The 96978-nt window shown below is 59.8% G+C and carries 91 protein-coding genes and 1 pseudogene (1 of these 92 only partly in view); 42 read left to right on the top strand and 50 right to left on the bottom strand.

Annotated features, from left to right (window positions below; all coding sequences use genetic code 11):
* Positions 1 to 448: 448 nt before the first annotated feature.
* The 3 genes from DSM110093_RS20725 to DSM110093_RS20715 are packed head-to-tail and all read left to right on the top strand — an operon-like array spanning position 449 to position 2672.
* Positions 449 to 1153 carry an ABC transporter permease gene (locus DSM110093_RS20725; protein WP_243268313.1) on the top strand — a complete coding sequence of 235 codons (705 nt, stop codon included), beginning with the start codon at positions 449 to 451 and terminating at the stop codon, positions 1151 to 1153.
* Positions 1153 to 1863, top strand: a complete 711-nt coding sequence (locus tag DSM110093_RS20720; RefSeq protein ID WP_243268311.1) for an ATP-binding cassette domain-containing protein — start codon at positions 1153 to 1155, stop codon at positions 1861 to 1863. Before DSM110093_RS20725 ends, DSM110093_RS20720 begins: the two co-directional genes overlap by 1 nt.
* Positions 1860 to 2672, top strand: coding sequence for a substrate-binding domain-containing protein (locus DSM110093_RS20715; protein WP_243268309.1), 813 nt, complete (start codon positions 1860 to 1862; stop codon positions 2670 to 2672). The genes DSM110093_RS20720 and DSM110093_RS20715 overlap by 4 nt, the downstream gene beginning before the upstream one ends.
* A gap of 43 nt (positions 2673 to 2715) precedes the next feature.
* Here DSM110093_RS20715 and DSM110093_RS20710 read toward each other — a convergent pair whose 3' ends face one another.
* The 5 genes from DSM110093_RS20710 to DSM110093_RS20690 are packed head-to-tail and all read right to left on the bottom strand — an operon-like array spanning position 2716 to position 7184.
* On the bottom strand, positions 2716 to 3201 hold the full coding sequence (locus DSM110093_RS20710; protein ID WP_243268308.1) for a DUF6505 family protein: 486 nt from the start codon (positions 3199 to 3201) through the stop codon (positions 2716 to 2718).
* The gene (locus tag DSM110093_RS20705) at positions 3198 to 3914 is read right to left on the bottom strand and encodes a biotin/lipoate--protein ligase family protein (RefSeq protein ID WP_243268307.1); all 717 of its coding nucleotides are present in this window, start codon (positions 3912 to 3914) and stop codon (positions 3198 to 3200) included. The genes DSM110093_RS20710 and DSM110093_RS20705 overlap by 4 nt, the downstream gene beginning before the upstream one ends.
* Positions 3911 to 4981 carry an Mrp/NBP35 family ATP-binding protein gene (locus tag DSM110093_RS20700; RefSeq protein WP_243268305.1) on the bottom strand — a complete coding sequence of 357 codons (1071 nt, stop codon included), beginning with the start codon at positions 4979 to 4981 and terminating at the stop codon, positions 3911 to 3913. The genes DSM110093_RS20705 and DSM110093_RS20700 overlap by 4 nt, the downstream gene beginning before the upstream one ends.
* A 5-nt stretch (positions 4982 to 4986) precedes the next feature.
* Positions 4987 to 5190 (bottom strand): DUF6494 family protein, encoded by a 204-nt coding sequence (locus DSM110093_RS20695; RefSeq protein ID WP_243268303.1) that lies wholly within the window; start codon positions 5188 to 5190, stop codon positions 4987 to 4989.
* A 29-nt stretch (positions 5191 to 5219) separates the two neighbouring features.
* On the bottom strand, positions 5220 to 7184 hold the full coding sequence (locus DSM110093_RS20690; protein ID WP_243268301.1) for a 4Fe-4S binding protein: 1965 nt from the start codon (positions 7182 to 7184) through the stop codon (positions 5220 to 5222).
* A 381-nt stretch (positions 7185 to 7565) separates the two neighbouring features.
* On the opposite strand from DSM110093_RS20690, the gene DSM110093_RS20685 reads away from it, so the two are divergent.
* From DSM110093_RS20685 to DSM110093_RS20635, 12 genes are all read left to right on the top strand, one after another.
* Positions 7566 to 8105: a DUF3305 domain-containing protein gene (locus DSM110093_RS20685; RefSeq protein ID WP_243268521.1), complete on the top strand. Its 540-nt coding sequence runs from the start codon at positions 7566 to 7568 to the stop codon at positions 8103 to 8105.
* Positions 8102 to 8749, top strand: a complete 648-nt coding sequence (locus tag DSM110093_RS20680; RefSeq protein ID WP_243268299.1) for a DUF3306 domain-containing protein — start codon at positions 8102 to 8104, stop codon at positions 8747 to 8749. The genes DSM110093_RS20685 and DSM110093_RS20680 overlap by 4 nt, the downstream gene beginning before the upstream one ends.
* Complete coding sequence (locus DSM110093_RS20675) at positions 8746 to 9354, top strand: molecular chaperone TorD family protein (RefSeq protein WP_243268297.1); 609 nt, start codon at positions 8746 to 8748, stop codon at positions 9352 to 9354. Before DSM110093_RS20680 ends, DSM110093_RS20675 begins: the two co-directional genes overlap by 4 nt.
* A 61-nt stretch (positions 9355 to 9415) precedes the next feature.
* Positions 9416 to 9628, top strand: coding sequence for a twin-arginine translocation pathway signal protein (locus DSM110093_RS20670; protein WP_243268296.1), 213 nt, complete (start codon positions 9416 to 9418; stop codon positions 9626 to 9628).
* A gap of 105 nt (positions 9629 to 9733) precedes the next feature.
* Positions 9734 to 12721 carry a formate dehydrogenase subunit alpha gene (locus DSM110093_RS20665; RefSeq protein ID WP_243268294.1) on the top strand — a complete coding sequence of 996 codons (2988 nt, stop codon included), beginning with the start codon at positions 9734 to 9736 and terminating at the stop codon, positions 12719 to 12721.
* A 12-nt stretch (positions 12722 to 12733) separates the two neighbouring features.
* Complete coding sequence (fdh3B, locus tag DSM110093_RS20660; protein ID WP_067266580.1) at positions 12734 to 13327, top strand: formate dehydrogenase FDH3 subunit beta; 594 nt, start codon at positions 12734 to 12736, stop codon at positions 13325 to 13327.
* Between the two features lie 66 nt (positions 13328 to 13393).
* Positions 13394 to 14593, top strand: a complete 1200-nt coding sequence (locus DSM110093_RS20655) for a formate dehydrogenase subunit gamma (protein ID WP_243268292.1) — start codon at positions 13394 to 13396, stop codon at positions 14591 to 14593.
* A gap of 31 nt (positions 14594 to 14624) precedes the next feature.
* Positions 14625 to 14750: a hypothetical protein gene (locus DSM110093_RS20915; protein WP_269343110.1), complete on the top strand. Its 126-nt coding sequence runs from the start codon at positions 14625 to 14627 to the stop codon at positions 14748 to 14750.
* Between the two features lie 17 nt (positions 14751 to 14767).
* Positions 14768 to 16123 carry a sigma-54 dependent transcriptional regulator gene (locus tag DSM110093_RS20650; protein WP_243268290.1) on the top strand — a complete coding sequence of 452 codons (1356 nt, stop codon included), beginning with the start codon at positions 14768 to 14770 and terminating at the stop codon, positions 16121 to 16123.
* A gap of 242 nt (positions 16124 to 16365) precedes the next feature.
* Positions 16366 to 17124 (top strand): amino acid ABC transporter substrate-binding protein, encoded by a 759-nt coding sequence (locus DSM110093_RS20645; protein ID WP_243268289.1) that lies wholly within the window; start codon positions 16366 to 16368, stop codon positions 17122 to 17124.
* 3 nt (positions 17125 to 17127) lie between these two features.
* Positions 17128 to 17802 (top strand): amino acid ABC transporter permease, encoded by a 675-nt coding sequence (locus tag DSM110093_RS20640; RefSeq protein WP_243268288.1) that lies wholly within the window; start codon positions 17128 to 17130, stop codon positions 17800 to 17802.
* Complete coding sequence (locus DSM110093_RS20635) at positions 17799 to 18533, top strand: amino acid ABC transporter ATP-binding protein (protein ID WP_243268287.1); 735 nt, start codon at positions 17799 to 17801, stop codon at positions 18531 to 18533. The genes DSM110093_RS20640 and DSM110093_RS20635 overlap by 4 nt, the downstream gene beginning before the upstream one ends.
* A 93-nt stretch (positions 18534 to 18626) precedes the next feature.
* Here DSM110093_RS20635 and dctP read toward each other — a convergent pair whose 3' ends face one another.
* From dctP to DSM110093_RS20620, 3 genes are read right to left on the bottom strand one after another with little or no spacing between them, the layout of a single operon-like run.
* Complete coding sequence (gene dctP, locus DSM110093_RS20630; RefSeq protein ID WP_243268285.1) at positions 18627 to 19715, bottom strand: TRAP transporter substrate-binding protein DctP; 1089 nt, start codon at positions 19713 to 19715, stop codon at positions 18627 to 18629.
* Positions 19716 to 19736: 21 nt separating this feature from the next.
* Positions 19737 to 21059 (bottom strand): TRAP transporter large permease subunit, encoded by a 1323-nt coding sequence (locus DSM110093_RS20625; protein WP_243268284.1) that lies wholly within the window; start codon positions 21057 to 21059, stop codon positions 19737 to 19739.
* Complete coding sequence (locus DSM110093_RS20620; protein WP_243268519.1) at positions 21049 to 21549, bottom strand: TRAP transporter small permease subunit; 501 nt, start codon at positions 21547 to 21549, stop codon at positions 21049 to 21051. Before DSM110093_RS20620 ends, DSM110093_RS20625 begins: the two co-directional genes overlap by 11 nt.
* A 242-nt stretch (positions 21550 to 21791) precedes the next feature.
* Between DSM110093_RS20620 and DSM110093_RS20615 the strand changes: the two genes are divergently transcribed.
* Positions 21792 to 22886: a TRAP transporter substrate-binding protein gene (locus tag DSM110093_RS20615; RefSeq protein WP_243268282.1), complete on the top strand. Its 1095-nt coding sequence runs from the start codon at positions 21792 to 21794 to the stop codon at positions 22884 to 22886.
* 249 nt (positions 22887 to 23135) lie between these two features.
* Here DSM110093_RS20615 and DSM110093_RS20610 read toward each other — a convergent pair whose 3' ends face one another.
* From DSM110093_RS20610 to DSM110093_RS20590, 5 genes and pseudogenes are all read right to left on the bottom strand, one after another.
* Complete coding sequence (locus DSM110093_RS20610) at positions 23136 to 24527, bottom strand: TRAP transporter large permease subunit (RefSeq protein WP_243268281.1); 1392 nt, start codon at positions 24525 to 24527, stop codon at positions 23136 to 23138.
* Positions 24527 to 25105, bottom strand: a complete 579-nt coding sequence (locus DSM110093_RS20605; protein WP_243268279.1) for a TRAP transporter small permease subunit — start codon at positions 25103 to 25105, stop codon at positions 24527 to 24529. The genes DSM110093_RS20610 and DSM110093_RS20605 overlap by 1 nt, the downstream gene beginning before the upstream one ends.
* Before the next feature lie 130 nt (positions 25106 to 25235).
* Positions 25236 to 26156 (bottom strand): annotated as a pseudogene (locus DSM110093_RS20600) (isoaspartyl peptidase/L-asparaginase).
* 10 nt (positions 26157 to 26166) lie between these two features.
* Positions 26167 to 28551 (bottom strand): 1-deoxy-D-xylulose-5-phosphate synthase N-terminal domain-containing protein, encoded by a 2385-nt coding sequence (locus DSM110093_RS20595; RefSeq protein WP_243268278.1) that lies wholly within the window; start codon positions 28549 to 28551, stop codon positions 26167 to 26169.
* Positions 28552 to 28617: 66 nt separating this feature from the next.
* On the bottom strand, positions 28618 to 29820 hold the full coding sequence (locus DSM110093_RS20590; RefSeq protein WP_243268276.1) for a methionine gamma-lyase: 1203 nt from the start codon (positions 29818 to 29820) through the stop codon (positions 28618 to 28620).
* Positions 29821 to 29915: 95 nt separating this feature from the next.
* On the opposite strand from DSM110093_RS20590, the gene DSM110093_RS20585 reads away from it, so the two are divergent.
* From DSM110093_RS20585 to DSM110093_RS20575, 3 genes are all read left to right on the top strand, one after another.
* Complete coding sequence (locus DSM110093_RS20585; RefSeq protein WP_243268275.1) at positions 29916 to 30395, top strand: Lrp/AsnC family transcriptional regulator; 480 nt, start codon at positions 29916 to 29918, stop codon at positions 30393 to 30395.
* Between the two features lie 79 nt (positions 30396 to 30474).
* Positions 30475 to 31557 carry a serine hydrolase gene (locus tag DSM110093_RS20580; protein ID WP_243268273.1) on the top strand — a complete coding sequence of 361 codons (1083 nt, stop codon included), beginning with the start codon at positions 30475 to 30477 and terminating at the stop codon, positions 31555 to 31557.
* A gap of 19 nt (positions 31558 to 31576) precedes the next feature.
* Positions 31577 to 32728: an aminotransferase gene (locus DSM110093_RS20575; protein WP_243268272.1), complete on the top strand. Its 1152-nt coding sequence runs from the start codon at positions 31577 to 31579 to the stop codon at positions 32726 to 32728.
* On the opposite strand, the gene argE is transcribed toward DSM110093_RS20575, so the two are convergent.
* Together argE and DSM110093_RS20565 are read right to left on the bottom strand one after the other, a co-directional pair.
* Complete coding sequence (gene argE, locus DSM110093_RS20570) at positions 32702 to 33853, bottom strand: acetylornithine deacetylase (protein ID WP_243268271.1); 1152 nt, start codon at positions 33851 to 33853, stop codon at positions 32702 to 32704. The two genes, DSM110093_RS20575 and argE, sit on opposite strands and share 27 nt — an antisense overlap.
* Positions 33850 to 34470: a PAS domain-containing protein gene (locus DSM110093_RS20565; RefSeq protein WP_243268270.1), complete on the bottom strand. Its 621-nt coding sequence runs from the start codon at positions 34468 to 34470 to the stop codon at positions 33850 to 33852. The genes argE and DSM110093_RS20565 overlap by 4 nt, the downstream gene beginning before the upstream one ends.
* A gap of 99 nt (positions 34471 to 34569) precedes the next feature.
* Here DSM110093_RS20565 and DSM110093_RS20560 point away from each other — a divergent pair, with 99 nt between their 5' ends.
* Positions 34570 to 35529: an ornithine cyclodeaminase family protein gene (locus DSM110093_RS20560; RefSeq protein WP_243268269.1), complete on the top strand. Its 960-nt coding sequence runs from the start codon at positions 34570 to 34572 to the stop codon at positions 35527 to 35529.
* A 16-nt stretch (positions 35530 to 35545) separates the two neighbouring features.
* On the top strand, positions 35546 to 36508 hold the full coding sequence (locus DSM110093_RS20555; RefSeq protein ID WP_243268266.1) for a pyridoxal-phosphate dependent enzyme: 963 nt from the start codon (positions 35546 to 35548) through the stop codon (positions 36506 to 36508).
* 45 nt (positions 36509 to 36553) lie between these two features.
* Here DSM110093_RS20555 and DSM110093_RS20550 read toward each other — a convergent pair whose 3' ends face one another.
* Entirely contained in the window at positions 36554 to 37894 is a 1341-nt protein-coding gene (locus DSM110093_RS20550; protein WP_243268264.1) for a DUF2793 domain-containing protein, read from the bottom strand.
* 245 nt (positions 37895 to 38139) lie between these two features.
* Here DSM110093_RS20550 and DSM110093_RS20545 point away from each other — a divergent pair, with 245 nt between their 5' ends.
* On the top strand, positions 38140 to 39315 hold the full coding sequence (locus DSM110093_RS20545) for a nucleotide sugar dehydrogenase (RefSeq protein WP_243268518.1): 1176 nt from the start codon (positions 38140 to 38142) through the stop codon (positions 39313 to 39315).
* A 92-nt stretch (positions 39316 to 39407) separates the two neighbouring features.
* Here DSM110093_RS20545 and ureG read toward each other — a convergent pair whose 3' ends face one another.
* The 10 genes from ureG to DSM110093_RS20495 form a co-directional block, all read right to left on the bottom strand.
* Positions 39408 to 40052, bottom strand: a complete 645-nt coding sequence (gene ureG / locus DSM110093_RS20540; protein ID WP_243268261.1) for an urease accessory protein UreG — start codon at positions 40050 to 40052, stop codon at positions 39408 to 39410.
* A complete protein-coding gene (locus DSM110093_RS20535) occupies positions 40049 to 40696 on the bottom strand; it encodes an urease accessory protein UreF (protein ID WP_243268517.1) in 648 nt (215 codons plus the stop codon). Before DSM110093_RS20535 ends, ureG begins: the two co-directional genes overlap by 4 nt.
* Positions 40689 to 41183 (bottom strand): urease accessory protein UreE, encoded by a 495-nt coding sequence (gene ureE, locus DSM110093_RS20530; protein ID WP_243268258.1) that lies wholly within the window; start codon positions 41181 to 41183, stop codon positions 40689 to 40691. The genes DSM110093_RS20535 and ureE overlap by 8 nt, the downstream gene beginning before the upstream one ends.
* A gap of 9 nt (positions 41184 to 41192) precedes the next feature.
* A complete protein-coding gene (gene ureC, locus DSM110093_RS20525) occupies positions 41193 to 42929 on the bottom strand; it encodes an urease subunit alpha (protein WP_243268256.1) in 1737 nt (578 codons plus the stop codon).
* Positions 42929 to 43234, bottom strand: coding sequence for an urease subunit beta (locus DSM110093_RS20520; protein ID WP_243268254.1), 306 nt, complete (start codon positions 43232 to 43234; stop codon positions 42929 to 42931). The genes ureC and DSM110093_RS20520 overlap by 1 nt, the downstream gene beginning before the upstream one ends.
* The gene (locus DSM110093_RS20515) at positions 43231 to 43428 is read right to left on the bottom strand and encodes a hypothetical protein (RefSeq protein WP_243268253.1); all 198 of its coding nucleotides are present in this window, start codon (positions 43426 to 43428) and stop codon (positions 43231 to 43233) included. The genes DSM110093_RS20520 and DSM110093_RS20515 overlap by 4 nt, the downstream gene beginning before the upstream one ends.
* A gap of 9 nt (positions 43429 to 43437) precedes the next feature.
* Positions 43438 to 43740: an urease subunit gamma gene (locus DSM110093_RS20510; protein WP_243268252.1), complete on the bottom strand. Its 303-nt coding sequence runs from the start codon at positions 43738 to 43740 to the stop codon at positions 43438 to 43440.
* A gap of 1 nt (position 43741) precedes the next feature.
* Entirely contained in the window at positions 43742 to 44614 is an 873-nt protein-coding gene (locus DSM110093_RS20505) for an urease accessory protein UreD (RefSeq protein WP_243268251.1), read from the bottom strand.
* 189 nt (positions 44615 to 44803) lie between these two features.
* Positions 44804 to 45784 (bottom strand): zinc-binding dehydrogenase, encoded by a 981-nt coding sequence (locus DSM110093_RS20500; protein ID WP_243268250.1) that lies wholly within the window; start codon positions 45782 to 45784, stop codon positions 44804 to 44806.
* A gap of 11 nt (positions 45785 to 45795) precedes the next feature.
* On the bottom strand, positions 45796 to 46407 hold the full coding sequence (locus DSM110093_RS20495) for a TetR/AcrR family transcriptional regulator (protein WP_243268249.1): 612 nt from the start codon (positions 46405 to 46407) through the stop codon (positions 45796 to 45798).
* A 169-nt stretch (positions 46408 to 46576) separates the two neighbouring features.
* Between DSM110093_RS20495 and DSM110093_RS20490 the strand changes: the two genes are divergently transcribed.
* Positions 46577 to 47323: an SDR family oxidoreductase gene (locus DSM110093_RS20490; RefSeq protein WP_243268248.1), complete on the top strand. Its 747-nt coding sequence runs from the start codon at positions 46577 to 46579 to the stop codon at positions 47321 to 47323.
* 4 nt (positions 47324 to 47327) lie between these two features.
* Here the strand turns inward: DSM110093_RS20490 and DSM110093_RS20485 are convergent, their stop codons facing one another.
* The 4 genes from DSM110093_RS20485 to DSM110093_RS20470 form a co-directional block, all read right to left on the bottom strand.
* A complete protein-coding gene (locus DSM110093_RS20485) occupies positions 47328 to 48776 on the bottom strand; it encodes an FAD-binding oxidoreductase (RefSeq protein WP_243268247.1) in 1449 nt (482 codons plus the stop codon).
* Positions 48777 to 48788: 12 nt separating this feature from the next.
* Positions 48789 to 50495: a thiamine pyrophosphate-binding protein gene (locus DSM110093_RS20480; RefSeq protein ID WP_243268246.1), complete on the bottom strand. Its 1707-nt coding sequence runs from the start codon at positions 50493 to 50495 to the stop codon at positions 48789 to 48791.
* Positions 50496 to 50526: 31 nt separating this feature from the next.
* A complete protein-coding gene (locus DSM110093_RS20475) occupies positions 50527 to 52401 on the bottom strand; it encodes a TRAP transporter permease (RefSeq protein WP_243268245.1) in 1875 nt (624 codons plus the stop codon).
* A 132-nt stretch (positions 52402 to 52533) separates the two neighbouring features.
* A complete protein-coding gene (locus tag DSM110093_RS20470; protein ID WP_243268244.1) occupies positions 52534 to 53493 on the bottom strand; it encodes a TAXI family TRAP transporter solute-binding subunit in 960 nt (319 codons plus the stop codon).
* 256 nt (positions 53494 to 53749) lie between these two features.
* On the opposite strand from DSM110093_RS20470, the gene DSM110093_RS20465 reads away from it, so the two are divergent.
* Genes DSM110093_RS20465 through DSM110093_RS20445 form a run of 5 tightly spaced genes read left to right on the top strand, consistent with a single transcriptional unit; the run spans position 53750 to position 57035 of the window.
* Positions 53750 to 54505 (top strand): FadR/GntR family transcriptional regulator, encoded by a 756-nt coding sequence (locus tag DSM110093_RS20465; protein WP_243268241.1) that lies wholly within the window; start codon positions 53750 to 53752, stop codon positions 54503 to 54505.
* Positions 54502 to 55287, top strand: a complete 786-nt coding sequence (locus DSM110093_RS20460) for an adenine nucleotide alpha hydrolase (protein ID WP_243268238.1) — start codon at positions 54502 to 54504, stop codon at positions 55285 to 55287. The genes DSM110093_RS20465 and DSM110093_RS20460 overlap by 4 nt, the downstream gene beginning before the upstream one ends.
* Positions 55280 to 55975, top strand: a complete 696-nt coding sequence (larB, locus tag DSM110093_RS20455; RefSeq protein ID WP_243268516.1) for a nickel pincer cofactor biosynthesis protein LarB — start codon at positions 55280 to 55282, stop codon at positions 55973 to 55975. Before DSM110093_RS20460 ends, larB begins: the two co-directional genes overlap by 8 nt.
* 3 nt (positions 55976 to 55978) lie before the next feature.
* Positions 55979 to 56695 carry a FadR/GntR family transcriptional regulator gene (locus DSM110093_RS20450; RefSeq protein ID WP_243268237.1) on the top strand — a complete coding sequence of 239 codons (717 nt, stop codon included), beginning with the start codon at positions 55979 to 55981 and terminating at the stop codon, positions 56693 to 56695.
* Between the two features lie 25 nt (positions 56696 to 56720).
* A complete protein-coding gene (locus tag DSM110093_RS20445) occupies positions 56721 to 57035 on the top strand; it encodes an NIPSNAP family protein (RefSeq protein ID WP_243268235.1) in 315 nt (104 codons plus the stop codon).
* Between the two features lie 42 nt (positions 57036 to 57077).
* Here the strand turns inward: DSM110093_RS20445 and DSM110093_RS20440 are convergent, their stop codons facing one another.
* From DSM110093_RS20440 to DSM110093_RS20430, 3 genes are read right to left on the bottom strand one after another with little or no spacing between them, the layout of a single operon-like run.
* Positions 57078 to 58040: a 2-hydroxyacid dehydrogenase gene (locus DSM110093_RS20440; protein ID WP_243268233.1), complete on the bottom strand. Its 963-nt coding sequence runs from the start codon at positions 58038 to 58040 to the stop codon at positions 57078 to 57080.
* Positions 58037 to 59578, bottom strand: a complete 1542-nt coding sequence (locus DSM110093_RS20435) for an aldehyde dehydrogenase (NADP(+)) (RefSeq protein ID WP_243268231.1) — start codon at positions 59576 to 59578, stop codon at positions 58037 to 58039. The genes DSM110093_RS20440 and DSM110093_RS20435 overlap by 4 nt, the downstream gene beginning before the upstream one ends.
* 2 nt (positions 59579 to 59580) lie before the next feature.
* Positions 59581 to 60381: an HpcH/HpaI aldolase/citrate lyase family protein gene (locus DSM110093_RS20430; RefSeq protein WP_243268230.1), complete on the bottom strand. Its 801-nt coding sequence runs from the start codon at positions 60379 to 60381 to the stop codon at positions 59581 to 59583.
* 116 nt (positions 60382 to 60497) lie between these two features.
* Between DSM110093_RS20430 and araD the strand changes: the two genes are divergently transcribed.
* The 3 genes from araD to DSM110093_RS20415 are packed head-to-tail and all read left to right on the top strand — an operon-like array spanning position 60498 to position 63870.
* Positions 60498 to 62240, top strand: coding sequence for an L-arabinonate dehydratase (araD, locus tag DSM110093_RS20425; RefSeq protein WP_243268228.1), 1743 nt, complete (start codon positions 60498 to 60500; stop codon positions 62238 to 62240).
* Positions 62241 to 62251: 11 nt separating this feature from the next.
* Positions 62252 to 63163 carry a dihydrodipicolinate synthase family protein gene (locus DSM110093_RS20420; protein WP_243268226.1) on the top strand — a complete coding sequence of 304 codons (912 nt, stop codon included), beginning with the start codon at positions 62252 to 62254 and terminating at the stop codon, positions 63161 to 63163.
* Positions 63160 to 63870: a ribonuclease activity regulator RraA gene (locus DSM110093_RS20415; RefSeq protein ID WP_243268224.1), complete on the top strand. Its 711-nt coding sequence runs from the start codon at positions 63160 to 63162 to the stop codon at positions 63868 to 63870. The genes DSM110093_RS20420 and DSM110093_RS20415 overlap by 4 nt, the downstream gene beginning before the upstream one ends.
* Before the next feature lies 1 nt (position 63871).
* On the opposite strand, the gene DSM110093_RS20410 is transcribed toward DSM110093_RS20415, so the two are convergent.
* On the bottom strand, positions 63872 to 64648 hold the full coding sequence (locus DSM110093_RS20410; RefSeq protein ID WP_243268223.1) for a GntR family transcriptional regulator: 777 nt from the start codon (positions 64646 to 64648) through the stop codon (positions 63872 to 63874).
* Positions 64649 to 64737: 89 nt separating this feature from the next.
* Between DSM110093_RS20410 and DSM110093_RS20405 the strand changes: the two genes are divergently transcribed.
* The 4 genes from DSM110093_RS20405 to DSM110093_RS20390 all read left to right on the top strand — a co-directional run bounded on the left by DSM110093_RS20405 (position 64738) and on the right by DSM110093_RS20390 (position 69806).
* Positions 64738 to 66285 (top strand): altronate dehydratase family protein, encoded by a 1548-nt coding sequence (locus tag DSM110093_RS20405; RefSeq protein ID WP_243268221.1) that lies wholly within the window; start codon positions 64738 to 64740, stop codon positions 66283 to 66285.
* Positions 66286 to 66309: 24 nt separating this feature from the next.
* Complete coding sequence (locus tag DSM110093_RS20400; RefSeq protein WP_243268219.1) at positions 66310 to 67623, top strand: lactate racemase domain-containing protein; 1314 nt, start codon at positions 66310 to 66312, stop codon at positions 67621 to 67623.
* Positions 67623 to 68822: a LarC family nickel insertion protein gene (locus DSM110093_RS20395; RefSeq protein ID WP_243268217.1), complete on the top strand. Its 1200-nt coding sequence runs from the start codon at positions 67623 to 67625 to the stop codon at positions 68820 to 68822. The genes DSM110093_RS20400 and DSM110093_RS20395 overlap by 1 nt, the downstream gene beginning before the upstream one ends.
* A 75-nt stretch (positions 68823 to 68897) precedes the next feature.
* A complete protein-coding gene (locus tag DSM110093_RS20390) occupies positions 68898 to 69806 on the top strand; it encodes a LysR substrate-binding domain-containing protein (protein WP_243268215.1) in 909 nt (302 codons plus the stop codon).
* Here DSM110093_RS20390 and DSM110093_RS20385 read toward each other — a convergent pair whose 3' ends face one another.
* The gene (locus DSM110093_RS20385) at positions 69807 to 70532 is read right to left on the bottom strand and encodes an SDR family NAD(P)-dependent oxidoreductase (RefSeq protein WP_243268213.1); all 726 of its coding nucleotides are present in this window, start codon (positions 70530 to 70532) and stop codon (positions 69807 to 69809) included. It abuts the gene before it with no gap.
* An 85-nt stretch (positions 70533 to 70617) separates the two neighbouring features.
* Here DSM110093_RS20385 and DSM110093_RS20380 point away from each other — a divergent pair, with 85 nt between their 5' ends.
* From DSM110093_RS20380 to DSM110093_RS20365, 4 genes are all read left to right on the top strand, one after another.
* The gene (locus DSM110093_RS20380) at positions 70618 to 71481 is read left to right on the top strand and encodes a 3-hydroxyacyl-CoA dehydrogenase NAD-binding domain-containing protein (RefSeq protein WP_243268211.1); all 864 of its coding nucleotides are present in this window, start codon (positions 70618 to 70620) and stop codon (positions 71479 to 71481) included.
* Between the two features lie 27 nt (positions 71482 to 71508).
* Positions 71509 to 72336: a 3-keto-5-aminohexanoate cleavage protein gene (locus tag DSM110093_RS20375; protein ID WP_243268210.1), complete on the top strand. Its 828-nt coding sequence runs from the start codon at positions 71509 to 71511 to the stop codon at positions 72334 to 72336.
* Between the two features lie 38 nt (positions 72337 to 72374).
* Positions 72375 to 72533: a peptidase M23 gene (locus DSM110093_RS20370; RefSeq protein WP_243263576.1), complete on the top strand. Its 159-nt coding sequence runs from the start codon at positions 72375 to 72377 to the stop codon at positions 72531 to 72533.
* A 97-nt stretch (positions 72534 to 72630) separates the two neighbouring features.
* The gene (locus DSM110093_RS20365; protein WP_243268208.1) at positions 72631 to 73539 is read left to right on the top strand and encodes a bestrophin family ion channel; all 909 of its coding nucleotides are present in this window, start codon (positions 72631 to 72633) and stop codon (positions 73537 to 73539) included.
* A gap of 4 nt (positions 73540 to 73543) precedes the next feature.
* Here DSM110093_RS20365 and DSM110093_RS20360 read toward each other — a convergent pair whose 3' ends face one another.
* The 10 genes from DSM110093_RS20360 to DSM110093_RS20315 all read right to left on the bottom strand — a co-directional run bounded on the left by DSM110093_RS20360 (position 73544) and on the right by DSM110093_RS20315 (position 86093).
* The gene (locus DSM110093_RS20360; RefSeq protein WP_243268207.1) at positions 73544 to 74122 is read right to left on the bottom strand and encodes a DUF1190 domain-containing protein; all 579 of its coding nucleotides are present in this window, start codon (positions 74120 to 74122) and stop codon (positions 73544 to 73546) included.
* A gap of 39 nt (positions 74123 to 74161) precedes the next feature.
* Positions 74162 to 75388: a glutathionylspermidine synthase family protein gene (locus DSM110093_RS20355; protein ID WP_243268205.1), complete on the bottom strand. Its 1227-nt coding sequence runs from the start codon at positions 75386 to 75388 to the stop codon at positions 74162 to 74164.
* Between the two features lie 193 nt (positions 75389 to 75581).
* Positions 75582 to 78686, bottom strand: coding sequence for an ABC transporter transmembrane domain-containing protein (locus DSM110093_RS20350; protein WP_243268203.1), 3105 nt, complete (start codon positions 78684 to 78686; stop codon positions 75582 to 75584).
* Between the two features lie 105 nt (positions 78687 to 78791).
* Complete coding sequence (locus DSM110093_RS20345) at positions 78792 to 79550, bottom strand: polysaccharide deacetylase family protein (protein ID WP_243268202.1); 759 nt, start codon at positions 79548 to 79550, stop codon at positions 78792 to 78794.
* Positions 79547 to 80683, bottom strand: coding sequence for a glycosyltransferase (locus DSM110093_RS20340; protein WP_243268200.1), 1137 nt, complete (start codon positions 80681 to 80683; stop codon positions 79547 to 79549). Before DSM110093_RS20340 ends, DSM110093_RS20345 begins: the two co-directional genes overlap by 4 nt.
* A complete protein-coding gene (locus DSM110093_RS20335) occupies positions 80680 to 81264 on the bottom strand; it encodes a histidine phosphatase family protein (protein ID WP_243268198.1) in 585 nt (194 codons plus the stop codon). Before DSM110093_RS20335 ends, DSM110093_RS20340 begins: the two co-directional genes overlap by 4 nt.
* A complete protein-coding gene (locus DSM110093_RS20330) occupies positions 81264 to 82340 on the bottom strand; it encodes a glycosyltransferase family 4 protein (protein ID WP_243268196.1) in 1077 nt (358 codons plus the stop codon). Before DSM110093_RS20330 ends, DSM110093_RS20335 begins: the two co-directional genes overlap by 1 nt.
* The gene (locus DSM110093_RS20325) at positions 82337 to 83581 is read right to left on the bottom strand and encodes a glycosyltransferase family 4 protein (RefSeq protein ID WP_243268194.1); all 1245 of its coding nucleotides are present in this window, start codon (positions 83579 to 83581) and stop codon (positions 82337 to 82339) included. Before DSM110093_RS20325 ends, DSM110093_RS20330 begins: the two co-directional genes overlap by 4 nt.
* Complete coding sequence (locus tag DSM110093_RS20320; protein ID WP_243268192.1) at positions 83581 to 84801, bottom strand: glycosyltransferase; 1221 nt, start codon at positions 84799 to 84801, stop codon at positions 83581 to 83583. The genes DSM110093_RS20325 and DSM110093_RS20320 overlap by 1 nt, the downstream gene beginning before the upstream one ends.
* Positions 84802 to 84812: 11 nt before the next feature.
* A complete protein-coding gene (locus tag DSM110093_RS20315) occupies positions 84813 to 86093 on the bottom strand; it encodes a nucleotide sugar dehydrogenase (protein ID WP_243268191.1) in 1281 nt (426 codons plus the stop codon).
* Between the two features lie 251 nt (positions 86094 to 86344).
* On the opposite strand from DSM110093_RS20315, the gene DSM110093_RS20310 reads away from it, so the two are divergent.
* Complete coding sequence (locus tag DSM110093_RS20310; protein ID WP_347568657.1) at positions 86345 to 88657, top strand: mechanosensitive ion channel family protein; 2313 nt, start codon at positions 86345 to 86347, stop codon at positions 88655 to 88657.
* A 127-nt stretch (positions 88658 to 88784) separates the two neighbouring features.
* Here DSM110093_RS20310 and DSM110093_RS20305 read toward each other — a convergent pair whose 3' ends face one another.
* The 4 genes from DSM110093_RS20305 to DSM110093_RS20290 are packed head-to-tail and all read right to left on the bottom strand — an operon-like array spanning position 88785 to position 94633.
* The gene (locus DSM110093_RS20305; RefSeq protein WP_243268187.1) at positions 88785 to 89939 is read right to left on the bottom strand and encodes an ABC transporter permease; all 1155 of its coding nucleotides are present in this window, start codon (positions 89937 to 89939) and stop codon (positions 88785 to 88787) included.
* Positions 89936 to 90964, bottom strand: a complete 1029-nt coding sequence (locus DSM110093_RS20300) for an ABC transporter permease (protein ID WP_243268185.1) — start codon at positions 90962 to 90964, stop codon at positions 89936 to 89938. The genes DSM110093_RS20305 and DSM110093_RS20300 overlap by 4 nt, the downstream gene beginning before the upstream one ends.
* Complete coding sequence (locus DSM110093_RS20295) at positions 90961 to 92871, bottom strand: ABC transporter substrate-binding protein (RefSeq protein ID WP_243268184.1); 1911 nt, start codon at positions 92869 to 92871, stop codon at positions 90961 to 90963. The genes DSM110093_RS20300 and DSM110093_RS20295 overlap by 4 nt, the downstream gene beginning before the upstream one ends.
* Positions 92864 to 94633, bottom strand: coding sequence for an ABC transporter ATP-binding protein (locus tag DSM110093_RS20290; protein ID WP_243268182.1), 1770 nt, complete (start codon positions 94631 to 94633; stop codon positions 92864 to 92866). The genes DSM110093_RS20295 and DSM110093_RS20290 overlap by 8 nt, the downstream gene beginning before the upstream one ends.
* Before the next feature lie 206 nt (positions 94634 to 94839).
* On the opposite strand from DSM110093_RS20290, the gene DSM110093_RS20285 reads away from it, so the two are divergent.
* Together DSM110093_RS20285 and DSM110093_RS20280 are read left to right on the top strand one after the other, a co-directional pair.
* Positions 94840 to 95598, top strand: coding sequence for a polysaccharide deacetylase family protein (locus DSM110093_RS20285; RefSeq protein ID WP_243268180.1), 759 nt, complete (start codon positions 94840 to 94842; stop codon positions 95596 to 95598).
* 7 nt (positions 95599 to 95605) lie between these two features.
* Positions 95606 to 96460 (top strand): GNAT family N-acetyltransferase, encoded by an 855-nt coding sequence (locus DSM110093_RS20280; RefSeq protein ID WP_243268179.1) that lies wholly within the window; start codon positions 95606 to 95608, stop codon positions 96458 to 96460.
* A gap of 28 nt (positions 96461 to 96488) precedes the next feature.
* On the opposite strand, the gene DSM110093_RS20275 is transcribed toward DSM110093_RS20280, so the two are convergent.
* On the bottom strand, positions 96489 to 96978 hold the 3' portion of the coding sequence (locus DSM110093_RS20275; RefSeq protein ID WP_243268177.1) for an SDR family NAD(P)-dependent oxidoreductase. Its footprint extends 512 nt past the window's final position; only the last 490 of its 1002 coding nucleotides appear in the window; its start codon lies beyond the right edge, outside the window; its stop codon occupies positions 96489 to 96491.

The following is a 96978-nucleotide window of genomic DNA, read 5'->3' as shown; positions in this document are numbered from 1 at the left end:
ATCTGCCCTCGCTCTCAGTAACGCTATTATTCGGTAGCGCTTTTGTTTCCGTTACTTAATGCCATTGAAGGATTGCTTGCAACAGATTCTTGCGTGATTAGCACGGCTACAGGCAACATTAGCCGCGTTGAGCAAGTGAAGTTGGGTAAGATTCTCGAGGCAAATCTTTGAATTTATGAGATCTTTCAATGCATGACCTGAACTATCCTTGCTGAAGGTACGGAACAAGTCGACGGAGCCCCTCTTCCCCATATTAGAGCCGCATCTCGTAGATCGGCAGAATCGCAACTGGGTCATCCTGACCCGCAGGCATATTAGACACGGTAAATCTTTGGCCAGCCTGTCTCCCGAACAAATTTCAGAGCTCCCAGGTCTAGCTTCCCCAGAATACTCCTGACAGGGTGCGCGAAGAGGGGCTATGCCCCATTGCGGGGGAGGCCAGCGCGGGATGGTCGATATTTGGAGCGGCATTGCACAAGCTTTCTGGCTTGTCTTCACACTCGATGCTGAACTGCTGGAAATTGCAGGCCGATCGTTGCGTGTGACCCTGTCCGCCTTGATGGTCGCCTGCCTGGTTGCTCTCCCATTGGCGGCCTTGGTCGCAGTTAAGCGGTTTCGGGCACGGCGTTTGGTCATTGCGGTGCTGAACGCGCTGATGGGCCTGCCTCCGGTAGTGGTTGGGCTTGTCGTCTATGTGGTACTCTCTCGCTCAGGACCGCTTGGCGTCATGGGTCTGTTGTTCACACCGACGGCCATGATTATCGCGCAGGTTATCATCATTGTGCCGCTTATTGCCTCGATCGCGCATCAGTCGATCCGAGATCTTTGGGAGGAGTATCACGACCTGCTGATCTCAATGAACGTCACGCAGAAGCAGAAAATACAGACCCTACTGTGGGACTCGCGCCGTGCTTTGTTGACTGCCGCCCTCGCGGGCTTTGGCCGGGCGATCGGTGAAGTGGGGGCGATCATGATTGTTGGGGGCAATATCGATCACGCAACGCGGGTTCTGACGACTGCCATCGCGCTGGAGACGGGTAAGGGCGAATTCGCTTTGGCCTTGGCACTTGGTTTCGTGCTGATTGGGCTCGCGGTCGCGGTAAACTTGGCGATCCATTGGTTGGGCCGGACTGAACGAGAGGGGCGGTGGTGATGCAGCTCTTCCCGATGCAAGCTATCGCAATCGAGAGCCGCAGGCGCGGGCAGCGCTTGGTTGGGCCAATAGATTTGACGTTAGGGGGGCAGGGCGCCACTGTTGTGATCGGGCCAAATGGGGCGGGAAAGACCACTCTGTTGCAGCTGTTGCACGGCACAGCGCGGCTTTCAGCCGGGCAGATTGATTGGGCTTGCCCGACGGAAGAGGCACGACATAATCAAGCATTCGTATTCCAGCGCCCGGTGATGTTGCGGCGTACCGTTTTGGAAAACCTTACTTACCCGCTACGCCTGCGCGGTGTCGGCAAAGCAAGGGCATACCAGTTGGCAGAGGAATGGGCCACGCGCGTCGGATTAGAGCCACTCTTGGGCCGCGCAGCGCCGGTGCTGTCGGGCGGCGAACAGCAAAAACTGGCGCTCGCGCGGGCATTGATTTGTGAGCCGACACTGTTGTTTCTTGATGAACCTTGTGCCGCGTTGGACGGGCGCGCCACACGTGAGATCGAAGCGATTTTACAGGCTGCGAAATCACAAGGTACCCGGCTTATCCTTTCGACCCACGATCTTGGTCAAGCACGGCGCTTGGCCGATGACGTCTTATTCCTGCTTGGCGGGCGTCTGCATGAAGCGGGGCCAGCAGATACGTTTTTCAACCAACCTGAGACCGAGGAGGCTCGGGCATTTCTAAGAGGAGATATCGTAGAATGAAACATTGGATTATGGGCGCCATTTCGGCATTGGCCATCGGTAGCGCGGCGCAGGCGGCGGACGTGATGAAGATGGCTGTCACCACGTCGTTCAACAATTCCGGTCTAGCTGACGTGCTACTGCCAGAGATCGCGGCAGATCTCGACCTTGAAGTCCAATTGCTGGTCGTGGGTACTGGCCAAGCGCTCAAGCTTGGCGAAGCGGGGGATGTTGATGCGATCCTCGTACATTCGCGCAAGGCGGAAGAGGCGTTCGTTGCTGGCGGGTTTGGCAGCCACCGGACTGAGATCATGTATAATGATTTTGTCTTCATCGGGCCCAAGGCTGATCCGGCGGCAATTGCCGGGTCCGATGCGGCCACCGCAGCGCTTGCGGCGATTTCTGACGCCGGCTCAAATTTTGTCAGCCGCGGCGACGATAGCGGCACGCATAAGAAGGAGCTCTCGCTTTGGGCCGAAGCTGGGCTGGATCCCGTAGAGTTCGGCGACTGGTACAACGCTGTCGGCGCAGGTATGGGCGCGGCGCTCAACACCGCGTCGGGAATGCCTGCCTATGTCATGTCAGACCGGGCAAGCTGGCTGAACTTTGGCAACAAGGGCGATCTGGCGCTGCTCTACGCAGGGGATCCGGTGCTATTCAACCAATACGCCTATTTGCCAGTAAACCCTGAGATGCACGGTCACGTAAAGAATGATCTGGCCCTGAAACTGGAAGAATGGCTGATCTCTGACCGTGCGAAGACTCTGATCAACGAATACAAGATCAATGGTGAAACGCTGTTTGTCTTCAACGCAAACACGGCGGAATGACCTGAGTGAGAGACCATCCGCGCCGTTTTGCGTTGCGGGTGGTCTATTCGGGCAGATCGCCGTGGATCGCAAACTGCTCTAACCCCGCATCTTGCGGTTGGATCATCCGAAAGCTTTCGCGCACGCCTGCATCTGTCAACTCGCGCGCCACTGTCAGCAAGCAGTTCGGCGCGTGATCGGCGCACAGTTCAACCATCTGCGCGAGTTCCTCCGCCGCTACAGGCCGCGCGGCTTCGACTGAGGGTGCGCCGTAGTAGGTTACGAAGTGCTGTGCGAGCATATCCGTGAGAGTGGTGATCTCGGCCTCTTCGATCTGGGTTATCGCGACGAAAGTGACCCGACCAAAGGTCTCCAGCCCTAGCCATCCGTTTGCAAACGCCTGACGTGCCTTGCCCGTCAAATCTCCTTCGGTCCAGTCTGAAAACTCGAAGCCGCCGGAGATGCACCATTCGCCAGTCCGAGCGGGGGAAGCAAAGACGTTGCGGTCGCTTTCGTCGAAGTGGATCGCACGGGCGAGTTTCAGGGTCATGGGGCAGGCTCCAATAAGGTTGTCAGCGGGATCAGATGCGTGGTGTCCCCACTGAGCAGTAGCATACCGAAATGTTCGTCGACACCGATGAAACTACCAGTCTGGCCCTGTATCGATACTTCGTGATCGATATCAAAGACCAACCCGCGCCATTCACTGTGGAGGCTCGCAGGACCAAGGTCTTCCCAGCGGTTGATCCAATGCAGCGTATGCCGGGCCCAAGATTCGATCAGGGCAGGCGGCTGAACCTCTGCGCAGCCTTCGGCAAAAAGCGCGGTTTGATCTGGATTGAGGCCTGTTTCGGCCATGTCAGGATCTTCGGCCGGGTAGAGCGGTAGAGTGAAGCCCACGACAAGCCAGTCGGGGATAGCGTCAGGATCGGTAGTTGATGCGACCATGCGGAAAGCTCCGCAGGCGGCGCCACTAAGGCGAATGCCGCCGCCCCATTCCAACTGCACAGCCACCTCGGGCGGGGCCAGTGCGCCGAGGGCGTTCTGAAATCCGACCCCGCAGAGTGGGAGCATGGCCACCGCCTGCGCCAATGGTACTTCGGGCGCAAAGACCAATGCGCACTGCATCTCGGCCCCGTCCAACCGGTACGTTATGAGACCTGCATCGCAGCCGCGTGCGGCGCGCGTGCAGGCGGCACGGAGGGCGTCATCGGTCACAGCCTCGCCCGACATCAAAGGAGGGAATGAAAGCCCTTCGCTCATGCTGCGCCGGCGTCGATCAACTGTTTCGCGATCGCGTGGAAAGCCGCAGCCTGTTTGCTGTCCGGCTGGCTAACCGTAATCGGTGCGCCGCCATCCGACGCAAGCCGGATTTGCAAATCAAGCGGCACTTCGGCCAGCAGCGGCACGCCCCATTTTTCGGCCTCAGACGCGACACCGCCGTGACCAAAGACATGCTCTTCGTGACCGCAGCTGGTGCAGATATGCGTCGACATATTCTCAATCATCCCAAGGATTGGCACCTTAAGTTGATTAAACATGTCGATCCCCTTGCGGGCGTCAATCAGAGCCACATCCTGCGGTGTAGAGACGATTACCGCCCCGTCCACATGGGCCTTTTGCGCCAGTGTCATCTGCACGTCACCGGTGCCCGGCGGCAGGTCGACAATCAGTACGTCAAGCGCACCCCATTGCACCTGCGTCATCATCTGTTGCAACGCGCCCATCAACATCGGCCCGCGCCAGACGACGGCCTGATCTTCGTTGGTCATCAGGCCAATCGACATCATGGTGACGCCGTGGTTGCGCATCGGCAGGATGGTCTTGCCATCGGGCGAGGCGGGGCGGCCCGATACGCCGAGCATACGAGGCTGGCTGGGGCCGTAAACATCGGCATCCAGCAGGCCCACGCGGCGGCCTTGCGCAGCCAAAGCGCAGGCGAGGTTCGCCGAGACGGTGGATTTACCAACGCCGCCTTTGCCCGATGCAACGGCGATGATCCGGTCAACACCGGGGATCTTCTGCGGGCCTGAGGGTTCGGCGGCACGTTGTGGTTTAAGGTCGGGCGGCGGGGCTTTCTCACTATGCCCGGTCAGCACGATGGAAACTTTTGAGACTCCGTCGACCTGCGCCAGTGCTGCTTCGGCCAGCGCTTTGGCTTCCTCATAGGCTTTGGCTTGGGCGGGCGGGATTTCCATCACGAAACGCACCGCGCCCGCGTCGTCCACATTCAGTGCGCGCATCACGCCACTGGCCACGATGTCAGTCCCCGTGGCCGGATCGGTCACGGTCTTCAAGGCGGTTAGAACCGCTTCTCTGCTGGCTGTCACGTCGCTTATGCCTCGCCCTTATCCGCGCCGGCGATGGTGCCGTCGATTTCGTGCTCCAGTCCAAGCTCGGGGATGGAGATCACGGCCTTAACCGGAAACGTTTTACCGGCAGTGTCACCTTCGCGCATGGCCTTTTCGATGGCCTGCTGCGAGGTCACGCCGACCTGTTTGAGAAACTTGCGCATCGACATGTTGAAGTCTTCGCTCATGGGAGGCTCCTGTGCTGTGGGGCGGCGACCTAGTGGTCGCGCCGTTTGGAGAGGTAATCGTCGGTGGTGCGGGGGCGCGGGCGCTCATTGCCCGTCATTGGGTTATTGGTGCTGTGATATTGCGCATTGATCCGGCAGTCATCGCACATCTGGATCATGCGCAGTTTTGATTCATCGGCAAACATCGAATGGTTGCGCAGCTTGTCGGTGATTTTCTCAACAGTGGATTTCACCCCAAAGAGCGTGCCGCATTCGACACAAGGAAATGGCTCTTCTTCGTTCAGCACCCGTTGGCTCAGTGCGGCATCGGTCAGATCAAGCTGCGGCGCGAGGGTGATCGCGTCTTCGGGGCAGATGTGCTCGCAGAGACCGCATTGCAGGCAGGCGTCCTCCTGAAAGCGCAGCTGCGGCAAATCAGGATTATCGCCAAGTGCACCCGACGGGCAGAGCGAGACACAAGACAGACACAGCGTGCAGGCGTCCTTGTCCACCAGCACCGCGCCATAAGGCGCACCTTGGGGCAGGGGCAGTACCTCGGCTTCGGGTTGAAGCGCGCGGGCAGCTTGCCGGGCAATCTGGCGGCGGCTGCCCATCGGGCGCACGGGCTGCGCGACCGGCTTGGGGGCTGTACCGTCATAGAGCAGATCGGTCAGCGCGTCTGGATCAGGGGTATCGATCAGCATCATCCGTGCGTCGCCAGCAATGGCACGGGCGAGGGCGGTCTGGGTCTCAATTGCATCGCGGTCGGCCTTGGGGCCAAGCAGTAGGGAGACATGGGCGAAACCAGCGGCCAGTGCGGCCAGCGCTTCGGCGTGACCAAAGGCCGCGAGCGCGGGCAGGTGCATGGGTATCACATCGGCAGGCAAGCCGCGCCCGTGACGCGCGGCAAGGCGGATCATCTCTGCACCGTGGTCGTCATGCACCAAAAGACGTGGCGCTTCGCCATCCGCCTCAAGATAGGCGCGGGCAAGGGTCTGAACCCGCCGCATCGTGAAGTCCACAGGTGGCGCGTCATAGCTGATCGCCCCCGAAGGACAGGCAGAGGAACACGCCCCGCAGCCCGCGCAAATCATCGGGTCCACGGTCACATGATCGCCGTCCGGTGTGATCGCCCCGGTGGGGCATAGATCGAGACAGGCCGTACATCCTGTCTGCCCGGCGCGGCTGTGCGCACAAAGCAATGGCTCGGTGCGCACATAAAGCGGCTGCTCGAACGTGCCGACCAAATGCGATGCGGCCAGTACTGCGGCGGCGACAGCGGGCGGATGCGCAGGATCGGCGCGGAGATAGCCTTCGCGTTTCTCATGGGCCGGGAACAGTGGTGTGTCACCGCGCAGGTCAAGGATCAGGTCACATTGGCTGCGTGCGCCATCACGCGGATCGGTCCACGTCAGGGGGCCACGACCCCGTGGGTCAACCTGCCGCAATGCGTCGATCACCACTTCGAACTGGCCAAGCGCGCCTTTGGCCCGGCGCAACTTGCCAGAGATCAGATCATAGCCGCGCAGTTCGGGGAGGCTGTCGTCGGCCTCGGTCACACTGTCTTCGATCAGCAAGGTTACGCTCAGGTGGTCTTTAAGCTGCGCTGCGGCTTCCAACGCTGCCGGTCCACGTCCAAGGATCAGGCAAAGCCCCTCGGATCCAACATCGATGGTTTTCTCGGCGGGCGCCTCTAACAACGCCTCTGTAGCGAGCGCGGACATTTTGGGCAGTTTATCGAGGGGGTCATCTGACCATCCGGCCCGGTCGCGTAGGTCCAAGAGAGGGGCAGGGGGCAGGCCCAATTCCTCAGCCAATTCGGTAAAGACGCGTTCTTCTTGGGTGCAGCATAAAATCGCATCCCCTGTGTTCAGTGCCTTGGCCGCGCGGTCGATCTGGGTGGTGCAGAGGGCCGAACAGGGCTGCATGACAGTCAAACCGGTGCTTTCGGCCAGCGCATCGGAATCGATACGCTGCGACCCTGCACAATCGCATGTTATCAGTGTCTTGGCCATGAATTTTCCCTTGTTTCGCGCGCCAATCGGCCACCCCTAAGGGCCCGGTTGAGGCCCCAAGCTAGACGGGATTTGGCACCGCCCACAACCGGAATCGGGCAACTCAGAGCCATGGCGCGCCGAGGCGACGCAGCTAATAAAGTGTAAGGCGCGGCGCGGTGATTCGAAATCGGCCAATCTCGCAAAATCCTAGTGAAATACTCAAGTTAGACAAAACGTCCAAAGCATCATTGACGGCACAAGGTCGCGGGTCATCTTGTCTGAATAGCCAAGTTTTTCAGGGCATCACGCGGTTTTACGCTTCCCCATAGTGGGAGTTTAGGGCGAAGGTCAGAGCAACGGAGGAGCCAGTTGATTCATAACCCGAAAATGTACCGGACGATGCCCTTGGGCATTGTACTGCGGCGCGCGCCGGGGGTGACCCGTTGGGCCAAGTGGAGCTGGAAAGCGACCGCTGTGCTGCCCGGTGCCGGGGAAGCGGATTGGCGTGAGCTGCGCCGCGATGGCGAGATCGTCGAATACCATGCCGCAACACTTCAGATTGAATTACACGGTGCTGAGACCGAAGCCTACGTTCACGGGTTGGGTGCCGACGTGCCCTGCGTCTATGTGGTGATGCGCCCCATCCCCGGTGCGACCGACCGCCCCTTCAAACTCGCCCTCGTTACCGCCTCTCCTTATGAGGCGCAGGATTATTGCGACAGCGCCGAAGAAGTGGTCGAAAAAGTCGCGATGACGCCCGGTTTGCTGGCGTGGGTGCAAGAGTTTGTCGAAGAGTTTCACCAAGAGGAAGAGTTCGTAAAGCGGCGGCGTGATCGCCTGCGGACGGATCGCCAGCAAGACGGCATCGGTGATCCGCGTATCGAGAAACCAGCAGACATCTACGCCTCGCCCGCATTAAAACGAAAGCGTCTGGCATGAGCAGCTTTTGGCAAAAACGCCGTGCCGCCGTGGCAGCAGAGGCAAAGGCCGAAGTGCGCGTGCAAGAAGCCCGCGTGGCAGAGGCCGAAGAAGCGGCCTTGGCCGAGCGCAGCGATGACGATTTGCTGGCCGAGTTCGATCTGCCCGCGCCGGAGGATCTGGTCAGCGGCGAACAACTCCGGGCTTTCCTCAAGGCGCAGCTGCCGCAACGGCTAAAGACCCGTGCGCTGCGCAGCTTCTGGCGGACCAATCCAGTGCTTGCCTGTCTTGACGGGTTGAATGACTACGACGACGATTACACAGCAGCCGCGACTGCTGGCAAACCTGTGAACACGATCTATCAAGTGGGCCGCGGCATGGTGGCCAAGGTCGAAGAGGTATTGACGGCTGAGACCGATGCGCCTGAGGGGGCCGCTGAAGCGGTTGCGGAAGATGCGCCCGTTCTTGCATCGACCCATGATGTGGTCGTGCCTGCCCCACGCCGAACAGAGACAGCGCTGGCGCAAACAGCACCTCAGCAGACCTATAGCGTACCTGTAGATCATGCCGAGGAAGAGACCGCGCAACCCGCGCCGACCCTCCGCCGGATGCGGTTCCACTTTGCCAGCGATCTGGCCGATGACATGGAAGGTAGCAGCGCATGACCCAATTGGCCGCGAAACCCCTACTCGAAGAGGACCGCCTGCGCGCGGACCTCTATAACTTCATGGGGCTTATCCTTTCCGGACCCCCGGATCAGATGCTACTGGATCAGTGTGCGGGGCTTTCGGGCGACGACAGTGAGTTGGGGCAGGGGTTCAAAGCCTTGTCGCGGCTGGCGTCCAACACCAAACCAGCAGGGGCAGAGAGCGAGTTCAATCGGCTTTTCATCGGTCTGGGTCGGGGCGAATTGCTGCCCTATGCAAGCTTTTACCTTACTGGCTTCCTGAACGAAAAGCCGCTGGCTGCTTTGCGTCAAGACATGATCGCGCGCGGGCTTGAGCGGGCGCCGAATGTGTTCGAGCCCGAGGATAACATCGCCTCACTAATGGAAATGATGGGCGCAATGATCGCCGGCCGTTTCTCGGCACCGGCCACGCTGGCGCAGCAAAAGACATTCTTTAATCGGCACATTGCCCCATGGGCCGGGCATTTCTTTGCTGACCTCGAAGGCGCGAAAAATTCGGTTTTCTACGCCCCCGTGGGTAAGATTGGCCGCGCCCTTATGCAGATCGAAGCCGAGGCATTTCGCCTTAGCAAAGACAATTAACACGTGACGAGACCGCTGGGGCGTCCCGCCCTTGAACAAGAGACGTAACAGGAGAGACAAAATGACACGCAAGCCAGAGGGTTCCACCAAAGCACCCGTTCGCAAAGATCGGCGCGATTTCCTGAAGTTCGCGGGCACCGCCGCCCCATTGGCCGCCGTCGCCGTGGCCACCACCGGGACTGAAGCCGAAGCGGCCAAAGCGCCTGACCTGACGTCGGACCGCATTCAAGATACCGAACACACGCGCGCATATTACGCCTCTGCTCGGTTCTAATCAGATACCAAGGGGCGCTGCCCTTTAAACTTGGCCGGGCGGAAAACGCCCGCCGTTCAATAGCCACCTCAGGCGGGGACCAGCCCGCGCACAGGGAGTGAAGATATGTTGAGGAAAAAGACCAATGGGGTCGCGCGGTCTGCGCAGCGGACAGGCATCATGTCCGACGTGGCGCGAAGCGGTATTGACCGGCGCGCATTTCTGCGCGGTTCGGGCCTTGCCATCGGGGGGCTAAGCGCCATCGCCGCAACCGCAGGCAGCGTGCAACAGGCATCTGCCGCCACTGCCGCCGTCAGCGGAAAGATGGAGATCAAGAAATCCGTCTGCACCCATTGTTCGGTCGGGTGTACCGTCATCGCCGAAGTCTCTGATGGCGTTTGGTTGGGGCAGGAGCCCGGTTGGGACAGCCCGTTCAACCTTGGCGCTCACTGTGCCAAAGGCGCGTCGGTCCGCGAACACGCCCACGGCGAACGCCGCCTTAAGTACCCGATGAAGAAAGTCGGCGGCGAATGGCAGCGGATTTCTTGGGAACAGGCGATCAATGAGATCGGCGACAAGATGACCGCCATCCGCGACACCTCCGGCCCGGATTCGGTCTACTGGCTCGGCTCGGCCAAGCATTCCAACGAACAGGCCTATCTGTTCCGCAAGTTTGCCGCCTACTGGGGCACCAACAACGTCGACCACCAAGCGCGGATTTGTCACTCTACCACCGTTGCAGGGGTGGCGAACACATGGGGCTACGGCGCCATGACCAACAGCTACAATGACATCCATAAATCCAAGGCGATCTTCATCATCGGTGGCAACCCCGCCGAGGCGCACCCGGTGTCGCTTCAGCACTTGTTGAAGTCGAAGGAAGAGAACAACGCGCCGCTGATCGTCTGTGACCCGCGTTTCACCCGCACGGCGGCCCATGCCGACGAATATGTGCGGATGCGTCCCGGTTCTGACGTGGCGCTGGTTTGGGGCATCCTCTACCACATCTTCGAAAACGGTTGGGAAGACGAAGAGTTTATCCGCACCCGCGTTTGGGGCATGGACGAGATCCGCAAGGAAGTCGCCAACTGGACACCAGATGAGGTTGAGCGCGTCACCGGCGTACCGGGCGAGCAGCTTCAGCGCGTGGCGCGGACCTTGGCCAACAACCGTCCGGGCACCGTGATCTGGTGCATGGGTGGTACACAGCACACCAACGGCAACAACAACACCCGCGCCTACTGCATCTTGCAACTGGCTTTGGGCAACATGGGCACCGCCGGCGGCGGCACCAATATTTTCCGCGGCCATGATAACGTGCAGGGCGCAACTGACCTTGGCGTTCTAGCCGATACGTTGCCGGGCTACTACGGCCTGTCCGATGGCTCTTGGGCGCATTGGGCGCGGGTCTGGGATGAGGAACTGGAATGGCTCCAAGGCCGTTTCGCTTCTTGGACCGATGGCGCGGGCGAAGAGCAGAAGATGATCAACCTTACCGGCATTCCGGTATCGCGTTGGATCGACGGTGTGCTTGAGGATCGCGAGAACCTTGAGCAGCCCGATAACACCAAGGCGATGGTGCTTTGGGGTCACGCGCCGAACTCGCAGACCCGCCAGAAGGAACTGAAAACGGCGATGGAAAAGCTCGACCTGCTGGTCGTGGTCGATCCTTACCCAACCGTTTCCGCAGTTCTGCATGACCGGACCGAAGATACCTATCTGCTTCCGGCCTGTACGCAGTTCGAAACTTCCGGCTCTGTCACTGCATCGAACCGGTCGCTGCAGTGGCGCGAAAAGGTTGTCGAGCCGCTGTTCGAAAGCCTGCCGGATCACACGATCCTTTATAAGTTTGCCAAGAAGTTCGGCTTCGAAGATCGCATGTTCCGCAATATCGAAGTGAATGGTGAAGAGCCACTTATCGAAGACCTGACGCGCGAGTTCAACAAGGGCATGTGGACCATCGGCTATACCGGGCAGTCGCCTGAGCGGATGAAGATGCACATGCAGAACCAGCATACCTTCGACAAGACCACTCTGCGGGCCGTCGGTGGCCCGGCGGATGGGGATTACTACGGTATGCCGTGGCCTTGCTGGGGCACGCCTGAAATGAACCACCCCGGCACCGCGAACCTTTACGATATGTCGCTGCCGGTCGCCGAAGGCGGCCTGACCTTCCGCGCCCGTTTCGGGGTTGAGCGTGATGGTGAGAACCTGCTGGCCGAAGGCGTCTATTCCAAAGGGTCTGAAATCAAGGACGGCTACCCTGAGTTCACCATGCAAATGCTAATGGACCTCGGCTGGGACGGCGATCTGACGGCAGAGGAACGGCAGAGCATCGAAGCCGTCGCGGGTTATGAAGCGCCTGAGAATGCGGACGATGGTCAAGAGGAAGTCGGTGAAACCTCGCAACAGGGCGAGATGGATTCGGATTACGTGGCTCAAGTTGGCGGTATCAACTGGAAGACCGACCTCTCGGGCGGCATCCAGCGAGTTGCGATTGAACACGGCTGCGCCCCCTTCGGCAACGCCAAGGCCCGCTGCGTGGTCTGGACCTTCCCTGATCCGGTGCCGAAACACCGCGAGCCGCTCTATTCCAACCGGCGTGATCTGGTGGCGGATTATCCGACCTATGACGATAAGACCTTCTGGCGGGTGCCGACGCTTTATGCGTCCATCCAAAAAAACGACTTCTCTGAGGAATTCCCGATCATCCTCACTTCGGGTCGATTGGTCGAATATGAAGGCGGCGGCGATGAAACCCGGTCGAACCCATGGTTGGCCGAATTGCAGCAAAACATGTTCATCGAGATCAACACTCGTGACGCCAACAACCTTGGTGTGCGCGACGGGAATGACGTTTGGGTTGAAGGGCCAGAAGGCGGCAAGATCAAAGTGATGGCCATGGTCACCGAACGGGTGGGCGAGGGCGTAGCCTTTATGCCCTTCCACTTTGGCGGGCACATGGAAGGCGAAAGCCTGCGGGGGAAGTACCCTGATGGCGCCGACCCGATCGTATTGGGCGAAAGCACTAACACGGTTCAGACCTACGGCTACGATTCAGTCACACAAATGCAGGAGACCAAAGCGACTCTCTGCAAGATTATGCCAGCGTAAGGAGACAAGAGAATGGCAAGAGCAAAGTTTCTCTGCGATGCCGAGCGCTGCATTGAATGCAACGCATGTGTAACGGCTTGTAAGAACGAACACGAAGTCCCTTGGGGCATTAACCGCCGCCGCGTGGTGACCATTCAGGACGGCCAACCGGGCGAACGCTCGATCTCGGTCGCCTGTATGCACTGCTCGGACGCGCCCTGTATGGCGGTCTGCCCGGTGGATTGTTTCTACCAGACCGACGACGGCATCGTCCTGCACTCCAAAGACCTCTGCATTGGTTGCGGTTACTGCTTCTACGCCTGCCCATTTGGCGCGCCGCAGTATCCGCAGGCTGGCAACTTCGGCAGCCGCGGCAAGATGGACAAATGTACCTTCTGCGCCGGCGGCCCCGAAGAAAACCACAGCCAAGCGGAGTTCCAGAAGTACGGCCGCAACCGGATCGCGGAAGGCAAACTGCCAATCTGCGCCGAGATGTGCTCGACCAAGGCGCTTCTCGCCGGTGACGGTGACATGGTCTCTGACATCTACCGCGAGCGCGTCGTCGCGCGCGGCTTTGGCTCCGGCGCTTGGGGCTGGGGTACGGCTTACGAGCAAAAGGGCCAGTAACGGCTTTTGGGGCGGCCTGACCGGGCCGTCCCTTTTCTCCATATCTGTCTAGCCGGGGGATTTCCCATGCTGCGCCACCTGATGGCTCTTTTCATTCTCGCCTTGGCCGCGCTGCCGGTCAGTGCGACGGCGCAGGACGTGCGCCTGCCCGAGAACGCGACCCCCTCGGCCATCGACCGCGCCAACACCGGTGGCGCGCAGAACCTGGCCGACATCGATCGCCGCCAAAACGGGGCCGAGATTGACGACGGGTTCCGGCGCAACAATCTGGGGGGCGACGCCGCGACGGTGCCGGGGCTTGGTCCGCTTGGTGGGCGCTCCGACCCGGACCTGTGGCGTGGCATCCGCTATAACGAATTGCCCGTGCGCGTGAGCACGATGAACAAGACGGGCCGCGTCCTCGTGCAGGACAACGGAATGTGGTGGCAGCAATTCCGCCAAGGCCCGCTGGCAACCTACGGCGCATGGCTTCTTGCCGGGACGCTGGCAGTGCTCTTGTTATTCTATCTCTTGCGGGGGCGGATCCGTATCGAAGGCGGCAAGGTCGGGCGCACCGTCACCCGTTTCAAAGCGATTGAACGCTTTGCCCATTGGATGCTGGCCGGATCTTTTATCCTGCTTGCCCTCACGGGGTTGGCCACGCTCTTTGGCCGCAAGGTGGTCATTCCGCTTTTGGGTCATGAGTTCAACTCGGTCCTGCTGACCGGGTCCAAGTTCATCCACAACAACGTGTCATGGGCCTTTATGATCGCGCTGGTCATGGTTTTCTTTATGTGGATTTGGCACAATATCCCGAACAAGACTGACTGGGTCTGGATCAAACAGGGTGGCGGTTTTATTGGTGACAAACACCCGCCCGCCAAGAAGTTTAACTTCGGCCAAAAAATTGTCTTCTGGGCCGTGATCCTCTTGGGCTTCTCTGTATCGCTCTCGGGTCTATCGCTGCTGTTCCCCTTTGAGATCCAGCTTTTTGGCCATACCTTCGGCCTAATCAATGACATCGGCGTGGCAGACGCGGCGGGCCTTGGTCCATTGCAGGACGATCTGACGCCTCATGCGGAAATGCAATATGCCCAGCTTTGGCACGCGATCATCGGCTTTCTGATGATGGCGGTGATCTTGGGCCACATCTATATCGGGACACTCGGTATGGAGGGCGCCTTTGACGCCATGGGCAACGGCGAGGTTGATGAACGTTGGGCAGAGCAGCACCATTCGCTCTGGCTGGATGAAGTCAAAGATAACAAGCGGACCCCCGCAGAATGATGGGCGGCGTTCAGGTAAAAGGATACGCGCAATGAAGGCCATGCTGGCAGGGTTTCTGGGCGTCGCGGTGATCGGCGTGGTGGCCTATTTCGGTCTGCATGAGATGGGCTTTTCCTCGGCCGAGGTCTATTCAGGTGAAAACGTCCGATTGGACTGACACCGAAGAGGCATATCATGGCGGCAGGCGATGAATACGGCGGCACGCTCGAAGGCGCGTCGGTCCTTGTGATCGACGACGAACCGGGCATGCGGCATTTCCTGACCAAGATTTTGGAGCCCCGCGTGAAGAGGGTCGCGCAAGCGGCCTCGCCTGCGGAGGCCACCAAACTCTTGGATGAGGCGCATTTCGATGTGGTGGTGCTTGATAATATCATGCCCGGTAAGACCGGTTTGGAGTGGGTGGTCGAACAGCGCCGCAAAGGGTTCTACGCCGATACGATCCTGATCACCGCCTATGCCGATCTGGAAACCGCCATTGCCGCGTTGCGGGCAGGGGTCAGTGATTTCGTGCTGAAACCCTTCCGGGCGAACCAAATCCTCGGCGCCGTTTCCCGCACGCTCGACCGCAAGAACCTGCGCCGCGACAATACGCTGCTTCGGCGCGAGCTGCACGGCGGGATAGCGGTGCAGATGCTTGGAAAATCTGAGGCGTTGTCGAAGGTTCGCGGTATGTTGAACCGTCTGGCCCCCGTGCCAACGCCAGTACTTTTCACCGGGGCCAGCGGCACGGGCAAAGAACTGGCAGCGCGGCAATTACACCAGATGTCTGATCGGGCCGACAAACCATTTGTTGCGGTTAACTGTGCTGCGATCACACAAGAGCGCATCGTGCCCGAACTTTTTGGCGCGGTAGAGGGGAACGAGACCTTGCAGCCGGGTCTGTTTCTTCTGGCTGATGGCGGCACCCTGTTCCTTGATGAAGTGGCGCAGATGCCTGAGCAGTTGCAGGCAGCACTCCTGCGTGTGCTGGAGGATCAACGCATTCGGCCCGAGGGTGCCGAGCGTGAGATACCGCTGAACCTGCGTTTTCTCTTTGCCACTAACGCCGATCTGCCAAAAGCGGTGGCAGAGGGGCGTTTCCGCGCTGACCTTTACCACCGCATGAATGTGGTCGAAGTGGCCATGCCCCCGCTCAAAGATCGTTCGGACGATATCGTCGAACTGGCTGCGATGTTCATGCAGCAATTCTCAACCGCGCTCGGCATGCCGGCGCTACGTTTGGATGCAGAAACACTGCTTAAGCTGCGCCGCTATGACTGGCCGGGTAACGTGCGCGAGCTGAGAAACCTGATCGAACGGTCCGTGATCCTCGGCAGTCTGCCCGAAGCTTTTGCGGGGCACGGCAGTGTGGATGGGCCGAGGGCCATTGAGGATCTCGAACTCGTGACGCAGCGCCATATGCTGCACATCCTTGATCTGTGCAAAGGTAACAGGGCAGAGGCCGCGCGGCGTTTGGGCGTTTCGCGCAAGACCGTGGACCGCAAACTGGCCGCTTGGGCCGCCGAAGGTTTGGATATCGATGCCCTTTAAGAGGTTAAGGCAATCCTAATCGCGCATATCTGTTCTAGGTTCGTTGAATATCCGGACTCACAGCAGAACAGTGTCCGTCCTCGGTGGTATAGAATAGAACGAAATCCATTTTTCCCGACACGGTAGGACCATTATTCCATCTGAACCAATACATCCCGCCAAACGTTCCTGTTTGAGCGACGGTGTTGAAGCGGGCGGCGCCCGGTGACATCTGATGCTCAAGCGTTACAGGAGTAAATTCAATGCTGAAACAGATCGTTACCGCCACCGCGCTCGCCGCAGTATCCGGCACCGCAGTCTTTGCCCAAGACAATGAGACGCTGCGCGTCGGCATGTCGGGCGGCTATTTCCCATTTACCTTTGTGAAGCTCGACGAGCTTCAGGGGTTTGAAGTCGACGTGATGAACGCCGTTGGCGAAGAGGCTGGCCTTGAAGTTGAGTTCGAAACTATGGCCTTTTCCGGCCTGATCGGTGCCCTAGATGCAGGGCGCATCGACACGATCGCCAATCAAATCACAATCACATCAGAGCGCGAAGAAAAATTTGCCTTCACCGCGCCTTACGTTTTTGATGGCGCGCAGGTCGTGATCAAAGAGGGCAACGAAGAGATCGGCAGCGTCGAAGACCTGCGCGGCAAGACCGTTGCGGTTAACCTCGGCTCGAATTTTGAACAACTGCTGAACGAACTCGATTTCGCTGATGAGATTGAAATCAAGACCTATGAATCCAACATCGCCCAAGATACCGCGCTTGGTCGTGTGGATGCATTTGTGATGGATCGCGTTTCGTCTGCCCAACTCATTCAGGAAAGCCCTCTGCCGCTGGAACTTGCTGGCAAGCCTTTCTCTGAGATCCGTAATGCGCTGCCGTTCCAAGACAACGACGAAGGCCGCGCCCTTCGTGACCGCGTAGACACCGCACTGGAATCGCTGCGCGAAGACGGTACACTGGCCGAGATCTCGGACAAGTGGTTCGGCACAGACATCACCAAAGCGGAGTAACCCATGCGGGCGCTAGACCTTGACTACATGCTGGGGCTGGTGCCCGTCATATTGGGCTATGTACCACTGACACTGTTAATGGCGGCTGCGGGGATGGTGTGCGCACTCATCCTCGCCTCGCTTTTGGCGGTAGAGCGGGTGGCAAAAGTGCCGGTGCTCGATTGGTTCGTAGTGCTTTTCATCAGCTTCTTTCGCGGCACGCCGCTGCTGGTGCAGCTGTTCCTTTTTTACTATGGCCTACCCCAAGCGCTTTCGTTCTTAACCAAGGTCGACGGTGTGACCGCGACGATCATGGGGCTGACGCTGCATTTCGCGGCTTATATGGCCGAAAGTATACGCGCTGCAATCGCGGGCGTGGACCGCAGTCAATGGGAAGCAGCGCAGTCTATCGGCATGACCCAAGGCCAGATGATGTTGCGTATCATCTTGCCGCAGGCTGCCCGGATCGCTGCGCCAACTTTGGTGAATTACTTCATTGATATGGTCAAAGGCACTTCGCTGGCTTTTACGCTTGGCGTGACCGAGATGATGGGTGCCGCTCAGAAAGAGGCGGCAGGCAGCTTTCTCTATTTCGAAGCCTATCTTGTTGTCGCGATGGTCTATTGGGTCATCGTCGAAGCGCTAAGCCAAGGCCAGAAACGGCTTGAAACCTATCTGAACAAGGCGTTTGCACGATGATTGATATTTCTGGCCTGACCAAACATTTCGGCGCCGCGCCTGTGTTGGACGGCATCGACCTGCAGATCGCGGATGGGGAGCGCGTTGTGGTGATCGGTCCTTCGGGAACGGGCAAGTCGACGCTGCTTCGCTGTCTTAACTTTCTCGACGTGCCGCAGGCGGGGCAGATTACCATCGGAGATGTGACAGTTGATGCTGCGAAGGCGCGCAAGTCGGATATATTGGCGCTGCGCCGCCGCACCGCGATGGTTTTTCAGAACTACGCGCTTTTTGCCAATAAGACTGCCAAGCAGAACATCATGGAAGCACTGGTGACGGTACACAAGCGCCCGGTCGAAGAGGCCGAGCAGCGTGCGCTGTCGGTGCTGGCCGAAACCGGTTTGGCGGATAAAGCGGATAGTTTTCCTTCGGCGCTGTCAGGGGGGCAACAACAGCGGGTTGGCATTGGCCGCGCCATGGCGCTTGAGGCGGAACTGATGCTGTTTGACGAGCCGACTTCGGCGCTTGATCCTGAATGGGTAGGCGAGGTGCTTGATCTGATGCGCGCGGTGGCGGAGCGCAAGCAAACGATGCTGATCGTGACCCATGAGATGCAATTCGCGCGTGAAATCGCGGATCGGATCATCTTTATGGACGGTGGCAAAATCGTGGAAAGTGGTTCGCCATCCGAGATTTTCGGTGGGCCAAAGGATGCAAGGTTGCAAAGGTTTCTTAAGCGGGTTGGGGAATAGCCGGGGGCGGAATGCAGCCGGAAGTGCCGGGCCAGCAAAAGCAAAAAGGCCCGCCAATCGGCGGGCCTTTTCCTTAGAGCCGATAGGCTGAAATCATTCCGCGCAGGCGCGGATCTTTTCGATGTCCGGGCCATTCGGTGTGCGGCCCAAGTTGAACGGTGCCGAGGCATCACGCCATTTGGCGTAGTCGTTCAGATACTCCAACTGGCTCAGGTAAACCTTTGCGGAATCGGGGTTCTCACAGGCGGTTTCCTCGATGGTTTCGTTGGCCATTTCCTGAACGGTCGCCAGCGTTTCATCGTCGTAGCGGTTAATTTCGATGCCCGCGTCGAGGAACTGCTGGTAGGCTTCAGTTGCACGCTTTTCGGTGAAGGAGAGCGACCAGACTAGGTTGGCCTGCGCCGCGATTTCAAGTGCTTCGCGGGTTTCGTCCGACAGCGCGTCCCATGCGCCTTTATTGATCATCACACCGAAGATCGACGCCGACTGGTGCCAGCCCGGTGTCGCCCAGTACTTGGTGACCTGCTGGAAACCGCCCGAGAAGTCGACGTTGGGTGTCGAGAATTCCGCGCCATCAATAACGCCGCGCTCAAGCGACTGGTAGATTTCGCCACCGGCCATGGAAACCTGAGACCCGCCCAGTTTCTCCAACAGACGGCCCTGCTCCAGACCCGACAGACGCAAACGCTTGCCCTTGAGGTCTTCCAGCGTAACGATCTGCTCATTGGTGCGGAAACCGGATTCGTTGTTGGTCACACCGTAGGGCAGATAGACCATGCCGAACTTGCCATAGATCTCGTTATAGAGGTCTTTGCCGCCCCATTGTTCGATCCAGTTGACGTAATCAACCGCGTTGAACAGGCTCGCCGTGGTCGCCAGCGGCGAGAAGGCAGAGTTGCGGCCAGCCCAGTAGCCGGGCCAGTCGGCGCCGGCCTGAACGGTGTTGGATTCAACCGCGCCAAATACTTCGCCCGCGGGGACGAGCGAGCCGCCTTCGAAGAATTCGATGGTCAGGTCTTCGCCCGTCAGCTTGTTGGCCAGATCAACGAAGTGTTTGTCGATCTCGATCAGTTCCAGCGAAGTGGGCCATGTGGTGGTCATGGTCCAGTTGTCTTGGGCCGCGGCTTGCGTGCCAAAGCCTGCGCAGAGTGCCAGACTGGCAAGTGTTGATTTCAATTTCATAATATTCTCTCCTCCGTTGATTTATTTTGTATAGAGCGTTTCCGGCAACCAAGTGACAAGCTGCGGGAACAGGGCAATGGCCACGCACATCATCAGGATCAGTCCGATGAAGGGCAGCACACCGACGATGATATGCGACGTCTTGACCTCACGCGGGGCAATGGCGCGCAGATAGAACAGCGCATATCCAAAGGGTGGCGTGAGGAAGGACGTCTGCAGAACCACCGACATCAGGACGACGAACCACAACAGGCTCACGTCCATCTCCTGAACGATGGGCAGGAAGATTGGGAAGGACAGCAGCACGATGCCGGTCCAATCGAGGAAGGCGCCAAGGATGAAAACGATGAACATCATCATCGCGATCAGCAGCCATGGCGCCATGTCGAGGTTGCGGATGATCTCTTGGGTGGCGCGCAGACCCCCGGTGATGTTGAACACCCCGGTAAAGGCAGTGGCACCAACAACAATGAACAGGATCATCGCCGACGTGCGGCCCGTTTCCAACATTGCGCCATAAAAGCTGGCCCAGGTGAATTTGCGCCGCATAATGACAATCACCAGCGCGAGTGCGGCACCAATGGCCGAGGCTTCGGTCGCCGTGGCGATGCCCGCCAGCAGCGAGCCAAGGATGCCAAGGATCAGCACCAGCGGCGGCACCGCTTCGATCAGCAGCATACGCACAAGCGCGGGTTTGGAGATCTTCTCATCAGGCTCAACCGCGGGGGCCATATCAGGGCGGACGACTGCGACGATAAAGACCCAGACCGCATAAAGTAGGCCCAACACCACGCCCGGCACCATCGCACCGGCGAACAGTTCACCCACCGACAGCGGCGAATAGGAGGCCATAAGGATCAACATGATCGACGGCGGGATCAGAATGCCAAGGCAGCCTGAAGCCGCGATGACACCGGTAGTAAGGGTCGGACTATAACCATACTGCAGCATCGGACGCAGGGCCATCACGCCCATGACGGTGATCGAAGCCCCGATGATGCCCGTGGTCGCCGCCAGCAAGATCGAAATGAAAACTACCGCCAGCGCCAGACCGCCACGGATGTTCGACATCAAAAGCCGTAGCGATTCGAACATCTTATCCGTCACGCCCGAATCTGACAGGAACCTTGCCATCAAGATAAACAGCGGAATTGCGATCAGCGTAAAGTTGTCAAGCACGTCGCCGAAAATCCGGTTGATAACGATGCCCAGCACCATGGGCTTGCCAGCAATAACAGCGCCAAGAACAGCGGTGCCGCCCAGAACAAAGGCCAGCGGGTGACCCATGAAAAGGCCCAGCAACAGCAGGCCGAACATGGTGAGTGCAATAAGTTCAGGCGTCACGTGGCAGTTCCTGACGGTTAAGTACGAGTTTCAGAAATTCCGACACGCCTTGCAAAAGCAACAGCGCCGCGGCGAGGCACATAGCCATTTTCAGCGGATAGACCGGCAGCTGCACAGAGCCATATGTCGTTTCACCTTGGGCATAAGAGCGCATGGCGAATTCATAAGAGCGGGTGGTGAAGATCCACGCGAAGGGGAAGAAAAAGATCACATAGCCCGCCGCTTCGACCCAGCGTCGCAGGGTGGGGGCAAGGGTTTCGGTGATCAGATCGACCCGCACATGGGCCTGATGACGCAGCGCATAGCCGCCCAGCATGACGAAATAAAAGCCATATAGCTGTTTAGTCACATCAAAGGCCCAGCGTGTCGGATCGTTCAGCGCATAGCGCATGAAAACGTCATAGATGATGATCGCAGCAAAGATGACGGCAACGACCGACACAATACGCCCGACGAATTCGTTCATCTGGTCGATGAATTTTAACAAGATCTGAGCCCTCCCTGGCAGCTCGCACATTATTCACCTTTCTGCCGAAAACAAGGCGAAAGACCAATAATACTACAGCTTTACGTAGCACTACGTATGCGGCTTCGGGGGAGATTGTCTAGCAAGAGGCAGGTTCAATTCGTGTAGACCATGGACATTTGCGAAAACCGACGATTATCTGCTGCACATAGCCCTCTGCGCCGACGTCGGAGGATGCTTAACAATTATCCTTTGGGAGGAAAAACATGGATCGTCGTTCATTTATTCGCAAAGCCGGTGTGATGGGGGCAGGTGCTGCCGCTACGACGCTTGCAGCGCCCGCAATTGCGCAGGGCAACATCACGTGGCGTATGGTTACCACATGGCCCAAGAACTTCCCCGGTCTGGGTGTCGGCGCACAGCGTCTGGCCGACCGGATCACCGCCGCGTCGGGCGGCGAGCTGACCATTCAGGTCTTCTCGGCTGGTGAGATGGTTCCGCCGCTGCAGTCGCTGGATGCGGTGATCGACGGTACAGCCGAAATGAGCCACGGTGCCGCCTACTACTGGCAGAACAAATCGCCCGCGCTGTCGTTCTTTACCGGCGTACCTTACGGCATGACAACGCCCGAGCTGACAGCTTGGATGCGTTACATGGGCGGTCAGGAAATCTGGGACGAAATCTATGACCAGTTCGGCGTTCAGGGCTTCCTGTCCGGCAACACCGGCACCCAAACGGGTGGTTGGTTCCGCGATGAGCTGAAGAGCCTCGATGACGTCAAAGGCGTTCGCTTCCGGACGCCGGGCCTTGGTGGCCGCGTATGGGAAAAATTGGGCGCGACCGTGACAAACATGGCGGCGGGCGAGATCTTCCAAGCGTTGCAATCTGGCACGCTGGATGCCGCTGAATTCGTTGGCCCTTACAACGATCTGGCGCTTGGCTTCCATCAGGTTGCTAAGAACTACTACATGCCATCCTTCGTGGAATCGGGTCTGGCGACCGAGCTTGTTGTCGACAAGAAGAAGTATCAAGAACTGCCCGAAAACCTGCAGGCCATCATCCGCGATGTAAGCCAAGCGGAATACGATCAGGTTGCGGCTGACTTCTATGCCAACGACCCACGCGCACTGAAGACGCTGGTGGATGAGCATGGCGTGATCGTACGCAACTTCCCCGACGACATCATGGAAGCCGGTGCCAAGGCCTCGGTCGAAGTTGTTGAGGAACTGCGCAACAGCGACGATCCGTTAGTCAAGAAGACTGCCGACAGCTTTGTCGAAGCGCTGAACCTTGTCCGTACCCGGACCGAGAACATTGATAGCCCCTATGTTCAGGCGCGTCAGAAGTTCCTGAAGTACTAAGCTTTGCAGTAAGAGATGAGGAAAGGCCCGGTGGTGACACCGGGCCTTTTGCTATTGGGGTAGGGGCCTAGTCTCTGTCCCGCCCGGTCGCACACCGGGCATCGCCCTCCCTCCCCCGGAGGGCGATTTTGCAACGCTTCGCCAACCGGATCGGTCAGCGGTCGATGCACCGGGGCAGCTACTTTCAAACGTGCGGATCGCCCCCCAGAGAGGGCGATACCCTTAGCGCTTCAAAAGACACGAAGGCTCTTAGCCCGAGATCACCTTCGGCAACCATGTCACGATCTGCGGGAAGGCAAACAAGATCGCAATCGCCACCACCTGCAAGGCCACGAAGGGCAAAATGCCTTTGTAGATCGCACTGGTCGGCAGATCCTCTGGGGCGACCCCGCGCAGATAGAACAGCGCAAAGCCAAAGGGCGGCGTGAGGAAGGACGTTTGCAGGTTTACCCCGACCAATACACCAAGCCAGATCGGATCAATATCCAGCATCAAAAGCACAGGCGCGGTGATCGGGATCACGATGAAGATGATCTCGAATGTATCAAGGATGAATCCAAGGAAGAACATGATGACCATAACCACCGCCACTGCTGCCAAGGGGCCGCCGGGTAGGTTGCTTAGGAATTCATGAACCAAATTGTCGCCGCCCATCATTCGGAACACGATGGAAAAGACCGACGCGCCCAGCAGAATGATAAAGACCATGCTGGTGATCGTCGCCGTCGCGATCATCGTCTCGCGCAGGATGCGGAAGGACAGACGCCAGCGCAGCGTAGCCAAGATCATCGCGCCGACTGCACCGACTGAAGCGGCCTCTGTCGGGGTGGCGATGCCACCAAGGATCGAGCCCAGCACAGCGAGGATCAGCAACAGCGGGGGTACCAATGCCACAAAGAAATCACGCAGCAATTCGCCCTTTTCATCGGCAGGTACAGGTGTTGCGGGGCAAGATTCAGGCGCGGTCACAGCTTTGAACAGCACATAGCCAAGGTAGAGCGACACCAACAAGATGCCCGGCAGAAGCGCCCCAGCAAAGAGGTCACCGACCGAAACGGGCGAAGGCGCAAAGTTACCCTTGGCCATCTGCACCTGAGAGTTGATGCCCGCCAGCATATCGCCCATGAAAATCAAAACGGTCGATGGCGGAATGATCTGCCCCAATGTCCCGCTTGCACAGATTACCCCTGTCGCAAGCTTTGGGTCATAGCCCGCCCGCAACATCGCAGGCAGAGAGATCAGCCCCATGGTCACAACCGTCGCGCCAACCACACCGGTCGACGCAGCAAGCATCGCGCCCACGATCACGACAGAAAAGCCAAGGCCTCCGCGCAGGTTGCCGAAAAGTTTGCCCATGGTCATCAGCAGTTGCTCGGCAATCTGGCTGCGTTCCAGCATCACCCCCATAAAGATAAACAGCGGCACGGCGACCAGCACTTCGTTGGTCATAAAGCCGATATAGCGGTTGGGCAGTGAGCCAAAGTTCGACGGATCGAACACACCAAAGCCGATGCCGACTAAACCAAAAAGCAGCGACACACCCGCAAGGGTAAAAGCCACCGGAAAGCCGAGAAGCAAAAAGCCGATCACGCCAAAGAACATAAGCGCGGCGAGCATCTCGCCAATCAAAATCGGGTCCATCAAACGGCTCCCTGCGGGTGGTCTGCGGGGATTTGGTCCCGGCTATATTGGATGGATTTGGGCACCAGCTCGGCATTACCGCTTAGCACCAGAACGGAGCGGATGATCCACGCGATGCCCTGAAGGGCGATCAGCGCGGCGAAACCGATGATGAAGGCTTTAAGAATGTAGAGCCCCGGCATGCCGCCCACATTGGCCGAGGCCTCGCTGTAGCCCCACGCCCGTTGCACGAATGGCATGGAGTAGGCGTAGACGACCCAGCAAAAGGGCAGCAGAAACACCACCACACCGATCAGATCAATCAGCGCGCGGCGCGCCATCTTGGCGGGGCGGTAAAAGATATCGACACGCACATGGTCATCACGCAGCAGTGCAAAGCCCGCGACCGCAGTGAACATCGCACCATTCAGCCAGATATAGAGATCCTGCATCCAGACAAAGCTGATCGCAAAGACATATCGCTGCACGACGACAGTGAAACAGACAAGCACGATGCCGAGCGACAGCCACGCAAAGACATTGCCGATGATGATATTCACCGCACAGATAAGTTTGGCAATTCCTGCTAGAAAACGCACCCTTGTCCCCTCTCCCGTCAAGTTCGCTTGCACGTCAATCAAAGGGAGGGGGGAAAATGTCAAGATTTAGATGCTCTACGCGGCCCAAGCCTGCCCGTTGTGTTTGTGCGGCGACATGGGGGGCGACACATCAATAGATACTGGTTTCAGGTGCTGACCCCTTGCGAACCATCCCGCGGTACATGCCCTGAGAGTTGAAAGGCATCGCGATATTGCCTGCCGCATCCACCGCGATGACCCCGCCCGAACCGTCGTGATTGGCCAGATCTTGCATCACAACATGATTGGCGGCAGTGGCAAGGTCTTCGCCCGCGTGGCGCATCCGTGCGGCAATCTCTCCGGCTGCGTTCCAGCGGATGAAGATCTCGCCATGCCCCGTGCCAGAGACCGCGCAGGTCGCATTATCCGCAAAGGTGCCCGCCCCGATCATCGGCGTGTCACCCACGCGGCCCGGTGGCTTGGCGGTCATCCCCCCGGTCGAGGTTGCCGCCGCGATATTGCCCGCTTCATCACGCGCCACCGCCCCCACGGTGCCATGCCGCCGCGCCGGGTCGTCCGACACTTCGCCCCGCGCGCGCAGTTCCAGCGTTTCTTGCAGCGCATCCTAACGGGATTGAGTAAAGAAATAGTCGTGATCGCCAAAGGGAAGCTCTGCTTGCCGGGCGATTTCTAATGCGTTGGGGCCAATCAGCGTAACATGCTCCGTCCGCTCCATTACTGCGCGGGCCAGCCGGATGGGGTTCTTTGGACCAAACACGCCAGCCACCGAACCTGCACGTCGGTCGCGCCCGTCCATCACAGCGGCGTCCATCTCCTGTTTGCCCTCAGAGGTGTAGACCGCGCCGCGCCCGGCGTTGAACAGCGGCTCATCCTCCAGCGCGCAGACCGAGGCGACAACCGCGTCCATTGCGCTGCCACCATCGCGCAGCACGGCTTCCCCAGCTTCCACCGCGCGGGCCAGTCCGGCGTGATAGGCGGCCTCTTTTTCCGGGGTCATATTCTGTTTCAGAAGGGTTCCAGCACCGCCGTGAATGGCTAGGGAGTAAGTCATTTGCGCCCTTTCACCCCGCCACACGGTGCAGCATCCGCCGCCCCGGTGTCAGGCCCTGCACCTTCTCAACAATTGACCGGGCGTCGATACCGAAATGTTGGTAGAGGTCCGCGATGGTCCCGGTCTGGCCGAAATGTTCGACCCCAAGCGGGACCGTCTGATGCCCGACGACCGAGCCGAGCCACGACAGCGTTGCCGGATGGCCATCAATCACCGTCACCATTTTACAGTCGCGCGGCAGATCGGCCAGCAGGCTCTCAATGTGGCTTTCCGCTTCTGCATTGCCCCGCGCTCGTGCACGTTGCGCCGCCGTCCATCCGGCGTTGAGGCGATCCGCGGAGGTGACTGCCAGCACGCCTACATCGCGCCGACCTTCGGCAATCATTCCCGCCGCCTTGATCGCTTCGGGCGCCACGGCCCCTTGATAGGCGATCACCACGTTGCAGTTCGGCCCCGGCTTGCGGAGCCAATAGGCCCCGTCGATGGCCCCTTGGCGGAAGTCCTCGTCGACACGTTTGCCGGGCTGTTCGATGGGGTTCGTCGTCAGTCGCAGATAGACCGAGCCGCCGGTCTCGTCGCGCAGCCAAGTGCGCTCGTCCGGGTCGCCCTCGCCATCGCGCTGCAGGTAATCGAAGGCCCATTGCATGATCACGGCCAACTCGTCGGCGAAAGCGGGCTCAAAGCTCGCCAGCCCGTCTTGGCTCATCCCGATGAGCGGTGTGCCGATGGACTGATGCGCACCGCCCTCGGGGGCCAGTGTCACACCTGATGGCGTGCCGACGATCATAAACCGCGCATCTTGGTAGCAGGCATAGTTCAGCGCATCGAGGCCACGTGCCACGAAGGGGTCATAGACCGTACCGATGGGAATGACCCGCTTGCCGAAAAGCGAATGCGACAGACCCGCGGCCCCCAGCAGGAGGAAGAGGTTCATCTCGGCGATGCCCAACTCGATATGCTGGCCTTTAGGGGTGAACTCCCATTTCGCGGTGGACGGGATTTTTTCGTTGATAAAGGTATCGGCCTGTTCGCTACGCGCAAACAACTTGCGCCGGTTCACCCATGGCCCAAGGTTGGTTGTGCCGGTCACATCGGGCGACATGGTCACGATGCGCTCAGCCAGATCGCTGTAGCCTTTCGACAGATCATCAAGGATTTTGCCAAAGGCCATCTGCGTGGAGATCTCGCGGTCACTGGATAGGTCAATCTGCGGCACCGGCAGGATTGCGTCATCGTAACGGCGGCGGCCCTTGGCGAAAAACGGCACCTTATCGAGCGCGGATTGTAGGGCCTGCGCGTCAGCGACAGTGGCGAACTTCTCCCACTCTTCGCCTTGGGCCACACCCATATGCTGCTGCCACTCGGCCATCTGGCTTTTGTTCATCAGCCCGCCGTGGTTGTCCTTGTGCCCCGCAATCGGCGTGCCCCAGCCTTTGATCGTATAGGCAAGGAAACAGACCGGGCGGTCATGGTCGATGGAGGCAAAGGTCTCGGCCATGGTCTGCACGCAGTTGCCGCCGAGGTTCTCCATCAGATCGGCCAGCTCATCATCGCTGCGCTTTTCGATCAGCGCGGTGACGTCGCCCTGATCGCCAAGCGCGTCCATCAGCCGCTGCCGCCAGACCGCACCGCCCATAAAGGTCAGTGCCGAGTAGAGTTGGTTCGGGCAATTGTCGATCCAGTCGCGCAGCTTGTCGCCGCCCGGCTCATCGAAGGCGGCGCGTTGCAGGGCGCCGTATTTCACCTTCACCACGTCCCAGCCAAAGGCATCGAAAATCTGCTCGATGCGTTTGAACAGCCCTTCGCGCACCACCCCGTCGAGCGATTGACGGTTATAGTCGATGATCCACCATGTATTGCGCAGATCGTTCTTCCAGCCCTCTTGCAGGGCTTCGTAGATGTTGCCCTCGTCCAATTCGGCGTCGCCCACCAGCGCCACCATGCGACCGAGTTTCACATCCTCGCCCCACGCCTTTGCGGTGATGTAGTCCTGCACCAGCGAGGCGAAGGAGGTCACGGCGACACCAAGACCCACAGACCCGGTCGAGAAATCCACATCGTCGATATCCTTGGTCCGGCTGGGGTAGCTCTGGACGCCCTGAAACCCGCGAAAGTTCTCCATCTTCTCAAGCGTCTGGTTGCCCATCAGATACTGCATCGCATGGAAGATTGGCGAGGCATGGGGTTTCACCGCCACGCGATCTTCGGGCCGCAGGGCGCTGAAATAGAGCGCCGTCATGATCGACACCATGGAGGCCGACGAAGCCTGATGCCCGCCGACCTTGATCCCGTCCACTTTGGGGCGGATGTGGTTGGCGTTATGGATCATCCAATGCGACAGCCACAGCAGACGCTGTTCGATGGTCTTGAGCTGGTCGGGTGCGAGAGCGGTCATGGCGGGTCTTTCAGATTGGTGACATCGTGAATGCGCGACATGGCGCATCCGTTGATAAGGCCGAGTTCAGGCCGCCTGCATGTTATGCGCCCCAAGCGCGGCGTAAAGGTCATCAATGATGTCATCGGCGCTTTCGAGCCCGACAGAGAGCCGCACCAGCCCTTCGGCGATGCCGTGCTCGGCCCGTTCTTCGGGCGAATAGGTCGAATGGGTCATGCTGGCGGGGTGCTGGATCAGGCTTTCCGCATCGCCAAGGCTCACAGCGCGTTGGATCAAGTTTAGCCGGTTCATAAAGGCGATCCCGCCTTGTTTGTCGCCCTTCACCTCGAATGGGATCATGCCGCCAAAGTTCGCCATCTGCCGCCGCGCCAACTCTGCCTGCGGGAAGCTATCAAGTCCGGGATACGCGACATGCAGCACCGCCGGGTGCTGTTCTAATGCTTCGGCCACTTTGCGCGCGGTCTGGCAGTGGCGCTCCATCCGCAGTTCCAATGTTTTGATCCCGCGCAGCAGCAGCATCGCGGTCAGCGGCGACATCACCGCACCTGTCATGTCTTTAAGCCCGACGAGGCGAACCTGCGCCATGTCTTCTTTGTTGCCCACGACAAGCCCTGCGACTACATCGCCGTGACCGGAGAGAAACTTGGTCGCCGAATGAACGACGATGTCCGCGCCATGTTCAATTGGGCGGGTCAGCACGGGGGTGGCATAGGTGTTGTCCACCACAACCTTGGCCCCGGCGCGATGCGCGATGGCTGAGATGGCAGAAATGTCGACCAGACGGTTGTTCGGGTTCGCGGGGGTCTCGAAATAGACGATCTTGGTTTGCGCGCTGATCGCCGCTTCGAGGTTGCCGGGGTCGGTCATGTCGACCAAAGTCACCTTTACCCCAAAGCGCGGCAACCCGTGTGTCATGAAGGCGAAGGTGCAGCCGTAGAGCGTCTTGTCGATGATGATCTCGTCGCCGGCCTCAAGAAAAGACCACAGCGTCGAGGTGATCGCCCCCATGCCAGATGCCGTAGCAAGCCCGGCTTCGGCCCCTTCAAGGTTGGCAATGCGCTTTTCCAGATGGTCGAGCGTGGGGTTTGAGATGCGTGTGTAGAAATGCCCCTCGCGCTCGCCCGCGAACATGTCGCCGCCTGCCTCAGCCGTCTCAAAGGTGAAGGTCGAACTCATGTAGATCGGCGGGTTCAGCGCACCCTGCTCGCTTTGGGCGTCATAGCCGTGGTGGATGGCGCGTGTGGCAAAGGATTTCTGCGAATTGTTCATGGAGTGCCCCTCAAAGTTGTTAGGGGCATTATCGAATGGGCGCTTTGGCATTAGGTTGCTATTATATCCCCTCAAAGCAGGAGAATTGGCATATTATGCCCCAGATACCGCAATTGGACGCAACCGACCGCAAAATCATCCGCGCGCTTCAACGCAATGGTCGGATGACCAACCTTGACCTCGCGCAGGAGGTAAACCTTTCGCCATCGCCCTGTTTGCGCCGCCTACGGGCGTTGGAAAAGAACGGTGCGATCCGGGGCTATAGTGTGGAGGTCGACGCCAAGGCTTACGGCCTACCGGTCACAGTGATGGTGCGCGTCACGCTGGATGGCCATGACGAAGAAACAGTGCAGCGCTTCGAGAGCCAGATCAAAGCGATCCCGGAGGTCTTGGAATGTTTCGTGATGAGCGGGCTATCGGATTACCTGCTGCGCGTCGTGGTGGGCGATCTGGTGGATTACGAACGCTTCGTGCGCACGCGGCTGCATCCCATCGGCGGGATTGGGTCGATCGACACCAGCTTTGTCTATGGCGTGGTAAAGCGGAGCCAAGTTTACCCTGACATCACCGGGTAAACCCCTGCATGAAATAGATTTTACGGTTTACAATTGCCGCCCTCTTGGGAAGAGTTCGCCCAAACCCAAGGAGAGCAGAATGACATTCGCCGCCACCCCCGCTTTGCAAGCCGCCGTCGATCACGCCTTGGCCCATGAGACCGCGTGGCCGCGTGAGATGTACTACCCCGATGGCGCCTATGTTGGGAACCGAGAGTGGAATGAGAGCGGCCCATGGACAGAGATCGTCGGCCCCGTCGCGCCGCGCGGCGGGCCTGCGGGGGTGATCTTGCACCGCGGCGAACGAGTGGCCGACTGGGGCGATACCACGCGCACCGACATGACGTTCTCAATCGCCAAAAGCTATCTTTCGGTGCTGGCCGGATTGGCGGTGAAGGATGGGTTGATCACCGACCTCGACGCGCCGGTGGGGGAGAGCGTTTCCGGCCCGCATTTCGCAGGCGACCATAACGGGCGCATCACATGGCGGTACATGCTGCAGATGAACAGCGAATGGCGCGGTGAGGTTTTTGGCAAGGATGATCAGGTCGATCACTATCGCCAGATTGGGGTCGACGCTGACAACAGCCGTAAGGGGCAGCTGCGCGATATCGGTGCGCCGGGGAGCTACTATGAATACAACGATGTGCGGGTGAACGCGCTTGCCTATGCACTGCTGTGCCGGTTTGCCAGACCCTTGCCTGAGGTGCTGCGCGAACGGGTCATGGACCCGATTGGCGCGTCCGCCGATTGGCGGTGGGAGGGATACTCGACCTCTTGGGTCGAGATCGACGGCACACGTGTTCAGTCGGTCACCGGTGGCGGGCACTGGGGCGGCGGGCTTTTCATCGGGGCGGATGATCACGCGAAATTTGGTCAGTTCATCTGTCAAAACGGCCAATGGGAAGGCGCGCAGATCCTACCCGATGACTGGATGCGGCAGTCGCTGACGCCCACGCCGACCCTCGACAAATACGGTTTCCTGTGGTGGCTGAACCGGGGGCAGGACGCCAACCCAGCACTGCCCGAGACCGCCTTTAGCGCACAGGGTGCGGGCGGTCATACGATCTGGATCGCACCGGAGCAAGAGATCGTGGCAGTCATGCGTTGGCTCGCCCCACCGCAGGCGCCCAAGTTTCTGGAACTGCTGATGGCGGCATTAACCGGCTCGGCCCGCAGCTGATAATCGAGAGGACTACACGATGGATATCAAAACCTTCGGCGTTGAAATGTGGATGAACGAATTCGAGAACCACTGCCGCTATAACCTTGCCGAAACCTGCGTGGATTCGATCACTCTAGGCGAGTTGATCGACATGGCGGGCGTCGACAACAGCGTCTTAGGCGAACTGCGCGAGATGCGGATGGGATACGGCGCGATTGAGGGTTCCGACCGGCTGCGCGACGCGGTGGCGGGGCTTTACGAGGCGCAGGCCCGCGACAATGTGCTAACGACCCATGGCACCATTGGCGCGAACTCATTGGTGCATCAAACATTTGTTAGCCGTGGTGATCACGTCATCGCCATCGTGCCAACCTATCAGCAGCATTACTCCATCCCAGAAAGCATCGGCGCCGAGGTTGAGTTGCTGCACCTGCGCGAAGAGAACGGCTTTCTGCCCGATCTCAACGCATTGCGCGCCATGATGCGCCCCGATACGCGGATGATCGCAACAAATAACCCCAACAACCCCACCGGCGCTTTGATGGACCGCGAGATGCTGACCCAAATCGCGGAGATTGCGCGCGGCAGCGATGCTTGGGTGCTCTGCGATGAGGTCTACCGCGGGACCGATCAGGCGGGCGACGGCTATACCGCGTCGATCTGCGATCTCTACGACAAGGGCATCAGCACGGCGGGCATGTCCAAGGCCTATTCACTTGCCGGGCTGCGCGTCGGTTGGGTCGCAGGTCCGCGCGATTTGCTAGAACGGATTATGATCCACCGTGACTATAATACCATTTCTGTCGGTCAAATTGATGAGTATTTCTCGGCCCTCGCGCTGGAGAACCGTGGGAAAATCCTTGAACGCGCCCATCGCATCACCCGTGAGAACCTTGCGATCCTGTCTGACTGGGTTGAGGGTGAGGCGTTGATTTCTTGGGTCAAGCCTAAGTCCGGCACGACGGCATTGTTGAAATATGACCTGCCGCTGCCCTCGCGGGATTTCTGCACGCAATTGCTTGAGGCGGAAGGCGTGCTTTTCACCCCCGGCAGCGCGATGGACATGGAGGGCTGGTTGCGCATCGGCTATGCCAATCCCACGGCGGATCTGCGCGCCGGATTGGAACGCGTCTCGGCCTTCCTTGAGCGGCAAGGCGTCAACTCAGCGGAGACTGTCGATCAGCTTTGACAGAAAATCGGCCCCGCGGCGCAACTCATCGGCGGTGATATACTCATCCGCTTGATGGGCCTGTGTGATGCTGCCCGGTCCGCAGACCACAGTGGCATAGCCCGCGCCCTGAAAATGCCCGGCCTCGGTCTGATAGGCGACGAGGGTGTCGGAGTTGTCGCCGGTCAGCCGCCGCGCCAATTCTTCGGCCGCATTGCCGGGTTCGGGGGCCAGTGCCGGGGCGATGTCGATATCGCTCAGCGTTACGCTGGCCTCAGGGTGGCGGGCCTGCATCGCGGCTTCGACCTTGGCGGCCTCGGCCCGGTAGGCAGCGATCCAATCGTCGGCGGTCTGGAGCGGCACATAGCGGATGTCGCTTTCAAAGACGCAGGCGTCGGGCACGGTATTCAATGCCGTTCCGCCGTGCAGAGTGCCCACCTGAAGCGTTGTAAAGGAGGGGTCGAAACCACTCGGCCCCGCGCTTTCGGCCTCTTGTTCCATTTGCCGCTCATGCCAGTCGATCAGCGGCAGCGCATGAGCGATGGCCGAAACCCCGCGCCCGGGGTTCGAGCTATGCGCCGCCAGCCCGCGCAGGGTGGTCTTAATCCCGATCCCACCCTTATGGCCGGTCACCACTTTCATCTGCGTCGGCTCGCCAACGATCACGCTTTCGGCGCGCGGGTAATGCTGTGCCAGCGCGTCTATCAAGGGCAGGGTGCCAAGGCAGCCGGGTTCCTCATCATAGGAAAACGCCAATTGGATGGGGCGGGCCAACGGCTGCGCCAGCATTTGCGGCACGGCAGCCAGAACCAACGCTAAGAACCCTTTCATGTCACAGGTGCCGCGCCCGTAGTAACGCCCGTCCTCCAGCGTAAGTGTCCAAGGATCGTGCTGCCAAGATTGTCCGTCGGTCGGCACAACATCGGTATGGCCTGACAGAATGACTGCGCCTTCGATCTGCGGCCCGATATGGGCGATCAACCCTTCTTTCTCACCCGTCTCGTCGGGAAATACATGATGCTCGACGCCCAGCTCAGTCAGGTAATCCGAGATGAAAGCAACCAGCGCGCGGTTAGAGCGATGCGAAGCAGTGGGAAAGGCGATCAGTTTTTCCAGCAGGTTAAGTGCCTTTGATATATCGCTCATTCTGCTTCCCCCTCACTGCGGGCCTTTAGGTCGTTATAGATCGTAGCGCGGCTGACCCCGACCATGCGTGCTACATAGGCGGCCGCATGGCGTTCGGCCAACGCACCAGAGGCGGACAGCTCACCAATCAACACGCGGCGGTCATCGCGCCCGAGTGCATCAATCCTCAGTCCTCGGTCACGGCACCAAGCGCTGGCATAGCTGTTGAGCCTGTCGTGCCAATCATTGCGCAGCAGCGCCTGTGGCTCAACGTTCTCCAAAGGTGCGGGGCCAAGCGCCTCTGCCACTCGGCGCAGTGCCAGCAGGTCGGCCTGATCGTGATTAATGCAAATCACATAGGCCGCCGCGCCATCCGCGCGGCGTTGCAGGATACTGATCGAACGGAGGGTTGAGCCGTCCCAATTTACTTTTTCATAGGGGCCGATCACCGGGGCTTCGCCAAGCTCGATCTCATGCATGTTCGACGGATCGCCAATGCTGCGCTGTGACAGGGGGTTGGCAATATGGGCGATACGCTCGGCAGTCAGATCATGAACCACCACTTCGACGCGTATGCCAAAAAGAAAGACAATGGCCTCTGCGGTGGCGCATGCATTGTCAAAGGTCGGGTCAGGCATCTGCGGGGCATTCCGTTGATTGACAGTAAATTTGAAATTAGATAATTCGATCCAGAAACCGGGTCAACCGATAATGGGAGTGACCCAAGGGAGCCGTGCGTGATCGACCTGAACAAAAGCCAAATTCGAGAACATTTTGATCTGTCCACGGCGGCGCAGGCGATAGAAGCGGCTTATATTGCCTCTGCTGAAGGCCGCGTTCAGGCCCCACCGGTGACCTATCTGGGCTTTGATGATGCCAATGGCGATTGCCATGTAAAAACGGGCCATGTGCTGGGCACCGGGGGCTTCGTCATCAAGGTCGCCACCGGATTTTATGACAATCCGTCAAAAGGACTGCCCAGTTCCAACGGGCTGAACCTGATGTTCTCGGCCACCACCGGTGCGCCGCTTGCGATATTGCGCGATGGAGGATGGCTGACCGATATGCGCACCGGGTTGGGTGGCGCGCTGGCCAGCCGTGCGCTTGGCGTAGACGGGTTTGACCGTGTGCTGATTGTCGGCACCGGGCTGCAATGTCGCTTTCAGGCGCGCTGTTTACAGGCGCTATTGCCAGAACGGAAATTGACCTTTGCCATCTGGGGCCGCGACGCGGACAAGGTGCAGACGGCCTGTGATGAACTTCAAGCCGACGGGCTAATCGCGACTGCTGCCGCCGATCTGGAAGCCGCAGCCCGCGCGGCGCAGGTCATTATCACCACCACACCAGCCAAAGCCCCGCTGATCGCGCGCAATTGGATCGCGCCGGGTACGCATATCACTGCTGTTGGGGCAGACAGCCCCGGCAAGCAGGAATTGGCGACTGATCTGGTGACGGCCGCTGATCTGCTGGTTTGTGATCTTGCCGCGCAGTCGCTGCATCACGGTGAATTCGCCACAGCCGAAACGGCGGGCGGAATTTCAGGCGATGTGGTGGCTCTTGGCGCTGTCCTTGCGGGCGCGCATCCCGGCAGGGCCGATGAGGCGCAGATCACCATTGCCGATCTTACCGGCCTCGCAGTTCAAGATGCTGCCATTTCGCTCGCGGTGCTTCAATCCGCACATCCTGACCTCACCTAAAACGATGGAAACTGCCATGTCCCCTGTCTCTGAACTCGTTGCTCAATCCGCCGCCCGGTCTTGCGCGGTTCACCGTAAGATCGCTGGCGCGATCTACCGCACGCCTGTGATTGCTTCGCGCCTGCCGATGGAAGGGGACACGCGGCTGTTCTACAAGACCGAGAATTTCCAGCACACCGGATCGTTCAAACTGCGCGGTGCCAATGCCAAGCTGACGACTGTGCCGCTTGACCGTCCGGTCATTACCGCATCCTCTGGCAACCACGGCATCGCCTGTTCGCTTGCCGCCCAGACCACGGGGCATGAGTTGATCGTCGTGCTGCCTGAAACCGTCGTCGCCAAGAAGCGCAGAACCATCGAAGGTTTCGGCACCAAGGTTGTGATCCATGGCGCCGATGCTTCGTTGTCGGAACTGCACGCACAGCAGTTGGCCGAGGCCGAGGGATATACCTATATCTCGCCCTATAACGACGCCGAGGTGATCGCAGGCCAAGGCACCGCCGCGCTGGAACTGCTCGATCAGATTGAAGGGGTAGACAACGTCTTCATTTCAATGGGCGGCGGTGGTCTGATCTCGGGCATGGGATCGGTGATCAAGGAATTCTCACCTCAGACCCGCGTCATCGGCGTCAGCGCCACACACAGTTGCGCCTTGGCCGCCTCGATCAAAGCGGGCAAGATTGTCGAGACCGAGCATCTTGATACGTTGGCTGACGGCGTGGCGGGCGGGGTCGACGCAGACTCGCTTACCCTGCCGATGGCCAGCGAGGTGATCGACGAGATCGTGCATTGCGACGAAGAGCAAATCGCCGCCGCGCTGAAGCTGTTGGCGTGGGAAGAAAATATGCTCGTTGAAGGTGCAGCAGCTTTGGCACTGGCGGCTTACTCGGGTGACTCGCAGAAATACGCGGGCCAAACCTCTGTCGTGCTGCTTTGCGGTGGTAACTATGAGGTCGAGCAATTGCGCGGGATAATCTAAATACCTTCCGGCCCGTTGCGCTAACGGCGGGCCGGGGCAAGGGGATCACCGCGTTGGCATGTCAAACCGAAGGTCAACCCAACGGCCTTCGGGGATGTCACAGGGCTGACCTGCGGCCCAGCCGTCTTGCCAAATCACCTTGCTGGTCTCGACATGCAGCGCGCCCAGTTTCGCGTCATAGTCACAATCGACATAGATCAAGCGATTGCCATTAGCGTCCTGCGGGACTTCGATCTGCCAGCCTTTTGACGCGAGAGGCGGAACACCTGTCAGGGCATATTGCCCAACATCCAGCCGCTCAAAAGCTGCGTTCAAAGGCACCGCGGGCTCTTCGGAGGTATCACTGAACAGGCGCAGGATCGGACTCGCTTCTTTGATGAAACCATTGGCATCGACAGTCGTGTTGGCCCCCGACCACAGACCCTGCCAAGCCCCCCAAACGTCATTGGCCCGCACCCGAAAGGCCAGCCCGGGCGTGTCGATCCCGATCGCGATTTGCCAGAGGTAAGCGTTCTGCCCGCCCAAGGTGCTATTGCCGCAATGTAGGCCAAAGACCCCGTCCAATGTGGGGAAAGGATTATCGCCCAGAGGTGCCTGCATATGGCCGCCGCCATAGCCCGAATAATTGCCGGAAAGCAGGTGCGCATTGAGGTCGGTCACAAGTGGCCCGGCATCCGCCCCAATGCCGAAATCACCTACCCGGATCAAGCGGCCCACAGTCGCGTCGTCCACAGTTTGGGTCAGCGCCATGCCCGACGCCATGCCCGTAGCTGCGTCAAAGGCAAGCGCGGTGGACCAAAAACTGCCATCTGCGCTGACCTTAATGGCAAAATCATCCTCTCCTGCCGTGCCCATTTCGGCCCGGCCCGACCAATCGGTTTGGAACAACAAGCTCGCCGTATCGCCTGTGCTGGCTTTGTTCAGCTTTAGCTGATGCCCCGCCCCCTCGTGATTGAGCAATGTCGCGCTAGAAGAGACCGCCATGCGATTGGCGCTATCGTAGCTTGTGTTGACCCCCACACCGGGCAGGGCCGTCAGATCGGGCAAGGCAACATCCGACCAACCTCCGACATTGCGGCGGCGCAACGTGCCTGTGGATTTGTCCAGCGCCTGCCAGCCCTCTTGCGGTTCTATGAATTGCCAGTTCCCCTCCGTCCAAGCGGCCAGTTCACCAGCATGGCCCGCCCAAGCGTCGGTGGGCGCGCCGCCAAGCGCATGAATCTCCCCCGCCTGCGGCAGGGCCGGCGGTGTACTGGCATCAAAGCTCTCCACCGCAAGCTGCACCAAAAGGTCAAGCCGGTGCAGCGCCTCATTGTGGGTTACATGTTTCTGCGCCTGTGCTGGCATCAAATAGGGAAGGGACAAGCGTTCAGAAGCGTCGGGCATCGGGGGTTCTCCGCGTTGTGGGTTACAGTGAATGTGCGAAAGAAGCCTTGCCAGCCTGACAACAGAGCGTACGCAAGCAGGGCAACAACGCGGACTGTGGCGTAGCGCAGTGCGGTAAGGCGATAGCGTTTCAGTCGTCTCAAAACTGGGTCAAAAAGCGCTAACTCCTTGCCAGCCTGCGCCTTTTCAAAGGCGCAGGCGCAGTTTAACATCACGGCCACGGCTCACAGGAAAGGCCCATGTATATGACTATGACCAAGATCGCCGTGGTCGGTATCGGCTATGTGGGGCTGTCAAACGCCGTACTTCTAGCGCAGCATAATGACGTGACGGCTGTCGACTTGAACCCCGATCGGGTGGCGCAGGTGAACGCCCGGCATGCGCCTATCGTCGACCCTGAGATTGAGAGGTATCTGGCGGAAAAGCCGCTTAATCTGCATGCTACAACGCAGGCGGCCGACGCGTTTCGAGACGCTGAGTTTGTGCTCATCGCAACGCCGACAAACTATGACCCGCGCACTAACGTTTTTGACACCTCCAGCGTGGAGGCCGTTGTGCGGGACGTATTAGCCGTTACAAAGACAGCCACAATTGTCATCAAATCCACCGTCCCCGTCGGCTATACGGCAGGTTTGGCGGCCTCCTTTGAAACGGATCAACTGATCTTTAGCCCTGAGTTTCTGCGCGAAGGTCGGGCGCTTTACGACAATTTGCACCCATCACGCATTGTCGTAGGCGAAGACAGCCCCCGCGCGCGGCGATTTGCGCAGCTACTGGCAGAAGGGGCGATTAACGACGAAATTCCCATGCTCTTTACCGGTGCGTCAGAGGCCGAAGCGGTAAAACTCTTCGCCAATACCTTCCTCGCCATGCGGGTCGCATACTTCAATGAGATGGACAGCTACGCACTAACCAATGGGCTCGACACAAAGCAAATCATTGATGGTGTCTGTCTCGATCCGCGCATCGGGGAACATTATAACAACCCATCGTTTGGCTATGGTGGCTATTGTTTGCCCAAGGATTCCAAGCAGCTGCTCGCCAACTATTCTGATGTCCCACAAAATTTGATTAACGCGATTGTAGAGGCAAACCGCACCCGCAAAGATTTCATCTCGGAGCAGATCTTGGCCCTCGCTCCGCAGCGGGTGGGTATTTACCGACTGGTGATGAAGGCTGGCTCCGACAATTTTCGTCAAAGTTCTGTCCAAGGCATAATGAAGCGGCTTAAGGCCAAGGGGATCGAAGTGCTCGTATACGAACCCGTCTTGCAGGAGGATAGTTTCTTCGGTTCTGAGGTCATGCAGGATCTCGACCGCTTCAAGGCGCGTGCAGATGTGATCGTTGCAAATCGCAATCATCCCGACCTCGCCGATGTTCCTGAGAAGGTCTTCACCCGTGATCTATTCGGTGCAGATTAAAGTGAGCCACCAATCACCTAAGTGAAAATGCGCGACGAGATTGATCGACAGTAAATCTGGTTGAACCCTCTCTAAGGGCCCGGAAACCAGACTTAATTAGACGCCGAAGGCGCCATCAGTGCGAGGTCCAATCCGCCAATCCGTGCCAGATGCTCCAGCAATTCGTCGGTACCCTCGCCTGACTTCAGCGCGCAAAAGACGGTTGGCAGACTTGGACGCATGCGCGCGCTGTCATGCTTCATAACGTCGAGGGACGCGCCCACATGCGGTGCGAGGTCAGTCTTGTTGATGACTAGAATGTCAGATTTTGTAATGGCCGGTCCGCCCTTGCGGGGGATTTCTTCGCCCGCTGCGACATCAATGACATAGAGGGTCACATCGGCAAGCTCAGGGCTGAAAGTGGCCGAGAGATTGTCGCCTCCGCTTTCGATTAACACGATTTCCACGTCTGGGTGGCGCGCGACCATCTCTGCAACGGCGGCAAGGTTTATTGAGGCATCTTCGCGGATCGCCGTATGCGGACAGCCGCCGGTTTCGACCCCGATGATCCGGTCTTGGGGCAAAACCTGCATCCGCATCAGCGCTTCGGCGTCTTCTTGGGTGTAGATATCATTGGTGATGACGCCCACCGAAAGCCTGTCTCGTAGTGCACGGCACAATGCGGCAGTCAGTGTGGTTTTACCCGCGCCCACCGGGCCGCCGATGCCGACGCGCAAAGGGCCATTGTTGCGTTTCATGTGCGGAAAATCCTCGAATACTGGGTTTCGTGTTTCATGGCGGCGATGTCGCTTAGGAAGGCGGTAGAGGAAAGATCATCCAACGTGCTCCGCTGCGCCTTCGCGGCGAGTTCAAGACAAAACGGGGCAATGTTGCGAATAACGATCTGGCCTTCGGTCTGCCCCAAGGGGATAAGCCGCATCCCGGCGGTCGCGAGGTTGGCCGCAAATGCGTGCAGGAACATCTCAAGCGTCTGGCGCAGTGGAAGCTGCTGCAGACGGGCGGCCCAGCCAACGGCCACCGGGTAGCAAAGCGGGGGGATCTCGATCTGCCAGATTGCAGCGCTCGCACGGGCGAAAGCCTCGCCTTGCAACACGGTCTCTTTCAGCCGTTCCGCCGAGGATGCAAAAGCACGAGCCTGCGCATCAATTTGGGTCGGGTCTTCGGCGTGATAGGCGGCGCTTAGATAGATCGCATCAGCCTGCCCCGCGCCGTATTGCAACACGGTGCGCAGCCACGCGGTCAGGCTATCTTGGTCATCCACCGACCCATCCTGCACGGCCCATTCCAGCCCGTGACTATAGGCGAAAGCCCCCACAGGATAGGAAGGGGAAAGCATCTGCACCAGTGTCAGAAGCTGTTCGGCCTGTAAGGCTTCAGGCATCTGCGTGGTCGTGATCATGGGAGGCGTGATGAGAGTGGCTGTGATCATGCCCGTGGGTGCGCCCGTGGCCATAGGCACCGCCTTCGGGGCGGAAGGAGGCGGTGATCTCGCGTGTTGCTGCGCCAATTTGAGCCAGCATCTTGGCAATCACATGATCGCGTTGGATGACCAGACGGTCGGCTTCGATCTGGCAAGGGGTGTGGCGGTTGCCAATATGCCACGCAATGCGCGGCAGGTCAGGACCAGTCACTTCAAGCAGGTCTTCGTCGGCGGCCACAACGTGAACCATCTGCCCATCAGCCAAGACAAATGCATCACCATGATCAAGCGAGGTCGTCTGCGCCAGATCGACGAGAAACGGCAGGCCCCCCGTACTCGTCAGAACCTTTCGGCGCAAAAACCGTCCGTCATACGTAAGTGCCACACTGTCAGCGGCATCAGACCAATCGCCGTTGCGGCGGATGTCTTGGCAAAGGATTGGGGTCATCTGGGTCTTTCAGAACAGGAAGTAACGTTGTGCCATCGGCAGAATAGAGGCAGGCTCGCAGGTCAGCAATTCGCCGTCGGCGCGGACTTCATAAGTTTCGGGGTTCACTTCCACCTTGGGCAGCGCATCGTTCAGTTTCAGGTCGCGCTTGCCGATGTCGCGGGTGTTGCGCACGGCGATGGTTTGCTTCGCAAGGCCAAGCTGTTTGCCAATGCCCGCAGCCTCTGCCGCTTCGCTGACGAAAACCACGGCAGAATTCTCTACAGCGCGGCCATACGCGCCGAACATGGGCCGCGAATATACCGGCTGTGGCGTGGGGATGGACGCGTTCGGATCGCCCATCTGCGCACAGACAATACTGCCGCCCAATAGAACCATCTCAGGCTTTACCCCGAAGAAAGCGGGGTTCCACAGTACCAGATCCGCGCGCTTGCCCTCTTCGATGCTGCCGATATGTGTTGAGATTCCATGAGCGATGGCGGGGTTGATCGTGTATTTTGCAATGTAGCGTCGTACGCGGAAATTGTCGTTTTCACCGGTTTCTTCGGCCAGCCGCCCGCGCTGTTTTTTCATCTTGTCGGCAGTTTGCCATGTGCGGATTAGCACCTCCCCCACGCGGCCCATGGCCTGACTATCGCTCGCGATGATCGAAAACGCGCCCATGTCGTGCAGGATATCTTCGGCGGCGATGGTCTCGCGCCGGATCCGGCTTTCGGCAAAGGCGACATCTTCGGGGATGGATTTATCAAGGTGGTGGCACACCATGAGCATGTCGAGATGCTCTTCCAGCGTGTTCACGGTAAAGGGCCGCGTCGGGTTGGTTGACGACGGCAGCACATGTTCTTCGCCACAGATTTTGATGATGTCGGGCGCATGGCCGCCACCTGCGCCTTCGGTGTGAAAGGCGTGGATCGTGCGGCCCTTCATGGCCTTTACGGTATGTTCGACAAAGCCGCTTTCGTTCAGCGTGTCGGTGTGGATCATCACCTGCACATCCATCGCGTCGGCGACGCTCAGGCAGCAGTCAATCGCGGCAGGGGTTGTGCCCCAATCTTCGTGCAGCTTTAGCGCGCAGGCGCCCGCATTGATCTGTTCCTCAAGGGCGGCGGGCTGGCTGGCGTTGCCCTTGCCTGCAAAGGCGAGGTTCATCGGAAAGGCGTCGGCAGATTGCATCATGCGCCCGATATGCCAACCGCCGGGTGTGCAGGTGGTGGCCAGCGTTCCATGCGCAGGGCCGGTGCCGCCGCCGAGCATGGTGGTCAGCCCAGAATGCAGCGCGTCTTCGATCTGTTGCGGGCAGATGAAGTGGATATGGCTGTCGAAGCCCCCGGCAGTGAGGATGCGCCCCTCCCCCGCGATCACTTCGGTCCCCGGCCCGATGATGATGTTCACGCCCGGCTGGGTGTCGGGGTTGCCTGCCTTGCCGATCTTGGCGATGCGCCCGTCCTTCAGACCCACATCCGCCTTGTAGATGCCTGAGTGGTCGACGATCAGCGCATTCGTAATGACCGTATCAACGGCCCCGCCTGAGCGGGTCACCTGCGATTGGCCCATACCGTCGCGGATCACCTTGCCGCCGCCGAACTTGACCTCTTCGCCATAGGCGGGGGCGTTTTGGCCGCTGCGTTCGGTGGTCAGGTCGCGCTCAACTTCGATGATGAGGTCCGTGTCGGCCAGCCGCACCCGGTCGCCCACCGTGGGGCCGAACATGGCAGCATAGTCACCGCGTTTGATCTGTGCAGGCATCAGAGGTCTCCCATCACCGCGCTGTTAAAGCCAAAGATACGCCGATCACCGCTGAACGGAATAAGCGACACCTTGCGGCGCTGTCCGGGCTCAAAACGCACGGCGGTGCCTGCTGCGATATCAAGCCTCAAGCCCCGTGCGGCGGCGCGGTTGAAATCAAGCGCGGGGTTGCTCTCGGCGAAATGGTAGTGGCTGCCTACTTGCACCGGGCGGTCGCCGGTATTCGCGACCATCAGGGTAATCGCCTCGCGGTCAGCGTTAAGGGTCAGCGTACCTGCCGCTGGAAAAACCTCTCCCGGTATCATGCTTTGGCCGTTTTCAAGCGTCGAGATACGGCAATCAAACCCGACAAAACAAAGGCCAGACCGGCGACGGCATACATGATCGACGATGTTTCCGCCTCGGCCCCGTGGCTGTGCGGCAGGGGGGCAGAATGGGCAAAGGCCGCCATAGCGCAGGACATCAACGGGAGGGCGAGAAGGGGGGCGAAACGGGGCATGATATGTCCTTATCTAATAGGGTTGTGAACGGTGACGAGCTTGGTCCCGTCGGGGAATGTCGCTTCGACCTGCACTTCCGGGATCATCTCAGACACCCCTTCCATACAGTCTTCGCGGGTGATCACATGGGCGCCGGCCTGCATCATATCGGCCACGCTGCGGCCATCGCGCGCGCCTTCGACCACGGTGTCGGTGATTAAGGCGATTGCTTCGGGGTGGTTCAGCTTGACCCCCCGCGCTAGGCGTTTGCGCGCCACTTCGGCGGCCATGGAAATCAGCAATTTGTCTTTTTCTCTCGGGGTCAGTTGCACGTCAGGTCATCCATGATCTGGGAAGGGTGTCACCGCTAAGGTCGCCCAAGATCGGGACGAGCGATTGTCGAAGGTCGAAACTGTCGTGGGCAAGGATACGCGCGACCAGCAAGTCAGGGCCGATCAGGCTGGCCCCGGCGCTTTCGGGTAGCGCGGCACGCAGCCGTGCCAGCCGCGCTTCGGCATCGGGGGCGACATAGATCAATGTGGCCAGTGCACCTGCGCCCGCCGCGACATGCGCTGCGGCAAGATGTTCGGTCACGTCGCCATGCAAGGTCATTGCATCAAGGAATAGCGGCTGGCCCGCGCGGGTGATCTCAATCCGGTCCCGGAAATTGGCGTCGCGCAGGGCTTCGCCCATGGCGGCGCGGCCAAAGACCAGCGGTTCGACCAGCAGCAGAGAGGCATCATGAGCAAGGTTGACGGAGAGGCTTCGCCGCAGCGCGCAGCCGTCGTACAGAATTGTCTCTTGAGGCAGCCAATGCAGTGTTCCGCCGGGTTCTACAGTGACACTATTGTGGACGCTGGCCACCTGACCCGGCTGCGCGCGATAGGCGCGTTCGGCCGCTTGGGTCGTGAGGCTGAGCATTGCATTCTTTTCTGCGCATGCATTGAGGGCAAAGTCATCGCCCCCCGTGATCCCGCCTGCGGAATTGATGACGATTGCTTGCAACGCCTCTCCGTCAGGGCGTGGAAAGAGCAGTTTCATCGCGCCGGATTGACGGAGATCGCTAAGCGTAGATCGGCCCCGCGAGGCTTTGGCCGAAACCAACGCCGCGCCAATGGCGCGCGGTTGCACGGGTGCCTCGCATGGCGTGTTTATGGTGGCTTCAACGAGGATAGGAATGGCTCCGCCCGCAGGAATTCTGGTCAATTTTTAATCAACACAGAGACGGGAGAGAGTCACCGTTTGGGCAGTTTCTGAGCGCCAGACCGGCGAATTTGCCTAAATAAACGGCAAGATATCCCTGAGGCGAACTATTTTTGGGCACTTCGAGATTTCAAGCCGGACGAGGGGCGGCGGCCCCAATCCGCAGGGCCGCCGCCAAGAGTCAGATACTAATTATGGGCGCAGCATAACCTTGCCACCACGGCCAGTGGTTAGCGCTGCATTCATCGCTTCGGTTACCTCTGCCAACGGGTAGATGCCGCCAGTGTCGAGCGGAAGCTGGCCCTTGGCCGCCAGTTGCACCAGTTCACCGATCAGACGCACGCGGGTTTCAGGTGGCATCTCGCCGCTAACGCGCGATCCCCAAAAACCTTTGACGGTGATGTGTTTCATGATCAGTTCGCCCGAAGACATGGTGAGGGGCTGGCCAGTCGCCGTACCGAAGACGATCAATTCACCATCTTTGCCCAGAAGTTCGACCAGTTGACCGCCCAGTTCGCCGCCGACCGAGTCGATGGCCGAAACCGCGCCCTCTTTGCCGATCAGTTCACGCGCTTTGCTCTGCCAATCCGCGTCATCGGTAGAGAGAACGTTTTCCGCGCCCGTCTCGCGCAGTTCCTCGGCAGCCCCTTCGCGGCGCACGAGGTTCAGCAGTTTGACGCCCCGCGCTTTGGCAAGACCAACCATGATCTTGCCCACCGCGCCATTGGCAGCGGTCTGGATCAGCCAATCGCCTTCGCCGACCTTCAGGGTTTCCAGCAGTGACAAGGCGCTGAAGGGCATGGCGATCAACTGCGCGCCGGCTTCGTCGGAAATCACCTCTGGCAGGGGCAGCAGGCCGGCAGCGGGGGCGGTGAAATACTCGGCCCATGCGCCGTGGAACCCGGCCGCCGTGACCCGCTTGCCGATCAGCGCCTCGTCAACGCCTTCGCCCACGGCCTCGACGATACCAAGCGCTTCGGAGCCACCGATGGCGCCGGGCAGTTCGGGCTTGTAGCCATAGTTGCCGCGCACGGTCCAAAGGTCATGGTTGTGGATGGGTGAGAGCACCATGCGCAGTAGCGCCTCGCCAGCGGCGGGCGCGGGCTTGTCGGTTTCGCGGGTGGTCAGAACCTCGGCGGGCTCGCCGAATGTGTCGTGGATGGCAGCGAACATGCTGTTTCCTTTCAGGTTGGGAATTGGCCCCCGGTGGGGGAGAGTTGGCCAGAGGTTTCAGCGCGCGCCATGCGCAGGGGCGCATCGCTGCGCGCCAGTTTGGCCAGCACCGCAGCGCCGAGCCATTTAGCGTAGAGCATGCGGGCGGTGGTTTCGGGGTCAGATAGCGCCCGAACGGTCCCATCCTCTGCGCCTTGGCGCAGCAATTGGGCAATCCGGGCGACCAATGCATCGACACCCTGATCCAGCGTTTCGCGCATCGTCTCCGACAGATCGGCGACTTCGGAGCCGAGTTTCACCACCAAACAGGCGCTGGCGATCCCCGGGGCGCTGGATTGGCTAAGCCATGCATCCCAGAAACTGTCGAGCTTGTCGCCCGCCGTTCCCGGGGCTGCGATCAACGCATCGACGCGGTCGAGATAGGCCTCGACGTAATCGGCCAGCATCGCGGTGCCAAAAGCCTCTTTCGACGCGAAGTAATAGTAGAACGAGCCCTTGGGCACGCCGCTTTCGCTAAGAATGCGCGACAGGCCAACGCCAGAGAACCCGTGCCGCAGCACAAGGCCGCGTCCGGTGTCCAAGATGCGTTGCCGCGTCTGATCTGATTTCTTTGCCTCTGTCATGAGGGGCATCTACGAAATAATAGACCGGTCGTCTAGTGCGCTCGCGCGAATGTGAGGCGCGGATCCCGTGATGACTGGAAAGCGGTGAAAAAACCTATCCCTGCGCGATCTTATATATTAGATTCTCAGTAACGGCCGGACGGGCAACGATAAGGAATGGGATAGTAGGATGAACCAAAAGATTGCTCTGATCACAGGGGCCGGGAGCGGCGTCGGCCTCGCCTGCGCGCAGCGGTTGGCGAAAGACGGTTTCACTCTCGTTCTCACCGGGCGGCAACAGGAAAAGATCGACGCCGCCTGTGCTATGCTTGATGGACAGGGGCATATCGCCGTGGCTGCCGACGTGGGGGTTGAGGCCGATGTAGACGCGCTTTTTGACAGGGTGGAGGCGACCTTCGGGCGGCTGGACCTGCTGTTCAACAATGCCGGGCGCAATGGTCCGGCGGTTGAGGTGGATGCGCTCAGCGTCGCGGAGTGGAACGACATCGTCGCGACCAATCTGACCGGCTCTTTCCTCTGCGCCCGCGCGGCCTTCGCCTTGATGAAACGCCAAAGCCCAAAGGGCGGGCGGATCATCAACAACGGCTCGATCAGCGCCCATGTGCCGCGCCCCCTGTCGGTGCCCTATACGGCGACGAAACACGCGATCACCGGGCTCACCCGCGCGCTGTCGCTCGACGGGCGGGCGCATGACATCGCCTGCGGGCAGATCGACATCGGCAATGCGGCCAGCGAGATGACGGAGCGGATGGCAGACGGCATCCTGCAACCCAACGGCAGCCGCATGTCCGAGCCGCGTATGGATGTGAACGACGTGGCCGAAACGCTGTCATACATGGCGAAGCTTTCGCTCGACTCCAACGCCATGTTTGTCACCGTGATGGCCACCAAGATGCCTTTCACGGGGCGCGGTTAAGCCGTCAAAGCACCTTGCCTGGGTTCATCAAATGGCCCGGGTCGAGCACGGCTTTGATCTGCTCCATCAACTCCAGCGCGACCGGATCCTTATACCGGCGCAGTTCGGCCCGTTTGAACGTGCCAATGCCATGTTCCGCCGAGAATGAGCCGCCCATCTGGTGCACGATATCATGCACGATCCGGTTGAACGTGCTGTATTCTGAAAAGAAATCTGCATCGGCCATATCGACGGGGCGCGACAGGTTGAAGTGCAGGTTGCCGTCGCCGAAATGGCCGAACGGGCAGGGGCGCAGGCCGGGCATGTGGTTCATGCAGGCTTGGGTCGCCTCGCGGATGAAATCCGCCACGCGGGAGACCGGGACTGATACATCATGTTTAATCGACGCACCTTCGGGCTTTTGCGCCTCCGACAGGTTTTCCCGCAGCGCCCAAAGCGCGTCTTTCTGCGCCTCCGACGCGCCGATCACCGCGTCGATGATTTCTTCCGCCTCGAACGCCGCTTCCAATGCGCCCTCTAGCCGGGCATCAAGGTCCGCCTGTGCGCCATTGCCGGTGAGTTCGATCAGGCAATAGGCAGGATGCGCCTCGGCCATCGGATCGCTACAGCCGGGTGCGTGGTCGATCACCATTTGTAGGCCAAGCCGGTCGATATATTCAAATGTTGAGAGTGTATCGGCAGCCTGCCTGCGCATCCTTGAATAGAGCGTCAGCGCCGGGTCGGGCCCCGTGCATGCCACCAGCGCGGTGGCGCGGGCGGTGGGTTTGGGAAGGAGTTTGATTACCGCGGCGGTGATGATGCCCAACGTCCCTTCTGCCCCGATAAAGAGGTTTTTGAGATCAAAGCCGGTATTGTTTTTCCGCAGCCCGTTCAGGTCGTGTAACACACGCCCATCGGGCAGCACGACTTCGACACCCAGAACCAGATCGCGGGTATTGCCATAGCGCAGCACCGCCGTGCCGCCCGCGTTGGTCGAAAGGTTGCCGCCGATCTGGCAGGACCCTTCGGAGGCGAGCGACAGCGGGAAGAGCGCATCAACCTCATCCGCCGCCGCTTGGATATTGGCGAGGATACAGCCCGCCTCAACTGTCATGGTGGCGTTGGTCGGATCGACCCCCCGGATGCGGTTCAGCCGGTCAGTCGTGAGGATGATCCCGCCGTCCGGCACGCCGCCCCCAGCCAGACCGGTGTTGCCGCCCTGCGGGGTCACCGGCACTTGTGCGGCATGGCACAGACGCATGCAGGCGGCGACTTCTTCGGTAGAGCCGGGGCGGATGAGGGCCAGCGCCGTGCCGCGCCGGAGCCCGCGATCTTCGATCAGCCGCGCGTCAAAATCCTTGGCGTCGGTCACGACATGGGCGGCACCGATGGCTTGGCGCAGATCATCGAGCAAGGCGCTATTGTCGCGCCCGTCCGTTTCGGGCGCGCGGCGCGGCGCGGTAAGGGTGGTCATCGGGGTCATCCTTTAACGCTGGTCGGCTTCGGCTTTTTTCTGCGCCGCCGCGCGCAACTTGCTGATCGTGGTGCGGGTCGAGATTTGCTCGGGGTCGGTGACCAGTTCGATCAGCGCCGGGCGGCCACTCTCGCGGGCGCGGGTGAAGGCGGCGGCGAAATCCTCGGTCTTGGTCACCCGTTCAGCATGGGCACCGAGCCCCTCGGCCATTTTTACGAAATCTTGGTTCTGCAACGTGGTGCCCGAAATCCGCTCGGGGTGGTCGCGTTCTTGGTGCATGCGGATGGTGCCGTAGATGCCATTGTTGAACAGCAGCACGATGGGCCGCCCGCCATATTGTGCGGCGGTGGCCAATTCATTGCCGCTCATCATAAAGCCGCCATCGCCGACGAAGGAGAGCGTCAGCCGCTCGGGCTCTGCGATCGAGGCCGCGACGGCGGCGGGCACGGAATAGCCCATCGCACCACAGGTCGAGCCGACAATCCGCCCCGGACGGCCAAAGCGCAGGAAGCGTTGCGCCCAGCCGGTGTGGTTGCCCGCGTCGAGCGTGACCACCACATCATCAGGCAACTCATCGCGCAGCTGCGCAAGGGCGACCCCCATGTCGAGATCCCAGTCGCCGCCATTGGGCGCTTCGGTATCGGTCAGATAATCGCCGTGGAGTTTCTCGCACCATGCGCCCCATGCGTCTGCGCGGTCCAGATCGACACCGTCCAATGCGGCAGCGACAGAGACAGGTGCTGCCGCGATGCCCAGATCCGGCGAATAGACGCGCCCGATCTCATCCGCGTCGGGGTATAGGTGCACCAGACGGGTGTCGGGGTTGGGCGATTGCATGGTGGTGTAGGTCTTGGTCGTCATCTCCCCCAAACGCGCGCCGATCACCACGAGCAGATCCGCATCGCGTTGATGCGCATAGAGGCTGGGCGCGGTAGAGGTGCCGAAATCGCCTGCATAGACGGGCGAGAGGTTGTTGACGATGTCTTGCCGCCGGAAAGAGGTGGTGACGGGGATCTTGTTGGCCTCGGCAAAGCGGGTGATGGCCGCCGCACTCTCATCCGACCAGCCAGAGCCGCCAAGCAGCAGCAGGGGCCGTTCGGCCTGCGCGATCTCGGTTTTGAGCATGTCGAGACTGTCAGGTGACAGCCCTGCATGGGTCGCCGTATAGGGCCGCGCGTCGGCGACGGAAACCACCTCGGTCAGCATGTCCTCGGGCAGGGAGATCACCACCGGGCCGGGGCGGCCCGAGGTCGCCACGCGGAAGGCGCGGGCCATATATTCCGGCACCCGCGCCGGGTCGTCGATCTGCGTTGCCCATTTGGCGATGGGGCCGAACATGGCGCGGTAGTCGACTTCTTGAAACGCCTCGCGGTCGGTCGTGTCGCGGGCGATTTGACCGACCAGCAGGATCATCGGCGTGCTGTCTTGTTGCGCGATATGCACGCCGATGGCCGCGTGGCAGGCTCCGGGGCCGCGGGTGACCATGCAGATGCCGGGAGTGCCCGTCAGCTTGCCATAGGTTTCGGCCATGTTGGCGGCCCCGGCCTCGTGCCGCGCGTTGATAAGGGTGAAACGGTCCTGCACGTCATGCAGCGCATCCAGGACCTCAAGGTAGCTTTCGCCGGGCACGCAATAGGCGGTGTCGGCACCGTGGACCAGCAGTTGATCCACAAGGACCTGTCCGCCGGTCCGCGCCTTGAGGGAAGTTTTCTGCAGCATGGAGAAGGCTCCGTTTCGTTCGTTCAGAGGATTATGTATGGGTCGCCGGATGGCTTTCAGGATTGGGGTTTCTAGACTTTTGGAAGGCCAGAATAACACCCGCAATGATCAAACCCGAGGCGGTGAGCCGCAGATCAGGATAGATCAGCAGCAAGGAGGCCCCGAACAGCACCACCGACAGCACGTTGGATAGTCGGCCGAAGTAGTAGCGCTGCAAGGCGGCGGCAAGCAGGATGACGCCAATGGTGGCCTGCAACAGGACCAGCGTGATCTGCGTGATCGAACCCTGCATCAGGATCGCCGGTTCATAGACGAACATGAAGGGCACGATAAAGCCGGTGGCGCCGAGTTTCACCGCAGCCCAACTCGCCTCGACGATCTTGGCGTGCGACAGGGTGTTGGCCGCATAGACCGCCATGGCGACGGGGGGTGTGATCGCCGACAGGATGGCGAAGTAGAACACAAAGAGGTGCGCCGCTTCGACTTGTACGCCCAGTTTCACCAGCGCCGGAACCAGCAGGGCAACCTGCACGATATAGGCAGGTGTTGTCGGCATCCCCATACCAAGGATGATGCCCGCGATCATCGACAAGAACAGCGCGATGACCAGTGTGTCTTGGGCCGCTTCGATCACGAAGTTAGAGAAGGTTAGGCCAAGGCCGGTGATGTCGATCACGCCCACCACGATGCCCGCACAGGCACAGGCCGCCGCAATCGCCAGCACGTTGCGCGCGCCGCCCTCAAGCGCTTCGAGAATGTTGTCGATGGTAACGTAATGCCGCGTCGTCTTGCGCAGGGCCGCCACAGGCACAACCGACACAATACCACAAAGCGCCGCGTAGGGGGCCGAGTAACCCATCATCAGAACGCCGACGATGATCAGAAGTGGCAAGAATAGATGGCCGCGCTCAGTGAGAACCTTCTTCAGCGGCACTTGGTCCTCTTTCGGGACCGAGCCGATGCCTTTGCGCTTGGCCTCAAAGTGGACCGCGGCAAAAAGGGCGACGTAGAACAGGATCGCTGGGGCCAGCGCATATTTCGCGACGGTCAGATAGCCCACGCCGAGATATTCGGCCATAACAAAGGCCGCAGCCCCCATCACGGGCGGCATGATCTGACCACCTGTCGAGGCAACAGCTTCGACCGCGCCAGAAAAGGCGGGCTTGAACCCCATGCGTTTCATCAGCGGGATAGAAAACGTGCCGGTGGTCATTACGTTCGCCACGGCAGAGCCGGAAACCGAGCCGAAGAGGCCGGAGGTCACACAGGCCACTTTGGCCGGGCCGCCCACCTGACGCCCGGTAAGCGCAACGGCAAAATCCATGAAAAGTTGTCCGACGCCCATCCGCTCGACCAATGAGCCAAAGAGGATGAAAAGCACCATATAGGTCGCCGAAACCGCGATAGGGATGCCGAAGATGCCTTCGGGGGTCATGAACAACTGCTCAAGAACCACAGAAGGCAGGGTTGAGGTAAAGATAAGGCCATAAGCCAGAAACAACAGCGCGGTAATGGGCAGCATCGGCCCGAGCATCCGTCGAGTTGCCTCAAGCAGCAGAACCACAAGAGTGATCCCCACCACGATATCCATCGGCATCAACGGGTCGACGTAGAGAAACCGCTGCGTGATGTAATTAAGGTTAAAGGAAGGATAGAGCGCAGCACCCGCCGCGATAAGCCCGATGACCACATCATACCAACTGGGCACATCATTGCGCAGACCCTTGCGGTTCACCGTCAAGAAAATCAGCAGCAGCGCCAAGGCGACGTGCACACCTCGCATAATATAGGGGTTGGGCGGGCCAACGAAGGCGACGTAGAGATGCCAAGCAGCCATGCCGATCAAGATCAGCCTTGCTATACGGGTAATCAGGGGCATCTTGTCCAGAAAGATCGACAGTTGCATGGAAGTTCTCGCGTCTAGAGTGGAAGGCGGCCTCGATGCGCCAGCGCGCGGAATGCGCGGGGCGGGGGCCTTATGGATGTGGGCCGGACGAAGCGCATGGCTCCGGCCGACCCGTTTCGTGTCGGAAGGGAATTACATCCCTGAGACACCACGCTCGGCGTAGAACTCTTTCGCTGCGGGGTGGAAGGGCACGCCGATGTCGGTGGCCATTTCCTCAACCGTCAGGTTCGCCATGGATTTGCTGATTGCGGCAAAGCTCTGGTTGTTGTCGGCAATAGCGCCAAGCACGGATTTGATGATCTCACCGTCATAGTCACAGGGCGCGACCATATGGGTGTCATAGCTGATAGCGTGCACGGCCTCATCAAAACCGGGGTAGGCGCCCGCTTTGACTTCGCGACGCTGGAAAGCGGCGTTCTGGTCTTTGAAGTAGGCAAAGGTTTCTTCGTCCACGTCGACCAAACGGATCTTGCGTGAAGAGGCGAGGTCCATCACCGAACCTGTAGGCAGTGAAGACCCCAGTGTGAAGAAATCGGCCTGACCGTCTTTCATCTGCGAAGCGGAATCGGAATAGGAGGTGTTTGCCACGCTGTCGAGGTCATCAAAGGTCATATCGGCGGTCGACAACAACTCACGCGTCAGGAACTCGCCGGTGTTGCCAAGCTGTTGTGTGGTCAGGCGCTTGCCCTTCATATCAGCGACAGTCTTGATGCCGGAATCTTCGAGCGCGACGATCTGGAAATATTGCGGATACAGGATACCAAGGTTGCAGACATTGGTCGTCGCCTTGCGGAAAGGCTCTTTGCCCGAAAGGCTGTCCACGGTCGAGATGGAGTTGGCAAATGCGATGCCGAAGCGGCCTGCGTCAACGCCCACCACATTCGATACGCCTGCACCCGGTGTCACGGTAATGTCCATGTCGGGGTTTTCACGCTCGACGATCGCCTTGATCGCACCGCCTACGGGATACCACGACCCGCCCTGCTGGCCAGTTGCCATGACAAAGCTTTGCGCATGTGCAGCAACGCCTGCGACGGTGAAAAGGACGGTGGCCGCTGCTGTGCGGCTTATCGATTTGAAGATTGGTGACATTGAAACTCCTCCCGAGTTTTGACTGTGTATCGGCAGTAACTGGATGGGTTCCGGGCTCCCCCCTGACACCCTCTTGCCGTAGGTCCGCAGACTGAGGGGGAATCAACAGCCTGTCAATTAAAAATACAAATTAACGGATATTACATCTTACTTGTAATGTTGTATTCTGCTTGTAATCGGGAATCTGGTTCTATCTGCTCTTTATATTGGGAACTTGTCATACAGGTAGTCTGCTCGGCAAAAGGATGTTGTTATCATGACGGGAAATCTTCAGGCGACAACGCCACTTGTCGATGGGGCCACGCTGAGCGATCAGGTGACCGAGGTGCTTCGGCATAATGTGGTCAACGGTGTGTGGAGCGTTGGCGATGTACTGCCGTCGGAAACCAGTTTGGCGAGCGATTTTGATGTCAGCCGCACCGTTATCCGCGAGGCCGTGTCGCGCCTGAAGGCCGAAGGAATGCTCTCCAGTCGACAAGGGCGCGGTGCTTTTGTGGCCAGCGATCGGCCCCGACAAGGCTTCGCAATCCCAGAGCGTGATATGGAAAGCCAGCGCAAGCTGGAGCAGATCTTAGAGCTGCGGATGGGGCTAGAGATTGAGGCTGCTGCCATCGCTGCTGCTCGTGCAACGCCCGACGCGCGGGCGGAAATCCAGCGCGCTGCTGCTGCTTACGACCAAAGCAACCAAATCGGCGGCCCTGCGGTTGCGACCGGGGTCAGTGCCGATCTCGCCTTTCACCGCGCGGTCTGCGAGGCAACGGGGAACAGTTATTACCTGAGCCTTTTTAACTATCTCGTCGCCAGCCTGCGCGAGACGATGTTGGCCGGGCGTTTGCAAGCTCTGAAGCGCGGGGGCGAAAGCCGTGGCGCAATACAAGAACACTATGACATCGCCGCCTCTATCGTCCAAGGTGACGCCGAAAGCGCCCGCCAGCGGATGCGGGACCACCTACAAATGTCGAGCGCACGTTTGCTGGCGCAGCTCAAGACCGACGATGGGTTGAGCGAATGACTGTTCCGGCTGCTCTTCGTGAGGCGCTATCTGCGCCTGCGTCTCTCACAATTGCCCTGAGCGGGGGGATCGACAGCCTGACCCTCTCGGCGGCGGCGGCCGTGGTTCGGGGTGCATCGGATGTTACGCTTTGCCATGCAGTTTCGGCGGCGGTACCCTCTGCGGCGACGGCTCGGGTTAAGGAATTCGCGGCGGCGCATGGGGTGGCGCTTGAACTGGTGGATGCGGGCGAATTTGCCGATCCGTCCTATCGTGCCAATCCGGTCAACCGCTGCTATTTTTGTAAATCGAACCTTTACGGCACGCTTGCCCGTATGGGGCCGTTGGTGGCGGCAGGTACCAATACCGACGATCTGTCGGACTACCGTCCTGGCTTGCAAGCCGCGGCTGAGCATGGTGTGTTGCATCCTTTTGTCGATGCGAAGATGTCGAAGGCGGATGTGCGCGCGCTGGCGCGGGAGCTTGGGCTGGGGGAACTGGCCGAACTGCCCGCAGCACCCTGCCTTGCCAGCCGGATTGAGACCGGGCTGCGGGTGGAGCCTGAGGAACTGGCCGTAATCGACCGGGTTGAGACGTTGCTGCGCGGCATGTTGGGGAACTTCACCCTGCGTTGCCGTCTGCTGCGCGAGGGCTGGGTGGTTGAGGTTGACCAGCTTGTTCATGAGGGTTTGTCGGACCAAGAACGCGCCGCAATTCTTGCGCAGGTTCGTCAAGCCACGGATGATGGGCGCGCGATCAATTTGCGGCCCTATTCAAGAGGAAGTGCATTTGTCCATCGATGAGACCGGCCCTGACGGGCATCCTGACGTAACCTTTGATCGGGGGCGCGGCGGACGCATCGGCATCGAAGAGGCGGTGCTATGCGAGCATAAAGCGGTGGAGCAGATTGCTGCGATCATTGGCGACGCAGAGGCGGAAGGCCGTAGGCTTTTGCTGACCCGTCTGACAGCCGCCCAGTTTGCCGCGCTACCAGACGCGTTGCGCGCATCGGTCGACTATTGCGCCGCCTCCCGCACCGCCATTCTTGGAAAGATTGGCCCGTTGGCCAGCAGCCCCCGCATTGGATTGGTCAGTGCGGGCACTTCAGATTACGCCCCGATGGCAGAGGCAAGGCGCACGTTAGCCTATGGCGGGATGGACGCGACCGAGGTGTCGGATGTGGGCGTGGCCGGGCTTTGGCGTCTACTCGCGCAGGAAGAAATGCTGCGCGAGATGGATGTGGTGATCGTTTTCGCCGGGATGGACGCTGCGTTACCTTCCGTCGTTGCCGGACTTGTGCCGGGGGTGGTCATTGGTGTGCCGACCTCCGTGGGCTATGGTGTGGCCCGCGGCGGGAGGGTCGCGCTCGATTCGATACTCGCCAGCTGTGCGCCGGGGGTGACGGTGGTGAACATCGACAACGGCTATGGGGCTGCGACTGCGGCGTTGCGACTGGCCAACATGATGCGCCGCACCGCGGCGGGAGGGTAGCCGGTGACAGCGCCGAAACTGAAGATCAAGAAACGGCAGACACTTGCCGATCAGCTTTACGGGCAGGTGCTTGAGCAGATCGTGTCGAACAAACTGGTGCAGGGCGAAAAGCTGCCGTCTGAAAACCAGATCGCCACGGCCTTTGGCGTGTCGCGCCCCGTAGTGCGCGAGGCGCTGCGCAAGTTGCAAGAGGATGGGCTGGTCGAGGCGCGGCGCGGCGTGGGGACCTTCGTGCGGCGGCGGCCTTCGGAAAAGCTGATTGAATATGCGACGGCGGGGTCGGTTGCCGGGCTGATGCGCGCGATGGAGGCGCGGATCACGATTGAAAAAGCCACCGCGCATATGGCCGCGCAACGCGCCAGCCCCAAGGATATTGCCCGGATTGAGGCCGCGTTGCAGACGCTCGAGGCGTCAATGCAGGCGCGCAACCCTTCCTTCGATGCCGATTACCAATTCCACCGCGCCATCGCAGCGGCCTCGGGCAATGAGGTCTTCCTTCAGATGCTCGACTGCGCGCGGGAGTCAATTGAGCAGGGGATCGACGTGGCACAAAAGCTGACCCGCCAAGGCTCGCAATCCCGGATCGACGTGGTCATCAGCGAACATCGCGAGATACTTGAGGCGATCCGCGCGGGCGACAGTGAAGTCGCGGGCGTGTCGATGGCTTATCACCTGCTGCAGGCGCGGACCCGGATCACCGACCACGCTGGTATCGCATAGTATTAATAACCCGAAAGGCCCCCCGATGATTTACGACCACCGCACCTATTGCTGCCGTCCCGGCACGATCAAGAAACACCTCGCGCTTTATGCGGAGTTTGGATTTTCCGCGCAGAAACGCATTCTTGGCGAGCCACTGATCTATGCACAGGTGGAAACCGGAGACGTAAATTCTTTCGTACATATCTGGAGCTATAAAGATGCCGCCGATCGTGCTGCGCGCCGGGCGCAGATGGCAGCAGATCCTGAATGGCAGGCCTATCTCAAGAAAAGCGCAGAGGCGGGGTATCTGGTGAGCCAGACCAACAAAATTCTCATGCCCGTTCCGCTCGAAGCCTAGGCGGTGTGCTTCCGGCCTGAGGGTTCAGGCCGGAGGTGAGATTCAAGTAACGATACAGCTTTTGTCGATCCCGCGCCCTTCGTGAAAAGCGCGGATGTTGCTGGCCCAATGGCCGACCATACGTTTGAGGTTATCCTCGCTGTGGCCGCCGATATGGGGCAGGGGCAGAACGTTATCGAGCCGCAGAAGCGGGTTGTCTGGCTCGACAGGCTCTTCGGTGAAGACATCCAAGGCCGCGCCCGCGATCCGCTTATGGGTGAGCGTGTCGATCAGTGCTGCCTCATCAATCAGCCCGCCGCGCCCGGTGTTGACCAACAGGGCGTCCGATTTCATTTGCGCCAGTTCCGTTGCGCCGATGGTGTGGTGTGACGCCTCGGTCAGCGGCATGTGCAGGCTAACGATATCGCAGGTCTCAAGGATTTCATCCCGCTCGGCATAGCGCGCTGTGGTTCCTTCGGCGGGACCAGAGCGGCGGTAGTAGAGCACCTCGCAGTCAAAGCCCGTCAGCCGTTTCGCGACGAGTTGCCCGATGGCACCAAAGCCGATCAGCCCGACCTTTTGACTGCTGAGATCCCGCGCGCCGGGGACGATTTCTGGCACGATCCACTTGCCCGCGCGGGTGTTGTTATAGTGCAGCGGAATGCGGCGCAGGGCGGCGATCATCATGCCGATGGTGAGATCCGCGATGGTGGGGGCGTTAACGCCGGGGCTGCGCGCAACGGTCACGCCCATTTCCTTGGCCACATCCACCGGGATCTTATCATAGCCCGTGCCCCATTGGTGGACGAGACGCACACTATCGGCCCCGCGTAGCACCGAGACTGGTAGGCCGCGTCCGCGGGGAACAATATAGGCCGCCCCCTTCACCGTTTTGGCAAAATCCTCTTCGGAGAAGGAGTCGGCAAAGCGAAGGTCGAGCCCCTCGGCATAGCCGCGCACTTTGTTCTGCATATCCTCCGGCATCGCATCGAGCACGGCGACGGGGCCGATTGATCCGCCGCTCATGTCGATGCCCCGCGCAGGTCTTCGGGCAGCAACGCTTCGGGCAGGTTCTGGTAGGACACGGGCCGCAGGAAGCGGCGGATCGCCATCGTGCCCACCGACGTCGCGCCGAAGTTGGTGGACGCCGGGTAGGGGCCGCCGTGCACCATGGCGTCACAAACCTCGACCCCCGTGGGGAAGCCGTTCACCAGCACCCGGCCCGCCTTGCGTTCAAGGATCGGCATCAGCGCTTTGGCCGCTTCGGTGTCGCCGTCATCCATCTGGATGGTGGCTGTCAATTGACCCTCAAAACCCTTGGCCAGCTCTTGCATCTCATCGCCCGACGAGACCCGTAGCACCAGACCCAAGGGGCCAAAAACCTCTTCCCCAAGCGCGTGGTCTTGTAGGTAGGTATCGGCATCGGTCTCAAAGAGGTTCGGCTGGGCGCTGCGCCCCTCGCTGTCAGTGCTCACCAGCGCGCGCACCGCGTTGCGCCCGGTGAAACGTTCCTTGCCGTCGCGGTAGGCTTTGGCGATGCCGTCGGTCAGCATGACCTGCGGGCCGACCTGCTCCAGCGCCTCCTTCGCGGCGGCGACAAAGGCATCGCCTTCGGCCCCCTTCGCGACAACCGCGATGCCGGGGTTGGTGCAGAACTGCCCCGCGCCCATGGTCAGCGAGCCGGCCCAGCCTGCGCCGATTTCCGCGCCACGGTTGCGCGCGGCCTCGGCCAGAACGAACATCGGATTGACCGAGCCCAACTCGCCGAAGAACGGGATCGGCTCCGGGCGTTGCGCGCAGAGGTCGAACAGCGCGCGGCCCCCACCGAGGGAGCCGGTGAAGCCAACGGCTTTGATCAGCGGATGCTGCACCAGCGTCTGGCCCACCTCACGGCTGTTGGCATGGATGAGGGAGAAGACACCGGGATGGATGCCGCATTTCTTGATCGCGGCGTGGATCGCTTCGGCCACGATCTCTCCGGCGCCGGGGTGGGCGGAGTGGCCCTTGACCACGACCGGGCAGCCCGCCGCCAGCGCCGCGGCGGTGTCACCGCCTGCGGTGGAGAACGCCAGCGGAAAGTTCGACGCGCCGAAGACCGCGACCGGGCCGATGGGACGCTGGACCATGCGGATGTCGGGGCGGGGCATCGGCTGGCGTTCTGGCAGAGCACCGTCAACGCGGCGGTCCAGATGCGCGCCTTTGCGAATGTGATCGGCAAAGAGGCGGAGTTGCCCGGTGGTCCGACCCCGTTCGCCCTGAAGGCGGGCGGTGGGCAGGCCGGATTCGCGTGCGCCGACTTCGGTGATGATCTCGGCGCGGGCCTCCATCTCGTCTGCGATGGCGTCAAGGAAATCGGCCCGGCTTTCGCGGCTGGAATAGGCGTAGGACCAAGAGGCGTCCTCGGCGGCTTCGCAGGCTTGGTTTACATGGGCCGGGGTGCCGCTTTGGAATTGGTCGCTTTCCCCGATGGCAGGGGAATTGGCGAAGGTTTCCCCGCCGCCGACCCATTCGCCTGCGATTAAGTGCTTGCCGTGGGGGTGAAATGTCTTGCTGTCAGCGCTCATGATCAATCCTTGTCGGTTTGCTGTGTCAATGTGGGGGAGGGCTGCGCCATGGTTTGCACCAGCGCATCCATCTGCCGCGTGAGCAGCCAAGCGTCGCCCGCGATGGCGACGAATTCGATACCGCTGTCAAAATAGCGGCGCGCCAGATCGGCGCCGTAACCAAGGATGCCCGCAGGCAGCCCGGCGGCGTGAATGGCATCTACCGCTTTGCGGATCTTGTCTTGGACATCGGGGTGCATCGGGTTGCCGGTATGGCCCATCGCCGAGGACAGATCGCCCGGCCCGATAAAGATCGCGTCCACGCCGGGCACGGCGGCGATGGCGGGGATCTGGTCGACCGCTTCGGGGGTTTCGACCTGCACAATGACGCATTGGTCATCCGGATAGGTAGTCAGGTAATCCGTCTGCCGCGCGTAATTATTGGCGCGGATCGTGGCCGAGATGCCGCGCAGCCCTTCGGGCGGGTAGCGGGTCCAAGATACGGCGCGTCGGGCATCTTCGGCGCTTTGGATCATCGGGAACATCAGGTTTTGCACGCCGATATCCAGCAGCCGTTTGGTCATGGTTTGGTCGGTTGAGGGCATCCGCACGACCATCTGCGCATCGGGATTTGCACTGCCTGCGGCGCGCAGGTGGTCGGTGATTTGACTCAGATCATTCGGTGCGTGCTCCATGTCGAGCAAGAGCCAATCGATCCCGCTGCCCGCAGCAATTTCCGTCACCGTGGGCGAGCAGAGCGAGAGCCAGAAACCCGACAGACGACTGCCTTGGCGAAGCGTTTGTTTCAGTGATTTTCCCGACATTTTCGCAACGCGCCCCTCAAATGGTATCGACAATTGGGGTGATACGGTAATATATCAGTTCGAGCAAGATGTGTTTTCCACCCGTTTTGCGATCATGTTTAGCTGGCGAGGATTCCATGACCGAGACCAAGAAAACCGCCGATCAGCTGCGCAGTGCGCGCTGGTTTGCCCCCGACGATCTGCGCAGCTTTGGGCATAGGTCGCGCATGATGCAGATGGGCTTGGGCCCCGAAGATTGGGAAGGCCGCCCGGTGATCGGTATCCTGAACACTTGGTCCGAGATGAACCCCTGCCACCTCCATTTCCGCGACCGCGCGGAGGACGTGAAAAAGGGAATCGCGCAGGCCGGGGGGCTGGGGTTGGAGATCCCGACGATCTCGATCGACGAAAGTTTCACCAAGCCGACCTCGATGCTTTACCGCAATATGATCGCGATGGAGACCGAAGAGACGATCCGCTCGCATCCGCTCGACGGGGTGGTGCTGATGGGCGGCTGTGATAAGTCCACCCCCGGTCTGACCATGGGCGCAATCAGCGCAGGCGTGCCGTTTATCTTCCTGCCCGCGGGGCCGATGCTGCGCGGCAATTATGCGGGCCGGGCGCTTGGCTCGGGCTCGGATGCATGGAAATTCTGGGACGAACGCCGCGCGGGCACCATCTCGGCCGAGGAATGGGTTGGCGTCGAAGGCGGCATCGCGCGGTCTTACGGGCATTGCATGACGATGGGCACGGCCTCCACCATGACCGCGATTGCCGAAGCGATGGGGCTGACGCTGCCGGGGGCCACCTCGATCCCCGCTGCGGACGCGGGCCACAAACGGATGAGCGCCTCTTGCGGGCGGCGCATTGTCGATATGGTTTGGGAAGACCTGACGCCCGACAAGATCATCACCCCCGCCGCCGTGCAGAACGCAGCGACAGTGGCGATGGCAACGGGCTGCTCAACCAATGCGGTGGTGCATCTCTTGGCCATGGCGCGTCGCGCGGGTGTGGCGCTGGAGTTGAACGATCTGGACGCTCTGGGCCGCACCACACCGCTTATTGCCAATATCCGACCCTTGGGCAGCAGCGAATACCTGATGGAGGATTTCTATTTCGCAGGCGGGTTGCGGGCGCTGATGGACCAGTTGGGCGACAAGCTCGACCGGTCGGCGATCACCTGTACCGGCAAACCCTTGGAGGAGGGGATCGCGGGTGCGCCTGTCTATAATGACGATGTGATCCGGCCCCTGTCGAACCCGGTCTATAAAGAGGGCTCGCTTGCCGTACTCAAGGGCAACCTTTGCCCCAATGGCGCGGTCATCAAACCGGCGGCCTGTGACCCTAAGTTCCACCGCCACGAAGGCCCGGCGCTGGTCTTTGACAGCTACCCCGAGATGAAGGCTGCGATTGATGACGAAAACCTCGACGTGACGCCGGACCATGTGCTGGTGCTGCGTAACGCAGGCCCGCAGGGTGGGCCGGGGATGCCGGAATGGGGGATGTTGCCGATGCCGAAAGCGTTGTTGAAACAGGGCCACCGCGACATGCTGCGGATCTCGGATGCGCGGATGTCGGGCACGTCTTACGGCGCGTGCATCCTGCATGTCGCGCCTGAATCCTTTGTCGGTGGGCCACTGGCGCTGCTGAAGACGGGCGACATCGTGCGCATGGATCTTGAAGCGCGGACCCTCGACATGCTGGTGGACGAGGATGAACTCGCCGCCCGCCGCGCCGCGTGGAAAGCGCCCGAGCCACGGTTCGAGCGGGGCTGGGGCTATATGTTCCAGCGCCATGTGGGGCAGGCCGATCAGGGCTGCGACTTCGACTATCTCACCGCGGCCTTCGGGCAAGCGGCGGGTGAGCCGGATATTTTCTGAGGGGTACGTCTATGACACATGATCTATCAAAAGCGCTCACTGGCATCTCGGGCATCCTTGTGACGCCCTATGACGCGGGTGGCGAGATTGCGCCGCGCAAGCTGGCCCCGATCATCGACCGTGCGCTCGCCGCCGGGGTGCATATCCCGGTAGTGAACGGCAATACCGGCGAATATTACGCGCTTACCAATGACGAGGCCTGCACCATGGTGCGCGAGGTGGCGCAGATGGTCGACGGGCGGGCGCCACTGCTGGCGGGTGTCGGGCGCGGCATTCGCGATGCTTGTGCTCTGGCCAAGGCGAGCGCTGACGCGGGCGCGGATGCGCTGATGATCCATCAGCCGCCTGATCCGTTTGTCTCCCCCCGTGGCACGGTCGACTATGTGCGCGCGGTGCGCGATGCTTCGGGCGGGCTGCCCGTGATGCTGTACCTGCGCAATGATGCGATGGGGCCCGAGGGGATCGCCCGGCTTTGCGAGGTCGAGGGGGTGAAGGGCGTCAAATGGGCCACGCCGAACCCCTTGAACCTTGCCCGCGCGATTGAGGCCGCGCCAGATGATATCGTTTGGGTCGGCGGGCTGGCTGAGGTTTGGGCACCGCCGCTCTATGCGGTGGGCGCGCGAGGGTTCACCTCGGGGCTCATTAACGTCTGGCCCGAGCGGTCGGTCGCCATTCACGCGGCGCTGGATGCAGGCAACTACGGCGAGGCGAACCGCTTGATCGCTGGCATGCGCGCCTTTGAAGACATCCGCGCCGAAGAGCATAACGGCACCAATGTCACCGGCGTCAAAGCGGCGCTAATGGCCATCGGACAAGATTGCGGCCCCACGCGCCCGCCCTCCGCTTGGCCCCTGACAGAACGGCAACAGGCGGTGCTGGACCAATTCATCACTGACAACGGACTAAAGGGAGAGAGGGCATGACCCCCGAACTACGCGAGAAACTCAAAGCGGTCTCGGTCGCGACGCTGGCCACGGCGCTATATAAACGTGGGCTGCGCAATCAGGTGGTGCAGGGGGTCGGCCCAGTTGCGGCAAAGGGGCAGAATATGGTCGGCCCCGCCTTCACCCTGCGCTATATGCCCGCACGCGAAGACCGCAACCAGTTGGTCGAATTTCGCAACCCCGAGCACCCGCAGCGCGTCGCGATTGAGACCTGCCCCGAGGGTCATGTGCTGGTGATGGACAGCCGCAAAGATGCGCGTGCTGCCAGTGCCGGGGATATCCTCATCACCCGTCTGATGATGCGCGGCGCGGCGGGGGTGGTGACAGATGGAGGCCTGCGCGATGCCGCGACCATCGGCGCGCTTGAGATGCCGGCCTACCACGCGCGGCCCTCAAGCCCCACGAACCTGACCTTGCATGAGGCGATTGAGATCAACTGCCCCGTCGGCTGCGGCGATGCGCCGGTCTTTCCCGGCGATATCGTGGTGGGCGACGATGACTGCGTGATCATCATCCCCGCAGATATCGCCGAAGAAGTGGCAGATGAGGCTGTAGAGATGACGGCCTATGAGGATTTCGTAGTGGAACAAGTTAAAGGCGGCGCGGGGATCATCGGGCTTTACCCCGGCACCAAGCAAGAAAACCTCGATAAGTTTGCGGAATGGCGCAAGGCCAACAACCGCTGAATCAGGGCTTTTCCGGGGTGAAATACTCCGGGAAAGCCGCCCGTTTCTCGGTCATCCGGTCGACGGTGCGTTGCAAATGTTGGCGCAGCGCCTCCATCGCTGCAGGGGCATCGCCCGCTTCGATCCCATCAAGAATCCGGCTATGGCCCCCGATCACGTCCTTGTTGTTGAGGATGCGCCCCGCCTCATCGATGTCATCCAAATGCAGGCGGCGCAGACGCTCCAAATGGCCCGCGTGACTGCGCATGATGCGCTGGCTTTGCACATGGCCCGCCGCCACGAAGAGGGTCTGGTGGAATACTTCGTCCAACTCCTGAAAAGTCGGCACGTCGCCGGGTTGGTCCGAGATGCTGCTTTGCAGGGCGACGATGCTGCGCAGACGGGTCAGGGCTTCGGGCGCGATCTCGGCGGCCAAACGGCGCACGACTTCGGTCTCAAGAGCGATGCGCATGAACTGCGCTTCGCGGATCGCCGACATGTCGATTGGCGTCACCAAAGTGCGCGATTGCGGGTAGATCTTGACCAGCCCCTCTTTGGCAAGCTGCTGCAGCGCATCGCGCAGCGGCGTCAGGCTCACCCCATGGGTCTCAGCCAGTTCGGCGCGCAACAGCGGGGTGCCGGGCGGCAGGTCGAGCCGGACAATCTGATCGCGCAGAGTGGCGTAAACCCCGCGCCCCGTTGGCCCGCCCTCGAACAGACCCAAATCAGCCCCGCCGCCTAAAATGCTTTTGGCGAGGGTCTGTGCGCTCTGCGCGGCGGGTTTGTTCGATGAGGTCATGTGGGCTCTTCCATAGCTATTAAATCTAATATATCAGTTAATGACATATTACCGAAGCGGTTTTTTCGACACCCTGGGGGGAGCATCCGATGGACAGCCAGACCATGCAAGAGGACAGACGCGCAAAGGTGATGCTGCTGTCGCCGACGGATAACGTGGTCGTGGCGACCTCGGCGGTGCCCCGTGGCGCGGTATTGCCGCAAGACGGGCTGCGTGCCAACCACGATACGCCCCAAGGGCACAAGATCGCGGTCCGCCCGATCCAGCAGGGCGCGCCGATCCTGAAATTCGACACGGTCATAGGCTACGCGGCAGAGGATATCGCCGCAGGCGATTGGCTGCACAGCCACAACATCAAATTCGACGCGGTCGACAAAGACTATGCCTTTGCCCGCGACTATACCCCGACCGACCTGCTGCCGCCTTCAGACCGCGCGCAGTTCATGGGCATCCGCCGCGCGAATGGCCGTGTGGGCACGCGCAACTACATCGGGCTTTTCGTCACGGTGAACTGCTCTGCCACCGTGGCGCGCAAGATCGCCAACTACTTCGACGAAGAGCGGATGGAGGCATGGGAGAATGTCGACGGGGTGATCCCCTTCATCCACGAATCCGGCTGCGGGATGGAGCTTACGGGCGAGCCGATGGACCTGCTGCGCCGCACGCTATCGGGCTACATTCGCCACCCCAATCTGGCCGGCGCCGTTGTCTTGTCGCTGGGCTGTGAGCGTAACAATCTGGCACAGTTCTTTGAGGAGGAAGGACTGGCCGAGGGCAAGATGCTGCGCACCATCACCATGCAGCACGTCGGCGGCACGGCCCGCGCGATTGCCGATGGCAAGGATGCCGTGCGCGAGATGTTGGATCAGGCCAATGCCGTGCGGCGCGAACCCTGTTCGGCAGAGCATATCACCATCGGAATGCAATGCGGCGGGTCGGACGGGCTCTCGGGTCTGTCGGCCAACCCCGGGCTTGGGGCTGCGGCGGATATCCTCGTGCGCAACGGCGGCACGGCGATCCTGTCGGAGACGCCCGAGATTTTCGGCGTCGAACACCTGCTGACCCGCCGCGCCCGCAGCGAAGAGGTGGGCCGCAAACTGGTCGAACGCATGGACTGGTGGCTTGATCATACCAAGGGCCGCGACACTCAGATCAACGGCGTCGTCAGCCCCGGCAATCAAGCAGGCGGTCTGGCGAATGTTTTGGAGAAATCCCTTGGCGGAGCCAAGAAGAGCGGCAGCACCGGGCTGATGGAAGTCTACCGCTATGCTGAACCCGTGACCCAAAAAGGGCTGGTCTTCATGGACACGCCCGGCTTCGATCCGGTCTCTGCCACGGGGCAGATCGCAGGGGGTGCGAACCTGATCTGCTTCACCACCGGGCGCGGCTCTTGCTTTGGCTCGTACCCGTCGCCGACGATCAAGCTAGCTTCCAATACGCCGATGTTCACCAAAATGCAGGACGATATGGACATCAATTGCGGTACCGTGATCGACGGCGACCAGAGCCTAGAGGAATTGGGCCAAGCGATCTTTGAACGCATCCTCGCCACCGCCTCGGGCGAGCAGAGCAAGTCCGAAGCGCTTGGCGTGGGCGAAGAGGAATTCGCGCCTTGGCCGATTGGGGTCACAGGGTAACAGATGTCAGAGGGGACAGCGCAGATGAAACCGAACTATGTAAAACTGGTCGAGGATACGCCGCTGCCGCGCATCGCGCTGTGCCGTCAGACCTTTGCCGCCACCCAGATCGACGATCCGCGCGCCGGCGTGGCCGAGGCGATGCAGGCCAACTGTGTGGACAAGATCAAGCCCGGCATGTCCATCGCCATCACCGCAGGCAGCCGGGGGCTGGCAAACCTGCCGGAACTGCTGGCCGCCATCGTGGCCGAAGTCCGCGCCCGCGGGGCGCATCCTTTTGTCGTGCCCGCCATGGGCAGCCACGGGGGCGCCACCGCAGAGGGGCAGACCGCGCTGCTGGCGAAACTGGGCGTGACCGAAGAAAGCCTCGGTTGCGAGATCCGCTCTTCGATGGAGACTGATGAGATCGGCGTGCTCGACAACGGCATGTCGGTGCGGATGGACCGCCATGCCAATGCTGCAGATGGGATCATCCTCTTCAACCGCATCAAACCGCATACGTCGTTCCGTGCGCCGAATGAAAGCGGGCTGGCTAAGATGCTCTCGATCGGTCTGGGCAAGCAATCGGGGGCCGAAACCTGCCATTCACGCGGCATCGATAACGTCGGCATCTTCGTGGCTAATATGGCGCGGATGAAGCTGGAGCGTTGCAAGGTGCTTTTCGGCATCGGCACGATTGAGAATGCCTACGACGCACTCTCGCAGGTGGTCGCCCTCGACAGCGACGGGATGCTGGAGGCCGAAGCCCCCTATTTGCAAGACGCGATGCGCAACATGCCCCGCCTGCCGCTGGGGCCGCTGGACGTGCCTTCGGCCTCGGGCGATCTGGACGTGCTGGTGGTCGATGAGATCGGCAAGGAATTTTCTGGTACCGGGATGGACCCTAACATTACCCATCGGTTTTCGAGCGAGAAGATGCAGGTCCATCTGCATATCTCGCGGCTGGTGGCGCTTGGCCTGTCGCCGCGCAGCAATGGCAACGGTAATGGTGCTGCGCGGGCGGATGTGATCACGCAGCGGTTGGAAGAGGATTTCGACCGCGAGGCTGTCTATGCCAACGCCATTACCTCGCAGGTGTTGAAACAGTCAAAAATTCCGATGGTTATGCCCTGCGACCGCACCGCGATCCAGACGGCGGTCAAGACCTGCGGCGCCGAGGATATAACCGAGGTCCGGCTGTTGCGCATCCCCAATACGTTGAAGCTTGAGTTTCTCTATGCGTCGGAAGCGATGCTGCCGGAACTGCGCGACCGTCCGGGGTTGGAGGTCGTCGGCGATCTGCAAGCAATGCAGTTCGGCGAGGGGCATTTGCAAAATCCTTGGCCGGAGGCCCATTGATGACCAAAGCCGTATCAAAAGGCCAAGGGCTGCATCTGCATCTTGATCCGGTGGGCGGGGCTGCGGGTGATATGTTCATTGCCGCAATGCTACACGCTTTCCCCGATTTGACGACGCGTGCGCTGGCCGATGTCGCCGCCGTATTGCCCGCCGAGGTCGGCCATGCGGAACTGACCGCGCATGTGGCGTCGGGCATCACCGCGCGCCGGTTTGAACTGGTGCTGACGACACCCGATGCAGGCACACGGCATGGGGCCGAGACGACCTACCGCGCCATGCGCGAGTTGCTGGAAAACGCCCCGCTGTCAGACGGCACGGCAAAGGCCGCCTGCGCCATTCTGCATCGCATTGCCGAGGCGGAAGCGCAGGTGCATGATATCCCCATTGACCGGGTGCATTTCCACGAAATCGCCGATTGGGACGCATTGATGGATGTGACCGCCGCAGGCAGTATCTGCGCGGCGCTGTCAGAGGCGACATATTCGCTTGCACCGCTGCCGCTTGGCGGCGGGCTGGTTGAGACAGCGCACGGAAAATTGCCCGTGCCCGCGCCCGCGACGGCGCTAATTTTGCAAGGCTACGACTGGCACGACGATGCTGTGCTGGGCGAGCGGGTAACCCCCACCGGGGCTGCGATCCTTGCGCATGTGACGGGCGGCAGTCCAACATCGAGCCGCCCACCGGGACAGTTGCGGTGCACCGGGTCAGGGGCCGGGACGCGGGTGATGAAGGGGTTGCCGAATATCTTGCGGGTGTCTGTCTTTGACACTGCTTCGGGTCAGATGAGCCAAGACAGTTTGGTGCAACTTGCCTGCGATATTGACGATATGACCGGCGAAGAACTGGGTGCCGCGGTGGACCGGCTGCGCGCTATGGAAGGTGTGGTTGATCTTCTGACATTCGCCGGACAGGGCAAGAAATCACGTCCCGTAACACGGTTGGAGCTTTTGGTTTTACCGCAGGCGGCAGAAGAGATCGCGGCGCGGGTGTTTGACTTGTCGTCGACGCTTGGTCTGCGTCGGGCCGTGGTAGATCGGTTGATTCTGCCGCGTGAGAGCGATGATGGCGCCACGCCGCGCCGCAAGCGCGCGCAACGGCCGGGAGGGCATGAGACCATCAAAGTTGAGAGCGATGATCTGGCCGATGCCGACACCCTCCATGAGCGCCGCAAACGCGCCCGCGCGGTAGAAGGGCAATAGACAAGGCCCAGTGATCTATCTTGCTTATCACCGGGCCGCGTGTGAGAAACGCCTGAAGTCGTTTCAGGGGGCCGCATGGAAAAGCCACTCACCGCCTCGCTGCGCCAGTATGAGGTATTTATCGCTATTGCCGAAACGTTGCACTTTGGCCAAGCAGCGGCAAAGCTTGGGGTCGCGCAGCCTGCGTTGACGCAGCAACTGAAACATCTTGAAACTGCTTTTGGCGATGAGTTGCTTTTTGATCGCAACCGCCGTCGGGTCATGCTCACCGAATTCGGCCGCGCGCTTTTGCCCGAAGCGTGCGCGCTTTTGCAACAGGCGCGGCGGGTTGAGGCCGTGGCGGAGGCGGCGCGAACGGGCCAACGGGGGCGGATCGAATTGGCCTATGTCGGATCGGCTTCTTACGCGGGCATTCTGGGGCGGCTTCTGCGGGAGTTTCGCGCGGGGGCGGCGGATGTGGATCTGATCCTGCGCGAGTTGGACATGGACCTACAGATTTCTGAGATCGTTGCAGGCCGGCTTGATGCGGGTTTTGTGCGCCTGCCGCTTTCTGGTGTGCCTGACACACTGCTCACCCGCACCGTGCATTCCGAGGATATCTTGCTGGCCGTGCCGCCTGACCACCGTCTTGCCAAAGCGCCGTCAGTCACTATGGCATCGCTACGCGAGGAAAACTTTATCTTCAGCCACCTCGGCCCCGACATGGGCTTTGCCGCCTGTGCCTATCAGCTCTGCGCCAATGCTGGTTTCGCGCCGCGCGTGGCGCATCGCGCACCGCAGTTCACGGCCATTGTGAACTTTGTCTCTGCGGGTCTTGGTGTGGCTTTTGTGCCCGCCTCCGCTGCGCGGATGAAGGATGCAGGCGTTACCTTTTTGCCGATCAAAGATGCCACGGTGAACAGCCGAATTGGCTTGGCCTATCTTCAAGATCCGACCAACCCAGTCTTGCGCAGGCTTCTGGATGCAGTGGAACCAGAAAGCTGATCAGCCAACTGCGGTGCCGCCGCAGACAAAGACCGTCTGCCCGGTGATAAAGCTGCTGCGCGGATCAGCAAAGAAGGAAACTGCCTGCGCCACATCCTCCGGCATGCCCATGCGGCCCATTGGCACCGCATCAACAATAGCACGTGTTTCGGGCGCGTCCTTTGGGTTGTTCTCCCAGAACGCGCTGGTGGCGATGGGGCCGGGGGCCACGCAGTTTACCGTGATCCCGTCGCGCGCCAGTTCCAAGGCCCATGTCCGCGCCATGGACTGGATCGCACCCTTGCTGGCGGAATAAAGTGTCCGGTCGATCTTGCCCATGGTAACGCGGCTGGTGTTCATCACAATCCGCCCGCCCCCAGCCGTGCGCATTCCGGGTACCAAGAGCTTTGCCGCCAAGATGCTGGGCCGAAGATTAAGATGCATGATCCGGTCGAAGTCGTCGATTTCTACTGCGTCGAAAGGCGCGGGTTTTACGATTCCGACGTTGTTGATCAGACAGGTCACCGGGCCATTTTTAAGGACATGTTCCAGCGCGACGGTGGTCGCCACAGGGTCCGATAGATCAACGAGCAGCGCATCTGTGCGCAGGGCGGCGTCCTCGGGCTCTGCAATATCAAGGACAAAGACCCGCCAACCGTCCTCTTGCAACCGGCGCGCGATGCCTAGGCCGATATTATGCGCGCCGCCTGTGACGACGGCGTGGCGCGGAAGGGAGGATTGTGTCACGGAGCGTATCCTTTTTCAGATATCATGGTTTACTTATCACCGCCATCTAGTGATAAGTAAACCGTGATATCCGGGAGGAGGAGACATGGCCGAACGCATCATCATCGTGGGTGCCGGAACGATGGGGCAATCTATTGGCAGGCTCTTTGCCAGCCACGATTGGGAGGTTCATGCCGTCGACCCGACTGGGGCCGCGCGGGAGGCGTTTTTACGCGCGGTGTCGGGGGCAACGGCAAGTGCTGATCTGGAGGCGGCAGGGCAGGCGGACGTTGCGTTGGAATGCGTGCCGGAGGAGCTTGCCCTCAAGCAGAAAGTGCTTGTCGCGCTGGAGAGTGTGGTGCCCAAGGATGCGCCGATCCTTTCCAACACATCGGGACTGACGCTTGAGGAAATGTCGGCGCAGATGGCCCACCCCGAACGCGCCGTGATCACGCATTTCTTCAATCCCGGCGATGTGGTCCCTGCGGTCGAGGTTGTCGCGGCAAAAGATGCAGCCCAAGGGTTGTGCGACCGGGTGATGACCCTGCTGCGCGCGTTGGAGCGCCGCCCGGTGCGCCTTGACCACGCGCCGCCGGGGTTTGTCGCCAACCGTATTCAACATGCGATCATGCGGGAATGTCTGCACCTGGTAGATGAAGGCGTGGCCAGCCCCGCCGAGATTGATGAGATTGTACAGTGGTCGGTCGGGGTGCGCATGGCGCTTTCTGGGCCATTTCGACAGCGCGATCTGAATGGATTGGGCACGCACCTTAGCATCGCTGAGTACCTTTATCCCGATCTTTGCGACCGCCATGATCCATCACCTACCCTCGCCGGTCTCGTTGCGCAGGGGCATCTGGGCAAACGCAGCGGCAAAGGCTTTTATGACTGGCCTACAGACGCGGGCGACGGGGACACCGACGAGGCACTTCAGCGTGTCATCGCTTTGGCGCGCGACAGCGCTGGTTAAGTACATTCCAGATAATCGAGGACAATCATGACCGATAAACCAGCAATCATCTGCGTGGCCATCACCGGGTCGCTTCCCACCAAGGCCGACAATCCAGCGGTGCCGATTGACATCACCGAACAGATTGAAAGCACACAGGCCGCGTTTGAGGCCGGGGCGAGCATCTGCCATGCCCATGTGCGCACCGCAGATGGCACGCCCACCGCCGACCCCGACCGATTTGCTAGGCTGCAAGAAGGGCTGCGCAAGCATTGTCCCGGTATGATCGTGCAACTCTCAACCGGTGGTCGTTCCGGCGCGGGCAAGAACCGGGGCGGGATGTTGCCCTTGCGCCCGGATATGGCGTCGCTTTCAGTGGGATCGAATAACTTCCCTAACCGCGTGTATGAGAACCCGCCAGAGCTTGTTGACTGGTTGGCGGGGGAGATGAAGACCTATAGCGTTTTGCCCGAGATTGAGGTCTTTGACCTTAGCCATATCCTTCAGGCCAAGGCGATGTGTGACGCGGGCGCGATCCCGGCGCGGCCCTATATCCAATTTGTCATGGGGGTCAAAAACGCCATGCCAGCGGATCGCGAGGTCTTTGATTTCTATGTCCAAACGGTAAAGCGGCTGTTTGGCGATCTTCCTTGGTGTGCGGCTGGGATCGGGCGGCATCAGGCAGAACTGAACGCATGGTGTGCGGCAGCAGGTGGGCATTTGCGCACCGGGTTGGAGGATAATATCCGCATGGATAAAGACACGCTCGCGCCATCGAATGCGGCGCTTGTCACCCGCGCGGCAGAGATCTGCGCAGAGGCAGGCCGCCCCGTCGCTACACCGCAACAGGCCCGCGAAATTCTGGGGCTTGGTTAAACCCACTTTGGAATTGCCTACCGTTCAAGGATACTGAAATGAAAAAACTGATATCAGCCTTCGCCCTTTTTGCCAGCCCGCTTGCGGCGCATGAGGGCGCGCATGTGCATCCGCATGGCAATGATCCGTTTTGGGCCGTGGCATTGCTGTCGCTGGCAATCGTGATCCTTGCCGCGGCGGTGATGCGGCGGAAGTAGGCTACGGATAGGGCCTTTTCGACTTCCCTTGCATCTTGCCCTCGCAAGGCAGAGATTGCGTTCGGCATAGACCGTTGCCGCACAAAAGGATTGTCGAATGATTGTCAGGGACCAGCCAAGCGCGCTGAAGCTGTTCTTTGTCATGCAGGGGTCCATCGTGCCAAACATTATCGGGCGGATTATCGGCGTGGCCGTGTTGACCGCTATCGTGCTGCTGGTGGACCTGCATCTCGTTGAACTGCCCCGTGTCTCAATCGCGGCCATGGGGATCTTCGGTGTGGCCCTGTCGCTGTTCTTGGGCTTTCGCAATAACGCCGCCTATGACCGTTGGTGGGAGGCACGCAAGCTTTGGGGGGCGATGATCGCTGACCTGCGCACCCTTGGCCGTGACCTTTCGATCTTTGCAGGCAGCAGGGGGGAGGACCATGCCGAGATCCTATCGCTTGGCGTGGCGTTCAGTCATTTGCACCGTGGGTTTCTGCGCGACGTGGATGTAGAAGCGCAGGTCGCGCAGTGGGTCGGGGCGGAACAGGCGGCCAGATTGCAGGCACAAGCCAACCCCGCCGATGCGGCCCTGCGCGCGATAGCAGAGCGTATCAATACCCTTGCGGCGCATGACGGGCTTACCGGTTTCGGACAGATGAGGTTGTCAGAAACACTGGCCGCCCTTGCTGCTGCACAGGCGGGGTGCGAGCGTATTCTGACAACGCCGTTGCCATTCGTCTATTCACTGATGGTGCGGCGTACGACCTATCTTTATTGCTGGCTGCTGCCCTTTGCGCTGATCGAGGCAACGAATTGGTTCGCGCCGATTTTTGCGGCGGTTGTGGCCTATGTTTTCTTCGGGCTTCAGGCGGTGACCAATGAATTGGAATTGCCTTTCCGCAATGTGCATAACGGATTGCCGCTAGACGCGATGTGCCGCACGATTGAGGTTTCAGCCGCCGAGGCGTTGGACCGCGCGCCGCCACCGATGATGGAGCCGCACGCGCATGTTTTGACCTAGCGGCTCACCCCCCGAAACCACGCGATCCTCCGGCGCGGCCAAAGCCACCGCGCGAGGCGGCGGTAGCGCGGGTCATCGGGGTTTTGCCAACCGTGGTCGCCGGGCGTGTGAACTGCGATGTGCTTAGTTTTGCCGCACCGCGATTTGCCGAATAGGTGCTGGAGCGTGCGGCATTGGTGAAGCGGCCATCCGATGTTTTGTAAAGCGGCTGTGCTGCCGACATGCCTGCACGATTGCTCATCATATTGCCGATCAGATAGCCCGCCAGCAGGGGCATAAAGATCCCGCCCGATCCCCCTTGGGTCGCTGCCTCATCTGATCCACAGGCATCCGCTCCATGCTGTTCTTCGCAAACCTCAAGACTGTCATAACGCGGTGCGGATTCGACATGGAGGGTTTGCGCCTCATCAAAGGCGGTTTCGCATTGTTGCTGGGTGTACATCCCGCCGCTTGAGGCATCGGCCAGACAACTTTGCAGGTCAGGGAAGGCGGCGGCGTCGACCTTCTCCTCCTCGCATCCTGCAAGGGTAAAGGCGGCGGCGCCGACGATGGCGATGGAAACCCGTTTCGAGCGTTTGGTCATGGTGGTCGTCTTTCTGCCAAGGGGCTGCGGAGCAATGGGTTATGCGAGGATGTAGTGCGGTTTGAAGCGGGACAAATCTTGGGTGATGCGGGAGCGGTCCTCGCGGATGCCGATGCCGACGCAGGTCTCACCGACGATCCAAGACCCGATAACGGGGCGGAAGCCGTCAAATTCGGGCAAGGACGCATAGGCTTGGACAATGCGCGGATGGTCGGCGTAATCGGTGTTTTTCGACTGTTCGATCACCTTACCCGATTGGTGGATCGTCACTGACGCCCCCTCGCGCGAGAGGATCGGCTTGCGCACATGCGCTTCCGCCAGATCGGCTGCCACGCGGTCAAAAGCCGCCGCGCAGCCGGGCGCGGCAGGGCCACGGCCAGCGAGCGCATCGCCCACATCCGCCTCAAAAAATGACGGCATTAAGTTGGGGTGGCCCTCGAACATCTGCCACAGAACGGGCAAAAGCCCTTTGTTCGACAGCAGCGCTTTCCATGCAGGCTCCAGAAACAGGCAACCCGACCCTTGGATATGCGCGGCATAGTTATCGCGCAGCAGGTCTTCCCACGGGTAGAGTTTGAACAACACGGCGATACGGCGGTCTTGATCGTCAAGGAATTGAACGTCATCGCTCAACGCGATTTTGTCGAGGTCACAGTAATGCGCGCCCAGGCCCGCCTCGCGCGCGGCCCAGCCCATCGCTTCGACGGTGCCGTAGTCTTCGGGGTTGTCTGCGACAGCGGTGAAATGCAGGTCACTGTCCGGTTCGAAGACATCGGCAAAACGAGCGACCAATGCTTCGTGGATGCCGTTGAACTGATCCGTCCCTTCCGGCAAAACGCCTGCCGTCAACTGATCCTCAAGCCATTGCCATTGAAAGGCGGCGCTCTCGTAAAGCGAAGTCGGTGTGTCGGCGTTATATTCCAGCAGCTTGGCGGGGCGTTCTCCGTCATAGGCCAGATCAAAGCGCCCATAGATTTCAGGATCGCCCCGGCGCCAGCTTTCCGCCACGAGATCGCGATGCGCGTCGGGAATGGTCAGCCGCTTCATCAACTCTTCGCTGGCAATGATCTCGGCCACCGCTTCGCGACACATGCTATGCAACTCGGTCGAGGGGTCTTCGATGTCGTTTTCAACCTGCTCAAGCGACAGCGCATAGGCCGAACTTTCGTCCCAATAAGGCTCGCCGTGCATATCGGCAAAGGTAAAGCCAACCTCCTCCGCATGGGCACGCCAATCGGGCCTTTCGGGCAATGTGATCTTTTGCAACGTTTTGCTCCCCCGGGTTTTGCGGTTGCTTTTACGCGGCTTTGAAGGCGGCAACCAGAGGGGGATCGTCGCGGTGGCCTGTTGAGCGAAACAGGTCCCGCGATAGTTTGGCTCACAGAATCTTCCGTGGTCCAACCCACGGGTTTCACTTCATATTCGGCCAGCTTTCGCGCGGCAATCTACAAAAGTAAGTCTAACGCCGCTCCATCGTTCTCGCATTCAATTCCGCAAGGTCCACCCCTTGTTCGACCGCAAACACTCGCGTTTCGCGCAACCTTTCCGCCGCGCCTGTCAGGTGGCTGGCAACGGAGCGCAGCAGGCTTGTGGCGACTGCGGCATCATTTTCGATCACTGCCAGCAGTTCCTGCGCGCCTATCCGCAAAAATTTACTGTCTTGAAGAGCGACCAGGTTCATCGTGCGGTCTTCGTTCATGATCACGGAAAGATCGCCGATCAGCCGTCCGGGCACGATTTCAGATAGAAGAACATTCGATGTCTCGCTTTCGGGCCAATACAATCCCGCCGAGCCTGACACACAGAGGTAGGCGGCGTCTGCTTTTTGCTCTGCGCTGAAGATTACCTGTCCTGTCTTTGGTTCATACCACTGGGCGCTGAAGGCCAGAAGGCGTTGCTGCTTGCGGTCTAATCCTTGGAAAAGCTCAGCTTGGGCGACCGCGCGTAGCTTGCGATTCAAATCCTTACGCGCGTCTTCGTCCAATCTCTCGTCATCACGGGCCACACCGTCTATGCGGCCATCCTCAATCTCAACGAAAAGGTCATAGTATTCCGGATTGGAGAACTTCTTTTCTATGAAGATCTTGGTCGCATCGGGCAACAGTTCACTGATCCGTTCCCGCATTCTGGACCGCATGTCGCTGTCATGATTGGCCATGGCGTTTTGCAGGATCAGAATGTCAGGCTTCTTGATCCCCGCACGGCTGAACGAGATGCGCTCGCGGAACACGGACGGAATGTTTTCGCCGCCTGGGGTTGTCGGTAGATCAAAGATGCTTTGGGCGACCAGCCCTCTTAGCCCATGTTCATCAAGCACCGCGACAACGATGTCCTCAACCTGCTTTTCCCGAGCACCGGCCAAGCTTGAGATTCTTCCGAAAATTGCATTGCCCAAGACCGACATCACGGGGATGTATTTCTTCGGGTCGATTTTTTCGAATAGCCCATCAAGTTCAGCGACCATCTGCGCGGCGCTTTCCCTGCGGATATCAAGAATTCGTTCCCGCAAAGCATCGCGGAATGTGGGGCCGATCTGCTCTGCGGAAAATGCGAAAGGCACCGTAAGCATGAGGGCAAAATCTTCTGGCGGCAGCCCAGCGTCGCCGACTTCTCGTCGCTTTTTCGCGATCTCACCCAGACGGAGGTACAGTTCATCCGACAGATTAAGACGTCGGAACAGCGGGTGGTTCATATCCTCTGTTCCAAAGGTCGCGGTTAGCCCTTCGATAACCCCAGCCGAAATCTGAGCCAGTTCATTGACAAGCCCATGGTCGCGCAGAATTTGGATGAATTTCTCCTCTTGTGCCAACGACTCCTGCGGGAGCCTGCGGGTCGGCAAAGCATAAAGGAGGTTAGTGCCCAACGGCGAAACCGGGCTGAATTTCGCCGGGTCAAAGGCATCTACGGCATCGTTAAGCCCCGCCTCAGCCAGCCGTTTGGCGATCTTTGGGCGAAGCCGGACAATCGCATTCGTCAATTCCCATTGGGTGTTGGGGTCCACGCAAGAGTTCAGGGCACGCCGCACCATGAAATCGTCGATGCCCATGGCCTCGACCAAGTGAAACCACCAGTCGCGGATTTCATTTGAGGAGGTCAAACCCGCAAGGCCGGGCTCAATCCAATCCATGCCGAACGGGTCGGTACTGTTGCCTGTCAGGGCGGCTTCTGCTTGCCAAAGGGCTATGTCATCCAGAAAGGGTTCAACGGCGACAGGCTTGTTTTTGAAAGGCATCAACAGGTTTTCGCCAATTGTCCCCTGAAAGATATAGGGGGTCGAACTGGCATAACCGATCTTGTTAGCAATAACGGCCTGATGCAGGTCATTCAGCGCGTGCCCGGCGATCCGCACCTCACCACGAGAGGGGATAACCTCACGCGTTAGGACATCAGCGAGCGCCAACGCGGCGGTTTCATTCTTGGCTTTGATGGCAATGCGCGCGCCTTTGGGCAGAACGAGGTTGATGTCTTCAAGAACCGGAAAGCCGTTGTCATTCAGCACAGTCACATTGCGCAGTTCAATATCGCCATTCAGAGCCGGTAAGGTGTCGGGCGTGCCTTCGAACAATGCTTCGTCGACAATCGTATCTTGGGCAAATTTTTCGGTGACGACTTCCCAACGCAATGACATATCTTGGGCTTGGTTGTAATAGGTAAGCAGCTCTTTCCACGGCGACGACAGGTCTTTGTAGGCCGCCAATGCCGCGACAAGCGCGCCAACGGTGATTTCCCCGATGATCGCGAGGTATCCCCCGACAGAATAGAAGAAAAATGGCGTCAGCTGATTGATGAAGTTGTTCAGAAACTTCATGAAAAACTTCTTTTTGTACAGATCTAGGCGGATGCTGAACAAGAAGCCAAGCCGGTTGGAAAACAGCGACATCCTGTGGCGCGCGCCACCATTTCTGCGAATGTCGCTGACACCTGCTGCCGTCTCACCGATCTCGGCGGCCAGTTTGCGCACTTCTTGGATCCGGTCTTTGTTGAGCAAGCTGACCTGACGCTGTAATCTTGGAATGATCCAGGCTTGCAATGGAATGAGAGCGATGGACACCAGCCCGAACCAAAAGCTTTGGGCGAAGAGGAACACCAGAATCGTAAGCATCTGCCCGATCTGAAAGACGGGTTGCGAGAGCATATCGCCCATCAAGCCGCCCATCGGCTCGGCTTCTGATGTTACCATGGACACAAGTTCGCCCTGGCTGGTAGAGCGAAAAAATGGGCGCGGAAACTTTAGCATGCGCGATAAAAGCTGAAACCTGAACCGCCGCAGCAACCGCTCGGATAGGACGCCTTTCATCGTGTTGAGCTGCATTTTCAGCAGCCCGTTCGCCAGCACAGACAAAAGAAACCCGACACAGAGAACCAAGAGAAATTCCACCTGGGTCAGTGTGATCCCAAGGACATTGATATCCGCGCCAGTGCCGCCAATCGCATCGTTGATGATACGCTTGGGCAGCTCTAGCGAGATATAAAGCAACGGAAACGTCAGCACCGTGATGGCCAGCAACACAAACTGGTTTCGTTTGGAGTTTTTCCAGATGAACTGAAAGAGGCTCTTATCCATCAAGGCCATCCGTTATTCGAGTGTCAGAGGTATATAGCGATTTTTCCGGCTTAGGGGCAGAGCTGTTTAGCCGAGCGTGCGGGAAGAGGCGTTAGTCATGAAAATCTAAGGCAGGTCAATAGGCTGTCGTAGAAAGTCACAAGGTTTTGCGCCGCCTTCCAGCAGCTCGGTCAGAAAGCCGCGCGAGAAATCCCAGATCGCTTTGTCATGAACCAGATGGTGACTGAGAAACCCCAAGGGTTCAGTGTCATCCGCCCGCCCCGCGCGCCGGTCTTGCAAGAGTACGACCGTCTTTGCGATAACCTCGTCCGGTGCCACCAGCCCCCCGCCTGCACGCCAAGCGATCGGGTCAACATGCGTGTTGATCTGTACCAGCTCCGCTACCTGTCGGGCGCGGCGGGACGTGAAGGTCGAAAGCGCCACATATCCTTGCGCGGCGAGGCCCACTGTCACGTCTGCGTCAATCCGGTTCCACGGCGGTACGAACATCGCCAGCATATCGGGGCCGAAAAGCTGCCGCATGCGTGCCAAACCGGCTTGGGTTTGGGTGCTTGCATCTGGGTGCGGGTGGCCAAACTCAGCCTTCTTAGACCCTTCTGGCGCAAGATTTTCATGCGCCCAGCCATGGACAACGGGGATCATGGAACGCCTATCTTTTGCGATCTCAGCCAGCGCGGGCGTGGCAGTCTTGGGGATCACGGCAATATGTACGGGCAGGCCGATTTCTTCGCTGATCCCCAACAGCCTGTGCAAGGCAGGGGTGGGGGCCGTTGCATCATCGTCCCGCCACCAGATTGGCAGGCGCAATCTATCCGCGCGATAGCGGGCCAGTTCTGTTCGCAGAGAGGACCAGTCAACCGTCACGCTGTCTGTGTCCGCAACATCGCAACGCGCCGAACAGTCTCAGCCGCCCCATCGAAACCGGTCCTGACCCCCGCGCGGTCGGGCAAAGGCGCAAGACGGTCAAGTGTGTCCACCAAGCTGTCGGGCGTCAGGTCGGCACTGGGCAGAACCTCAATACCCGGCAATTGAGCCAGCGCGTTTGCCCGGATTGTCTGCTCAACCTCTGCCCCTGCATCGAAGGGGATGAAAACCGACTTACACCCGGCCTGCAATACGTCGATCGCGGTGTTATATCCGCACATCGAAACCGATGCGGCAGCATGAGGGAGCAGCGACCGAAAATCAGGCCGTGCGGCTTCAATAATGACGTTGGCAGGCGCGTCTGCGCGCCACTGCGCGATGCGCCGGTCTGCCTGTGCCCCGCCAATCAACAGTCGCCATACCCGCCCGCCGCTCAGGGCAGCCCGCAGAGCCGTAGAAAAAATATGCGCCCCAACGTCACCGCCCCCCGCGCTGACGATGATTTCATCTTTGCCAACCTGCTCGCGGTGCGACGCCGCGGCGGTTGGGGCGATGAAACCTGTGTAATGCAGCTTTGAACGCAGGCCATCGGAAACAGGCCAAGATGCGTCAAGCTGCATGACCTGCGGGTCGGCATGAACCAAAACCGCATCATAGAACCGATCAACAATGTTATGCGTCTTTTCAGCTTTTTCCAGTGATGAGGGCGGCGCCAAGATGTCGCGCACCGAAGCACAAATGAGCGGGCGGTCGGCCCGCGCATCGGCTGCTTCAAGCAAGGCGGAGAATTCGGGGCGTAGAATGCGGCGACCGAAGGGAAAGAGTTCGGTTATCAGAACATCGGGGCATAGCTGGACGAATTCGTCGAGGATCCGGGCCTTGCGGGCATTCAGCAATGCAGGATCAGCCAAAGTGCCATCTGCGTCCAACAGCCGGGAGAAATCCACGCCATCCGACCGCAGTGGGGGAAGTTGTACGAGCGGCACATCGCCGCGATCCATCAAAGGGACCGGCATGCCGCCTGACACGACAGTAACCGTATGCCCCGCATCCTGAAACGCGCGGGCAAGGTTCAATGCGCGGGCCAGATGGCCCGTTCCTAGCAGATGGGTGACAACGATCATCACGTTCATAAGCCACGCTCCACAAGGCGGGTGAAGCCGTCCTCAAGCTGCCAGCCGCCCTTTGAAATCTGTATGGTATAGAGCCGATTGCGCTTGATCTGAAACGGGGCCGGGCCGTCGAAATCCCAGCCCGTTGCCTGCGCCATCAAGACACGCATCACACCAATGTGGCAGACCGCAAGCGCGTCTTCTGTCAGTGCCTCTGCCCAGCGGTTCAGGCGATTTTTCACGTCTGTTAGGCGCTCGCCCCCCGGCGGGGAAAACTGCCAGCCCCAGTCCTCTATGTGGCGAAATCCGGACGTGGTGTCTGCGAATAGGTCATCGCTCCTGCGTCCTTCCCAGTCTCCGAAATCCATTTCAATAAGGGCTGGGTCAGTCACTGGGTTTCGGTTGCTGACAATCTGCGCAGTCTCAAAGGCGCGGGCCAGCGGGCTGGACCAGACCTTTGCGCTGTCCCATGGCGCAGGCAGGCAAAACCCTTGCAATTGCGCGCGCGCCGCGTCGTCCAGCGGCACATCGGTCCGGCCCTGTATTCGCCCCTCCCGGTTCCAAGGGGTATGCCCGTGGCGCAAAAGTGCCAACTGGGGCATCAGGTGACCCCCACGCTGGCAAGACCGCGCGTCAAGGTAGCAACCGCTGCGGGCAGCAGGTGATTATCGGCCACATGTTTTTGCGCGGCACGTCCTGCAATATGGCGGGTTTCAGGATTATCTAACAGACGCGACAGATTGGCGGTGAGGGCAACGGGGCCATCTTCGGTAGATGGGTAATCTCCGCGCGCCAGCACCTCCCGCACGCCGGGACGATCCTGTGCCACAACCGGCAGCCCTGCGGCCTGAGCTTCAAGATAGACAAACCCAAAGGCTTCGTTCACCCCCGGCCAGAAAAGCAGCGCAGCACGGGCATAAGCCGCAGCGAGATCGGCAGCGTTTAGGTTACCAAGGAAGGTGACCTTCTCCCCAAAGGGGGCCATCAGGGCCATCACCTCATCCCGCGCGGGGCCATCACCAGCAATCTCAAGCCGCCAAGCATCATTCGGCAGCAGCGCCAGTGTCTCGGCGATGATGCGGTAAGAGGCGAGCTTGTCGCCATGACGCATCATGCCGACGCTGAGCATCGGGCCATCTGGGGCAATGGGTGCGGCAGGCAGCGTGTCGTCTGTCAAAAAAGGGGCCAAGTGGATCAATTTTTGCGTGGGCGGCGCGTCTTTCCGCAGGGCTTCGGCATCGCGGACGGTAAGATAAAAGATAGCATCCGCCAGATCGCAGGCGCGTTCGGCGGCCATTGCATACTGCGCCCACGGCCCGCTAAGCCGCTTGGACGCGCGGGTGGCTTCGACAAGCACATAAGGAATGCCAAGCGCCTGCGCGACCGGCCCGCCGATCAGGTCGGGGGCTTTGTAGTAGGTGTGGTAGGTGATCCACGCGCGCCAACCTTCGGCACGACCGCGTGCGATCAGGGCGGGTAGGGTGGCATCCGCCTCTGCCGTGATCTGCTGTTGTCGCGTCGCATCACCTTTGCCGTCGCGGCTGCGCAGTCGGCTGGCAAGGATGACTGTATGTCCCGCGCTTTCCAGCGCCCGGATCAGCGCGCGTGCCATAGAGCGATCACCAGACGGCACCGGGTGATCCGGTGGCTTCATCGGCGCATAAAAGGCGAGGGTCATTCGGCCGTCTGGCCGAGCATGGCCCGCAGACGGTGATCAAGCTGTGCGATGCCGGGCGCCATGGTGAAGTCTTGGATCAAGCGCTGATGCGCGGCCTCGGCCAGACGGGGCCCGGTGGAAGGGTCGGCGGCAAAGGCGGCGATGGTCTGTGCCAGCACGATCGGGTCGTCGCTGCGCAGCAACCCGTGGGTGCCATCTTCAATGAACTCTGGAATGGCGGAAACCGGCGTGCTCAGAATAGGGAGTTTCTGGCTTGCGGCCTCCATCAGGACATTCGGCAGACCATCCCGATCGCCATCTTCGGCCACACGAGACGGAAGCACGAACAGGTCATTGGCGCGCATCGCTTCAATCACCTCAAGTTGGTCGCACGCGCCCCGCCACGTGATACGGTCTGCGACACCCCGGTCGGCGGCGCGGTCGCGCATCTGCGCATCCAGCGTGCCACCGCCGATATGGGTCCAATGCCAATCAAGGGTGTCGGGCAGCAGCGCAAGCGCATCGATCAGATTATCAAAGCCCTTCTTTTCCACTAGTCGCCCGACTGACATCAACCTGAGTGGGCTGCCATCCCCGCGCATCGCGCGATCTGGTGGGGCCGGAAAACGGGCAAGGTCCAGCCCGTGATACACAAGGCTGACGCGGCTGGGGTTGTCGGCCAACCCTTGCAGATGCTCTGCTCCGAAACCGGTACAGGTCGCGCCGAATGTCGCGCCATGGTGCTCCGGCGACAGTTTCTCGCGCAACTCCCATTCAGGAGAGGTCCAGATGTCCTTGGCATGAGCCGAAAAGGACCACGGCAAGCCACGTAGGATCGACACATAACGCGCCACGGATGCGGGTGTGTGCAGAAAATGAGCATAGATGCCCCCGACATCCTGCGTCATCTCATGTGCCATGACGCAGGCCTGCCCCCAGCGTCGCCGCCGGTTTGTAGTGTCATCGCGGGCAACGTCGCGGGCATAGGCATCGGCGGCAGCATCGAAACCGGGCAGGGACGCTGCGGCACCCATGGCCTCTGCCACCCGGCGCGGCTCATCTCGGAGATACTCAGGCAGATAGCGCACTGGCGCCTGCAACCGGGCATGAAGCGCATGGGTCTTCTTGTCGGTCGGGTGGCGCAGCGACCAGATGTCTAGATCAAGGCCCGCCTCCTCCAACGCCACGAGCTCTTGCGCGATGAAAGTTTCCGAAAGGCGGGGCCATCCTTTCACGACGACGGCAATGCGGGGGTTGGTCATCATGTTTCCCTTCTGCTCATCAGCGCGTCGGCGCGTGCGACCACCATTTCAAGCCCGCCCAGCAGATCATTGGCTCCGGCCTCTGACGGTTTTTTCTGCTGCGGCAAATTGCGGATGGCGTCGATCATTGCCTGCGTGGTCATGCCGTCGCGGGTTTCCTCTAGCATGCGAACCAGACCCATCTCTTCGGCGCGGCTGGCGCGCAGCCATTGCTCTAACCGCGGAGTCGTTCGCGGTACGATTACGGCGCGTTTGTCAAACGAGAGCACCTCGCAAAAGGTGTTGTAGCCGCCCATGCTGATGACGCCCTCTGCGCCAACGAAAAGGGCCTCGATCTGTCTGTCAAACCCAGTTGCCGTGACCCGTCCGCCCAGTTTGGCCACGCGCGCCTCGAAACGATCGCGCAGATCGCCCGACAGGAACGGCCCATAGACCAGCACTGCATTCGGCTTCAACGTCGGATCTTGCTCATAAGCCGAAAGCACAAGCGACACCATCGCCGCACCATCGCCGCCACCGCCCGGTGTGATTAGCACATAAGGGTTGTCGGGCACCTCTGCCTCATCCGCGATTTCGCGGCGCAGATACCCGGTCCAATGCATCCGCGCGCGGGCCTCTTGCGACAGCGGCAAACCTTGGGTCGGATCATACATCTCGCGCATGCCGTAGACCCAGATTTCATCATAAAGCTCTTCGGCGGCACGCAACGCGCCCTTACGCTCCCACTCGGCCGCAAGTGCCGCAGGCTCGTCGAGCACATCGCGCAGGCCAAGAACGGTGCGGGTGTGCCCACGCGCGCGCAGTCCCTGAAGGGTTGGCAGCAGTTCGCCCCGAAACCCTGTTGGTTCTTTGTCCACCACCAGCAGGTCAGGCTCATAGCGTTCGATTGCGGCCTGAATCAAACCGGCGCGCAGAGATGTCGTGTCTTCGATGCCCGTACCGAGCGACTGGCTGACATAGCTGCCATCGGGCAATTTGGTCACGCCGGGCAGGCGTATGTGATCGACACGTTCGGGAAAGGTGAAACGCCCGGCCACCGGGGAACCTGTCAGAATGATCGCCGAAGCGCGTGGATCACTTTGCGTCAGCGCGGTCGCCAAGGTGCGAGAGCGGCGCAGATGGCCCAGCCCAAAAGTGTCGTGGCTGTAGAACATGATCCGGCGCGGCGGCAAGTCTTCACGGTGATGTTGGGCAGCTTCTTGGTCCGCGCGTTTATCCATCTCAACTGCCTTTAAAGCCGCAAGTCACTACCGGACTTTCCGAAAATACCCTTGATGTCAAACAATACCGCGCCGGGTTTGCCTAATTTTCGCAGGGCGTCGCTGCCCAATTCGACAAATTCCGCGTGCCCCACTGCAACGATCACGGCGTCATAAACGCCAGCTTCCGGGGCTTCTATCCCGTTTACGTGGTGCTCTGATTGCAGTTTCACTGCCCCGACCCACGGATCATGCACATCAACGCTGACAGAATAGGCCGCAAGCTCTGAGGCGATATCGGCAACCTTTGTGTTGCGGGTGTCGGCACAGTTTTCCTTGAAGGTGTAGCCCATGATCAAAACTCGGGCGCCGCGCACGCCAATATCGCGGCCCAGCATCGCCTTAACCAGCGTCTGCGCCACATGTGCACCCATCTGGTCGTTGATGCGCCTTCCTGCAAGGATGACCTGCGGGTGATAGCCCAACTGCTCGGCCCGGTATGTCAGGTAATAGGGATCGACCCCAATGCAGTGCCCGCCGACAAGGCCGGGGCGGAACGGCAGAAAGTTCCACTTGGTACCTGCCGCCTCAAGAACCTCTAGCGTATCAAGGCCAAGCCGAGAGAAAATTAGCGAGAATTCGTTCACCAGCGCGATATTCAGATCGCGTTGCGTATTCTCGATCACCTTGGCTGCTTCGGCGGTCGCGATGGAGGACGCGCGGTGCAGCCCGGCTTTTACCACCGGGGCATAGATCGCCTCGACACGGGTGAGCGTTTCCGCATCCTGCGCGGCGATAATCTTGACGACATTCTCCATGGAATGTTCGGCATCGCCGGGGTTTACCCGTTCTGGGCTATAGGCCAACTTGATCTGGCGTCCCGCTTCCAATCCGCTGCCAGCGGCAAGGGCCGGACCGCAGACTTCTTCGGTCACACCGGGGTAGACGGTGCTTTCCAAGATCACCATCGCACCGTCCGTGAGATAGGGGGCAATGGTGGCACAGGCGTTCAGGATAGGGTTTAGGTCGGGGGCTTTGGCGTCGGTGATCGGTGTCGGGACGGCGATGATGAAAACGCTACATCCTTTCAGATCGGCGGCGTCATATGTGTAGGTCGCAGTGCTTCCGCCAACAGCGTCGTCCGAGACTTCTCCGTTCGGGTCACAGCCCTTGCGCAAGGCACCCACCGTTGCGGTGCAGGTATCAAAGCCGACAACGTCAAATTCGTTTCGCGCCAGCGCCAGCGCGAGGGGCAGACCAACGTAGCCAAGGCCCAAAACAGCAATTCGGTTATCAGAAGCAGGGCGTGGCAACGGTGTATCCTTGGGATTGTGTCAGTCCGGGCCGCGCGCAGTATGTCACGGCCAAATGGCAGGTCGCCGCGCGCATCTCAGATAGTTTGGCACCCGCAGAATTGCAATAGGTTGATTGCTGGCATAGCCTGCTAATGGTTAGGGTTGAGTTTACTGGGGACCACATGCGCGCCTTTTTCATTGCCGGCCTATTTTCTTTGATTTTTTCCTCGGTCCTACCAGTTGCTGGGCAATCACAAGGCGTTGGCTCGTTGTTTACGGGCACGGGCACTGCGGAAGCCGCAGACACCCCTGATATCGACTTGATCCTGCGCAGAGCAGCCGAAAACGGTGTTGGCGTGGTGGTGATCGACAGCTCTGGTCAAGTTTTAGGCGACCTTCCCGCATCTGAGGCAGAATTGGCCGAGAGCGACGGCCCGTCATCAATGATGCGGATGCAGGACCGCGCCGCCAAATTTCGCGCCGCGCTGGTGGAGCGGCTGCTGACCCTTCCGGTCGCGTTCAATGAGGTTCTCTATATCTTGCGCGCAGCCAGCCCAGACGGAACACTTTGGGCCTTTGGCAAGGCATTGTTGTTATGTCTGCTAATGTTTGGCGTGGGCGTCATCGTAGAACGGAAAATCTACGGTCAACGCCTGATGAAAAGGATCATTACAAAACAGGTTCGCGAGAATCCGCAAGGCTACGTCGAGAAAATTCCCTTTCTTGTGCTTCGCTTTGTTGTTGGGGTGGGCGGCGTCCTTGTATCAATGGCGGTGGCCTATGTACTCGGCACCCTGCTCTTTGGCCCGCTGACCGATACGGCGATGCAGTTCACTGTAACGCTCATCAATATCGGCTATTTCTCTTGTCGCTTTGTCGCCGGTCTATGGCGCATGATCTTGTCGCCGTTCCTTGGGCAATACCGTATTCCCGCGCTTAATGATCGGGATGCCAAACGGTTGCATCGTTGGCTTTGGGTGCTGGCGTCCGCCGAGATCTGCGCAATTCTGTTTGGCATCTGGATCGCAGAGCTTGGCTTGAATTCCGACGCCTATGCGTTCTTGGCCTCTGTGATGTCTGCCGCGTTGGTGCTGTTGAACATACTGCTGGTGCTGGTCAATCGTAGCGCCATCAGCCGCGCGCTTCGCAACGGCAAACCGCCCGAGGAAACGTCGATTATCGTGCGCTTTTTGTCGCGGGCATGGGCGCCCATCGTTTGTCTTTATGCCGTCTTCGCATGGATTGATCTGACGGTTAACCTTGTTCTTGGCAACGCCAATGCGGCCCCGTTGATTGCGGGCGCCTACGGGATCTTGATCACGATCATCGTTGTCTATGGTCTGATCAATTTCGGGATCGAACGCGGCTTTGCCCGGACCCGCGCGTTGCGTCGGGTGAACGCTGAAAGGGAAACCAAGGGCGCGCGCCAAAGCCAAGCGCTAGAAGAAGAAAGCGGGGCGGATGCGCTGCAACAAGAGCCGCAGCATGAAACCGCAGCGGATACCGTGATGCCGCGGCAATCCCTAAGTACTTACGAGGAACTGGCACGCCGAGTGGCGGGCATTTTGTCCTTTGTCGCGGGGACCTATGCGTTTTTCTATATCTGGGACAATAACGGCGCTGAAATGGTCGAAGGCTTTGCCTCCCAGCTTTTGGATATCATGGTCGTCATCTTCATCGGCTATGTCATTTATCATGCCATCCGCATCTGGATCGACAGTAAGATCAAAGAAGAAACACCCGATCTGGATGCGGGCGAGCTGGGCGATGAAGGCGGCGGCTCTAGCGCCAGTCGGCTGGCCACGCTGCTGCCGTTGTTTCGCAATTTCACGCTGATCCTTGTTGTGGTCACGATCTTGCTGATTGTTTTGATGGAGGTCGGTATCAATGTCGGCCCATTGTTCGCCGGGGCCGGAATCATTGGCATCGCCATTGGTTTTGGCAGTCAGGCGCTGGTGCGGGATGTCTTTGCCGGGGCGTTTTTCCTTTTTGATGATGCATTCCGAAAGGGCGAATATCTAGATGTTGGCAACGTCAAAGGCACGGTTGAGAAGATCTCGGTCCGTTCTTTCCAACTGCGTCACCATTTGGGAGCGCTGCACACCATTCCGTTTGGTGAATTGCAGGTGATCACCAATTATTCGCGCGATTGGGTGATGATGAAGCTGCCATTACGGGTGACCTATGACACCGATATCGAAAAGGTCCGTAAGCTGATCAAAAGGTTGGGCCAAGACCTGCTCAGTGATCCAGAAATCGGAGAAGCCTTCATCCTGCCTTTGAAGTCCCAAGGCGTCATTGAAATGCAAGACAGCGCCATGATCATCCGGGTGAAGTTTATGACCAAGCCGGGGGACCAATGGCTCGCCCGAAAGAAGGTCTATCAAGAAATCCGCACTCTCTTTGAACGCGAAGGCATCAAATTCGCACATCGAGAGGTTACAGTGCGGTTGGCCGACGGCAACCCGGACGATCTCACTGACGCGCAAAAGCGTAAAGTCGCGGCAGCAGCCCACGCTTCGCTTGATGAGGATATGTTGGAACGCGATGATCGGGGTGAAAGCAGCACCGATGATCGCTGAGGTGATGCCTCGGGTTTAATGGGCCTGCATCATCCGGGGTATGGCGCTGATGATGTCAGTGACGTGCTTTCAGTGATGGGCAGCAGCACAGGGGGCTAGTCAAAACAGCTGTTGGCGTTAAGCCGGATCAATTCTTGTAAGGATCCAGAGAGGCGCGGAGCCCGTCCCCAAGGAAGTTGAACGCCAGTACCACCACGATGATCGGCAGCATCGGTATTGCGGTCCACCAATAGATCTCGATGCTGGCGAGGTTCTGGGCATCATTCAGCATCACCCCCCAACTGACGGCAGGCGCGCGGAGGCCCAACCCAAGGTAGCTGAGCGCTGTTTCTCCAAGGATCATGGCGGGTATCGAAAGCGTCGCACTGGCAATCAGGTGGGACATAAAGTTGGGCAGCAAATGGCGGCGGATGACACGGCCGGGCTTGGCGCCCATCATCTCGGCGGCCTTAACGTATTCCTCCTCGCGTAGAGACAGGAATTTGGCCCGCACGGATCGCGCCAATCCGGGCCAATCAAGGATGCCTAGAATGATCGAGATCACAAAAAAGACCGCCACCGGTCCCCAATTGGACGGCACTGCCGCCGAAAGCGCAAGCCAAAGCGGCAATTCAGGAAGGCTGCGCAGTATCTCGATCACGCGGTTAAGAAACCAGTCGATCTTGCCACCGAAATAGCCCGCCATCGCGCCGAAGGTGATACCAAGCGCGAAGGACACAGTGATGCCGATAAGTCCTACGGTCAGCGACAGTTGCGCACCGTATAAGATCCTGCTGAACACATCGCGGCCCAAACGGTCAGACCCCCAAAGGAACAGGCTTGCGCCCTCAGGCGCACAGAAAAGATGCGTGTCTGATGGGATCAATCCAAAAAGCTTGTAGCCTTCCCCCTCGCAGAAAAACCGCAACGGCAGGGGGGTGGTCTCATCGGTGGTGTAAGTCCAACGGTAATTCTCTAGATCGGCCTCGGCTGTGATCGGATAGACGTATGGGCCGATGAAAGCATCTTCATGCCAAAGGTTGATGCTTTGCGGCGGGGCATAGAGATAATCGGCACTGCGTTCGTTCGGCGTGTAAGGCGCGATAAAACCGGCGATCGGCAAGATCAGGTAAGAGATCAACAAGAAGATGCCGCAGATGAGCGCGAGCTTATGCCGTCGGAAACTGCGCCACATCAGTCGCCACGCGGGTGCATCCATATCCGATCGCTCGGGCACTGAAATATCAGGGGTGTCCACCCAAGGTGTGGTGTCGACAAATCGATTGGTAGGCTGTGTACTCATGCGCCGCGCCCGCCATAGCGAATGCGCGGGTCTAGCAGCACCAGCAGCATGTCGGAGATCATTGTGCCGATCAATGTCAGCAGAGCCACGAACATCAGGACGAAACCGGCCAGAAACTGATCTTGCGACTTTAGCGCGGTCAGCAGGTAAGGCCCGATTGTCTGCAAACCCAGTACCACGGACACCAGCACCGACCCCGAGACCATCGCGGGCAGCAGGTTGCCGATGTCCGCGACGAAAGGATTGAACGCCATGCGCAGGGGATATTTTACCAGCAACCGTGCAGGGGCCATGCCCTTGGCCTTGGCGGTTTCGACATAGGGTTTGCTTAATTCGTCCAGCATATTGGCGCGCAAGCGTTGCATCATGGCGGCTGCCCCTGACGTGCCGATGACAAAGGTCGGGACGATCATATGCACGAGGATTGATTTAACTTTGGGCCATGACATCGGGGCGCCCTCGAATGCCGGATCCATTAGGCCGCCGATTGGCAGGTCAAAGTATTTGTGCCCGTAGTAAAACAAAATGAGCGCCAGTAGGAAATTCGGCGTCGCAAGGCCCAAATACCCAACAAAGCCCGCCGTATAATCGGCCCATGTCTCAGACTTGGCGGCGGCAATCACACCCAAGGGCAAAGCCACCGCATAGACGAACAGCACAGCGGCCAGATTGACCAATACCGTCAACCACAGGGCATCCCCGACGATCTCGCCCACGGGGCGGTCAAATTCGAAGGACCAACCGAAATCGCCTTGTATTAGGCCAGAGAAACCCTGCGGACCCGGGGCAAATCCCACCCAGATTAGATATTGCTCCCAGAGAGGCCGGTCGAGCGCGTATTCGGCGCGCAGAAATTCCGCTTTTGCCACGCCTTCCGCTTGGCCGGTGGCACGCAATTCGGCGATCTGATTGGAAAGGTAATCGCCCGGCGGGAGGTTGATAATCACAAAGATCAGAACCGACACGACCAACAAGGTCAGCAACATCGTGAAAAAGCGATAAACTGCATAGCGGAGGAACATCATTGGACAACCTGCTGAAAAGGTTCCTCGAAATAGAACTCGTCAATCCGATGCACGCCGAAATGCGCACCCGGATCATAAGCCCAAAGTCCCTGTTCAGGGACATTGCGCAACCCTTTTGAGACGACCACAGGCTGCGGCGCTTCGGAAAGAATGCCGATGGCATAGACCTCTTGGGCATGAATCTTAAGCATTTTACGCCACAGGGTCGTTCTGGTTTCCGCATCTGTCGCGTGGTTCCAGCGGTCTGCCATCGCCAGCAATTCGTTCGGCGCAGGGCCTTGAGGTTCCTCGCCCAGTTCGCCCTTGGATTGGTAATATTGCCCCCACATCGGCCAAGCGAAAAATTCCTGATTGGTGGGGGCAAGGTACATCGGCGACGTCTGAGATGTGGGCAGCCCATTATCCCAACCGAACCACACAGACGCCATGCTGAGCCCCGCATAGACCCGGTTGCGCAGAATGTCGCGATCCAGTGGGCGCATCACCAGCTTGATCCCCATTTCCCGCCAAGTGTCGGTAAGGATGGCCAGCGCATTTTCGACTTCTTGTCGCTCTCCCGCGGTTTCGACCACGAACTCCATCGGGCGGCCATCGGGCAGCTTGCGAATGCCTGCTTGGGTTCTCTCTGTCAGGCCAATCTCATCCAGCAGGGCGTTTGCCTTGGCCGGAGAATAATTGGCATAGGCAGAGGCGTTTTGGGGATCATACAGCGGGCTTTGGGGCAATGCGGTCATACCCCCTTCTTGGGCTAACCCGAAATAGAGCGCGCGGTTGATCATATGCCGATCAACGCCGTGACTAAGCGCGCGGCGAAACCGAACATCGCGCATCACCTCCTGCCAGACCGGATCGGCAAAGTTGAGGTTAGGGTAAATCGCGATCTGGCTTGCGGCCCCGTTCTCCCACAACAATGTGCGATAGTTGCCGCCATCCGCTTCGCCCTTCTTGAGGATCGAGATGTCGGGGAAATCGATTCCACGCGCTTGCAAGTCCGCCTCTCCCGCGTTGACCTTTGCCGCGATAAGCCCGCCGGTCGCAATCGTCATCTCGACGATGTCAATGTAAGGCAGTTGCACGCCGCGCGCGTCAATGCGGTGATAGTAGGGGTTGCGGACAAACAGTTGCCGGGATGTGCCGGTGGTCGTGGCGTTTATCCAAGGTTGCAGTGTCGGTTGTTCTGGATTGTCGAATTTGCTCATGCTGTCGCGTTTGTTGTGCAACGCCGCCCAGCTTTTCACGCGCGCCTTAGTGATGGCTGCATGAAGCGCGCCGGGGCCGGTGAACTTTTGATGAAACTGCTTGAGGTAATGTGCGGGGCGGTAGATGAACGGCGGACTGGCCTGTGCCAGCAGAGGTAGGAAATTCGGGTTTGCCGTGGGCCATTCGAAAATGACAGTATGGGGATCGGGGAAATTTACCGTACCCAATACACCATCCACAAACATGAAATCCGGCGGGCCAGAGGGCGTGATATCAGGGTCTTGCGCGACGTTTTCCCACCAATAGCGAAAATCTTCTGAGGTGAACGCAGCACCGTCTGACCAGCGATGGCCCGGGCGCAGGTGCAGCGTGAACTTCCGGTTCTCAGTCACTTCAACATCGCGCAGGATATCAGGCGAGAGCGTATAATCAGAGGTGTATCCAACCAGCCGGGCATAGCCATAGGCTGACATCAGCCGCACATCTTTGGACCGGGTGCCAAAAGTGCGCAATGTGCCGCCTTGGGTGCCGTAACTGCGGCCCTTGGCCTCCAGATCCACGATAAGGGGGACATCAGGCAGGCGCTCGGCGATCGGTGGCAGATTGCCTTCGTTCACTTCTGCCGCCCAAAAGATCGTTTCCTGCAATGGGGGCGCAGCCCACACCGGCCCCGCCAGACAGAACAGCAGAGCGAACAGTCTAGACATGACAGCGAACCTTGTGACCGGCACCGACGTCTTGCAATGCTGGCGCGGTCCCGCCTTCGATGCGAAACATCTCTGGCCATGACGATGGCGCGCCGGCCCCCTTGGCGACCAGTTCAAGGTCAATCGGTCTTGAGATATCGGGTTCGGGCTGGGCTGCGATAAGCGCCTTGGTATAGGGATGGCGCGGGTCGTAAAACAGCGTCTCGGGGGGGGCCTGTTCCACAATTACGCCCGCTCGCATCACCACGACCTCATCAGCGATGCGGGCCACAACAGCCAGATCGTGGCTGATGAACAGATAGCTCAACGCGGCGTGTTCACGGATGTCTTCCAGCAGCGTCAGGATTTGTTCCTGCACGGATACATCCAATGCGGACGTGGGTTCGTCACAGATCAAAAGTTTGGGGTTCAGCGTCAAGGCGCGGGCGATGGAGAGGCGCTGTCGCTGCCCGCCCGAAAACGCATGCGGATAGCGCGTCATCATGTCGGGGTTAAGGCCGACGAGTTCGAGCATCTCGGCGGCCTTGTCGCGCCGATCAGCGCGCGACCCGATGCCGTGAATTTCCAGCGGTTCGGTCAATGCCGCGCCGATACGCATTCTTGGCGACAGCGAGGAATATGGATCTTGGAACACCATCTGCGCTTGGCGTTGAAAGGCGGTACGTTGCGATACGGACATATCGTGTACCGGCATGGGCAGGGCACCCGGTTCGGGGTAAAACAAAACCTCGCCCCCGGAATCGGGTGTCTCGGCCCCAAGGGCCATGCGCGCGCATGTCGTCTTGCCCGAACCACTTTCTCCGACCACGGCCAATGTCTTGCCCCGTACCACCTGCAGATTGACGTCTTTGCAGGCGGTCACTGTGGTCGGTTTGCGCCATCCTCCGGTGCGCAGGGCGAAGGTTTTGCCTACGTTGCGCAGGTCCATGATCAGATCATCATGGGCGACCGCGCGGGCAGGGGCGGCGACCTCGGGGATCATTGTGGCCGCGGCAAAAAGCTTGCGTGTATAGCCGTGTTCTGGGCTGCCCAGCACCTCTGCTGCGGTGCCGCTTTCCATGACGCGGCCCCCGTTCATGACGACGACTTGCTGCGCCATATTCGCCACCACACCAAGATCATGCGTGACAAGGACCACCGCCATTCCGGTTTCCGATTGCAGCGTTTTGATCAGCCCCAGCACCTGTGCCTGCGTCGTCACGTCCAGCGCCGTTGTGGGTTCGTCTGCAATCAACAAATCAGGTTTGGCCACCATCGCCATGGCAATCATAGCGCGTTGTCGCATGCCGCCGGACATCTCAAAGGGATAGCTGCGCCAGACCCGCTCCGGTTCGGCAAAGCCTACGCGCTCAAATTTCTCGAGCACAGTCCGCTTTGCCTCTGCGCGGCCCATGGAGCGGTGTAGGCGCAGCACTTCGGCCACTTGGTTGCCCAGTCGGTGCAGGGGTGAGAGAGAGCGCATCGGTTCTTGAAAGATCATTGAGATGCGGTTGCCCCTGATTTGGCGCATCGCAGGTTCGCCCAAGGACAGCATATCAACGGGCGCGTCATCACCCGCGAAAACGATCCGACCGCTACGGATTCTTGCGACGTCAGGCAGGATACGCAGAATGCTTCGGCAAGTCAGGGTTTTGCCAGAGCCACTTTCGCCGACCAATGCGAGCGTTTCACCGGGGGCGACGGAAAAGCTGACATCGCGCACCACCGGGTCGGCATTGCCAAACCCGATTGTCAGCCCGTCAACTTCCAACAGAGATGTCATCGGTGTCCCATTCCATTTCCGCAAAAGTGCGGTCCGCAAAAGGAGTGAAGCCGATTTGCGGGGGGGCGTCCAGCCTCGCAAGGCTGCTTGGGCCACAAATTCGCCATTGGCCGCGCCATCAGGCCCATTCGAGGAAAAGTGAGTGTACATTCAGGCACCCAAATGGTTCAATTAATAAGCAAATAACACCTGAAAGGGGTCCGCACGTGGCGACCTGGGCAGAATTAGACGAAGAGCTTGAAAAATGGGCCTCGCAGGGTGAAACGCCGACTTTCTGGTGGCGTGATGATGACACCGAAGCCTGTACGGATGACTTAGATAGGTTGATCGCGCTTTCGGAACGCTTTGATGCGCCTTTGCATCTGGCGGTCATACCCGTTGCAATTGCCGACGACCTTGCCGACCGCCTGTCAATGTCGCCGCATGTATATAGCTTGCAGCATGGTTTTGCACATAAGAACCACGAGCCCAAAGGCACTCGCGCGTCCGAAGTCGGCGTGATGCGCGATTTGACCCTGATCGAAACGGACCTGCGCGAAGGCTGGCGGCGCATGCAAGTGGCGAGGCTGCCGAATATACTGCCGGTGTTCGTGCCGCCGTGGAACCGCATTGGTGAACAGGTTTTGCCATACCTGCCCCAGTGGGGGTACACAGCACTTTCCAACTTTGACGCCCGGCCCCATCCCGAACCCGTGCCGGGCTTGCAGCGGTTTAATGGTCACATTGATCCGATCCGCTGGAAGGAAGGGGCGAAATTCGCGGGGGAGGAGAAGACGTTGGAGCAATGTGTGCGTCACCTGCGAAAACGTCGGCTGGAAGACGCATACCGGGATGAGCCGACCGGCTTTGTCAGCCACCACCTGCAAACCGATGAAGACACTTGGAGCTTTACCGAAGCGTTGATGTCGCGTCTGACACAGGGTGCAAAGACCCAGTGGATATCATTGGATTGCCTAATAAAATGAGCACGAAATGCTAGATATTGCCTATGCTTCCCCCGCCGAGCGGGAAGAAGTCGCCCAATTTATGAACGCCGTATTCGTGCGCGCAAAATGGGGCATTGATAGCTGGCGCAAGCTGCTGGCCGGAAGATGGTGCGGGCCCGAGGGGCGCTATGCCATAACGGTGCGGGATGATGGCAAGTTGATCGGCGTTTTGGGGTTGGTCTATGCCGAACGTCAAACGTCTAACGGCCCAAGAACCACCGCCGACATGACCTCTTGGTATGTGCTTAAGGAATATCGCGGGCAAGGTGTGGGCAAAAAGATGATCGCGCTGGCGACCTTGGACCCGGACGTGACGGTGACAAACTTTTCCAGTGCCAAGGCGGCGGTCAATGTTTTGGAAAAGGCAGGGCTGGCAGAGTTGGATCGGGAGCGTCTGGTCTGGCACCCTTCGAAAAGTGCAGGATTTGAAGTGCACGCAGATCCATTGGCACTGGGGGATCGTTTGCCCGCAAAGGACCGACGGATCATTGGGGATCATCAGGGGCTGCGGCTTAGGCATTTGTCGGTAGAGACGCCCGAGGGGCTATGCACGATGGTCATCTACCCACAGAAAAAGCACGACGATTACGTGACGCATGAAATCATGTATCTCTCGGATCAGCCTCTCTTTGCTGAATACGCAAAACGCATCGCGGCATCGGTCCTGCCTTCCGAGGCGGCGATCCTATCGCTGGACCGCCGCTTTGCACGCAGCGGGATCGCATGTGACGATGTGAGGGAGTTTGCAACGCCCAGATATTGCCAGCACGGGCTTTTGGACCCTTCCGAGATCGATATGCTGTATTCTGAGTGTGTTTTGCTGAACATCAAAATACATTGATGCGCCACCGCCGTGGCGGCTGTTCAGATCAAACTTTGTAGAAGTCGCGGTACCAGTCTACGAATTTTTGCAACCCGTCGGTGACGGGGGTGGAATGTTGCTGGCCGATGAGGTTTTGCAGCAAGGACGTGTCGGCCCAAGTGGCGGGCACATCGCCGGGCTGGATCGGGTGATAGGTCTTGATCGCTTCCAGCCCGCAGGCGGCTTCAATCGCTGCGATGAAGTCCATCAACGTCACGGGTGACGCATTGCCAATGTTCACGACGCGAAACGGGGCGACAGGCGAAACGCTGTCGCTGGCCACCGGATTGGCGGGGTCGGGGGTGACGTTGATCAAGGCCACAATGGCGCGGACAAGATCGTCGACATAGGTGAAATCGCGCTGCATCTTGCCATGGTTGTAAACGTCTATCGGCTCTCCGTTCAGAATGGCCTTTGTAAACTTGAAATACGCCATGTCAGGGCGCCCCCATGGCCCGTACACGGTAAAGAAACGGAACATGGTCGTCGGCAGATCG

The organism is Sulfitobacter sp. DSM 110093, assembly GCF_022788715.1.
Classification (GTDB): Bacteria; Pseudomonadota; Alphaproteobacteria; order Rhodobacterales; family Rhodobacteraceae; genus Sulfitobacter.
This window is presented reverse-complemented; position numbering and strand designations above follow the sequence as displayed.

Excerpts from the sequence above, each read along its gene's own strand:
- DSM110093_RS20725 (WP_243268313.1), top strand. The coding sequence starts at position 449 with ATGGTCGATATTTGGAGCGGCATTGCACAAGCTTTCTGGCTTGTCTTC.
- DSM110093_RS20480 (WP_243268246.1), bottom strand. The coding sequence starts at position 50,495 with ATGCTGCAGAAAACTTCCCTCAAGGCGCGGACCGGCGGACAGGTCCTT.
- DSM110093_RS20475 (WP_243268245.1), bottom strand. The coding sequence starts at position 52,401 with ATGCAACTGTCGATCTTTCTGGACAAGATGCCCCTGATTACCCGTATA.
- DSM110093_RS20290 (WP_243268182.1), bottom strand. The coding sequence starts at position 94,633 with ATGACATCTCTGTTGGAAGTTGACGGGCTGACAATCGGGTTTGGCAAT.
- DSM110093_RS20300 (WP_243268185.1), bottom strand. The coding sequence starts at position 90,964 with ATGATGTTCCTCCGCTATGCAGTTTATCGCTTTTTCACGATGTTGCTG.
- DSM110093_RS20690 (WP_243268301.1), bottom strand. The coding sequence starts at position 7,184 with ATGGCCAAGACACTGATAACATGCGATTGTGCAGGGTCGCAGCGTATC.
- DSM110093_RS20645 (WP_243268289.1), top strand. The coding sequence starts at position 16,366 with ATGCTGAAACAGATCGTTACCGCCACCGCGCTCGCCGCAGTATCCGGC.
- ureC (WP_243268256.1), bottom strand. The coding sequence starts at position 42,929 with ATGCCTGCACAGATCAAACGCGGTGACTATGCTGCCATGTTCGGCCCC.
- argE (WP_243268271.1), bottom strand. The coding sequence starts at position 33,853 with ATGAGCGATATATCAAAGGCACTTAACCTGCTGGAAAAACTGATCGCC.
- DSM110093_RS20445 (WP_243268235.1), top strand. The coding sequence starts at position 56,721 with ATGATTTACGACCACCGCACCTATTGCTGCCGTCCCGGCACGATCAAG.
- DSM110093_RS20390 (WP_243268215.1), top strand. The coding sequence starts at position 68,898 with ATGGAAAAGCCACTCACCGCCTCGCTGCGCCAGTATGAGGTATTTATC.
- DSM110093_RS20340 (WP_243268200.1), bottom strand. The coding sequence starts at position 80,683 with ATGAACGTGATGATCGTTGTCACCCATCTGCTAGGAACGGGCCATCTG.
- DSM110093_RS20420 (WP_243268226.1), top strand. The coding sequence starts at position 62,252 with ATGACACATGATCTATCAAAAGCGCTCACTGGCATCTCGGGCATCCTT.
- DSM110093_RS20635 (WP_243268287.1), top strand. The coding sequence starts at position 17,799 with ATGATTGATATTTCTGGCCTGACCAAACATTTCGGCGCCGCGCCTGTG.
- DSM110093_RS20520 (WP_243268254.1), bottom strand. The coding sequence starts at position 43,234 with ATGATACCGGGAGAGGTTTTTCCAGCGGCAGGTACGCTGACCCTTAAC.
- DSM110093_RS20400 (WP_243268219.1), top strand. The coding sequence starts at position 66,310 with ATGAAACCGAACTATGTAAAACTGGTCGAGGATACGCCGCTGCCGCGC.
- DSM110093_RS20460 (WP_243268238.1), top strand. The coding sequence starts at position 54,502 with ATGACTGTTCCGGCTGCTCTTCGTGAGGCGCTATCTGCGCCTGCGTCT.
- ureE (WP_243268258.1), bottom strand. The coding sequence starts at position 41,183 with ATGACCCCAATCCTTTGCCAAGACATCCGCCGCAACGGCGATTGGTCT.
- DSM110093_RS20375 (WP_243268210.1), top strand. The coding sequence starts at position 71,509 with ATGACCGATAAACCAGCAATCATCTGCGTGGCCATCACCGGGTCGCTT.
- DSM110093_RS20640 (WP_243268288.1), top strand. The coding sequence starts at position 17,128 with ATGCGGGCGCTAGACCTTGACTACATGCTGGGGCTGGTGCCCGTCATA.
- DSM110093_RS20595 (WP_243268278.1), bottom strand. The coding sequence starts at position 28,551 with ATGACCGCTCTCGCACCCGACCAGCTCAAGACCATCGAACAGCGTCTG.
- DSM110093_RS20670 (WP_243268296.1), top strand. The coding sequence starts at position 9,416 with ATGACACGCAAGCCAGAGGGTTCCACCAAAGCACCCGTTCGCAAAGAT.
- DSM110093_RS20320 (WP_243268192.1), bottom strand. The coding sequence starts at position 84,801 with ATGGATAAACGCGCGGACCAAGAAGCTGCCCAACATCACCGTGAAGAC.
- DSM110093_RS20665 (WP_243268294.1), top strand. The coding sequence starts at position 9,734 with ATGTTGAGGAAAAAGACCAATGGGGTCGCGCGGTCTGCGCAGCGGACA.
- DSM110093_RS20405 (WP_243268221.1), top strand. The coding sequence starts at position 64,738 with ATGGACAGCCAGACCATGCAAGAGGACAGACGCGCAAAGGTGATGCTG.
- DSM110093_RS20495 (WP_243268249.1), bottom strand. The coding sequence starts at position 46,407 with ATGACAGAGGCAAAGAAATCAGATCAGACGCGGCAACGCATCTTGGAC.
- DSM110093_RS20565 (WP_243268270.1), bottom strand. The coding sequence starts at position 34,470 with ATGCCTGACCCGACCTTTGACAATGCATGCGCCACCGCAGAGGCCATT.
- ureG (WP_243268261.1), bottom strand. The coding sequence starts at position 40,052 with ATGAAACGCAACAATGGCCCTTTGCGCGTCGGCATCGGCGGCCCGGTG.
- DSM110093_RS20580 (WP_243268273.1), top strand. The coding sequence starts at position 30,475 with ATGACATTCGCCGCCACCCCCGCTTTGCAAGCCGCCGTCGATCACGCC.
- araD (WP_243268228.1), top strand. The coding sequence starts at position 60,498 with ATGACCGAGACCAAGAAAACCGCCGATCAGCTGCGCAGTGCGCGCTGG.
- DSM110093_RS20555 (WP_243268266.1), top strand. The coding sequence starts at position 35,546 with ATGTCCCCTGTCTCTGAACTCGTTGCTCAATCCGCCGCCCGGTCTTGC.
- DSM110093_RS20360 (WP_243268207.1), bottom strand. The coding sequence starts at position 74,122 with ATGACCAAACGCTCGAAACGGGTTTCCATCGCCATCGTCGGCGCCGCC.
- DSM110093_RS20430 (WP_243268230.1), bottom strand. The coding sequence starts at position 60,381 with ATGTCGGGAAAATCACTGAAACAAACGCTTCGCCAAGGCAGTCGTCTG.
- DSM110093_RS20515 (WP_243268253.1), bottom strand. The coding sequence starts at position 43,428 with ATGCCCCGTTTCGCCCCCCTTCTCGCCCTCCCGTTGATGTCCTGCGCT.
- DSM110093_RS20485 (WP_243268247.1), bottom strand. The coding sequence starts at position 48,776 with ATGACCACCCTTACCGCGCCGCGCCGCGCGCCCGAAACGGACGGGCGC.
- DSM110093_RS20440 (WP_243268233.1), bottom strand. The coding sequence starts at position 58,040 with ATGAGCGGCGGATCAATCGGCCCCGTCGCCGTGCTCGATGCGATGCCG.
- DSM110093_RS20470 (WP_243268244.1), bottom strand. The coding sequence starts at position 53,493 with ATGTCACCAATCTTCAAATCGATAAGCCGCACAGCAGCGGCCACCGTC.
- DSM110093_RS20680 (WP_243268299.1), top strand. The coding sequence starts at position 8,102 with ATGAGCAGCTTTTGGCAAAAACGCCGTGCCGCCGTGGCAGCAGAGGCA.
- DSM110093_RS20350 (WP_243268203.1), bottom strand. The coding sequence starts at position 78,686 with ATGGATAAGAGCCTCTTTCAGTTCATCTGGAAAAACTCCAAACGAAAC.
- DSM110093_RS20545 (WP_243268518.1), top strand. The coding sequence starts at position 38,140 with ATGACTATGACCAAGATCGCCGTGGTCGGTATCGGCTATGTGGGGCTG.
- DSM110093_RS20500 (WP_243268250.1), bottom strand. The coding sequence starts at position 45,784 with ATGTTCGCTGCCATCCACGACACATTCGGCGAGCCCGCCGAGGTTCTG.
- DSM110093_RS20395 (WP_243268217.1), top strand. The coding sequence starts at position 67,623 with ATGACCAAAGCCGTATCAAAAGGCCAAGGGCTGCATCTGCATCTTGAT.
- DSM110093_RS20330 (WP_243268196.1), bottom strand. The coding sequence starts at position 82,340 with ATGACCCTCGCCTTTTATGCGCCGATGAAGCCACCGGATCACCCGGTG.
- DSM110093_RS20415 (WP_243268224.1), top strand. The coding sequence starts at position 63,160 with ATGACCCCCGAACTACGCGAGAAACTCAAAGCGGTCTCGGTCGCGACG.
- DSM110093_RS20720 (WP_243268311.1), top strand. The coding sequence starts at position 1,153 with ATGCAGCTCTTCCCGATGCAAGCTATCGCAATCGAGAGCCGCAGGCGC.
- DSM110093_RS20705 (WP_243268307.1), bottom strand. The coding sequence starts at position 3,914 with ATGAGCGAAGGGCTTTCATTCCCTCCTTTGATGTCGGGCGAGGCTGTG.
- DSM110093_RS20715 (WP_243268309.1), top strand. The coding sequence starts at position 1,860 with ATGAAACATTGGATTATGGGCGCCATTTCGGCATTGGCCATCGGTAGC.
- DSM110093_RS20370 (WP_243263576.1), top strand. The coding sequence starts at position 72,375 with ATGAAAAAACTGATATCAGCCTTCGCCCTTTTTGCCAGCCCGCTTGCG.
- DSM110093_RS20590 (WP_243268276.1), bottom strand. The coding sequence starts at position 29,820 with ATGAACAATTCGCAGAAATCCTTTGCCACACGCGCCATCCACCACGGC.
- DSM110093_RS20675 (WP_243268297.1), top strand. The coding sequence starts at position 8,746 with ATGACCCAATTGGCCGCGAAACCCCTACTCGAAGAGGACCGCCTGCGC.
- DSM110093_RS20695 (WP_243268303.1), bottom strand. The coding sequence starts at position 5,190 with ATGAGCGAAGACTTCAACATGTCGATGCGCAAGTTTCTCAAACAGGTC.
- DSM110093_RS20655 (WP_243268292.1), top strand. The coding sequence starts at position 13,394 with ATGCTGCGCCACCTGATGGCTCTTTTCATTCTCGCCTTGGCCGCGCTG.
- DSM110093_RS20295 (WP_243268184.1), bottom strand. The coding sequence starts at position 92,871 with ATGTCTAGACTGTTCGCTCTGCTGTTCTGTCTGGCGGGGCCGGTGTGG.
- DSM110093_RS20615 (WP_243268282.1), top strand. The coding sequence starts at position 21,792 with ATGGATCGTCGTTCATTTATTCGCAAAGCCGGTGTGATGGGGGCAGGT.
- DSM110093_RS20575 (WP_243268272.1), top strand. The coding sequence starts at position 31,577 with ATGGATATCAAAACCTTCGGCGTTGAAATGTGGATGAACGAATTCGAG.
- fdh3B (WP_067266580.1), top strand. The coding sequence starts at position 12,734 with ATGGCAAGAGCAAAGTTTCTCTGCGATGCCGAGCGCTGCATTGAATGC.
- DSM110093_RS20365 (WP_243268208.1), top strand. The coding sequence starts at position 72,631 with ATGATTGTCAGGGACCAGCCAAGCGCGCTGAAGCTGTTCTTTGTCATG.
- DSM110093_RS20685 (WP_243268521.1), top strand. The coding sequence starts at position 7,566 with ATGCCCTTGGGCATTGTACTGCGGCGCGCGCCGGGGGTGACCCGTTGG.
- DSM110093_RS20305 (WP_243268187.1), bottom strand. The coding sequence starts at position 89,939 with ATGAGTACACAGCCTACCAATCGATTTGTCGACACCACACCTTGGGTG.
- dctP (WP_243268285.1), bottom strand. The coding sequence starts at position 19,715 with ATGAAATTGAAATCAACACTTGCCAGTCTGGCACTCTGCGCAGGCTTT.
- DSM110093_RS20650 (WP_243268290.1), top strand. The coding sequence starts at position 14,768 with ATGGCGGCAGGCGATGAATACGGCGGCACGCTCGAAGGCGCGTCGGTC.
- DSM110093_RS20550 (WP_243268264.1), bottom strand. The coding sequence starts at position 37,894 with ATGCCCGACGCTTCTGAACGCTTGTCCCTTCCCTATTTGATGCCAGCA.
- DSM110093_RS20465 (WP_243268241.1), top strand. The coding sequence starts at position 53,750 with ATGACGGGAAATCTTCAGGCGACAACGCCACTTGTCGATGGGGCCACG.
- DSM110093_RS20710 (WP_243268308.1), bottom strand. The coding sequence starts at position 3,201 with ATGACCCTGAAACTCGCCCGTGCGATCCACTTCGACGAAAGCGACCGC.
- DSM110093_RS20325 (WP_243268194.1), bottom strand. The coding sequence starts at position 83,581 with ATGACCAACCCCCGCATTGCCGTCGTCGTGAAAGGATGGCCCCGCCTT.
- DSM110093_RS20535 (WP_243268517.1), bottom strand. The coding sequence starts at position 40,696 with ATGCCTGAAGCCTTACAGGCCGAACAGCTTCTGACACTGGTGCAGATG.
- DSM110093_RS20915 (WP_269343110.1), top strand. The coding sequence starts at position 14,625 with ATGAAGGCCATGCTGGCAGGGTTTCTGGGCGTCGCGGTGATCGGCGTG.
- DSM110093_RS20280 (WP_243268179.1), top strand. The coding sequence starts at position 95,606 with ATGCTAGATATTGCCTATGCTTCCCCCGCCGAGCGGGAAGAAGTCGCC.
- DSM110093_RS20585 (WP_243268275.1), top strand. The coding sequence starts at position 29,916 with ATGCCCCAGATACCGCAATTGGACGCAACCGACCGCAAAATCATCCGC.
- DSM110093_RS20335 (WP_243268198.1), bottom strand. The coding sequence starts at position 81,264 with ATGCCCCAGTTGGCACTTTTGCGCCACGGGCATACCCCTTGGAACCGG.
- DSM110093_RS20610 (WP_243268281.1), bottom strand. The coding sequence starts at position 24,527 with ATGGACCCGATTTTGATTGGCGAGATGCTCGCCGCGCTTATGTTCTTT.
- DSM110093_RS20410 (WP_243268223.1), bottom strand. The coding sequence starts at position 64,648 with ATGACCTCATCGAACAAACCCGCCGCGCAGAGCGCACAGACCCTCGCC.
- DSM110093_RS20380 (WP_243268211.1), top strand. The coding sequence starts at position 70,618 with ATGGCCGAACGCATCATCATCGTGGGTGCCGGAACGATGGGGCAATCT.
- DSM110093_RS20435 (WP_243268231.1), bottom strand. The coding sequence starts at position 59,578 with ATGAGCGCTGACAGCAAGACATTTCACCCCCACGGCAAGCACTTAATC.
- DSM110093_RS20490 (WP_243268248.1), top strand. The coding sequence starts at position 46,577 with ATGAACCAAAAGATTGCTCTGATCACAGGGGCCGGGAGCGGCGTCGGC.